Origin of the sequence: Azospirillum ramasamyi, assembly GCF_003233655.1 — a bacterium.
GTDB lineage: Bacteria > Pseudomonadota > Alphaproteobacteria > Azospirillales > Azospirillaceae > Azospirillum > Azospirillum ramasamyi.
In genome coordinates this window covers 592769-708111 of the sequence record NZ_CP029830.1, presented here as the reverse complement: position 1 = coordinate 708111, position 115343 = coordinate 592769, and the positions used below count along the sequence as shown (strand labels likewise).

The following is a 115343-nucleotide window of genomic DNA, read 5'->3' as shown; positions in this document are numbered from 1 at the left end:
CGGAACGCCCGCCGCCGGGGACTGACCCCGGAGGGCGGGCCGGGCCGCCGAACCTCCCGCCGCGAGGGGCGGGGGGCCGTCACCCCATAGGGGGCATGCGGTCGATCAGCTTGTCCAACGTGATGGGATAGTCGCGCACGCGCACGCCCGTGGCGTTGTAGACGGCGTTGGCGATGGCGGCGCCGACGCCGCACAGCCCCAGCTCGCCGACCCCCTTCGCCTTCATCGGCGACGACATCGGGTCGGTCTCGTCCAGGAAGATCACCTCCTGGTGCGGGATGTCGGCATGGACCGGCACCTCGTAGGCTGCGAGGTCGTGGTTGACGAAGAAGCCGCCGCGGGTGTCCACCGCCAGCTCCTCCATCAGCGCCGCCCCCACCCCCATGGTCATCGCGCCGATCACCTGGCTGCGCGCCGACAGCGGGTTCAGGATGCGGCCCGCCGCGCAGACGGCCAGCATCCGCCGCACGCGGATTTCCGCCGTCGCGGCATCGACGCCGACCTCGACGAAATGCGCGCCGAAGGTCGATTGCTGGGCCTTCTTGTCGAGGTCGCCATATTCGATGGCGTCCTCCGCCGCCAGTTCGCCGCCGCCGGCCGCCTGGGCCAGCGGCGCGCTGCGGTTGCCCGACAGCACCTGCCCATCCGCGAACTGCGCGTCCGCCGAATTGAAGCCCAGCTTCTGCGCCACCGCCTCGCGCAGCTTCACGCAGGCGGCATAGACGCCGGCGGTGGAGTTGTTGGCGCCCCACTGCCCGCCCGACCCGGCCGATGCCGGAAAGCCGGAATCTCCGAGCCGCACCACGACCTTGTCCAGCCCGACGCCCATCATCTCCGCCGCGGTCTGGGCGATGATGGTGTAGCTGCCGGTGCCGATGTCGGTCATGTCGGTTTCGACCGTCACCACGCCCCGCTTGTCCAGCCGCACCCGCGCCGCCGATTTGGTCAGCAGGTTGTTGCGGAAGGCCGCGGCCATGCCGACGCCGACCAGCCAGCGCCCGTCGCGCACCCGCCCCGGCTCGACGCTGCGCTTGCTCCAGCCGAAGCGCTCGGCGCCGGTGCGCAGGCATTGCACCAGCTGGCGCTGGGAAAAGGGCCGCTCCGGCTTTTCCGGGTCGACCTGGGTGTCGTTGAGGATGCGGAACTCGACGGGATCGATCTTCAGCCGCTCCGCCATCTCGTCCATGGCGATCTCCAGCACCATCAGGCCCGGCGCCTCGCCCGGCGCCCGCATGGCGTTGCCTTCCGGCAGGTCGAGATGGGCGAGCCGCGTCCCGCTCAGCCGGTTCGCCCCGGCATAGAGCAGGCGCGTCTGGTCGGTCGCCGTCTCCGGCTTGCCGTCGGGCAGGTTGCCGGACCAGCTTTCATGGGCGATGGCGGTGATCCTGCCGTCGGGGGTGGCGCCGATGCGCACCCGCTGGATCGTCGCCGGCCGGTGGGTGGTGTTGTTCGCCATCATCGGCCGCGGCAGCGCCACCTTGACCGGCCGCCCGGCCGCCTGCGCCCCCAGGGCCGCCAGCAGCGTGTCGGCACGCAGGAACAGCTTGCCGCCGAAGCCGCCGCCGACGAAGGGGGAGATCACGCGGACCTTCTCCTTCGGCATCTCCAGCGTCGCGGCCAGATCGGTCGCCGCCCAGTCGATCATCTGGTTGGAGGTCCACACCGTCAGCCGGTCGCCCTGCCAGGCGGCGATGCTGGCATGCGGCTCCATCATCGCGTGGGTCTGGTCGGGCGTGCTGTAGGTTTCGTCCAGCTTGACCGGCGCGGCGGCGAAGGCGGCGGCGAAGTCGCCGACGACGGAGTCCTCCTTCCTGTGCTCCTCCCCATCGCCCATGGCGTCCCTGGCGCGGGCGAGATCGAAGGCGCCGTCGGCCTTCCGGTACTCGACGCGGACGAGGTTCGCCGCGGCGCGCGCCTGCTCGAAGCTCTCGGCGACGACCAGGGCCACGGCCTGATGGTAATGGTCGATCTCCGGCCCGGCCAGAAGCGGAGCGACGTTGCGCTTGCCCTTGCCGAGCTTGCCCGCGGTCTCATGGGTGACGACGGCGAGCACGCCCGGCGCGGCCTTCGCCTCGTCCACCGACAGGGACGCGATGCGGCCCTTGGCGATGCCGGCGCCGACGGCATAGCCATAGGCCTGGTTCGGCACCACGTCGTGGCGTTCATAGGCGTAGGGCGCCGTTCCGGTGGTCTTCAGCGGCCCGTCGATGCGGCTGGTCGGCTTGCCGACGACCTTCAGCTGGTCGATCGGGTTGGTGGCGGCGGGGGTGTCGAACTTCATGGCTCAGCCTTTCGCTTCGGCCAGGACGGAGCCGAGCGTTCGCTCGACCAGCGGCAGCTTGAAGGCGTTCTCCGGCGTCGGCTTGGCGCCGTCCAGCAGTTGCGCCGTGACGGCCTTGGCCCCCTTGGGCATTTCGGCCTCCGCCGCCTCGACGCGCCACGGCTTGTGCGCGACGCCGCCCAGCGCCACCCGCCCGTTGCCGTCCGGCTGAACCACCGCCGCGACGGCCACCAGCGCGAAGGCGTAGGAGGCGCGGTCGCGCACCTTGCGATAGATGTGCGTGCCGCCGACCGGGCGCGGCAGGGTCACCGCGGTGATCAGCTCGCCCGGCTCCAGCACGGTTTCGATGTGCGGGGTGTCGCCGGGCAGGCGGTGGAACTCGGCGATCGGGATGCTGCGGGCGGCGCCGTCCGGCCGCACCGTCTCCACGGCGGCGTCCAGCACGCGCATCGCCACCGCCATGTCGCTGGGGTGGGTGGCGATGCAGGCTTCGCTGCCGCCGATCACCGCAAGCTGGCGGCTGTAACCGCCGATGGCGGCGCATCCGCTGCCGGGCCGCCGTTTGTTGCAGGGCTGGGCGGTGTCGTAGAAATAGGGGCAGCGGGTGCGCTGAAGCAGGTTGCCCGCGGTGGTCGCCTTGTTGCGCAGCTGGCCCGAAGCCCCGGCGAGCAGCGCCCGCGACAGAACCCCGTAATCGCGCCGCACCCGTTCGTCGGCGGCGAGGTCGGTGTTGCGCACCAGCGCGCCGACGCGCAGCCCCCCGTCCGGGGTCGGCTCCACCTTGTCCAGCGACAGGCCGTTGACGTCGATCAGATGGACCGGCGTCTCGATCTCCAGCTTCATCAGGTCGAGCAGGTTGGTGCCGCCGGCGATGAACTTGGCGCCGGGGGTGCGGGCGGCGGCGGCGGCGGCTTCGGCCGGGCTGCCGGCGCGTTCGTAGCTGAAGGGCCTCATGCCTCCCTCCCGGCGACCTCGGTGATCGCGTCCACGATGTTGGAATAGGCGCCGCAACGGCAGATGTTGCCGCTCATCCGCTCGCGCAGCTCGTCGGCGGTCAGCCTCGGCGCCGCCATCAGGTCGGCGCTGACATGGCTGGGGATGCCGGCCTCGATCTCCTTCAGCACGGCGACGGCCGAACAGATCTGGCCGGGCGTGCAATAGCCGCACTGATAGCCGTCATGCTTCACGAAGGCGGCCTGCATCGGATGCATCCGGTCGGGCAGGCCCAGCCCTTCGATGGTCGTGATGCTGTCGCCCTGGTGCATCACCGCCAGCGACAGGCAGGAGTTGATCCGCCTCCCGTCGAGCAGAACGGTGCAGGCGCCGCATTGCCCGTGGTCGCAGCCCTTCTTCGGGCCGGTCACCTGCAGATTTTCGCGCAGCGCGTCGAGCAGGGTGGTGCGGGTGTCCAGCGTCAGGTCATGGCTGCGGCCGTTCACCGTGAAGGACACGGTCGAGGTGACGGGTGCCGGCGTCTGTTGCGGGGCGGCGTCGCCGATGGCCGCTTCGGCCGGCACCGGGAAGCTTCCCGCCGTCAGCGCGATGGTCGCCGCGGTTCCCATCAGGACTCCGCGCCGTGTTACGTCCAGGTCGCCGGGCTGGTGCATCGCGTGCTTCCCTCCTGTCGTCAAAGCCATGCCCGTCGGCCGCGAAAAAGGTCCGCCCCGCTTCGCTTCCGCCAACGCGCATCCACACAAGCTGGATCGCGCCGGCCGGACGATCAGCCCCCAATTCGCGATAGAGCCTATAAGTTCAGATCATGAAACAACGCCGGCCCGCCGGGGTTACGCCGGGTTGCGGATTTTTCGTGCCCGGCGGTGCAATCAACGAGTCTGGCAACGAGCCGGGCCGCGGCAAGGCCGGTGTCATGTACGGCCCCATGAGGCCGGGCCCTCCTGGGAGTGGACACATGAACATCGACCGCATCGTCATGGCCTTCGCCGGAATCGTCATCCTGGCAGGCCTCGTGCTGTCGCATCCTCACAGCATGGCGTGGCTGCGGCCACCCGCCTTCGTCGGCGCGAACATGCCGCAGGCCGCCTTCACCTGATTTCCGCTCTCGTCAAAGGACAACGATCATGCACAAGGACTGGCCGGATATGACCGGCGAGCTGTCCGGCGCCATCCGCGAACTGCGCGGCGGCGCGCCGGAGGTGATGAGGGCCTTTTCCGGCATCGCCCAGGCCGCGCTGAAGGCAGACGCGCTCGACACCAAGACCAAGGAACTGATCGCCCTGGCCATCGCCGTCGCCATCCGCTGCGACGGCTGCGTCGGCTTCCATGCCGAGGCCGCGGTGAAACAGGGCGCCACCCGCGAGGAGGTGATGGAGACCATGGGCATGGCCGTCTACATGGGCGCCGGCCCCTCCGTCATGTATGCGGCCCAGGCGCTGGAGGCCTATGACCAGTTCACGGAAAAGGCCAAGTCCACCGCCTGACCGGAGCGGGCGCCGCCCTTCAGCCCCCGATATAATGCGGCATCAGCTTGGCCTGATCGCCGACCCAGACGCTGCAGCGGCTGTCCTGGTTTCGGAAGAAATAGACCTTGCCGGGCTGGCGCCTGTTCTGCGGATCGACCAGATTGGCCCCGCCGGAAAAGGCGACGCCATAGCGGAAATCCGGCGTCGCCGCCCAATAGAGGCCGTCGATCTCCTGCAGGAAGGCGCCGCGCCGGCACAGCTGCGACAGGGTGCGGTCGAAGGTGGCGAGGCCGTTCAGCCCTTGCGGCAGGGCGTAGACGCGGCGGCTTTCGGTGCGGCGCGGGCGCGGCTGGTAGCCCGGCGGCGGGGGCTCGTAGGCGCGGAAGGGCGGGCGCAGATGGCCGGGATCGGTGCGGTCGGTGGGCAGCACCTCCTGCGCTCCGGCGGACAGCGGCAGGAAGAGGATTGGCGGCAGGCGGCCGCGCACGCGCGCGGCCTCCACCATGCGGACGCCGCCGACGCCGTACAGTTCGGTGGAGACGAGGTCGGCGGCGATCTGGCCGGCGTTGGGGTGGTTGGTCGGGTTCTCGAACGGCAGAACGGCGACGGTGGCGCCGGCCGGCGGCGCGGTCCCCGGCTGGGCGAAGTCGCGGCTGTTGATCTGCCCGACGTTGCACCCCGACAGCAGCAGCCCGGCCAGCAGCAGCCCGCTGCAAGCCCGTATTCCCTTGGCTTTCATCCCCACAGCCGCCGGTCCCATCGCGTCACGCATCCCCATTCCGCCGTTTCCCTTCCTTCAACCATGAAGACGTTGACACACCGTCAGTAACGCCGGACCAGAGTGACACCCGCGCTGTTCACCGCGCCGGCCGTGCCGCGCGCGGTGGAACGGGCATGGGCGGCGCGGATCTCCGGTTCCAGCCAGTCCGCCGGCTCCCAACCCAGGAAAACCGCGCCCTGCGGCCCGCTGCGCCCCGCCGGTCGTAGGCGTAGCCGAGCTGCGCGGCATAGCGGACATAATCGGCAACATGGTCCTCGGCATTGATATGGAGCGCGTGGACCTCGCGCGTCGCGGCCGGCAGCGGGACATAGGTCCGTCCGTCCGCGTTCTGCCGTTCCTCGCGATGGCCGACATACTCGGCGTCCAGCTCATAGGCGACGCCGGCGAGCGGCCCGGCGGCATTCAGGGTGTAGCGCAAGGAGCCTTCCACCGTGGCGCTGCGCGCCAGATCGGCGGCATCGGCCGGTCATGGACCAGCCCGGCCTCCAGCCGGGAGCGTGCGCCATGGAAGGGTTCCAGCCGGCCGTCGGCGCGCTGGGCGGCATCGACATCCACTTCGCGCCGCTCCAGCCCCCAGGTCAGGCTGGTGGAGCGGCCAAGTTCCTGCACGCCGCGGAGCCGCGCGATGCGCTGCATGTCGGCGTCGCGCACATGCTGCCAATCGACATCGAGGCGCACGCGGTCGGCGTTCGCGTACAGAAGCAGCGCCTCGTCCGGCTTTCCGGTCGCGGTCAGGGCGACGTCGCCGACCGTCACCGGCACGGCCGGGGGCAGGTTCTCGCGCTTGCCCGTGGACGGATCGTCAAGTACCCGGACCTCATGCCCGGCGGCGAGCAACCGCTCGATCAGGTGCGAGCCGATGAAACCGCAGCCGCCGGTGACCAGATAACGCGCCATCGTTGCGGCTCCCCCGCTTTTGCGTGTGAGTGGGGCTCTTACGCAAGAACTGGGATGGCGGATCTCATGCCGCTCGCGGAAATCGCTGAAATCGGGCGCCGCCTGTCCGAATCCGCTCAGGCGGCGGTCAGGAAACCGGCGACGGCGGCCTGGAATTCCTTGGGCTTGATCGGCTTGGAAACATGGCCGTCGAAGCCCGCTTCGGCCAGCCGGCGCTTGTCGGCGGGGGTGGCGAGGTTGGTCACGGCCAGCACCGGGGTCGGGGCGAGGTCGCCATCGGCGCGGATCTGCTTGATCAGCTCCAGCCCCGACAGGCCGGGCATCACGATGTCCATCACCACGAGATCCGGGGCCGATTCGCGCATCAAAGACAGGACGGAGGTCGCGTCGGACGCCTCGACGACGGCGAAGCCGGCTTCCTCCAGACACCGGACGAAGAGCTTGCGCATCAGCACATTGTCTTCGACCACCAGGATCGTCCGGGTCCTATCGACCGTATCCACCACCATCTCGTCATCCGGCCCTTGGTTCCGCGCCCCCATGGCGGACCCCGCGGCGCAGACCGGCGCGCGGGACCGCACACGGCATGTCCGCGCGGGATTTAACAAAAGAGTTCCGTGTCTACGGCTTTTGGTTTCGCCGGTCAAGCCGCCCCCGGCTTTGGTGAAGGGCGCTTTCACTTATGCCGTGCAACCTGCCGCAGCAGCGCCATGAATATTGGGCTGCGCTTTCCACTGGCGCGACCGGTCCGGTTGAGGCCATCCTCCCGTCAAAGCCGGGGATCGATCTTCCGCAAGATCATCCGGGGAACCATCCGGGTCCGCTTATCAGGGAGACAGAGCATCATGACAGCGCCCTTCATCCTCTACGGCAACGTGAATTCCCAGCCGGCGACCCGCGTGGCACTGTTCTTCCGGCTGGCCGGCATCCCGTTCCAGTACCGGCATGTCGATCTTCGCACAGGGCAGCAGAAGTCGCCGGAATACCGGGCGATCAACCGCTTCGGCCGGGTGCCGACGCTGGTGCATGGCGACCATTCGATTTCCGAATCCAGCGTGATCCTGACCTATCTGGCCGAACAGACCGGGCGGTTCGGCGGCCGCGACGACGCCGAGAAGCTGCGCATCGCCGAATGGCTGAGCTGGCTGGCCGACGTGCTTCTGCCGGTCCAGCGGGCGCGGGCCGTGCGCAAGTTCAACGGCGACACCAACGCCCTGCCCTGGCTCGACGCCTCCGCCGCCAGCGGCATGAAGCTGTTCGACGAGCATCTGGCCGGCCACAGCTTCATCCAGAGCGAACGGCTGACCATCGCCGACATCTTCGCCTTTCCCTGGATCGACCTGCTGAACGAATCCGCCATCGAGGCGACGGACTACCCCAACGTCCAGGCCTGGGCCGACCGCATCCGCGCGCAGCCCGGCTACAAGCCGCAGTACGAGTTGATGCCGTCGGCGGATGCGGAGTGCTGAGGCAGGATTCTAGCTCCGCGTGTCGTCGATCACCTTGCCGTCGTTGGGCAGGCTGCCCGGCGGCACGAACTCCACCGCCCCCTTCAGCTTGGTGACCGAGGCCAGCGTTTCGCGGATGGCGGCGGCGAGTTCGTCAGCGGGCTCCTCCGCTTCGCAGCGCAGCGTCATGGTGTCGCTGGCATCCTGGCGCCCGACGACGAGACGGCCGCGGGAAAGCTGGGGATGGCGGCGCAGCACCTCGGCGACCTGTCCGGGATGCACGAACATGCCCTTGACCTTGGTGGTCTGGTCGGCCCGGCCCATCCAGCCCTTCAGCCGCATGTTGGTCCGGCCGCAGGGGCTGGGTCCGGGCAGGACGGCCGACAGGTCGCCGGTGGCGAAGCGGATCAGCGGATAGGCCGGGTTGAAGATGGTCACCACCACCTCGCCCACCTCGCCGTCGGGTACCGGGTCGCCGGTGCCGGGGCGGACGATCTCGACGATGCATCCCTCGTTCACCACCAGACCCGCCCTTGCGGCGGTCTCGTAGGCGACGATGCCGAGGTCGGCGGTGCCGTAACTCTGGAAGACCTGCAGCCCGCGCGCCTCGTAGAAGGCGCGGGCGTCGGGCAGATAGGGACCGCCCGACACGGCGGCGATGCAGATGGAGGAGACGTCGAGCCTCAGCGCGTCGCCCTTCTCCAGGACGATCTTCAGGAAATCGGGCGTGCCGATATAGCCGCGCGGCTTGAGGCTGGCGACGACCTGCGCCTGCATCTCGGTGTTGCCGGTGCCGGCGGGGATGACGGCGCAGCCGATGGCGTGCGCGCCCGTCTCGAACATCGAGCCGGCGGGAGTCAGATGATAGGCGAAGCAGTTGTGGGCGAGGTCGCCGGCGCGGAAGCCGGCGGCGAACAGCGCGCGGGCGCTGCGCCAGGGATCGGCGCCGTAGGGCTCGGGATCGTGGATCGGGCCGGGCGAGGCGAAGACGCGGGCCAGCCGCCCGATCTCCACCGCCGCCAGACCGCCGAAGGGCGGATCGGCCTGCTGCAGCGCGATCAGGTCGGCCTTGCGCGTCACCGGCAGGGTGGCGAGCGAGGCGCGGTCGTGGATCGCCGACGGGTCGATATCGGCCAGCAGCCGGCGGAAATAAGGGGCGGCGTCCCTGGCATGGTGCAGATGGGCGGGCAGCGCCGCGAACTGCTCGGCCTCGCGCCGGTCGGAGGAACGGGTTTCGAGGTCGTCGTAGAAATCGGTCATGGTCGTTCGTCCGTTCAGGGGTCGGCCGAGGTGACGCGGGGGAGGGAGCAGGTGCTGATGCGGGAAAGCGGCGGCAGTCCCCGCCCCCGCCCAGTTCTCGCACAAAGCTGCGCTTTGTGCTGACGCGACAGGCGGACCGAAGGTCCGCTGAGAGCGGGGAGGGTCAGGATGGGGGCGAAAGCCGTGGCGGCATCGGCAGCCGACGCCTCGCCACCCCCGTCAAATCCAGCGCTTGCGCCGCTTGAAGCTCTTGAGATTCTTGAAGCTCTTGCGCTCTTCGTTGCCGCCGCCGAGGTAGAATTCCTTCACGTCCTCGTTGTTGCGCAGCTCTTCGGCGGTGCCGTCCAGCACGACCTTGCCGTTCTCCATGATGTAGCCGCGGGTCGCGGCCTGCAGCGCCATGCGGGCGTTCTGCTCCACCAGAAGGATGGTGACGCCAAGATCCTTGTTGATCTGCTGGACGATGCTGAACACCTCCTTCACCATCAGGGGCGACAGGCCCATGCTGGGCTCGTCCATCAGGATCAGCTTCGGCCGGGCCATCATCGCGCGGCCGATCGCCAGCATCTGCTGCTCGCCGCCGGAGAGGTAGCCGGCAAGGCCGGTGCGCTCCTTCAGGCGGGGGAAATAGCTGAAGACCATGTCCAGGTCGTCCTTCACCCCGCCGTCGCGGCGGGTGTAGGCGCCGAGCCGCAAATTCTCCAGGCAGGTCATGTCGGCGATGATACGCCGCCCCTCCATCACCTGGAAGATGCCCTTGCGGACGATCTGGTCGGGGTCGATGCCGTTGATGCGCTCGCCGGCGAAGGTGATGTCGCCGCGGGTGACCTCGCCGTCCTCGGTCTTCAGCAGGCCGGAGATCGCCTTCAGGGTCGTCGACTTGCCGGCGCCGTTGGCGCCCAGCAGGGCGACGATCTCGCCTTCCGGCACCTCCAGGCTGAGGCCGCGGAGCACGAGGATCACGTCGTTGTAGACGACCTCGATGTTGTTGACGGACAGCATCATCCGCTTCGCAGCCGTGACGGGCGGCATTCCGGCTTGGGCGGGAGCGTTGGTCGAAGCGGCCGTGGCGGTGTTCAGCATGCGGCACCTGGACTGTTCGGAAGAAGGGGGGCGCCCCCGCCGGAGAAGGGCGGAGGCGCCGGGCACTCAGGGACTTACCAGCCCAGCCATTCCGGCTTGCGCGGGACGTCGACGGTGGTCAGCTTCTCCAGCTTGATCGTGCCGGCCTTGACCAGATCGTCCACGCTGCCGCCGGTGTCGCCGCCGACCTTGGCGCGGTAGATGTTGACCGTCGTCATGCCGCGGTGGTCGGCGTCGGTCCAGGTCGAGGGAACGCACACGCCCTCCAGCCCGGCCGGAACCCAATCCTTCTTCTGGTACATCGCCTTGCGGATGTTCGGGCCGGTGACGCCGCCGTTCGCCGCCGCCCAATCCATCGCCTCCTTCATGTAGAAGGCGGTGCAGACGCCGGCCATGTAGTGAACCGGACGATAGGCGGTGCCGGCCGCGTCGGACAGCTTCGAGATGTCCTTCAGCGTCTTCATGCCCGGAACCTCGGCGTTCCAGGTCGCGGCGGTGCGCACCGGGAACACCACGCCGTCGGCGGCGGAACCGGCGGCCTTGGCGGCGTTCTCGTCCATGCCCCAGACATTGCCCATGAACTGCACCTTGGCGCCGACCGTCTGGCAGGCCTTCAGCACCGAGATGTTGGAGCCGGCGGTGTTGCCGAGATAGGCGTAGTTGACGCCGGACTGCTTCAGCGTCAGGCACTGGGCGGTGTAGTCGCCGGGGGTCAGGGCGAACTGCACGGCCGGCAGGACGTCGAAGCCCAGCTCCTTGGCCAGCTGCTCGCCGGCATCCTTCGGCGCGTTGGGATAGGGGTGGTTGGCGCCCATGTGGACGTATTTCGGCTTGCCCTGGCCGCCCTGCGCCTTCCAGTCCTCGGCCGCCCACATCAGCATGCCGCGCAGCGCGTCGGAATAGGACGGGCCGTAGAAGAAGTTGTAGGGCGCCGGCTTGGAGCCGTGCGGGCCCTTGCCGGTCGGATCGGTCAGGTGGCCGGAGTAGGAGCCGGAAAAGGCCGGGATCTCGTCCTTGCCGACGAAGCCGGTCAGCGCCTCGGTGTCGGCGGTGCCCCAACCCTGGAGGGCGGCGATCTTGTTGCTGCCCGACGACCACTTCTTGTACTGGCTGATGGCGCGCGGCGCCTGATAGCCGTAGTCGACGCTGTCGACCGCCAGCTTGGTGCCGTTGATGCCGCCATTGGCGTTGATGTAGGCGAGCGCGTCCGCGACGCCCTGCGCATAGGGCACGCCGACGTCGGAGGTGGCGCCGGACTGGTCCGCCAGATGGCCGACCGGGATGTCGGCATAAGCGGCGGCGGTGGTCGCCAGCAGCAGGGCCGAAGTGGCGAAGAGCGCGGTCTTGATCGACATGGTGCGTTGACTCCCCATTCTGTTCTGTTTGTTGACCGGCAAAGCGTCTGGATCAGTGCGAGAAGGGATAGAGCTTCCAGTAGGCCTTGATCTGTTTCCATCGGTGGGCCAGCCCGTCGGGCTCGAACACCAGGAAGAGGATGATGACGAGGCCGATCGACATCTCGCGCAGGAAGGCGATGTTGTCCTTCAGGTTCAGCGCGGTATCGATGGCGGTGCCGCTGACCATCTTGGTGAGCGCCTGCATTGCCTCCGGCAGGAAGACCATGAAGGCGGTGCCCATCAGCGTGCCCATGATCGAACCCAGCCCGCCGATGATGATCATGCCCAGGAACTGGATCGAGAAGAGGATGGTGAAGCCCTCCACCGACACGAACTGCAGGTAATGGGCGTAGAGGGCGCCGCCGATGCCGGCGTAGAAGGCGGAGATGCCGAAGGACATCGTCCGGTACTTCGTCAGGTTGATGCCCATGATCTCGGCGGACAGGTAGTGGTCGCGCACCGCCACCAGGGCGCGGCCGTCGCGGGTCCGCATCAGGTTGGTGGCCAGGATGAACATCACCACCATCGCCACCAGCACGACGTAGAAATAGCTCTCGTCGGTGTCGAAGGCGAAGCCGAACAGGGTCAGCGGCTCGGCGATGGTGCCGGCGGTGCCGCCGGTGAACCAGTCGGCGCGGGCGAAGAAGTCCTGCAGGATGTATTGCGCCGCCAGCGTGGCGATGGCGAGGTACAGGCCCTTCAGCCGCGCCGCCGGCATGCCGAACAGCAGCCCGACCATGGTGGTGACGAGACCCGCCAGCGGGATGGCCAGCGCCACCGGGACGCCGAGGCTGTTGTTGAGCCAGGCCGAGGCGAAGGCGCCGAAGCCGAAGAAGGCGGAATGGCCGATGGAGATCTGGCCGGTAAAGCCGACCAGGATGTTCAGGCCGAGCGCGGCGATGCCGAGATAGCCGATCTGGATCAGCAGGCTGAGCCAGTAGCGGTCCATGAAGGCCGGACAGGCCAGCAGGAGGAGCACGCCCAGGATCGCGAAGTTGCGGCTGGTCTTGGTCGGGAAGATGGTGGTGTCGGTCCCGTAGGACGTCTTGAAATCACCACTCGGAATGATGCTGACGTTCGCCATGGGGGCCTCACACGCGCTCGATGTCTTTGGTGCCGAACAGGCCGTATGGCTTGATCATCAGGATGGCGATCAGGACGTAGAAGGGCGCGATCTCGTACATGTTGCCCCAGTTCAGCCACTGGCTGTCCAGGTAGTGCGCCATGTTCTCCAGCACGCCGACGATCAGGCCGCCGACCACCGCGCCGATGACGCTGTCGAGACCGCCCAGGATCACCGCCGGGAACACCTTGATGCCGAAGAAGGACAGCGCCGACGACACGCCGTTGACCACGCCCACCGTCACGCCGGCCACCGCCGACACCATGGCCGAGATCGCCCAGCTCATCGCGAACATGTGGCGGACCGAGATGCCGAGCGACTGCGCCACCTGCTGGTCGAAGGCGGTGGCCCGCATGGCGAGGCCGGTCCGCGAATATTTGAAGAACCAGCCGAAGCCCGCCATGATCAGGATCGAGATGACCAGCGACATCACGTAGACGGTCTGCACCTCCAGCCCGAACAGGTTGACGGTGGGGCTGGCGAAGATCGGCGGGAAGGGCTTGGCGAAGACGCCGAACATCCACTTCATCGCCGCCTGGAAGACGATGGAGAGGCCGATCGTCACCATGATGACGGAGATGATCGGCTCGCCGATCATCGGCCTCAGCACGACGATCTGCAGGATGACGCCGAAGGCCAGCATGAAGACAAGCGTGATCGGGAAGCCGATCCAGAAGGGCAGCTGCCAGCTGGTCAGCAGCCACCAGCAGGTCCAGGCGCCGATCAGCAGGAATTCGCCCTGCGCGAAGTTGACGATGCGGCTGGCCTTGTAGATCAGCACGAAGGACATGGCGACCACGCCATACAGCGCGCCGACGATCAGGCCGTTGACGAGAAGCTGAAACAGAAGGGTCATGGCGTGGCCTCTGTCTGTCCCTCTCCCGCCCCGGGAGAGGGGGACCGCGAAGCGGCCGGTTGAGGGGTTATCCAAGGATCAGGGCGCGCAATTCCTGCCGGCGCCCTCACCCTTCCCATGCTTCGCATGGGCCCCTTCCCTCTCCCGGGGTGGGAGAGGGGGTGATTGGCGGTGTGCATCGCGCGCTCCTCACGCCGCAACCGGCTGCCGCGGCGCCGTGGCGGCGGGGACCAGGTCGATGACGGTCAGCGTGGTGCGGATGCGCTGCTTGGTGCCGTCCTGGAAGGCGATCGTGGTGTCCACGTCGATCTTCGGCTGGCCGGCATAGATGCTGTCGATGATGGTACCGTATTTCTCGGCGACGACGCCGCGGCGCACCTTGCGGGTGCGGGTCAGCTCGCCGTCGTCGGCGTCCAGCTCCTTGTAGAGCAGCAGGAACTTGGAAATGCGCTGATACTCGGGAAGCGTCTGGTTCACCCGCTCCACCTCCGCCCGCAGCAGGTCGTAGACCTCTTGCTTGGACGACAGGTCGGAATATGTGGTGAAGGCGATGCGGTTCTTTTCCGCCCATTTCGAAACGATGGAGAAGCGGATGCAGACGATGGCCGACAGGTATTCGCGCTTGTCGCCCAGGATCACCGCCTCGGCCACATAGGGGCTGAACTTCAGCTTGTTCTCGATGTATTGCGGGCTGAAGCGGTCGCCCTTCGCGGTGGTGGCGATGTCCTTGATGCGGTCGATGATGACCAGATGCCCCTTCTTGTCGAAGAAGCCGGCATCGCCGGTGTGCATCCAGCCGTCGCGCATGTCGGCGACGGTCGCCTTCTCGTTCCGGTAATAGCCGGCGAACATGTTGGGGTGGCGGGTGACGATCTCGCCGACGCCGTTGTGGTCGGGGTCGATCACCTTCACCTCGATGCCGTCGTCGAACGGCACGCCCACCGTGTCGAAATCGACGTCGGTGCCGCGATGGACGGTGTAGGCGCCCATCGTCTCGGTCTGGCCGTAGATCTGGCGCAGCGGCACGCCCAGCGCCTGGAAGAACTTGAAGGTGTCGGGGCCGAGCGCCGCGCCGCCGGTCGCCGCCGATTTCAGGTTGGTGAAGCCCAGCCGGTCGCGCAGCGCCTTGAACAGGATCGCGTCGGCCATCGCCGACCGCTGTCCCTTGGCCAGCGCCTCCAGCCCCAGCTTCATGCCGAGTTCGTACATCTTCTGCTTGAAGGGCGAGGCGTCCATCATCCGGGCGCGCACGTCGGCGGCGATGGCCTCCCACAGGCGGGGCGCGAACAGGACGAAGGTCGGTCCGATCTCGCGGAAGTCGTGCATCATCGTCTCGGCTTCCTCGACGAAGTTCACGCGCATCCGCGACACCATGCCCATGCCGACGGCATAGACCTGCTCCATGATCCAGGACAGCGGCAGGACGGAGACATACTCGTCCTCCGGCCCCTTGGGATCGGCGGACAGGTAGCTGGCGACATGGCGGATCAGGCGCCCGGCCGGCAGCATCGCCATCTTCGGATGCGAGGTGGTGCCCGACGTGGTGCAGAGGATGGCGACGTCCTCGCCCTTCGTCTCGGCCACCATGCGGTCGTAGAGGTCCGGCTGCTGCGCCAGCAGCTCCTCGCCCATGCGGACCAGATCGGTGACCGGCATCAGGCGGGGGTCGTGGTATTTGCGCATGCCGCGCGGGTCGGAATAGATGATGTGCTGCAGCGTCGGCAGCCGGTCGGCGAGGTTCAGCAGCTTGTCGACCTGCTCCTCGTCCTCGGCGAACACCACCTTCACGTCGGCATAGGTGATGAGGTAGGCGACCTCCTCGTCCAGCGCGTCGCGGTAGATTCCCAGGCTGTAGCCGCGCAGGGCATGGGTCGCGATCTCGCCCATCACCCAGTCGGGACGGTTGTCGCCGAGCAGGCCGACCACCTCGCCCGGCACGACGCCGAGCTTGGTCATCCCGAGAGCGAAGGCGCGGATGCGGGCATGCACGTCGGCCCAGGTGAAGGTCCGCCAGATGCCGAGATCCTTCTCGCGCATGGCGATGTCGCCGCCATGGTCGCGGGCATGCAACGCCGCCAGCTTCGGCAGGGTGTCGTAGACGGCCAGATCGGGCAGATCGAGTTTCGACATCACGCGACCTCCTTGCGCGGCGGCACGGCCGCGGCGGGAGCCGCCGCCTCTTCCTCGTCGTCCTCGCCCAGATAGGCGCGGCGGACGCGGGGATCGGCCAGGACCTCCTCCGGGCTGCCTTCGGCGATCTTCTTGCCGAATTCGAGAACCATCACCCGGTGCGAGATGTCCATGACCACGCCCATGTCGTGCTCGATCATGACCACGGTCATGCCGAACTCCTCGTTGAGGTCGACGATGTAGCGGGCCATGTCCTCCTTCTCTTCCAGGTTCATGCCGGCCATCGGCTCGTCCAGCAGGATCAGGTCCGGCTTCAGCGCCATGGCGCGGGCCAGTTCCACCCGCTTGCGCAGGCCGTAGGACAGGGTGCCGGCGGTGGCCTTGCGCACATGCTGGATTTCGAGGAAGTCGATGATCTCCTCCACCTCGCGGCGGTGGGCCAGCTCCTCCTTCCGCGCCCCGGTCAGCCAATAGAGCGACCCGGTCAGGAAGTTGTTCCTCAGCAGGTGATGGCGGCCGACCATGATGTTGTCGAGCACCGTCATGTGCCCGAACAGCGCCAGATTCTGGAAAGTGCGCCCGATGCCGAGCGAGGCGCGATGGTTCGGGGTCATCCCCGTCACGTCGCGGCCCTTGAAATAGACCTTGCCGTCCGTCGGCCGGTAGCGGCCGGAGATGCAGTTGACCATCGAGGTCTTGCCGGCCCCGTTCGGGCCGATGATCGAGAACAACTCGCCCTTACGGATGCCGAAACTGACGTCGGTCAGCGCATGGACGCCCCCGAAGCGCAGATTGACGCCCCGAGCCTCGAAGATGGTCTCCGCCTGGGTGGTGGGCGAATTTTGGGCAGGGCCGGGGTGTGGTGCGACGGGCGCGCCTGACATTTCCTCCTCCGTTGCTGTTGGTACCGCTTCTCGGGGTCACGACCCGGCTCTTGGCGACCGGCGAGGTCCATATTGTGGACCGTTTCATAGGCAACTTCCGCACTATATACCGAGTTCCAATCTGTTTTCAACACTGACATTCCGCCAGCGCATGTTTTTTGGCGCGACAAGCCGCCGCTAGGTCCATATTATGGACCCCATGAGCAGTCACGCCAATATCGCCACACCTCCTGCCGCTCCGGGCGCGGCGGGCGGAACCCAAAGCCTGGAACGCGCCATCGCCCTGCTGCGCGCGGTCGCCGACGCGGGCACCGGCGGCGCGCGTCTGGCCGACCTGATGGCCGGGGTCGGGCTGTCGAAGGCGACCGCCCACCGGCTGCTGATGGCGCTGGCGCGCGAGGGGCTGGTGGAGCAGGACGGGCGCAGCAAGCGTTATCACCTGGGGCCGGATCTCGTGGCGCTGGGCGATCTGGCGGCGCTGCGGCACCGCCCGGCCCCGCCCGCCGCATCCCCCGCCGCGTCCCCCTCCCCTGCCCTGCCCCAGCCGCAAGAGGCGGCGGCCGGGGCGCCGCCGGCCCTGATGGTGAGGCCGTCGGCCTTCCTGCGGCCTGAGTATCGCGGCGAGTCCATCGCGCTGGCCGCGCTGTTGTGCGACCGTCATGTCCGCGCCGCCGACGGCGCGCGGGCGGCGCTGCTGCATGAAAGCGTCGCGGGACAGACGACGGAACTCAGCTTCGCCCGCCTCGCCCATGATTCGGCGCGCTTCGCCACCGTGCTGGCCGGCATGGGGGTGGGACAGGGCGACCGGGTGGCGGTGCTGCTGCCCAAGGGGCCGGAACTGCTGATCACGGCATTGGCGATCTGGCGGCTGGGCGGCGTCTACATGCCGCTGTTCACCACCTATACCGCCTCGTCCGTGGCCTACCGGCTGGCCGACAGCGATGCGCGGGCCATCGTCACCAACGGCTTCCTGCGCCGCAAGGTGCCGCGCGACAACAGCCGGCCGGTGGTGACGGTGGAAGGCGACGAGGCCTTCGGCCCCGACGCCGTGCCCTTCTGGTCGTCGCTGCACGAGGCCGCGCCGCTGGCCGATGTGGCGCGCTATCGGGAAGGCGACGCCTTCGCCCTGATCTACACATCCGAATCCGAGCCGACGCCGCTCGGCGTCTCGCTGCCGGTCAAGGCGCTGTCGGGCATCGAGCAGTACATGCGCATCGGCCTGGATCTGCGCGACGACGACATCTACTGGAACATGGCCGATCCCGGCTGGGCCTATGGCGCCTATTACGGGCTGGTCGGGCCGCTGCTGCTGGGACGGACGACGATCTTCTGCGACGGCCCCTACGACGTGCGGCAGGGCTACCGCATGCTGACCAAGTTCGGCGTCACCAACCTGACGGCCGCCCCGTCGCAGATCCGCGCCTGGCACGGCGCCGATCCCGGCGTGTCGCACCAGTTTGCGCTGCGCATCCTGTCGGTGGTGGGCGAGCCGCTGCCGCCCGACCTGATCGCCTGGGCCAACCGGACGGTGAAGGTGCCGCTGCTCGACCAGTATGGCCAGCGCGAGACCGGCATCTTCATCGTCAACCGGTACGATCCCGACGGGATCGGCCGTTACGACTCCGAAGGGCCCGACGGCGGCGAGGCCGCCCAGCCGCCCAGCGCTTCGCTCGGCCGGCCGATGCCGGGCTTCCGCGTCGTCATCCTCGACCCCGACGGCCGCGAGGCGCCGGTGGGCGGCGCCGGCGAGATCGCCATCGACGTCGACCATTCGCCGCTGTTCTGGTTCGAATCCTATGCCAACAACCCGGAGCGGACGGCCCTGCGCTTCCGCCACGGGCGGCGCTATTACCTGACCGGCGACCGCGCCTTCCTGGACGGCGACGGCAACATCCATTACCGCGGCCGGGCGTCGGACGCGATCCAGATGCAGCAGGGCGAATAGGCAGCGGCACCGGTTGTCGGGTATAGATCGCCTTCGGAAATGCGGCGGCGGGCGCCGGGAGAGCGCGAAGGACGGGTATGGAATCCAAGACGAAGAACCGCGAATCCTGGCTTGCCGCCGCCTTCGCGGCGCTGGCCGAAGGCGGCGTCGACAAGGTCCGGGTGGAGGTGCTGGCGAAGGCCCTGAAGGTCACCAAGGGCAGCTTCTACTGGCATTTCCGCGACCGCACCGATTTGATGAACGCCCTGCTCGACAGTTGGAAGCTGGGGCGCATCGCCGCCATCACCGAACAGACCCGGCTGGACGGGCGCGAGCCGGCGCAGCAGCTGCGCGACCTGCTGGCGCTGTATGGCGGCAGCAAGCCGCGCGGCATGGCTATAGAGTTGGCGGTGCGGGACTGGGCCCGGCGCGATCCCGAGGCGGAAAGCGTGATCGCCGAGGTCGACCGCGAGCGCCTTCACAGCGTCGCCGGCCTGTTCGCGGCCTTGGGCCTGCCGCCCGATCAGGCCTTCGCCCGCGCCTATCTGTTCTATGCCTTCGCCTTCGGCCAGGGGCTGCTCGCCCCCGGCGCAGCGGCCGACCGCGCCGAGGTGGTCCGGGCGATCTGCGCCGACGTGCTGGTGCCGGAAGCGCAGGCCTGATTGGCGCCATCGGAGGCGCCACCAGAGGCGCCTCTGGGCGTATGGACCGGCCGCAAAGAGCGGCAGGCTCCAGCGTTCAGCCGCGCAGGGGGCTGCCGTGCAACCCGTCCAGCGGGATGGCGGTGACGCTCTTGACCTCTTCCATCACCGCATAGGTATGGGTTTCCCGCACGCCGCGCGCGGTGGACAGCAGTTCACCCAGGAACAGGCGGTATTCGTTCATGTCGCGCACCCGCGCCTTGACCAGATAGTCGAATCCGCCGGCGACCATGTGGCATTCCATGATCTGCGGCATGCGCAGCACGGTGGCTTTGAAGTCGTCGAAATTGTCGGGCGTGGTGCGGTCCAGCACCACCTCCACGAAGACCAGCATCCCCGCTTCCAGCCGATGCGGGTCGAGCAGCGCGACATAGCGCTGGATGATGCCGTCCGCCTGCAGCCGCTTCACCCGCTCCAGGCAGGCGGCCGGGCTCAGGTTGATGCGGCGGGCCAACTCGACATTGCTGAGGCGTCCATCCTCCTGCAGTTCACGCAGGATCTTGATGTCGGTGGGATCGAGGCTGCGGTCCATCGGCGGCTCGGAATGCTGTTCGGCAGGCCGCCCCGATCTTCGGGCAAAGAACGGAGCCGCCCCGGAACCGACCATAACAGGAACGGCGCAGGCCACGCCACTCCGAAGCCCGTTTAGCGGTGACGCGGCCGGTCAGCCGGCCAGCGGCAGCATCACCATCATGCGCAGCCCGCCGGTCGGGCGGTTTTCGGCGCTGACGCGGCCGCCGAAGGCTTCGATGTTGCGGCGGACGATCCACAGGCCGATGCCGAAATGCGCGGCCCCGGCCTGATGGGCGGCGGCCTCGTCCTCCGGCATGCCGCGGCCGGGCTCGCGGTGGGAGAAGTAGCGCTCGAAGATGCGATCCAGGTTGGCCGGATCGACGCCCGGTCCCTCGTCGTCCACCACCAGCTCGGCCCAGCGGCCGTTGCGGGTCAGGCGGACGCTGACGGTGGAATCGGGCGGCGAGAAGCTGACGGCGTTCTCCACCAGATTTTCGACGATGGTCTCCAGCGTCTCCTCGCTGGCCCGCACGATCAGCCCGGCATCGATGCGCGAGCGCATGTGCAGGCTCTGTTCGGCCAGCAGGCCGGTGTAGCCGCCGGCCATCCGCTCGACCAGAGCCGACAGGTCGACGCGGCGGCGCGCGGGGGCCAGCAGATCGGCCGCCGCCTCGTCCATGCGGCGGGCGAAGGAGACGATGCCGTCCAGCTTGTCCAGCGACTTCTCGATCATGATCAGCGCGCGCTGGCTGCGGGCGTTCTCCGCCGGCAAGGCGCGGCGCAGCGGCTCCACCGACTGGCGGATGACGGCGATCGGCGTCTTGAAGGCGTGGGCGTTGTCCTCCGCCGCACGGCGCAGCGACTGGGCGCTGTCGCGCAGCGTGGAAACGAGCCGGTCGAAATCCTCCGCCACCCCGGCCAGCTCCGGCACGGTGTTGCGCGCGGCGAAGGAGGCGTTGCGGCCTTCCTGGTCGGGCACGTCCTCGCCGCCGACGATGCGGCGGGCGAGATCGCCGAAGCGGTTCAGGTTGCGCCAGATGCCGGCGAGCACGGCCAGCACCAGGGCCGCCATCGCCAGATAGATCGCCGCGGCGGCCTGGACCGCCGGCGTGCTCCAATAGGGACGGCCGATGGAGGAGGAGATGTAGGCCTCGGTCGCATGGCTGGTCACCAGCGCCCAGCAGCCGAAGCTCGTCTTGATCGGGGTGATGGAGGACAGCACCTCCTCCCCGCCTTCGGCATGGGGAACGCGCATCGCCAGCGTGGAGTTGCCGGCGCAGCTCGATCCCAGCCGGTCCAGCACGCCCTGTTCGAGCAGCAGGCGCCGTTCGGCATCGATGTCGGCGGTCGACAGGCTGGGCGCCGCCGCGACATAGAAGAAGGGTTCCGGGCCGGACTTGAGCGCCGCGCTTCCGGTGGCCGCCACGCGCGGCCGCACCAGCAGCTTCAGCCGCGTGCGGTCGTCGCCATAGCGCGCCAGCGCGTTGCTGAGACTGGGGAGAGCCGTGCGGTCGACGCCCAGAAGCTCCGGCTCCAGCGCCCGGGCGATCAGTTCACCCTGGCGCTGGGCGCTTTTCAGCAGGAGTTGCTGCGAGGCTTCGTCGGCGCGCTGGAACTGGTCGTAGAGCAGGACCGGCACGGCGACGAAGACGACGGTGAGCAGCACCAGGCGGCTCGCCATCGAACGCCACAGCCAAAGCAGGCGGGCGGACGCTTGTCTGGGCGCCCGCATCGCGAGGTCACTCGGCAGCAGCGCCATTGATCAGCATGTCCTCGCTCATACCATTGCGCGACCCGGTGTCCAGGCCGTCCTCGTCGCCGCCCTGGGCCGGGTTCTCACCCTTGCCCCAGCGATAGCCGAAGCCCGGATAGTTCTCGATGCAGGCGAAGTTGGCGTCGACCGAACGGAACTTCTGGCGGATGCGCTTGATGAAGGCGCGGACGTTGGCGCGGTAGCCCGACGGGCCGTAGCCGGCGACGAAGCCCTTGCCGTGGACGAGGTCGTAGATCTCGCGGTAGGACACGTCCTCTTCCGGGCGGGTCGACATCAGCTTGACGATGTTGAACTCGGTCAGCGTCAGGTCGATGCGCTTGCCCTTCCAGAAGGCGCGGCTGTTGTCCAGGCGCAGCTCCAGCTCGCCCAGGCGGTGCATGGTGGCGCTGCCGCCGGTCTCCTCCTCCGCCTTGGCGGTGTCGCCCTTGGTGCCGTCCAGGATCAGGCGCATGCGCTTCAGCAGGATCGACAGGCTGCGCGACTTCTCGACGAAGTCCAGCGCGCCGCCGGCCAGCGCCGCCTCTTCATAAATCTGGTCGGACAGGACGGTCAGGAAGATGACCGGGGTGGCGATGCCGCGGGCGCGCATCTGGCGCAGGACGTCGATGCCGTCCAGCTTGGGCATGCGCCAGTCCAGCAGGACGATGTCGACCGACCCGCCGCCGGCGAAGAAGTCGAGCGCCGGCTCGCCGCGGTCGAAGGTGATGACCTCGTAACCCTCGTCGCCGAGGTTGAGGCTGAGCGACTCACGGAACAGATCGTCGTCGTCCACCAGAGCGATGCGGGCAATGGTCGGTTCGGTCATTGCGGACATTCCCTTGTTCGACTCTGCCTTACTGAATCCCGGGGTGGGCAGTGCGCCCGGCGTCAGCGTGAGCGAGGAGTTGGGCGAAGCATCGGTGGTCGGCGTCAGGGACATTTTGGCTGCTCTTCATATCGTAGGAGAGGGCGCGGAAGTCCTGGGACGAGGTCATATCCATGAAGAAGAAGACTTTAAGAGTGCAGTCACCCTTGGAATACCGCCAGATCTTGGCGGGAGGCGCCTCTTCCCTTGCAACAGGGGACCCCAGGAGTTTGAGCGTCTGGACTTCGTCCAGCCCGACAAGACTGTCGGGGTCGGCGTTGGTGGTTGCGGGAGGGTTGGGCGTCTGGCCCGCGGACAGCCCCATGGCAGAGGGGTTTCCCGTCCGGGGATCGATGGCCGCCAGCTGGGCGGCGGTGTTGGCGTCGGTGCCGGCCACCGCCAGATCGCCGTCCGTCACCGGCGGACCCGGCTGCGGCATCGGCAGGTTCGGCGCCGGCGATGCGGCGTCGGCAATCTTGCGGACCGGCTTCTGCCTGGGGACAGGCGGGGAAGCCAGGCGGGCGTTCGGGTTGGCGGCCGACATGTCGGGTCCGCCCCATCCCGGTCCGATCGTGTTGGCCGGGCAGCCGGCCAGCAGCAGGACCGCGGCCAGCAGGCCCGCATGTCGGCCCCGGCCGGCGGCGTAGGCGCCGAACTGCGCCACATCGCGGAGGACTGCCGGCACGGTCATGGGGGCGAGCCTTTCAAACACTTGAGGGACAAACACGAGATGGTCGGCTATAGCGTCAATAACAGGATACCGGTCATTTCCATCTAACCGCAAAGTTCACTTCGCGTCTGGGTTGGAGTTGACCGCGTCTGATGACCATAAACTCAGTCCATCCTGGTTAATGGCGCGTTAAAGCCACAGCGGATACCCCCATTTTGCGATAGCCTACCAATATTTTGCGAAGTTTCGTTTGAATTTCGAGCGAATGCAGCGGAACGCTCCCCGCGCTTTTTACGCAAGTGGTAATCAATTTGGTTAGATCCATTTTACATCGACCACGTCGTGAAGCGCCAAAGAGGGGCGACAGGACGTGACAGGAATAAGGCAGGAGGATGGCCGGGTTCGGACGGGAGTGAGGCCGCCGGGGGCCGAAGCCCAAAAAACAATCGGCGGCGGAGCCACCCGGGTATGGCTCCGCCGCCGCTCAGCCGGACGGGCAACAGGTCATGTGACGGCGCGCATGTCGGCGGCCGCAGGGTGTTGCCTCTGGAACTCCAGCCGTGGTTCCGGCCGGCGGTCAAGCCGGTCGGCATCGTGGGAACAATGCATTTTCGGCACCATCCTTCACGACCGCCATCATGCGCCGGACGGACGGCGCGGTCAAGTTCGCTTCACGTACAATTTAGTGGCTCTATTATACCGCCGGTGTGGGCAGGGCTTCCCGAACCCCGTTGGCGGGCTCCCGGCCGGCTGACCCGGTCAGTCCGCCCCCAGCAGCTCGTCCCGGCGCAGGCCGGGCGCCTTCGCCATCGGCACCGTCTGCGGCGGTTCCACCCCGGGCAGGCGCCAGTCGACCGGCGGCGCCGAGCCCGGGGTCGGCCGATACTGGTCCAGCACCGCCAGCAGGGTCAGCAGCGCCAGGGCCAGCGCCGCCGCCAGCAGCCGGCGGTCCACCCCGGACGGCGGGGCTTTCCCGCCGGCGGGTCCGGTGTCGTCGCGATCCGGCAGGGCCATGCTGCGTCCTCCCCTTCCCGTCGGGCCTCTTTCGACCGGCCTCTTGTGCCGCGATCAGCTTGAACCATGCGGCCGTCCGTCACAACAGGCGCCGCTCACGAAAGGCTCTCCGCAATCTCGCGCTGCATCGCGGCGTCCTGCGACGGCCGCTCCACCCAGGCGATCCGCAGCGTGTTGGTGTTGCCCGGAACCCCGAAGGGCACGCCGGCGGTGATGACGACGCGCTGGCCTTCCTGGGCAAGCCCGCTGGCATGGGCATAGCGGACGGCCTTCTGCACCATCCCGGCGAAGGTGCCGACATCGTGCGCATGGAGGCTGTGAACGCCGTAGGCGAGCTGCATGCGGCGCGCCGTATCCAGCTTCGTCGTCAGGCAAAGGACCGGCACTTCCGGCCTTTCCCGGCTGGCGCGCAGGGTCGTCAGGCCGGAGGTGGTGTAGGTCACGATCGCCGCCGCATGGATCGTCCTGGCAACCTGGTCGGCCGCCGCGGTGATGGCGTCGGCGGAGGTATCCTGCAGGCCCGGATGCTGGGATTCGACGATCCTGCGGTAAAGCGGGTCGGCTTCGACGCGCTGCGTGATGCGGTCCATGATCGACACCGCTTCCACCGGATACTCGCCCGACGCGGTTTCGGCCGACAGCATGACGGCGTCGGCGCCGTCATAGACCGCCGTCGCCACGTCCGACGCCTCGGCACGGGTCGGCGCCGGGGCGCCCACCATCGATTCCAGCATCTGGGTGGCGACGATCACCGGCTTGCCGGCAAGACGGGCTTCGCCAACGATCCGCTTCTGAAGGACCGGGACATCCTCCGGCGGCATCTCGACGCCGAGATCGCCGCGCGCGACCATCACGCCGTCCGACAATTCGACGATCAGTTCGAGATGCTCGATCGCCTGCGGCTTTTCCAACTTCGACAGCAGCGCGGCACGCCCGCCGATCAGCCGGCGCGCCTCGGCCAGATCCTCCGGCCGCTGCACGAAGCTGAGCGCGATCCAATCCACCTGCTGCTCCAATGCGAAATTCAGATCCAGGCGGTCCTTCGGGGTCAGCGGCGACAGCGGCAGCACGACGCCCGGCACGTTCACCCCCTTGCGATCCGACAGGCCGGTGCCGCTGACCACGACCGTATCGGCGTGATCGGACCCGCAGGTGGTGACGCCGAGCCGAACCCGCCCGTCGTCGAGCAGAAGCTCGGCGCCCGGATGGAGGGCGGCGAAGACCTCCGGATGCGGCATGCCGACACGCGTCCCGTCACCCGGTTCGGGCGACAGGTCCAGCCGCAGCGCCTGTCCCGGGCTGAGGGAGATCGACCCGTCACGGAAGGTGGCGAGCCGCAGCTTCGGTCCCTGCAGGTCGGCCATGATCGCGATGGGGCGGTCGAATTCCTGCTCGATCCCGCGGATCGCCCGCAGCCGCTCGCCATGGTCCGCCTGGCTGCCGTGGCTGAAATTCAGGCGGAAGACGTCGACCCCGGCGACGAACAGCTCGCGGATGCGCTCCGGCGTCGAACTGGACGGTCCCAGGGTCGCCACGATCTTGGTCTTGCGCCGGCGCGGCGGAAGGGATGACGGGCTGCTGTGGAGAGTGGCCATGGTCGGTTGCTCCTGTAAAAGGGGCGTGGCGGAATGCGGCACGGCACGTAGGCGGCGTCATCGCCGGGACGGCGGCGCGTTTCCCGGGCGAAGCCGGCGGCCAAGCCTGGATCCCCGCCTGAGCGCATGGGCGCCGACTTACAGATTTGATGCCCCCCGAAGCCAAGAACATCCCATATCGACGGTCATCCCGGCGAAGGCGGCGATGGCGGACAGAATGGTGCGGGGCCATCGGGAAACGCACACAGTCCCGCAAGTTTGCACCTGTGCGCCTGCGCGGCTTTCCAATCCTTCCGCGCCCGCGGGCCATCCCGTCGATACCCTGTCGCAAAACAGCCCGATGGAGACCGGAACCGCCGTTCAGTCAGCCCCGCTGACCTTCTCGCGACGCCATTTTCCAGGGTTTCCACGGATTTGCCGGCGGAAGGCCGATTGCTCCGAATCGATTCGGCTTGCCTGCGCCCGCAAGCCCGCCGCGACCACCGGGAGATGCGGCGGAAGGGCGCTGTGCGCCTTTGCCGCGGTGGCGATGATGACAGGGAGGTGGCGGGAATGTGAACGGGCTATTGATAAATTCGGCGAACATGTCACCAGGTTATGAGAATCTTTGGAGAAATAACCCGAAAGGGGTGCGGATCGCCGGTTGGTCAGAAATCCTGCCGTTTATTAGCCGTCGAATTGTCGAAACGGGTTTGGTACTACCAATCCAAAGAATACCCGAGAGGAGACATCCACCATCATGCGGACGGCGACGAAGGATCTGGCGGGCGACTTGCGGCAGCAACTGGCCGAACTGGTGCGCAGCCGGGTTCCGAACGCGCGGGCGGAGCGCTTCGTCAAGCGCTTCTACGCCAACGTGCCCCCCGACGACCTGCTGCGCGGCACGCCGGAGCAGCTTTACGGCGCCGCCCTGGCGATGTGGCAATGGGCGCAGCAGCGCACGCCCGGCAAGCCCAAGGTCCGGGTCTATGCGCCGCGGCTCGACGAGCATGGCTGGCAGGCCGAGCGCTCGGTGGTGGAGATCGTCAACGACGACATGCCCTTCCTGGTCGATTCCGTCACGGCGGAGCTGAACCGGCAGGGCGTCACCGTCCACCTCGTCATCCACCCGGTCACCCGCGTCGTCCGCGACGCCGAGGGCCGCATCGTCGAACTCCTCGAACCGGGTGAAGAGCGCGAGGGCGCGCGCGACGAATCCTTCATGCACTGCTCCATCGACCCGCTGTCGGATCCGGACGCCCAGGCCCGCCTGCGCGAGGGGATCGAACGGGTGCTGGCCGATGTCCGCGCCGCGGTGGAGGACTGGAACCCGATGCGCGCGCGCGTCCGCGCCGCGCGCGACGACATCGCCCACGCCCCCGACGCCGAGGAATCCAGGGAAGCCGCCGACTTCCTGACTTGGATCGACGACGGCAACATGACCCTGCTGGGCAGCCGCCTCTACACCGCCGCCATCGGCGGCGACGGGCGCGAACCCTGGCTGGAGCTGGTCGATGGCAGCGGGCTGGGCGTGCTGCGCGACCCGGAAATCACCGTCTTCGACGAACACGGCCACGCCGCCGTGCTGCCCGCCGAAATCCGCGCCTTCCTGCACCAGCCGCGCGCCCTGCTGGTGACCAAGGGCACCCGCAAGGCAACCGTCCACCGCTCGGTTCCGCTGGACGCCATTCTGGTCAAGCGCTTCGACGGCCAGGGCAATGTCCTGGGCATCACGCTGACGGTCGGCCTGTTCACCTCCGTCGCCTACAACCGCAGCCCGCGCGAGATCCCGTTCCTGCGCCGCAAGGTCGCCCGCGTCATGGGCCGCGCCGGCTTCGATCCGTCGGGCCATGACGGCAAGGCGCTGCTGAACATCCTGGAGACCTACCCGCGCGACGAGCTGTTCCAGACCCCGTCCGACGAGCTGTTCGAGACGGCGGTCGGCATCCTGCACCTGCAGGAACGCCAGCGGCTGGCCCTGTTCGTCCGCCGCGATCCGTTCGAACGCTTCGTCTCCGCCCTGGTCTTCGTGCCGCGCGACCGCTACGACACGGCGCTCCGCCGCAAGATCCAGGGCGTGCTGGAGACGGCCTTCCACGGCAGCTGCGCCTCCTACTTCACCCAGCTGTCGGACAGCGCGCTCGCCCGCCTGCACCTGATGGTGAAGACGGAGCCGGGCAAAATCCCGCCGGTCGACATCAGCGAGATCGAGGCGCGGCTGGTCCAGGTCTCCCGCAGCTGGGCCGACCGGCTGCGCGACGCCCTGGTCGAGGCGCATGGCGAGGAGATCGGCAACGCCCGCCTGCGCCGCTATGCCGACGCCTTCCCGGCCGGCTACCGCGAGACCTTCACGGCGGAAACCGCGGTGCACGACATCGACCGCATCGAACGCGCGCTCTCCGAACAGCGCCTCGGCATCGTGCTGTTCCACCCGCTGGAGGCGGACGGCGACGAGCTGCACGTCAAGATCTACCACCAGGGCCGGCCGGTGCCGCTGTCCGACGTGCTGCCGATGCTGGAGCACATGGACCTGAAGGTCATCACCGAGCAGCCCTACGAGGTCCGCCCGGCCGGCGGCGCCCACTCGGTCTGGATCCACGACTTCTCCGCCCGCACCCAGACCGGCCAGCCGGTGGATTGCGTCAAGGTCAAGCAGACCTTCCAGGAGGCCTTCGCCGACGTCTGGGACGGCCGGATGGAGGATGACGGCTTCAACCGTCTGGTGCTGCGCGCCGGGCTGGCGGGCCGCGAGGTCACGGTGCTGCGCGCCTATGCCAAGTACCTGAAACAGGCCCGCTTCGCCTACGCCCAGGATACCATCGAGGCGACGCTGTCCGGCCATCCGCAGATCGCCCGCCTGCTGTCCCGTCTCTTCGCCGCCCGCTTCGATCCGGCCAATCCCGCGGACGAGGCGCCCGTCCTGAAGCAGATCGACGACGCGCTGGACGCCGTCACCAACCTGGACGACGACCGCATCCTGCGCCGCTTCGCCAACCTGATCCGCGCCACGCTGCGCACCAACGCCTATCAGACCGCCGCCGACGGCACGGCGAAGCCGCATCTGTCCTTCAAACTGGACAGCGGGTCGATCGAAGAGCTGCCGCTGCCCCGCCCGTGGGTGGAGGTGTTCGTCTACAGCCCGCGCATGGAAGGCGTCCATCTGCGCGGCGGCAAGGTCGCCCGCGGCGGCATCCGCTGGTCCGACCGGCGCGAGGATTTCCGCACCGAGATCCTCGGGCTGATGAAGGCGCAGATGGTGAAGAACACCGTCATCGTGCCGGTGGGTTCCAAGGGCGGCTTCGTCGTCAAGCGGCCCCCGCCCCCCGGCGCCGGCCGCGAGGCGGCGCTCGCCGAAGGGATCGAGTGCTACAAGACCCTGATGCGCGGCCTGCTGGACATCACCGACAATCTGGCCGCCGACGGCTCCGTCGTGCCGCCGAAGGACGTGGTGCGCCACGACGCCGACGATCCCTATCTGGTGGTCGCCGCCGACAAGGGCACGGCCACCTTCTCCGACATCGCCAACGGGGTGTCGGTCGATCACGGCTTCTGGCTGGGCGACGCCTTCGCGTCGGGCGGCTCGGCCGGCTACGACCACAAGGCGATGGGCATCACCGCCCGCGGCGCCTGGGAATCGGTGAAGCGCCATTTCCGCGAGATGGGCACCGACATCCAGACCACCGACTTCACCGTGGTCGGCGTCGGCGACATGTCGGGCGACGTGTTCGGCAACGGCATGCTGCTGTCGAAACACATCCGCCTGCTGGCCGCCTTCGACCACCGTCACATCTTCCTCGATCCCGATCCCGACGCCGAAACCAGCTGGGAGGAACGCAAACGGCTGTTCGCCCTGCCCCGCTCCTCCTGGGCGGACTACGACCGCAGCCGGATGTCCAGCGGCGCCATGATCATCGAGCGCAGCGCCAAGACGGTCGAGCTGTCGCCGGAGGTCCGCGCCCGCTTCGGCATCGAGCAGACCCACCTGTCGCCGACCGAGCTGATGCGCCGCCTGCTGACGGCGGAGGTCGATCTGCTGTGGTTCGGCGGCATCGGCACCTACATCAAGGCATCGACGGAGACAAATGCCGAGGCCGGCGACAAGGCCAACGACGCGCTGCGCGTCGACGGCGGCCAGATCCGCGCCAGGGTGATCGGCGAAGGCGCCAATCTGGGCGTCACACAGCGCGGCCGCATCGAAGCGGCGCAGAAGGGCCGCGACGGCAAGGGCGTGCGGCTGAACACCGACGCCATCGACAATTCGGCCGGCGTCGACACCTCCGACCATGAGGTGAACATCAAGATCCTGCTGGGCGACGTCATGGCGCGGGGCGACATGACGCTGAAGCAGCGCGACACCCTGCTGTCGGCGATGACCGACGAGGTGGCCGGTCTGGTTCTGGCCGACAACTACCGGCAGACCGGCGCGCTGACCCTCGCCGAGGCGCAAGGCGCCACCCTGCTGGAGGCGCAGGGCCGCTTCATCCGCAACCTGGAGCGCAGCGGCCGGCTGAACCGCGCCATCGAGTATCTGCCGACCGACGAGGAGCTGGCCCAGCGCATGGCCGAGCGGCGCGGCCTGACCCGGCCGGAGCTGGCGGTGCTGCTGGCCTACGCCAAGATCACGCTGTACGACGACCTGCTGGCGTCCGAGCTGCCGGACGATCCGGCGACGGTCGAGGATCTGCTGCGCTACTTCCCGCAGCCGCTGCGCGACGGCCACCGCGAGGCGATCTTCCGCCACCGCCTGCGCCGCGAGATCATCGCCTCCGCCGTCACCAACAGCCTGGTCAACCGCGTCGGCCCGACCTTCGTCCGCGACATGGTGGAGAAGACCGGCCTCGGCCCGGCGGACGTCGCCCGCGCCTATGCCATCACCCGCGACGTGTTCCAGCTTCGCCCGCTGTGGGATGCCATCGACGGTCTGGACAATACCGTCCCGGCCGCCCTGCAGACCACGCTGATGCTGGAGACGGTCCGTCTGATGGACCGCGCGGTCGCCTGGTTCCTGGCGCACAGCCCGCATCCGCTGGATCTGGGCCGGGAGTCCGCCGCCTTCCGTCCGGGCGTGGAAACCCTGGCCGCCGGGCTGGACCGCGTCCTGGATGCCGAGGAATCCTCCCGCCTCGCCGCCCGCGTCGCCGATGCCACCGCACAGGGCGTGCCGGAGGATCTGGCCCGTCGGGTCGCCGCCTTGCCGGTGCTGGCCGCCGCCCCGGATCTGGTGCGGATCGCCGAGCGCACCGGCCGCGCGGTGGAAGGCGTCGCCTCGGTCTATTTCGGGCTGGGCCGCCGCTTCGGCCTGGAATGGCTGCGCGATCGCGCCGACGGCGCCAAGGTCGACAACCACTGGCAGCGTCAGGCGGTCGCCGCGATCATCGACGACCTGTTCGCCCACCAGAGCGCGCTGACCGTGCGCGTGCTGGAAAGCGAGGGCGACGAGTCCGCCGCGGTCGATGCCTGGATCGCCAGCCGCAGTCTGGTGGTGGATCGCGTCGAGCAATTGCTTGCCGAGCTGCGGGCCCAGCCGGCGGTCGACCTCGCCATGCTGGCGGTCGCCAACCGGCAGCTGCGCGGCCTGATCGCGGGATGACCCGGCGGCAGGGCCAAACGGGATAGGAGACGCTCGGTTCGGACGGTCCGGTCGCGCTTCCCCGCGCAGCCGGGCCGCCGGAACGCCGGTGCCTTTGCAGGCACGTTCAGGCGCCGGCTTTCGGTCTCCTCGCCTCGGGCGGATCCGCTTGACCGCGGATCCGCCCATTTTCTTTTCCGCCCCGCTTTCCTCCTCGAAAGCAACTTCCACGCACAGCGATCCGCGCCCGGACTCAACCGCCGCAGGAGACGGCGCAGGGCCGCGGCTGTGCGAACAGCATTGCGAATGCGTCGCATTATCTAATACCATCGTGCCTCGGCCGCTATGATCGGAGCGGACTGCCGACGGCGAAAAGACGGCCCGTTCCTCCCGACGCCATGGCCAGGCTCCGAACCGATGGCGGACCACCATAGGGAGCGCACTCTTGCTGACCGAAACGGCCATTGTTCCGACGGCCCTTGCCAGCCGGTACCTGCAGCAGCTCTGCAAGCATTTCGCCCACAAGATCGCGGTGCGCTACGACGCCGCCGCCGGCGAGGCCCAATTCCCCTGGGGACGCTGCACGATGACGGCGGCGGACGGCATCCTGACCCTGCGTTGCGAGGGGGCCGACGCCGAGGCGCTGGCCCGCGTCAGGGCGGTGGTGGACGACCATCTGGTCCGCTTCGCCTGGAAGGAGGGGCTGAAGCCGGACTGGCTCCCCGCCGGCTGATACCGGCTCCTGGGGAAGCTGTTGAAGGGGCTGTTGCGGGCGCCGGCCATCGTCACCGGCGGCCGGATCCGGGCCCTTCCCCGTCGCCGTCCCATCCGCCAGCCGGCAGCGCGCCAGTTCCCGCTGCCGCTCGGCCAAGGCCGCTTCGCGGGCACGGACACGGCGGCGCTGCTCCTCGGTGCGGGCGCGCAGGCCCTGCTCCTGGCGCAGGCGCGAGGCCAGACGCCGCAGATCCTCGGCCGCACGGCTCTCCGCCATCGCCGGCAGGCTGGCCAGCGCGTCGCGGAAGTCGCCCAGGGTCGGGAAGCGGCTCCAGCCGCTGCGGAAATTCGCCCAGACCGCATCGAAGGCCGCCATCCAGCGGTCCGCCGGCCAATCGGCCATCGCCCGCACATCCGCCTCCAGCAGTTCGGCGTCCGGCAGTTCCAGAGCGAAGCGGTCGGCCAGCTTTTCCAGCCCGATCAGCACATTCTCGATACCGATCGGCGGCGTCAGCGTCCCGATCGCCTGCTCCACCCGGTCGGCGAGGGCGCCGATCTCGGCGGGCGACAGATCCTGCGTCTCGAACCGCAGGTCGGCGACCTCAAGACTGGCCAGCGAGGCGAAGGCGCAGGGCAGCGAGGGTTTCGCGGTTGCGGACGGCGGCATTGGACGAGACATCGGGCGCGGATCCGCTGCGGGGAAGGATGGAACGGCGATCATGGCGGGGCTCCCGGCGGTGGTTGCGAAGGGCGGACGGGCTGGAGAGCGACGCTTCGGCGGCGGACGGCCTGACGTCAGGGCGTTTGAGGGCGGACCGCTGGACGGCTGGATCGGCGGACGCATCGGCCGGAGCGACCAGTTCGCGGAGTATCCAGCGCCGCCATGCGGCCCCCGGATCCGGCGGGCAATAGCCGTTGCGGGCATGCGCCTTGCGGCACCAGGCCACGAACTTGGCGCTCACCCGGCCGGCATCGACCTCCGGCCGCTCCTGCGCCGCCCAGGCGAGGTCGGCGGCATCCGGCCGCCAATCGGCCGGCAAAGCCCCATCCCGCCGTCCAATCTCCCTGCCTGCCAAATCTCCGTCCGATTGGGAGGAGGAGGATTCAGGATTCTGGGATTCCAAGGAGAAGCCGGCCGGCGAACCGCCGGTGTCAGCCGGCTGACAGGACATGCCGGCGGTGACGCCCTCCATTCCCATCAGCCGATAGGCGAAACCGCGCAGCCCACGCCGCGGCTGGGCGCAGACCAGCGCCGCCGGCGGCTCCTGCAGGCCCTTCAGCACGGCATTGAACCAGGCGCGGCTTTGCCCGAGCTCCTCCGCCAGCTCGCCTTGCGTGGCGGTGCAGACACCGTCGCGGTCGGCATGGGCATAGAGCGCGGACAACACCGCGATGTCGGCGGCCTGGATGCCGGGCACGGCAATCCAGCGCCTGTACATGTCGATGTATGGCTTCATTGAGACACCCGTCTGTCGGTCGATCCGTGGACGGGCGGAGACAAAGGGAGAGCGTCAACGGACTCGCCATGAATCCGCTTGGCTTGGTGGGCCTGCCCTGCCATCATGGAGTCGCCAAACCGCCAGATGTGGGGTGCCCGGGTTTCCCTCGGTCTCCTCCGTCCGACACGAAGGGCCCGGAGCAATCCGGGCCTTTTGTGTTTGCGGAGGTCGGTCCTCCGTTACGTCATGGTGCTCTCCTTCAAGATGCCAGGATTCACACTGGCCCGTGGCGTCGGCCAGGAACTGGCATGGACGCAGGGTGATGGCGTGAGGGCGGTTTTCGCCCGTTTTTTGAAATGTGTACGTGGCGTCGCGCGTCTGTCCACGGTCTTCGGAAACTGGCACATCAGCGACATCGCAAAGGGCGTCGGCGGGATTCTTCGGGGGGAATCAATCACTTGTCGCGGCATGCCGTCGGCTGTCCGGCCGCGGGTGTCGCCGTTGTGCCGAAAGATTCGGGTCCAAACGTCGCCGTTGTGCCGAAAGATTCTTGAGGTTGGGAGCTTCCTGCCTGCCGAATCCCGGCTCCGAATGTCGCCGTTCTGCCGAATAATGGAGCTCTCCCCTCCCCCACCCCACCACCGGCCGGCCAGAATCGGCGGAGAATCGGGCGGGAATCGGCCTTCCGGCGGATCGTCCGAACGTCGCCGTTCTGCCAGTCGAGGGGCGTCCCGGGGGCATTCCGACCCTGACCGGGGCAGCAATGCACTGAAATAATATATAAAAAACAATCACTTATGTAAGCACCCTCTCGCTCCGATACCCCCGCCCACGGCAGAACGCAGACGTTGATGCCGCCCCCTGCCGGATGACAGCCCTCCGACGCACGCCTCCCGCCTCCCGCCGGCCCCGATCGGGAAAACTGGCAGAACGGCGACATTCGCCCCGGCAAATCGCGCCGCTCGCGGGAATCTTTCGGCAGAACGGCGACGTTTGCGCCGGAGCGGTGGAACAGGAGCGCGGGCTTGTGGATTATGGCAGCAGCCCATTTGAAGCCGCACAGCACCCGCGGAGAGATCGCATGTCACAGACCACCAACGCCGAGCTGCTCGACCGGCCGCTGCAATTGGCTCTGCGGCTCGATTCACCGCTGACCGGCGATGTCCAGAACGACCGCCACATGATGGTCTACAGCCTGTTCGGCCTGTCGAAGGACAAGGCGGAATCGCTGCCGACCTATGACGACGGCAAGGTGCGGATCGAGGTGCGGGCGCCGAAGAATGTCGGCGTCGCCACCATCTGGGACAAGGCGGTGCTGCTCTACGCCATCTCCCTGCTGCGCGAGAAGATGGAATCCGGCAAGGGCCCGGCCAAGCTGGGCGAGCTTCATTTCACCACCAGCGATCTCCAGCGCATCGTCGGCAAGACCGCCGGCGGCAGCGCCTATGACAAGATCGAAGGGGCGCTGGAACGGCTGCAGGGCACGCAGATCAAGACCAACCTGGAAACCGGCGGGGAGGGCGAAAGCGGCGCCTTCTCGTGGATTTCCGACTACAAGCTGCTCTACCAGCGCAAGAAGGACGGCGAGCGCGCGGTGCGCGGGCTGAAGCTGACCCTGTCGGGCTGGGTCACCCGCGCGGCGCTCGGCCATAATCTGCTGAGCTACGACGACCAGTATTTCGCGCTGAAGCCGGTGGAAAAGCGGCTTTACGAGATCGCGCGCGCCCACCTCGCCCGCGGCCATGCCTTCTGGATGGCGCTGGAGCCGCTGCGCAAGCGCGTCGGTTCCGACAACGACCTGCGCAAGTTCAAGAACGCGCTGGGTCCGGTCCTGGCCGCCGACCGCATCCCCGGCTATGGCGTGCGAATCGTCGAGACGGCGGAGTACAAGGAGACGATGAAGGCGCGCGGTGCCGTTCTGGGCCGCGTGCTGAACGCCGACCTGCCGGTGCTGTTCTGGAAGAAGGACCAGGGCCAGCCCGAGAACTGGATCGACGTTCCGAAGGTGGAATACGACGAGACGGTGTGATCGCCCTCCCCTTCCATCACCTCGTCAGACCGGTCGCAACCGGGGATACTGGGGGCGACGTTGTGTTCCGGATGCCCTTCTCCCCTTGCGGGAGAGGGGCTTCGCCTGGAAGCCAAGACCAGATGCTCCTTCCCCCACTCCTTCGGTAGACACCCGTTGCCGGAGTGGCGACGACTTGGTAGGGTCGCCGCAACCGGTACCGGGGCAGGAGGACGGGGCGTGACAGGGGAACAGTTGAAGGCGTTGCGGGAACGGCGCGGCCTGACCCAGACGCAGATGGCGGCGTTCGTCAATGAACTGACCGGCCGCAGATACGACAAGCAACGGCTGAGCAAGTGGGAAACCGGCAAGGAGGCCCTGCCCCGCGAGGTGATGGGCCGGCTTCTGCTGCTGGATCTGGAACGGCCGGAAAGCCCCCTGCCCCGCCGCGGCACCACCGTCGCCGTCGGCCTGCAGAAAGGCGGCACCGCCAAGACCGCGACTTCCATCAACCTCGCCTTCATCCTGGCGCGGGCCGGCAACCGCGTGCTGCTGGTCGATGCCGACCCGCAGGGCAACGCCACCGTGCATGTCGGCGTGCCGCAGACCGATGTGGTGGCACTGACCGAGGCCGGAAAGGTCCTCTACCACGCGCTGATGGGCAAGACGCCGCTGGACACGGTGATCCGCCCGACCAGCGTTGACGGCCTCGACGTCGTGCCCTCCAGCATCGCGCTGGCGAGCGCCGACACCGAGCTGCCGGGCAACCTGACCAATGCCCAGACCGCGCTGGCCGAGATGCTGGACGGCGTGCGGGAGCGTTATGACGTGATCGTCATCGACTGCGCCCCCAACCTGGGTGCGGTGACGATCAACGCCCTGACCGCCGCCGATTACGTCCTGGTGCCCTGTCAGGCGGAGCCGCACGCCATCCTCGGCGTCAGCGCCTTCCTCGACACCGTCGCCAAGATCCAGCGGCGGCTGAACCCGCGGCTGGAGGTTCTGGGCATCCTGCCGACCATGGTCAACCCGCGCCAGACCCAGGACCGCTCGTCGCTGGACGACATCCAGCGCCTGTGGGGCGACAGCCGCCGCGTGTTTCCGCCGGTGCCGCGCGCGACCATCTACGCCCAGGCGGCCGGCGCCAATGTCATCACGCTGGATGCCGACATCGGCGCCCCCGGCGTGGAGAGCTATGCCGCCATCGCCGCCGCGCTGCTGACCGCCATGGGCCGCCTGCAGGAGACCGTCGATGCCGCCTAGGAAGCTGACCCGCCAGACCGCCGCCACCGTGCTCCAGGCCAAGGAGGCCGGCTTCGCCGCCGAAACCGACCGCCTGTTCGGGCTGAGCGGCGTGCTGCCCCGGCTGGTCGAGGTCGATCTCGACGCCGTGGAGACCAATCCCGGCCAGCCGCGCACGGTCTTCGACGACGAGTCCCTGAAGTCGCTGGCGGACTCCATCGCCCGCCATGGGTTGCAGCAACCCGTGCTGGTGCAGGAGGGGGCGGAAAAGGGCCGTTACCGTCTGGTGGCCGGCGAGCGGCGGCTGCGCGCCCATCGGCTGCTCGGCCGCGGCACCATCGCCGCGATCATCACCAAGGGCCGTCCCGAGGAGATCGCGCTGATCGAGAATGTCCAGCGCGTGGATCTGGACGCCATCGACCTGGCCCGCGGCCTGTCCCAGCTGATCGAGGCGCACGGCTACACCCAGGCTGAGGTGGCGGCGGCCGTCGGCTGTTCTGAGGCCGAGGTGTCCAAGCGCCTGAAGGTGCTGCGCCTTCCCGACGACATCCTGGCCGACTATCGCGCCAACCCGGACGCCGTTTCCCGTTCCGCCCTGGTCGAACTGGCCTTCGTCGAGGACGAGGCGGAGCTGCGCCGGCTCTGGCAGACGGCGCGCACCGGCGGGCTGACCGTGGGTGCGGTGCGGGCGGCCCGCCCGGCGGCATCCTCCACGGCCGAGCCGATGCGGATCCTGGGCAAGGCGATCAACCGCATGGACAAGGATCTCGCCGCCATCGACACGGTCGCCCAGGCCTTGCAGCGTGAACATCGCGAAAGGCTGCAGACCCTGCGCGACCGTATCGACGCCCTGCTGAACGGCTGAGGCTTTCGCACTCGAAAGCACGCCAAGGTTGCTCCATTGGTCCCGCGCGACCGCCGGTTGCTTTCGAGTGCGAAAGCCTCTGGCGGTCGTCCGGGGTGACCGTCTGCCCTGCCCCATGCTAAGGATGGCCGGCAGGATAACGATGCGACGGAACAGAGATGCCGGCCGTGCGGAGACGACATTTCCTTGGCGTGTTCGGGAGCCTCCTCGGAGCCGCCGCGCTGTCCGGCGCGCTGCCGCGGCCGGGGTTTGCCGCCGACGGCGCCCTGCGCATCGGGCTGAAGACCCTGCCGGCGGCGCTCAACCCGCTGACCGTCAGCGATCTGGTCGCGCGGCAGATTTTGGGATCGATGTATGAGAGCCTGACCAGCGTCGATCCGCAGGGACGGATCCTGCCGGGGCTCGCCACCGCCTGGGAGGCTTCGGAGGATGCCCGGCGCTGGCGGCTGACCATGCGCGACGGCGTCACCTTCCACACCGGCCGCCCCTTCACCGCCGCCGACGTCAAACGCAGTTTCGAAGCGACATTGGCCGGCGACGGCGCCAACTTCGCCTTGCTCGCCCTGTCCAAGGTCCGCGGCTTCCGGGAGTTGCGGGAAAGGACGGCCACCGAGCTGTCGGGCGTCACCGTCATCGACGACCGGACGCTTGAGGTCGTCTGCGACGAACCCAACTCCGTCTTCCCCTTCGCCCGCATCCACATCGTCGATGTCGAGGCGGCCGGGAAGGCCGGTCCCGACTGGTTCCGCAGGCTTTCGGCGGGCACCGGCCCCTACCGGCTGGCCCGCTCGGCCGAAGGCATCCGCATCGACGTGGAGGCAAATCCCGGCTGGCGCGGCGGCGCCGTCCCGTTTGAGCGAGTGTCGTTCCTCGCCACCGGCATCGGCAATGACGGCATCACGCTGTTCAACGACAGCCAGGTCGATTTCACCTTCGTCGACACCGATGCGCTGCGCGGGGTGATGGACGATCCCGGCTTCAAGCGGTCGCTGTCCAACGTGCAGCGGATGCAGATGCGGGTGGTGGCGCTCGACCCGCGCCGGGTGAAGGCCTTCGCCGATCTGCGGGTGCGCCGGGCAATGTCGCTGCTGATCGACCGCAACGCGATGGCGGAGCGCTTCTTCCGCGGCGTGGCCGCCGTCCACAACGGCGTCGTCCCCCCGGCCCTGCTGTCGAACGAAAGGCTGGAGCCGCTGGCCTATGATCCGACCTTGGCCCGGCGCCTGCTGGAGGAGGCCGGCTATCCGGAGGGGCGCGGCATCGACCCCTTCACCGTCACCGTCGTGCCGGAGTACCGGCGCGAGTTCGTCTATTACGTGTCGCAGTGGAACAATGCCGGCATTCCGGCGAAGCTGGTCACCGCGCCGCGGCAGGAGTTCATCGCCCGCTCCCGCCGGCGCGACTACGACTCCTTCCTGTTCGGCTGGACCGCCACCTACCCTGACCCGATGAACTTCCTCGACGAGCTGTTCAACAGCCGCAGCCGCTTCAATCCCGTCGGCTGGTCCAATGCGGAGTTCGACGGGCTGGTCGAGCGCGCGATGGCCATCGCCGATCCCGACCGCCGCGCCGAGGTCTACAAGGACGCCGAGTGCCTGGTGATGCAGGATCTGCCGGTGATCCCGCTGGTGGTGCCGGATTACGTGGCGCTGCGCGGCAACGTGCTGAGCGACAATTTCATCACGCCGTTCGGCGGCCTCAACTTCGGCTGACCCGACGCAGGGCAGGGCGGTGCGGGCAGGCTGGCGCGGGCAAGAAAAAAGCCCCTGTCCGAGTGACGGACAGGGGCTTTTCGCAGAGACAGCCGAGAGGTATCAGACGTCCTGCGACCGCGCTCCCCGCAGGCAATCGGCGCTCTTGGCCACGCGGAGGCAATCGGCCACCTCGGCTTCGCGCAGGCAGTCGGCAGGCTTCGTTACGCGCAGGCAGTCAGCCATCTGGGCTTCACGCAGGCAATCCGCGGATTTCGTGACACGCAGACAGTCGGCGCTCTTGGCCACGCGGAGGCAATCGGCCACCTCGGCTTCGCGCAGGCAGTCGGCAGGCTTCGTTACGCGCAGGCAGTCAGCCATCTGGGCTTCACGCAGGCAATCCGCGGATTTCGTGACACGCAGACAGTCGGCGCTCTTGGCCACGCGCAGGCAGTCGGCCACCTCGGCTTCGCGCAGGCAGTCGGCGGGCTTCGCTGCGCGCAGGCAATCAGCGCTCTCAGCGACGCGGAGGCAGTCGGCCACCTCGGCTTCGCGCAGGCAGTCGGCCCCCTTCGCCACGCGCAGGCAATCCGCGGTGGCGAACAGGCGGTCGCTGTCGGCGCGGGCGGCGGCCATGCGGTCGGCGGGAACGGCGACGCCTTGGTGGTGGAGGTATTCGCCATAGACCGCCTCGCAGAAGCGGAAATAGGCGCGGGTGTCGGCGACGATGAACTCGTGCCACAGGTCGTCGCAGGCGGCGGACTGCGGAACGATGTCGCGGTCGGGATGCTCGGCGCAGGCCAGCAGGAAGGCCTTCAACTGGTGCAGCGCGATCTCGGACGTGGGGCGGGTCATGCCCGCGGCGATTGCCCGTTCGACCACATAGCCGAAGTCGAAGCCGGCGATGATGTCCCTGGCACGCGTGATGTCGGTCATGGTGGCGCTGCGCATGGAATTCTCCGAGGTTACTTGTGTCCGGCCCATGATCCAGGTTGCGGGATCGATTCCGGACATGGCCTCAATGTTGTGCCACAGCACAACCGGGTATGTGGAAATTCTTTCGTGCTAAGCATCCGGCGCCCGGGCGATGACTTCGCCCGGCCGGGGGGTATTAGGCGGGGCGGGAGGTATCGCCGGCGACGGACAGGGCCGGGCGCGAGGCGGTCATCGCCGCCACCAGCGTCGACAGGCGGTCGGGCATGATCGGCTTGGAAGCCACGGTCACGCCCATCTCCGCCGCCCGGCTGGTCACCGCCCCGTCGAGCCGGCCGGAGATCAGCACCGCCGGAATCCGCAGGCCAAGCCGCGTCCACAGCTCGGCGATGAAATCCAGACCGTTCTCGGTGGCGGACAGATGATAGTCGGCGATCACAGCATCGGGGCGGACGCTTCCGTCCTCCACCGCCCGCAGGCCCTCCGCGACGGTGGAGGCGCCGACGACGCGATGCCCCGCGCTGGTCAGGAACATGGAGATGGCGGACAGCACGAAGCTGTCGTCGTCGATCACCAGGATCGCGATCTCCCCCTCCTTCGCCGGCGCGTCCGCCAGCGTCGCCATCCTGGCCGCGGCAGCGGGGGCCGGGGCGGGGATGGGTGCCGCCGGAACGGGTGCCGCCGGTACGGGTGCCAAGGGTTCCACCGCAACGCTCTCCGCCGCAGCGGCCTCGATCGGGGCCAGCGGAATGGTGACGGAGAAGACCGATCCCTTGCCCAGCGTCGAGCGCACCTTCACCGGATGGTCCAGCACTGTCGCCAGCCGCTTGACGATCGACAGCCCCAGGCCGATGCCGTTGTCGCGGTTGCGCTCCGGGTTGCCGATCTGGTGGAACTCCTCGAAGATGGCGTCCAGCCGGTCTTCGGGGATGCCGATGCCGGTGTCCCGCACCTCCACGATCAGGGAGCCGCCCGATTCCAGGCAGGCGACCTGCACCTGCCCGCTGTCGGTGTAGCGGATCGCGTTGTCGATCAGATTGCCCAGCAGGCGCTGCAGCAGAAGGCGGTCGGTCACCACCGGCGCGCGGTGTTGCGGCACGGTGAAGGCCAGCCCCTTGCCGCGCGCCACCGGGCCGTATTGCGAGTCCAGCGCGTCGAACAGGTCGGCCACCTCATGCACGGCCTTGTTGGCGGTGACGCCGCCGGCGTCCAGCCGCGACACCTCCAGCAATTCGTCCAGCAGCTGTTTCAGGGTCATGACGACCTGTTCGATCTTGCGCGCCGATTCCGCCACCTTCGGGTTGGGAGCGGTGGCGCGCAGCATCGCGGTCAGCATCAGCAGCGACTGGGCCGGCTGGCGCAGGTCGTGGCTGGCGGCGGCCATGAACTTGGCCTTCGACGCCACCGCCTGCTCGGCCCGTTCCTTGGCGACGCGCAGGTCGATGGCGTTCTGCCGGAAGGTGGCGAGCGCCTTTGCCATGCGGCCGATCTCGTCGTCGCGGTGGCGCACCGGCACGTCCACCGACACGTCGCCCGCCGCCAGATCGGCCATGGCGCGGGTCATGCCGGCGATGGGCAGCGTCATGCCGCGCGTCGCCCACACCACCCCCAGCACCACCAGCAGGAGGGTGACGGCGCCGACCCCGCTCAGCACCATCACATGGTGGCGGATGGCCGCGTCGGTCGGGCCGGTGTCCAGCCGGACCAGCAGCGTGCCGATGTTGCGGACGGCGCCGGTCCGGTCCTGATGGGTCAGCGGCACGGCGGCGGCGGTGGCTGCAGCGGCTTCGCTGAGGGCGGCCACGCCCGGCTTGCGGAAGCTGGCGAAGCGCTCGCCATGGGTTCCCAGGATCACCGCCTCGGCGAAGCTGTCGATCGAGCGCAGCGGCATCAGCGCCTCCACCGCCTCTTCGGGATCGAGATCCCACAGCGCTTTCGCCACGTCGTCCAGCACGATCCTGGTCGCCATCTCCGCCCGGATGGCCAGCTCGGCCCGCGTGTTGCGCACGTCGGCCTGGATCAGGACCACCATGGGCACGGCGATCAGCACCGACACCAGCAGCACCGCCGATGCCGTCGTCCGCGCGACCAGGCTCCGTGAGAAAACCTTGAACAGCATGCCGAAGCCTACGAAGACACGACGACCACGAACAATTCGCCAGGGCATCCTAGCCGAAGCGGCAGCCAAACACGACAGCCGCGTGCCGGCGACCGGCCGCCGGCATCGTTCCGCCGGCGAAGGCGAACAATTCGACCGCACCGGCCGCGCGAAGGGACCGAAAGAGCGCACGGCTGTTTCTAATGGTTTCTTTTTCTTGGTTCATTGCCCGTGTAAAAGTCCGCCCCGGATTTCGGCCCCCGGAATAGGGGCGGGATCGGGATTGCCGCTGGGGGGCGGAGCATGGGAACCGGCATCATCATCGCCCTTGCGCACGGCGTCGGGCTGCTGGCCCTGGTCCTGCTCGCCTACCGCCATGTGCTGCGGCGGTTCGGCGCGCGGCGCCTGCCCTTCGCCCTGCTGTCCGGCCTGCTGTTCGGCGTGGCCGCCGCCATTTCGATGCTGGACGCCCATCCGGTCGAAGGCGGGGTGCTGGTCGATCCGCGCAACGTGATGATCGGGCTGGCCGGGCTGTTCGGCGGCTGGCCGGCCGCCCTGGCTTCCGCCGCCGTGGCCGGCGCGGCGAGGCTGTGGCTGGGCGGCATGGGCTCGCTGGCCGGTCTGGCGGGCGTCCTGCTGACGGCGCTGGCGGCGCCGCTGCTGGTCCGGCCGATGGAGAGGCGCGCCGCCGGCAAGCGCGAGCCGGCGAAGGGGCAGGGGCAGGGCCAAGGCCAAGGCCAAGGGAAGGGGCCAGGGCCCGGAACGGGGCAGGATAAGGGCGCCTACGGCTTCGGCCGGCTGACGACGTTCGGGCTGGCCATCACGCCGCTGACCCTGCTGCCCTTCCTGCTGCTGCCCGACCTGGATCTCGCCCTGCGCGTGCTGGCGGAGGCTGCGCTGCCGCTGGCCGCCTTCACCACGCTCGGCATCGGCCTGCTCGGCACCATGCTGGCGCGCGAGCACCGCCGCGTCGCCGACGAGAACGCCCTGGCCGAGAACGCCGCCCTGTTCCGCGCCGTGTTCGACAACTCGGCCGACAGCCTTGCGATCATCCGTGTCGGCGAAAAGGGCGGCTTCACCCTGCACAGCGCCAACGCCGCCGCTTTGCAGGCGATGGGCGACGCCGCCGCCGACGCGGCCGGCAAGCCGCTGGACAGCCTGCTGCCGCCCGATCTGGCCGCCAAGGCGACGGCCGACCTGCAATCCTGCATCGACGCCGGCGCCCCCACCCGCTTCGAGGAGCAGCATACCCACAACGGCGTCACCCGCTGGTGGGAGGTGTCGCAGGTGCCGATCCGCGACGGCAGCGGCGCCGTCGTCATGCTGTCGGTCGGCGCCCGCGACATCACCCGCCGCCACGAGGCGGAGCGCGCGATCCGCGCCAGCGAGGCGCGCTACCGCCTGCTGGCGCGCAGCGTCACCGACATCATCGGCCGCATCGGCCTGGACGGTGTGCGGTGCTTCTGTTCCGAGGCGACGCGCGACAGCCTGGGCTGCGCCCCCGCCGAGCTGATCGGCCGCCCGCTGGTGGAGCGGGTGCATCCCGACGACCGCGACGCCCTGTCCGCCGGTCTGGCGCAGCTGACGCCGGACCGCCCGACCCTGAAGGCCACCTACCGCCTGCGCCATGCCGACGGCCGCTGGGTGTGGATCGAGGCGGCGGTGCGGCTCGTCACCGACGATTGGGGCGCGCCGCAGGATTACGTCAGCGTCGAGCGCGACATCACCGCCCGCAAGATCATGGAGGCCGAGCTTCAGGACGCCCGCCAGGCCGCGGAACTGGCCAGCCGCGGCAAGACCGAGTTCCTGGCGAGCCTGAGCCACGAGCTGCGCACGCCGATGAACGCCGTCATCGGCTTCGCCGACCTGATCGCGCGGGAGTCGGAGGGGCCGGTCGGCACCCCCCATTACCGCGACTTCGCCGTCAACATCCGCGACAGCGGCCAGCACCTGCTGGAGCTGATCAACGAGATCCTCGACCATGTGCGGGCGGAATCCGGGCAACTGGTGCTGGACGACGAGGTGGTCGATCTCGACGCCGCCGCCGTCTTCGCCATCCGCCTGCTGACCCCGCGCGCCGCCCGCGCCGGCATCGTCCTCTCGGCGGCGGTGGACCCCGCCGCCCGCCACCTGCGCGGCGACGAGCGGCGCATCCGCCAGATCCTGCTGAACCTGCTGTCCAACGCCGTCAAATACACCCCCTCCGGCGGAACCGTCTCGCTGACCGCCGCTCCCGCCCCGGACGGCGGCCTGCTGCTGGAGGTGCGCGACAACGGCGTCGGCATCCCCGAACGGGATCTGGACCGCGTCCTGCAGGCCTACGCCCGCGTCGAGAGCCCGGCCAACCGCCAGACCGAGGGCGCCGGGCTCGGCCTGCCGCTGACCCGCCGTCTGGTGGAGCTGCATGGCGGCGCCATGACCCTGGCGAGCCGGGTGGGGCAGGGCACCACCGTCACCCTCCATTTCCCGCCCGACCGCGTGGCCGACGAGACAGGCCGCAGCCTCCGCCCGCCCTCGGACCGGCCCAGCCTGTCGATCCTGATGGTGGAGGACGACCACAACATCCTGGAGCACGGCTGCGCCCTGCTGCGCAGTTGGGGCCACCGGGTGATCGGCGCGTCCGGCGCCGGCGAGGCCCTGGTGGTGCTGCGCGGGGACGAGCCGCTGGACCTGCTGTTCAGCGACATCGTGATGCCTCCGGGCATGAACGGGGCGGAGCTGGCGCGCGAGGCCCGGCGCCTGCGCCCCGGCCTGCCGGTTCTGCTGGCCTCCGGCTTCGCCGCCCATGCGGTGGTGGCCGACGACGTGGCGCTGGGCGGCTACGACCTGATCGCCAAGCCCTACGACCCGCTGGAGCTGCGCGACCGTCTGGCCCGCCTGCACCCGCCGGCGCAACGCCCGCCCCTGGCCCCACCCCCGGCTCCGCCGCAGCCGGACCCCGAGCCCACCCCCGAACCCGCCCCGCCGCCTGCCGCCGGGCTGCCCCCGCCGCCCCCGTCCCCGGCAACAGCCGAGCCGCCCGCCCCGAAGCCCGCCCCCGCGCCATCGGCGGCCGAGCCCCTGCGCATCCTGGTGGCGGAGGATGTGGAGATGAACCGCCTGCTGGCCGTCACCCTGCTGAAGCAGGCCGGCCACAGCGTCGCGGCGGTGGCGGACGGGGCGCAGGCGGTTGCGGCGGCAGCGGCGGTGGATGGGCGCGAGCCGTTCGACGCGATCCTGATGGACGTGAACATGCCGGTGATGGACGGCCTGGAGGCGACGCGCGCCATCCGCGCCATGCCCGGCCCGGCCGGCCGCGTCGCCATCGTGGCGCTGACCGCCAACACCTTCCCCGACGACATCGCCCGCTGCTACGAGGCCGGCATGGACTGCCATGTGCCCAAGCCCATCGACCGCGTGCTGCTGCTGACCGAGATCGCCCGCTGCGTCGCCTCGCGCCGGGCGGTGGAGGCGATGGGGGAGGATTAGCGCAAAGGGTGGAAAACGATCTCCCTCAATCCAACGTTCGAAATGCGCGAAACCGCAGTACCTGATCCGGGATGATCCAGATCATTGAGCCGACACTCAGACATTCGTCGAGCTTTCCAGCAAACCAACCAACGGAAAAAATGATCTGTTTTCGGAAATTTACTCGATCAGATCGTTGAAGCCCTCGGGAACAGGGTTCGGTTGCGGCTGAAGGATAAACCCGGGGAAGTCGACAATGTGGGCGCGATCCTTCATCTCATGCTGAACGAGAGGGAGGGGTTCGGAAGTCGATACAATGATTTGTCCGCCTGAGCGGGTGGACTGAGCAGCTCGCTTGAGGAACGTGAAAAGGCTAACAGAATCGATTTCTTGTTGACCAGGTTCGTCGAATATGACGAGACCAGGGTGGTTTGTTGAATGCGTGCGCTGTAGCTCAATCGTCGAGATCAAATAAGCCCATTTTAGACGAATGCCATCACTGGCGGAAACTTCGAAATTGATTTCCTTCTCGACCATTTCAGTCCCCTTCCGTTCACGGACAAGTGGACGGAAGTTGTCTGTTGAGAGCGCGATCTCCGATGGTTGAAATGATCGGAAGCCATAAGACGTGAGTTGCTCACAGATTTTGCGCGTGAGCTCATCGACTTTCTGCAAGTCGTTAGAGGTCAGGTTATCGTCGGGAAGTTGTCGTAATGAGGCCGTTGCCTTCGCCCAACCCGCTGCTATTTCCCGAAGTTCATCAAGTAGAGAGATGGTGAGCTCATCGATGCTGTGAAGTTGATTAAGAAAACTCTGCCTGCGGACAAGATTTTCAATCTTGGCCCGTGATGGGGATTTTTCTGGGCGCGTTAATTCTTGTCGCAGGGAACGGAGTTCCTGCTGCTTGTCTTGTAGATTTCGCTGTATGCCACGGTATCGGCCGACGATCTCCAGTAATCGCTCGTTGGATGCAGCCAGAGCGGTTTTGTACAACTCAAGCTGAGACTTCACGAACAAGACGTTTTCATCGAGAGCCATTCCCACCACCTCAACTGTCGGGAGAAGCTCGTTAGAAACTTCCTGACGACAGGTCGGGCAGACATGTTCCGCAGCAGCTTTCCCCAATTCGGATCCGAGCCGTTGTAGTTTTTGCGCATCCTGGTTCCGGCGGAGATCAATCTTGAGTGCTTTGACGCGTGCGTTCAGAGCTTGGCTGTCTTGCGTTTCCGAGGCATATTCGCTGCGGACGGTCTCCAGTATGGCAGTATCCATATCGATCTGCTCGCGCAGAAGTGCAATTCGTGCCTCTATTTTTGGAGCAATGTTGTCGATCGTCTCCAATTGAGCAGCTTCTAGTTCCGCCACCTCGGCCTGGACCTCAGCAATAAGTTCCGATAGTTGCACCCACTCCCTTTCATGGAATAACTGAAGATCGATCTCGGGTTTCTGAGCGAATTCAGTAGTAGGCTGCGTAGGAAGGCCACGAATCCGTCCTATCCGTGTGGCGGCATCAGTGAGTCTCGACCTTTCGGCAGTCCACCGGTTAGAGAAGTCAGCAATCTGATTCCTTAACTCTGATCGTTGCCGACGGAACTGCGCAATGTCTAGGTTTAATAGAAACTCCATAACGCGGCGTGCTACGTCCTGGATTCTCAGGTAAGTTGGGAAAGGACCCTGTATTGTTGACCAACCTCGCTTCTGTTCGACGAACAGCATTGGAAATATAGCTTCGAGATAAAGCGGGCATTCGGTACCATCATAACGCGGCACCACCGGCAGATCCCATCCAAGATATGCAGCGAGGAAGAAATGAAATCCATCCTCTTGGCTCGCTGCGCCGCCATCGAGGACGTAGAAATCGCGTTGCCGAACCCGTGCGGCCTCAGAGCTCAAAGAAGCGCCAAATGTTACCTGGATGAGTTTCGTACTTTTTCCACCAACGACATCTCGGTGCAGGGTGATAATTTCGTTTCGGTCGTTCTCGACCTCGAGCTCGACGAACGACTGCAGGACTGTCTCATAGGGCTCGTCCTCGGTCGCATGAACACGCTCCCGCATCGCATAAGGCAACGGAATCGTTAGTTGCGGACCGAGCGAACGTTCAAGACCGAGTGCGTAAATAACAGCCTGCAAGCAAGTCGATTTACCAGACGTGTTCGGTGCTTGGATGATGTTCAGACCCACTGAGAATGGTATGTCTGCGCCGAATGTGCGCGTCGCCGTGAGCGACCTTAGCCTGAGCCGGCGTAAGCGTATCATGCCGTAAGTCCTTCGCCTATTAACGTGGAAACGCGCTGTTCGGTCAGCTTCTTTGCGTACTCCGCGATGATTGCTTTTTCCTCTTCTAGCGCATCCGAGATTTTTTCGACGGCAGACGCTGCTGCTATGCCAGCTGCGGTGAGTTGTAACGAGGCTCTCCCTCCGCCCCTGGTCCATTCAGCGAACCGCTCGCCGACAACAAAATCAATCGCACGTGCGAAGGCTGGCTCGATGCGCAGGTTCCACGGCAGGATTCTGGCGGTGGGTTCAGTCGCCTCTTGGAGGCGTTTGGTCTGATTAGACCGGATCGCATCGTTCAAAATGTGCAGCTTCGCAAGCGACGCACGTTTCGACCTCGATGCTAAGAGCGCCTAACAGAACCATCTCTGGACGAAGCGCCAGCAGATGAGGCTGGCCGCGATATGGTGAAAGGCAGTGAAGATGTCGGCGCGCCGTTCGTAGCGGACGGCGATGCGGCGGAAGCGGGCAAACCAAGCGAGCGTACGCTCGACCACCCATCGGTGTCGGCCAAGACGCTCGCTGCTCTCGACGCCACGCCGGGCGATCCGCGGAATGATCGCTCGTTGGCGCAGCGCCTGCCGGCAGTGTGCAAAGTCGTAGCCCTTGTCGGCGTGCAGCTTGGCCGGGCGGCGCCGGGGCCGGCCCGCACACTGGCGGATCGCCGGCACGGCATCGACCAGCGTCTCCAGCAGCTTGCTGTCGTGCCGGTTGGCCGGCGAGATCTTCAGGGCGAGCGGGATGCCATTGGCATCGACGAGGATGTGACGCTTGGAGCCCGGCTTGCCGCGATCCGTCGGGTTCGGGCCGGTCTCCTCGCCCCCCTTTTTGCTGGAACGCTGGCGCTGTCCACCGCTGCACGATCCCAGTTGATGGCGTTGGCATAGCCGAGCCGGTCGAGCAGCACACGATGCAGCCGTTCCCACACGCCAGCCCGATGCCACTCGTGCAGACGCCGCCAGCAGGTCATCCCCGAGCCGCAGCCCATCTCCACCGGCAGAAGCTCCCAAGGAATACCCGTGCGCAGCACGAATAGGATGCCGGTCAGCGCCGCACGATCGTCCAACCGGGGCCGTCCGCCTTTTGGCTTGGGCGGCTCCGGCGGGATCAGCGGTTCGATGATCGCCCACAAGGCATCGGAAACAAGAGGGGCTGCCATGCCCCTACCAACCGTTCCTGGCCGGTTTTGTTACGCACTCTAAGAGCATTAGCAGAATAAGCGATACGCGCCAGACGATGCGCATATCACCCGGCACTGGCGTTGGCCGCTGCTGGAATGAAAAAGGTACATGCGTGATTTCGGGAGTGGTCACGGCAAATCTCCCTCTGGAAAGTCAAGTGGACAGCGGATCAGCCAGTCGCTGATGGTACCTAGGGCGATCCGTGTCAGTATCCCAGGACTTAACATCGGGAGTGCTTGCTTCAGTGACGCTTCTATCCGGTTCATGCTCTCTTGGAGTTGCTGTCCTGGGATTGTAGAAGAAGCACCAACAGCTATAAGCCGCGCTTCTTCCGCCTCGATTGCCTCGAAAGCACGCTCCCAGAGGATCGCGTGATTGTCGCGAAGCTGGCCCAGCGCATTTTCGCGGTGTAGGTGCGCTTTTATGTACTCTTCACGCATTTTAACAATTTGGTCGGGCCGGATGCGCGCGCCCACGGCGCGTCCGAGCTTTTCGTCAATGCGGGTTCCGATCTCTGTGCTACCGGCATCTCTAACTTGTTCAGCAGTTGGCAAAGGCACGCTGAGTGGGGGACCCAACGATAGCGACTTCAATTGGTCAATCTCTGCCTGAAAATCACTTTGTGAATGACAAAGTGCCTCAAAATCCGCCGTCAAAAAGCCTAGGTTAGTGCCTTTTAGAAGAAGGCCGCGGTTCCGAATTGATGCGACAACTTCCTTATCATCGAGAAATGGACAAAGGAGAATCCACCGTCGTGCTGGTTTTCCTGCAAGCAGCTTCTCAATAATCTCCTTGTTTTTTGTAAGCTTTGGGATGTCGCGGCCGGCCTTCGCCTTCATAGCGCTCGCGGCCTTCTTGACGTCAGAAACCTCTTCGGGAGCGTAACATTGGTATAGACAACCGCAAGTGGTGAAAAACTCAAGCCCAGCGTCACCTTTAACCTTGTCAGGCACAATCTGAACATTTTCAGCGCCATGGCGGCGCTGCACAAGTTGAAGTGCAAACTCTTGCCACTCATCACCTTGCCACTCACGCCGATTTGCCATTGGCTCCCCAAAACAATATTTTCAGTTTTCGCTGAGAAAAGCCTCGAATCTCAGGAAAATCAGATAAGCTTTATCAAGAATTATCCCAATACTACTTCTCTGACACCTGTTCTGCCTAATTGTGGTGCTCTCTATTGCTCAATTACATGCTTTTATGAATGCTGTCGGCAACCAAGCATGTTCTCCAGATGCACCTCCCCTCGGTTGATCGATGAGTTAAGGACTCTTTTTTTAGCAGTGTGTGAGTGCCGAGTCACGTCGTTAAAGGATTGGCTGCTTTTGAAACCCCGAGAGCGTTCTTGGAATGGCCGCCGCAGGCACCAAGCAGCAATTTACAAATGCGCGCTTGAATATCCGCTCAAGCTCGGAATCGGGCACCCTCACCGTCGCCCAAATTTCACAAAACTCCCCCAACCACGGACCAAATTCCTATACCCTCTCCGCCCAGGTCCCACCCCTTCGCGGAGCCGCGCCATGCCCCTCGACAGCCGTACCCTCCAGAACGACCGTTTCCCCCGCTGGGCCGAAGAGCCGCCTGTGCCGTCCGAAGGCTCGCTGGTCCCCGGATCTCAATTCCATGACGAGCAGTGGATCATGGCCGCCGGCATGCTGGCGCGCGGCAACAGCTTCCTTCAGGTCTCCCGCGCCATGGGGTGCAGCCGCACCACGCTCTGGCGGGCCTATTACGGCTCCAAGGATTTCCGTCACAGGGTGTGGTGGGAGCGGCAGGCGCTGAACCGCGAGGCCGAGCTGCGCCTGTCCTCGCTGCGCATCCTGGTGGCCGAGCAGATCGAGCGGCTGGTCACCTCCGGCGATGCCACCACCGTCCGCTGGATGGCCGAACGGCTCGGCCTGTTCGACGGCCTCGACCGCCCGGCGTCCAGGCGGCAAGCCGCCGAACAGGCCGAGCCGCCCGCTCCCCGGCCGGCCCCCAGGCCCGACGATCCGCCCGCCGTCACCATCCCCGAACTGGACGACGACATCCCCGGCGACCTGCGCGAGCGGCGGGAGCCCGATCCGGCCATGGTCGCTGCCATCCTGGCCCAACCGGAGGGAAAAGGTCCGAAGGGCGTCTTCCCCTGGACCGTCAACGAGTACGAGCATTTCCCCAATCTCAACCCCGGCCCGGTCAGCCGCCGCGCCGCCGGTCCCTTCTCCCATCCGCGCTGACGGCTCCGCCGGCCGATGCGACATCCGCCTAAACCTGTTCCACGCCGTTCCACCCCCCTGATGAGTCCGCCGATAAGCCCACCGTGACCGGCCCCGCCGGACTGTCCGACCGGGATGCTTGATCGCGCCGCCGATCTGTCCGACCCTGCGTGTCCGTTCGCAGACCCGAGGATCACGCGATGACCGCCGGCCCCGCCTTCACCCCAGGCTTCACCTGTGTGCTCGACGCCCGTGCCAGGCTGGGGGAGGGGCCGGTCTGGTCGGTGGAGGAGCAGGCGCTCTATTGGGTCGACATCAAGGGCCGGGCGCTGAACCGCTTCGATCCGGCCACCGGCGCCAACCGCGCGATGCTGTTGCCGGAGGAGATCGGCTGCGTCGCCCCGCGCAAGGGCGGCGGCTTCATCGCCGGCCTGCGCTCCGGCCTGTGGCAGCTGGACGGGGAGGGGGGATTGGTCGCCTGCCTCGCCGCCAACCCGGAGGACCAGGGCGCCAGCCGCTTCAACGACGGCAAGACCGATCCGGCCGGCCGCTATCTGGCCGGCACGCTGGACGAGCCCAAGGCCGGCGGCAAGGCGCATCTCTACCGCTACGACCGGCGCGGGCTGGCGGTGCTGGCCGGCGGGCTGCTGACCTCCAACGGTCTGGCCTTCAGCCCGGACGGGTGGACCCTGTACCATTCCGACACCCCGACCTTCACCGTCCACCGCTACCGCTACGATCCCGCCACCGGCGCCGTCTCCGGCCGCGAGGTCTTTTTCCGGCTGGAGCCGAAGGACGGCGACCGCGGCCGGCCGGACGGGGCGGCGGTGGATGCCGATGGCTGCTATTGGTCGGCACTCTACGAGGGCGGGCGGGTCGCGCGCTTCTCCCCCGACGGCGCGTTGCTGTCGGAACACCCGGTGCCGGCGCGCTGCCCGACCATGGTGGCCTTCGGCGGCCCCGACCTGCGCACCCTCTACGTCACCACCGCCAGCGCCGGCCGCCCCGCCGACGAGCTGGAGCGCCTGCCGCAATCCGGCGGCCTGTTCGCCATGACGGTCGATGTGCCGGGCCTGCCGGTCCCGCCCTTCGACCCGGAAGCCTGACGATGTTCCGCAAGTTCGTCTATCTGCTGGCCCTGGCGCGCGAGAAGCATTTCGGCCGCGCGGCGGAAAGCTGTCACGTCTCGCAGCCGACCCTCTCCAACGCCATCCGCCAGCTGGAGGAGGAGCTTCAGGTCCCCATCGTCGAGCGCGGCCAGAAATTCGAAGGCTTCACGCCGGAGGGGATGAAGGTTCTCGAATACGCCCGCCGCATCGTCGGCGAGCGCGACAACCTCCGTCACGAACTGCTCGCCCTGGCCCAGGGCGTCAGCGGCCATCTGCGGGTCGGCGCCATCCCCACCGCCCTGCCGGTGGTGCCCCATGTGCTGACGCCCTTCACCACGCGCTTCCCCCACATCCGCTCCAGCGTCGTCTCGCTCAGTTCCCGCGAGATCCAGCGCGGCCTCGACGACTTCGAACTCGACGCCGCCATCACCTATCTCGACAACGAACCGCTGAACAACGTCCGCACCCTGCCGCTCTACACCGAGCGCTACCACCTGCTCGCCCACCGCGACGACCTGACCGAGGAGATGATCGCCGACGGTGCGATCGCCTGGGACAAGGCCGCCGATCTCCGGCTCTGCCTGCTGAGCCCGGACATGCAGAACCGCCGCATCGCCGACACCGCCTTCCGCATGACCGGGCGGACGGTCCAGCCGGCGATGGAGACCAACTCCATCGTCACCCTCTACACCATCGTCCGCGCCGGCACCTGCGCCAGCATCGTCCCCGGCCAGCTGCTGACCTTCGTGCCGCCGCACCCGGACATCGTCGCCCTGCCGCTGGTCGATCCCGAACTGAGTCACGTCGTCGGCCTCGTCTATGCCGACCGCGACCCGCCGCCGCCGCTGGCCAAGGCGCTGGCGGTGGCGGCATCCGATTCCGACATCGCCCAGCGCGTGGCGATCGGCGTGGCCGAGGCGATGATCCCCTGGCGGGTGGCGATCCGCTGACGGGCCGCTCTTGATAGCCAAAAGCTATCAGCTCATCGGAAAATACAATTTGCTGGCATACCGTATCCTCCGCCACTCTGACGGTGCCGGGCGCTGAGAGACGCCCGGAAAAAGCCAACAGAGCCAAGCCAGAACGACGCCGACCCCAAGTTCGGCGCGGACGATCGCAAGGAGGGATACCCGTGAACGCTTGCCATCCGTGGAGCGCTGAGCGCGCCATGACGATTGTCGAAGACAATCGGCATCTGCGCGGCGCCCTGCTGCCGATCCTTCACGCGCTGCAGGAAGAGTTCGGCTATATCGACGAGGAGGCCATCCCCCTGCTGGCGACGGAGCTGAACCTCTCGCGCGCCGACGTGCATGGCGTCGTCTCCTTCTATCACGAATTCCGCCGCGAAAAGCCCGGCCGCCACACCATCAAGGTCTGCCGGGCCGAGGCCTGCCAGTCGATGGGCGCCAACGCGCTGGTCGACCACATCAGGAAGCGGCTGCAGGTCGATTTCCACGGCACCACCGCCGACGGTGCCTTCACGCTGGAACCGGTCTTCTGCCTGGGCAACTGCGCCCTGTCCCCCGCCGTCATGATCGACGAGAACCTGCACGGCCGGGTCTCGCCCGACCGCTTCGACGAGCTGGCGGCGGAAACGCGGGCCAACCCGCACGCCCATCAGCAAATCCCCTGCGCCCTCAGCCATAAGGGTCACGCGCAATGAGCGGCCATCTGATCACCGTCTTCGTCCCGCGCGATTCCGCCGCCCTGTCGGTCGGCGCCGATGCGGTCGCCGCCGCCATCCGGGCGGAAGCCGCCAAGCGCGACCTGCCGCTGCGCATCGTCCGCAACGGCTCGCGCGGCATGCTCTACCTGGAGCCGCTGGTCGAGGTGGAAACCCCGGACGGCCGCGTCGCCTACGGCCCCGTCACCCCGGCCGATGTGCCCGGCCTGTTCGACGCCGGCTTCCTGACCGGCGGCGCCCATGATCTGGGCCACGGCCTGACCGAGGAAATCCCCTACTTCAAGAAGCAGGAGCGCCTGACCTTCGCCCGTTGCGGCATCATCGATCCGCTGTCGGTCGAAGACTACCGCGCCCATGGCGGTTTCCGCGGTCTGGAGAACGCGCTGGCGATGTCCCAGGCGGAGATCGTCCAGGCGGTGACCGACAGCGGCCTGCGCGGACGCGGCGGCGCCGGCTTCCCCACCGGCATCAAGTGGAACACGGTGATGCAGGCCAAGGCGGACGAGAAGTTCGTCTGCTGCAACGCCGACGAGGGCGACAGCGGCACCTTCGCCGACCGCATGATCATCGAAGGCGACCCCTTCTGCCTGATCGAGGGCATGACCATCGCCGCCATCGCGGTGGGCGCGACCTCCGGCTACGTCTACATGCGTTCGGAATACCCGCACGCCACGGCGACCCTGCGCCAGGCCATCAAGCTGGCCTATGACGAGGGCTGGCTCGGCGACAACATCCACGGCACCAACCGCAGCTTCCATCTCGACGTCCGCGTCGGCGCCGGCGCCTACATCTGCGGCGAGGAAACCGCGATGCTGGAAAGCCTGGAGGGCAAGCGCGGCATGGTCCGCGCCAAGCCGCCGCTGCCGGCGCTGGAAGGCCTGTTCGGCAAGCCGACCGTGGTCAACAACGTGCTTTCGCTCTGCTCGGTGCCGATCATCCTCGACAAGGGCGGCGCGTATTACCGCGACTTCGGCGTCGGCCGGTCGCGCGGGACGCTGCCCTTCCAGCTCGCCGGCAACATCAAGCATGGCGGGATCGTCGAGAAGGCCTTCGGCATCACCCTGCACGAGCTGCTGTACGATTATGGCGGCGGCACCATCACCGGCCGCCCGATCCGCACCGTGCAGGTCGGCGGGCCGCTCGGCGCGTATCTGCCGCCCTCGCAGTTCGACCTGCCGAAGGATTACGAGGCCTTCGCCGCGCAGGAGGCGATGGTCGGCCATGGCGGCATCGTCGTCTTCGACGACACGGTGGACATGGCCCAGCAGGCCCGCTTCGCCATGGAGTTCTGCGTGGCCGAATCCTGCGGCAAATGCACCCCCTGCCGCATCGGCTCCACCCGCGGGATGGAGACGCTGGACAAGATCATCGCCGGCAAGAACGTCGATGCGAACCTCGAACTGCTCGCCGACCTTTGTGACGTGATGGTGGACGGCTCGCTCTGCGCCATGGGCGGCATGACGCCCTATCCGGTGCGCAGCGCGGTGAAGCACTTCCCCGAGGACTTCCGGAAAAAAGCGCCGGCCGTCCGCGTCACCCACATCGCCGCCGAATAACGAGCGACCCAGGAGCACCCGAGATGACCCTCATCCACGAGACCGACTACGGCACCCCGGCCCGCGTCTCCGAGACCCTGGTGACGCTGGAGATCGACGGCCGCGCCATCACCGTTCCCGAAGGCACCTCCGTGATGCGCGCCGCGATGGACGCCGGCATCACCGTGCCGAAGCTCTGTGCGACCGACAGCCTGGAACCCTTCGGCTCCTGCCGCCTCTGCGCCGTGGAGATCGAGGGGCGCCGCGGCACCCCGGCCTCCTGCACCACGCCCGTCGCCCCCAGCATGAAGGTCCACACCCAGACCGACAAGCTGGCGAAGCTGCGCCGCGGCGTGATGGAACTGTATATCTCCGACCATCCGCTCGACTGCCTGACCTGCGCCGCCAACGGCGATTGCGAGTTGCAGGACATGGCGGGCGCGGTTGGACTGCGCAACGTCCGGTACGGTTTCGACGGCGAAAACCATCGCGCCGCCGCCAAGGACGAGAGCAACCCGTACTTCACCTTCGACGCCTCCAAGTGCATCGTCTGCTCGCGCTGCGTCCGCGCCTGCCAGGAGACCCAGGGCACCTTCGCGCTGACCATCGACGGCCGCGGCTTCGCCTCGTCGGTGTCGCCGGGCGCCAAGGAAAGCTTCATGGACAGCGAGTGCGTGTCCTGCGGCGCCTGCGTCCAGGCCTGCCCGACCGCGACGCTGACCGAGAAGTCGATCATCGAGCACGGCCAGCCGGAACACAGCGTCATCACCACCTGCGCCTATTGCGGCGTCGGCTGCTCCTTCAAGGCCGAGCTTCAGGGCACCACGGTGGTCCGCATGACGCCGTGGAAGAACGGCGGCGCCAACGAGGGCCATAGCTGCGTCAAGGGCCGCTTCGCCTGGGGCTACGCCACCCACAAGGACCGCATCATGAAGCCCATGGTGCGCGAGAAGATCACCGACCCGTGGCGCGAGGTGTCGTGGGAGGAGGCGATCGCCTACGCCGCCGAGCGGTTGAAGGCGGTGCAGGCCAAGTATGGCCGGGGCTCCATCGGCGGCATCACCTCGTCGCGCTGCACCAACGAGGAGGTCTATGTCGTCCAGAAGATGATCCGGGCGGCCTTCGGCACCAACAACATCGACACCTGCGCCCGCGTCTGCCATTCGCCGACCGGCTACGGCCTGTCGCAGACCTTCGGCACCTCGGCCGGCACCCAGGACTTCCGCAGCGTCGACAAGTCCGACGTCATCCTGGTCATCGGCGCCAACCCGACCGACGGCCATCCGGTGTTCGGCTCGCGCATGAAGAAGCGGCTGCGCGCCGGCGCCAAGCTGATCGTCATCGACCCGCGCCGCATCGATCTGGTGCGCAGCCCGCATGTCAAGGCCGAATACCATCTCCAGCTCCAGCCCGGCACCAACGTCGCGGTTGTGAACGCCATCGCCCATGTCATCGTCACCGAAGGGCTGGTGAACCGCTCCTTCGTCGAGGAACGCTGCGATTCCAAGGAGTTCGCGAAGTGGGAGGCGTTCATCGCCGAGCAGCGCAACTCGCCGGAATATCTGGAAGCGCGCACCGGCGTCCCGGCCGATCAGGTCCGCGCCGCGGCCCGGCTCTACGCCACCGGCGGCAATGCCGCGATCTACTACGGCCTGGGCGTGACCGAGCACAGCCAGGGCTCCAGCACGGTGATGGCGATCGCCAACCTCGCGATGGCGACCGGCAACATCGGCCGCGAGGGCGTCGGCGTGAACCCGCTACGCGGCCAGAACAACGTGCAGGGCTCCTGCGACATGGGCTCCTTCCCGCACGAGTTGCCGGGCTACCGCCATGTGTCGGACGATCTCGTCCGCCAGGAGTTCGAAACCGCCTGGGGCGTCACGCTGGATCCCGAACCGGGCCTGCGCATCCCCAACATGTTCGACAGCGCGCATGACGGCAGCTTCCGCGGCCTGTTCGTACAGGGCGAGGACATCGTCCAGTCCGATCCCAACACCACCCATGTCACCTCGGCGCTGGAATCGCTGGACATCGTCATCGTCCAGGATCTGTTCCTGAACGAGACGGCGGCCTTCGCCCACGTCTTCTTCCCCGGTACCTCCTTCCTGGAAAAGGACGGCACCTTCACCAACGCCGAGCGCCGCATCAACCGCGTCCGCAAGGCGATGCCGTCGAAGGTCGGCAAGGACGAGCATTGGGTCGCCTGCGCGCTGGCGACGGCGATGGGCTACCCGATGCATTACGAGACCACGTCCGAGATCATGGACGAGATCGCCCGGCTGACCCCGACCTTCCGTGGCGTCAGCTTCGAGAAGCTCGACCGCGTCGGCAGCGTCCAGTGGCCCTGCACCGGGTTGGAGGACGACGACACCGGCATGGCGATCATGCATGGCGAGAGCTTCGCCCGCGGCCTCGGCCGCTTCGTGATCACCGAATATGTGCCGACCGACGAGCGGACCACGCGGATGTATCCGCTGGTGCTGACCACCGGCCGCATCCTCGCCCACTACAATGTCGGCGCCCAGACCCGCCGCACCGCCAACGTCGCCTGGCATCCCGAGGATGTTCTGGAGATCAACGCGGTGGACGCCGAGATCCGGGGCGTCAGGGACGGCGACATGGTGTCGCTCGCCAGCCGCATGGGGGCCACGACGCTGCGGGCCGTCATCTCCGACCGCATGCCGGCCGGCGTCGTCTACACCACCTTCCACCACCCCGTGACCGGCGCCAACGTCATCACCACCGAGAATTCGGACTGGGCGACCAACTGCCCCGAATACAAGGTGACGGCGGTGCAGGTCGCCCGCAGCAACCAGCCTTCGGACTGGCAGGTCGACTACGCGAAGAACGATGTCGAGCGCAAGCGCATCGCCGCCGCCAACGTCCTCGCCGCCGAATAACGTCCCGAGGAGTGGGAAGCATGACCGCGATGACCTCTGGTTCCATCCGTCCGGACGACAGCCTCATGTGCTCCATCGCCGTCACCGGCACCGGCTTTCCCGCCGGTGTCGGGGCGGAGGAGGGTGCGGACGTCGAATGGCAGGTGCCGGAGGAAACCGCGGTCGCTTTCGAATACAACGGCCGGTCCCATGCCGTGATGATGGCGTCCCCCGCCGATCTGGAAGACTTCGCCCTGGGCTTCAGCCTGGCCGAGGAGATCATCGGGTCGGCCGCCGATATCGAGAACATCGCCGTGCGGGAAACGCCGCTGGGCTTCGTCGTCAATCTGACGGTCGACCCGTTGCGTCTTCTGCGCGGAAGTCTGCGCAGCCGTTCCATGGAGGGGCGGAGCGGCTGTGGCCTGTGCGGCGTGGACAGTCTTGTCCACGCCGTTCGGGAGCCCCGCAAGATCGAAGCCTCGCTGGAGGTGGACCCGGCCGCCGTGGCCGCCGCCTTCCGCGCCCTGCCGGATCACCAGCCGATGAACCGGGCCAACCGCTCGGTCCATGCCGCCGCGTGGTGCGCCCCGGACGGCGCCATCCGTCTGGCGCGCGAGGATGTCGGCCGCCACAACGCGCTGGACAAGCTGATCGGCGCCGTCGTCCGCTCGGGCGCCGACCCGGCCACCGGCTTTGTGGTGATGACCAGCCGCTGCAGCTTCGAACTGGTGCAGAAGACCGCCGCGGTGGGCATTCCGCTGCTGGCGACCATTTCGGCCCCGACGGCGCTGGCGCTGGAACTGGCGCGCAACGCCAATCTGACGCTGGGTGCGCTGTCGCGCCGCGACACCGTCATCCTGTTCCGCTGATTTCAACCCGCTGCCTTCAACCCCCTGGGGAGACACCGATGAGCCACACGAACCATGCCAAGGATCTGGTCCGGATGGCGAACCAGATCGCCGTCCATTTCGCCACCTATCCCCATGAGGAAGCGGTGACGGAGACGGCGACCCACATCCGAAAATTCTGGGATCCGCGCATGCGCGCCGGCCTGTTCGCCCATGTCCAGGCTGGCGGCGAAGCCGACCTGCACGAGGTCGCCCGCGGCGCGGTCGGAGTATTGCAGGCGCGGTGACATAACTGACGCTCAATGCCCTCTCCCGTCCCGGGAGAGGGGGGCGGACCTACGCAGTGGGGAGGGTGAGGGGTGGCGCAGGGAACCAGACGCGCATGGTTCCCTGCGCCACCCCTCACCCTTTCCATGTTCGCGCATAGGCCCCGAAGTCGCTCGCAAGTCCCGCGACCATGCTTCACCGGCGACCGCGTTGCGGCCGTCCGGTGATTCAGCATCCTCTTCCAGGACGGGGAAGGGAAACTCTCGCCTTACATCCCCGTCGACGTGGGCAACGGCTTGGCCGGTGCCGGAACCGAGGCGGAGGACAGCGGCGTCGGCGCATGGGCGGCCGGAACCGGCAGCGGCGCAGGTTTGGTCAGCGGGCGCGGCGTCGACACCGGGGTCGTTGCCGAACCGGACTGACCGGCCGGGGTGGAGAAGGTGGGCGGATCCTCGTAGATGTCGGGATGCACGCGCACCACGCCGGCGGTGTCGACCGAGGCGTTCCAATAGACGAAGCGCACGGGGATGGCGTTCGGCAGCCGGATCGTCTTGGTCTCTCCGGTGTCGAGCTGCTGGCCGATGCTGGCCGGCGTGATCTTCGCGGCCCCGAGCAGCGTCTCCGCCATCATCCGGGCATCCTCCAGCCGCACGCAGCCGGAACTGGCGGCGCGCAGGTCGCGGCTGAACAGCCGCGGGTCGTTGGTGCCGTGCAGGAAGATGCCGTCGCCGTTGGTCAGGTTGAAGCGGAAGCGGCCCAGCGCGTTGTCGTCGCCCGGCTTCTGGACGATGCGGATGCGGCCGGGATCGACCCCCCACCAGTTGACCGACTGGGTGCTGACCACCTCGGCCCCGTCCAGATAGACCACGGCGTTCTTGATGCCGGTGGTGCCCTTCTTGCGCAGTGCCGGCAGCTTGTCCTCGGTCAGCACCGTCGGCGGGACGGTCCAGGTCGGGTTGATGGTGACGCTGGTGATCTTGTCCTGCAGCAGCGGCGTCTTGCGCGACGGCCGGCCGACCACCGCGCGCATGGTGAAAGCCGGACGGCCGCGTTCGATGAAGGTGACGGACTGGCCGGGCAGGTTGACCAGCACGGTGGTCTCGGGGATGGAGGCCTGCTGCGCCCGCATCGCCGCCGCGGCGCGGCGCAGAAGCGCGACGGTCTGGGCAGGCGTGCGGTCCATCGCCTGGCGAGTCACCTCGCCCACCTTGCCGTCGGGCTGCAGCCCTTCCGCAAGCTGGAAGGCGCGCACGGCGGTCTCGACGTCGTCGTTGAAGCTGTCCGACCACTTGTCGTCGGGCAGGTAGCCCAGTTCGACCAGGCGGCGCGATATCCTGCCGACGCGGTCGGCCAGCGGCGAGCGCACGGTGATGACCACCGGCGGCGCCGGTTCGATCGGGGCGAGGCCGGGCAGGGTGGGGGCTTGCGCCTGGAGGTCCGCCGGCGGCGGCTCCACCGCCGGGACGATGCTCTCGATCATGCCGCCGTCGCCCTTCTTGACGACGGCGCCGTAGCCGATGCGGGTGGCCGGCACCTTCGGCGCGTTCTGGATTTCCTGCGCACGCTGTTCCAGCGCCGCGGCCCAGCCGGCGACCAGCGTAGGCTTGGCGGCCTGCGCCGCCTCCTTCTGCGGGGAGGCCAGAGCAGGACCGCTCAGGATGACGCCGACCAGTCCGCCGACCATGCAAAGGGCGGCGGAGCGGCGGGAGATCAGGCGGCGGTGATCATGCATGGCGACGGGACCGGAACGTGAACGGACAGGATTGAGCGCTGTATCCTTCAGCCAGCCATCCAGGATCCGCAAGCGACATTTGGTGTCGTCCGCTCTGCTGTTCACACTGTTGCTCCCTTGCATCGCCGCGTCACTCGCGGGAGGCCATCGTCGTTACACGGGTTCATCAGACAGGTGGACGCCGCCGCACCGGTTTTATTCCGAACAACCTCCGGTATTACCGCTGGAAAAGCCCGGCCCTGGCCGTATGGGTCATTTGACGTAGATACGGTCTTTCGCATGCGCGGTAGCCTTTCCTCCGACGATGTGGCGAAGCCCCGGATCAACCGGGGCGCCAAAGGAAGGGGGCAACTTCATGCGGACCAAGCAACTGACGTCGAGCTTCGGGATCAGCGCGCTGGCCGGTCTGGCCATGGGCGCGATGGCTGCGATGTCCGCGCCGGCGATGGCGCAGGACACGATCAAGGTGGGCATCCTGCACTCCCTGTCCGGCACGATGGCGATCAGCGAGACGACGCTCAAGGACGTCATGCTGATGCTGATCGACGAGCAGAACAAGAAGGGCGGCCTGCTGGGCAAGAAGCTGGAGCCGGTGGTGGTCGATCCGGCCTCCAACTGGCCGCTGTTCGCCGAGAAGGCGCGCGAGCTGATCAGCAAGGACAAGGTGTCGGCCGTGTTCGGCTGCTGGACCTCGGTCAGCCGCAAGTCGGTGCTGCCGGTGTTCGAGGAGCTGAACAACATCCTCTTCTACCCGGTCCAGTATGAGGGCGAGGAGTCCTCGCGCAACGTCTTCTACACCGGCGCCGCCCCGAACCAGCAGGCGATCCCGGCCGTCGACTACCTGATGGAGAAGGAGCAGGTCCAGCGCTGGGTGCTGGCCGGCACCGACTACGTCTATCCGCGCACGACCAACAAGATCCTCGAAGCCTACCTGAAGAGCAAGGGCGTCAAGCCCGAGGACATCATGATCAACTACACGCCGTTCGGTCATTCCGACTGGCAGTCGATCGTGGCGGACATCAAGAAATTCGGGTCGGGCGGCAAGAAGACCGCCGTCGTCTCCACCATCAACGGCGACGCCAACGTTCCCTTCTACAAGGAGTTGGGCAACCAGGGCGTGAAGGCGGAGGATATCCCGGTCGTCGCCTTCTCCGTCGGCGAGGAGGAACTGGCCGGCATCGACACCAAGCCGCTGCTCGGCCATCTGGCCGCCTGGAACTACTTCCAGTCGGTCGAGACGCCGGCCAACAGCGACTTCATCAAGGCCTGGAAGGCCTACACCAAGAACGACAAGCGCGTCACCAACGACCCGATGGAAGCCCACTACATCGGCTTCAACATGTGGGTGAAGGCGGTCGAGTCGGCCGGTACCACCGAGCCGGACAAGGTCATCGACGCGATGATCGGCGTGTCCGTGCCCAACCTGACCGGCGGCTATTCGGCCATGCTGCCGAACCACCACATCACCAAGCCGGTCCTGATCGGCGAAGTGCAGGAGAACGGCCAGTTCGATGTCGTCTCAAAGACCTCGGGCCTCGTCCCGGGCGACGAGTGGTCGGACTACCTGCCGGACAGCAAGGACCTGATCGCCGACTGGCGCAAGCCGATGTCCTGCGGCAACTTCAACGTGAAGACCGGCAAGTGCGGCGGCAAGGGGTCGTGAGGGCTGGTGTCCGTCCTCTGATCTGAGTGGTCGCGACGCTTGCTCCCACCCCAACTCTCCCTCTCCCGCGTCGGACCGACCGCCGGTCGGCCGAAAGCGGGGGAGGGCCGGGGAGGGGGCAGGCGTCGGCGCTTTTTGAACGCCCTCCGATGAACGCTCCCCGAGACATCCGCTCCCCCGCACCGAAGGACCCGCGATGCGACGCGCTCTCCGCTGGCTGATGGCGCTCTGTGTGGTGGTCGCCACATCGACCGCCGCCTATGCCGCAGATCCCCGGGCAATTGATCTGCGCCCGCTTGTCCAGGCCCTGGGCAGCGGCGGCTATTCCGGAACCGAAAAGGCCCTGTCGCAACTGTCGGCGGCCGGCGACCCGGCCATCGTGCCGGTGATCGAGGCGCTCCAGGCCGGCGACCTCTTCGTGCGCAAGGCCGACGGCGCCGTCGTCATCGCCCGCAAGGCCGGTGACGCCTATACCCTGACCGACCCGCTGACCCGCGCCGCTCTCGGCGATGCGCCGGCCGCCGCGGTCGAGAGGATCCGCATCAACAACGCGCTCCGCCGCGCGATCAGCGCCTCGCTCGGCGCCCTCACCCTGATGAGCCCCGATGCCGGCGTCCGCCGCTCCGCCGCCGACGCGGTGTTCAAGAGCCGCGACGCCTCGGCGCTGGAGACGCTGACGGCCGCCATCGCCAAGGAGCAGGACGGGCGTATCCGCGCCGCCATGGAGCAGGCGCGTGCCGCCATCCTGCTGACCGGCGAGGCCGCGTCGAGGATGACCGACGCCGACATCCAGGCCGCGGTCGACACGCTGGCCGCCCGCGGCGACCGCGACGCGCTGGTGCTGCTGAACATGGTCGCCACCTCCGGCGCGTCGGACATCACCAAGAAATCGGCCGCCTCCGCCATCTCCACCGTCGAACAGAAGCTGGCCTTCTGGGCCGCGCTGCAAAACCTCTGGTACGGGCTGTCGCTGGGCTCGGTGCTGCTGCTGGCCGCCATCGGGCTGGCCGTCACCTTCGGCGTGATGGGCGTCATCAACATGGCCCATGGCGAGATGGTGATGATCGGCGCCTACACCACCTTCCTGGTGCAGGAGGTGTTCCGTACCTACGCCCCCGGCCTGTTCGACCTGTCGATCCTGGTGGCGCTGCCCGCCGCCTTCCTCGTCTCCGGCGGCGTCGGCATCGCCATCGAGCGCAGCGTGATCCGCTGGCTCTACGGTCGCCCGCTGGAAACGCTGCTCGCCACCTGGGGCCTGTCGCTCGTGCTGCAGCAGGCGGTGCGCAGCATCTTCGGCCCGACCAACCGCGAGGTCGGCGCGCCCAGCTGGATGTCCGGCGCCTTCGAACTGGGCGGCCTGACCATCACCTACGGGCGGTTGTGGATCGTCATCTTCGCCTTCGCCGTCTTCGCGGCCCTGCTGGTGGCGCTGAAGCGCACCTGGTTCGGCCTGTCGATCCGCGCCGTGACGCAGAACCGGCCGATGGCCAACGCCATGGGCATCCGCACCGCGCGGGTGGACGCGCTGACCTTCGGGCTCGGCTCCGGCATCGCCGGTCTGGCCGGGGTGGCGCTGAGCCAGATCGACAACGTCAGCCCAAATCTGGGCCAGGGCTACATCATCGACAGCTTCATGGTCGTGGTGTTCGGCGGAGTGGGCAACCTGTGGGGCACGCTGGTCGGCGCCCTGACGCTGGGCACCATCAACAAGTTCCTTGAACCCTATGCCGGTGCGGTGCTGGGCAAGATCCTGGTGCTGATCTTCATCATCCTGTTCATCCAACGGCGTCCGCGCGGCCTGTTCGCGCTGAAGGGCCGCGCGGTGGAGGCCTGATCCGATGCTGCTGCGCTTTTTCCTGATGGGGCTGGACCGCAAGGCCGGGATCGTTCTGTCGATCCTCGCCGTCCTGGCGGTGGCGGTCCCGGTGATGTCGTTGTGGGTGCCGGCGGACTCGCCCTTCCACCTGTCGGTCTTCACCGTCTCGCTGCTGGGCAAATACCTGTGCTTCGCGCTGCTGGCGCTGGCGCTCGATCTGGTGTGGGGCTATTGCGGCATCCTGTCGCTCGGCCATGCCGCCTTCTTCGCGCTCGGCGGCTATGCCATGGGCATGTACCTGATGCGGCAGATCGGGCCGCGCGGCGTGTACGGCAACCCGGAGCTGCCCGACTTCATGGTCTTCCTGAACTGGACGGAGCTGCCCTGGTACTGGTGGGGCTTCGACCAGTTCTGGTTCGCGGCGCTGATGGTGCTGGTGGTGCCGGGCGCGCTGGCCTTCGCCTTCGGCTGGTTCGCCTTCCGCAGCCGCGTCACCGGCGTCTACCTGTCGATCATAACCCAGGCGCTGACCTTCGCCCTGCTGCTGGCCTTCTTCCGCAACGACATGGGCTTCGGCGGCAACAACGGCCTGACCGACTTCAAGGACATCCTCGGCTACGACATCCAGGCCGACACCACCCGCGTCGCCCTGTTCGTGGCGACGGTCGCCGCCCTGGCGCTCTCCTACATGATCGCGTCCGGCGTCATCGCGTCCAAGCTGGGCAAGGTGCTGGTGGCGCTGCGCGACGCCGAGAGCCGCGTCCGCTTCATGGGCTACGACACCGAAAGCTACAAGCTGTTCGCCTGGACCCTGTCGGCCTGCATGGCCGGCGTGGCCGGCGCCCTCTACGTCCCGCAGGTCGGCATCATCAACCCGTCGGAATTCGCCCCGGCCAGTTCGATCGAGGCGGTGATCTGGGTCGCGGTCGGCGGGCGCGGCACGCTGGCCGGCGGTATCCTGGGCGCGGTGCTGGTCAACATGGGCAAGAGCTATTTCACAGGCGCCCTGCCGGAGCTGTGGCTGTTCGCGCTCGGCGGCCTGTTCGTGGCGGTCACCCTGTTCCTGCCCAAGGGGCTGCTCGGGCTGTGGGGCCAGCTGACCGCGAAGCTGCCCCGCCGCAGCAAGGCCACCGCCCTTCCCGGCGCCCCAACCGCAACTCCGACCGCCGGCCAGAAGGGAGCCTGACCCATGAGCGCGGAATCGACCCTTCTCTATCTCGACGGCGTGTCGGTCAGCTTCGACGGCTTCAGGGCGCTGAACAACCTGTCGCTGGTGATGATGCCGGGCGAGATGCGGGCGATCATCGGCCCCAATGGTGCGGGCAAGACGACGATGATGGACGTCATCACGGGCAAGACCCACCCCGACACCGGCACCATCCTGTTCGAGGGCCAGACCGACCTGACCCGCCTGCGCGAGGCGGCCATCGCCAATCTCGGCATCGGCCGCAAGTTCCAGCGCCCGACGGTGTTCGAACCGCACACGGTGTGGGACAACCTCGAACTGGCGCTGAAGGCGCCGCGCCGGCCGCTGAAGACGCTGACCTATTCCATCAGCCGCGACGACCGCGCCCGCATCGAGGAGATCCTCGACATCACCCGCCTGTCGGCCCTGCGCAGCCGTCAGGCCGGCAGCCTGTCGCACGGGCAGAAGCAGTGGCTGGAGATCGGCATGCTGCTGGCCCAGGATCCCAAGCTTCTGCTGGTGGACGAACCGGTGGCCGGCATGACCGACGCCGAGACCGAACAGACGGCGGAGCTTCTGTGCGGCATCGCCGGCAAGCATTCGGTGATCGTGGTGGAGCATGACATGAGCTTCGTCCGCGCGCTCGGCGTCAAGGTGACGGTGCTGGCCGAAGGCTCCGTGCTGGCCGAAGGCTCGCTGGACGCGGTCAGCGCCAACAGCCAGGTCATCGATACCTATCTCGGCCGCTGACGGGAGACCCCATGATGTTGGACATTCGCTCCCTCGATCTGCATTACGGCGCCGCCCAGGCACTGCGCGGCGTGTCCATGAAGGCGGAGATCGGCAAGGTCACCTGCCTGGTCGGCCGCAACGGCGTCGGCAAATCCAGCCTGCTGCGCGCCATCGTCGGGCTGAAGCCGGTGTCCGGCGGCTCCATCGGCTGGGACGGCGCCGACGTGACGAAGATGGCGCCGGCCGACCGGGCGCGCCGCGGCATCGCCTATGTGCCGCAGGGCCGCGAGATCTTCCCGCTGCTGACGGTGCGGGAAAACCTGCTGACCGGCTACGCCCCGCTGCCGCGCACGCAGCGTTCGATCCCCGAGGAGGTGTTCGAACTCTTCCCGGTGCTGAAATCCATGCTGGACCGCCGCGGCGGCGACCTGTCCGGCGGCCAGCAGCAGCAGCTCGCCATCGGCCGCGCCCTGGTGACCCGCCCGCGCCTTCTGGTTCTGGACGAGCCGACCGAGGGTATTCAGCCCTCCATCATCAAGGACATCGGCCGCGCCATCTGCTACCTGCGCGACAAGGGCACCATGGCGATCCTGCTGGTGGAGCAGTATTTCGACTTCGCCCGCGACCTTGCCGACGACTGGGTGGTGATGGAGCGCGGCGAGGTGATGCTGTCCGGCCCGCGCAGCGGCCTGGACGAGCAGGAGGTGCGCAAATATCTGACGGTGTAATGCCGATGGCGGCGGTCGTCGGCCGGTGACCTGCGGAATATCCGGCTTTCCATTGCGTCCTTGGTTCATCGGGCCTGCCGTCCGGCGGGCCTGTTTCGGGAGGATACACGCAATGAAGTCCGTAATCCGCGTCGCCGCCGCCATCGGCCTGGGCGCCGTCCTGCTCGCCGCCCCGGCTTTTGCCCAGGACAAGGAACCGGCCATGACGGCGCAGACCGCGATGGGGCCCGTCCTGACCGATGAACAGGGCATGACGCTCTACGTTTTCGACAGGGACACGGCAGGCAAGTCGGCCTGCAACGGAGCCTGCGCGACGAACTGGCCGCCGCTGATGGCTCCCGCCTCCGCCAAGCCGATGGGCAAATACACAGTCGTCACCCGCGACGACGGATCCCGGCAATGGGCCTACGACGGCAAGCCGCTCTATACCTGGGCCAAGGACGCCAAGCCCGGCGACACCACCGGTGACGGCGTGAACAACGTCTGGCATGTGGCGAAGCCATAACGTCCGCTCCAACGCCGCGACTCCGCATTCGCTGGGAGTATACTTATCCGGTGGAGGTAATGCGCAAACGCCGACTTCGAAGGCCGCGCTCTTTAATGGTCGTTAAGGATCGCAACTGCATGATGGCCTCACCGTCATCTTGCTCATGGAGCAGCAGGCCATGTCGATCTCCAACGCCACCTCTTTCGAAGCCGCCCCGTCCACCGAGCCGAAGGTCCGCAAGATGCACGGGTTGCCGCGTCTGGCGGTGTGGACTTTGATGATCGGCGCACCGTGGGTGGTGATCGTGCAGGCGGTGCGCCTGATCTTCTGAGGGTTCTCTCAGAGCGGCGCACCGCCATATTTCAGATGCTTGCTGGGCTTCACGTCCTTACTGGGCCTGCGCCACCCAGGGTTCCAGCGCACCGATTTTCTTGGCCCGCTTTTCGTCGGCCGAGAGTTTGAAATTGTGACCGTAGGGCGCGCTTTCGAACGAGCCGTAGCCGGGATTGGCCAGCATCAGCCAGTCGCGCCCGAAACGCTCCTTCGTCGCCTCATAGGCCTTCAGCCGTTCCGCCTCGCTGCCGTTGTAGGCGTCGGAGAAGTCGCCGAAATTGTCGCCGAACAGCAGGACGATCCGATAATCCTTGGCGATGGCCGCGCGCCGCGTGCTCTTGGCCGAACCCCAGTCGGGCTTTTCCTTGGACATCAGGAAGGTATCGACGTTGCCGCCCATCGGAAAGCCCAGCGCCTGCGCGTTGCGGCGGGTCGCCTCTTCCTGGTCGGCGCTGCGGTTGGTGACGTAGAAGACCTTGACGCCCTTCGACTCGGCATACTGGGCGAACTCCACCGCGCCCGGCACCGCCGTCGCCCTTTCCGCCTTCACCCAGGCATCCCAGGTCTTGGGCGAGAACTCTGTGCCGTTGGTGACGAGCCCGGTCTGATAGGCGGAGTTGTCCATCGCCGTCTCGTCGAGGTCCAGCACCACGGCCGGCGGCAGATCCTGGTAATTGCCGGTCTGCTCAATCGCCGCGGTCCAGTTCGGGTCGGCCAGCGCCTTGTCCAGCTGGATCCGGCCCAGGGCGTAGACCGCCAGCGCGTTGGCCTTGTATTCGACCGAGCGCTGCATCCACAACTCGGCGTTCAGCAGGTCGTTCTGCGGCACCGGCTCGGCCGCAATGGCCGGCCCGGCCAGGAGGGAGAGGGCAACCGCACCGGACAGCAGCGACCGGCGCTTGGAACAGGTGGATTTGCGCATCGACACACCCATCCATCAAATGTCATGGAACCGTCATCGAAGCACAGTTTCAGCTGCTTGGCGATGGTCCGGCGACGCTTGCGTCAGGGTGTCCCGCTACCGTCCCCCAGCCGGGTCCAGCGCAACGGAATCGCGGCTTTCCGCCGCCAGCCGCGCTCCACATGCAGGCTCCAGCTTCGCTGCGCATGGGGGAGTTCGGGATCGGGTTCCCAATCGATGCCGACGGCTCCGGTCAGGTGCAGCGCGTCGCCGCTGGTGACATCGACCAGCAGCAGCCCGGCGCGCGGGTTCAGCACCATGTTGCCCAGCGTGTTGAAATAGCGGTTGCCGGCATAATCCGGCACGATCAGCCGGTCGCCGTCGATGCGGATGAAGCCCGCCGGCCCGCCCCGGTGCGACATGTCCAGTCGGGCGTCCTGCCCCGCCGAAGAGGCGGAGGCGATGAAGGCGGTGTCCGCCGCACCGATCAGGCGCCGTGCCTCGCCGTCCAGTCCTGACAGTGCTTCCACCGTTCCGGCGGGAGAGGGGGGCACGGCCTCCACCCGGCGGACATGGATATATTGCGGGCAGTTGCCGAAGCTCTCTTCCACCCCTATCGCAAGGGCCTGCCCGTCGCGCGCCGCCACCCGGCCGTTCACCCGGTTGCGGCGGCGGGTGCCGAGGTCGATTCCCAGCGCGGCCACCGGATCGCCGACCACGGGTCCGGCTGGCCAGGGTTGCCAGGCCCCAACGTCCGGCCTTATCCACAGCGTTCGCGGGTCGGCCGCGGCGACGAAGCCGGGAGCGCCGGTCAGCACGCCGGCAGACGGGTCGCCGGCCTCGTCCCGTGCGGCGACCAGCAGCCAGGGCAGCAGCGGATAGAACTCCTGGTGCTGTGGGATCAGCCGGTCGCGGATCGGCGCCGACGGCACGCGGAACCCGGCCCGCGCCTGCGCCTCCCGCTCGCCGGGATGGAAGGGATCGGGGATGCGATCCTGGTCCATGGCCTTGCTCCTTTCCTTAGTGCTGCGGAGTGGAGGGGCGTTCAAGCGGATTGTGGAGTGGTGCTTTGGGGCATCGGGGGCAACGCCGGGATCGCCTCCACCCGCTCCAGCCAGCGGCGGACCGCCGGATAGGGATCGAGCGGGATGTGCCCTTCCGGGGCGCGGGCGACATAGGCGTAGCAGGCGATGTCGGCGATGGTCGGCCGTTCCGCCGCCAGCCAGTCGCGGCCGGCCAGATGCCCGTCCATGAAGCGCAGGACGCGCTCCGCAACCCTCTGCGCGTCGCTCAGCGAACCGGCTCCGCCCCACAGGGTCAGGATGCGCGCCAGGGCCGGCCCGAAGCGCAGGTCGCCGGATGCGATCGACAGCCAGCGCTGTACCCGTGCCGCCTCCTCCGGCGCCTTCGGGTTCCACAGGCCGGAATCGTCATAGCGGTCGGCGAGATAGACCAGGATGGCGGTGGAGTCCGGGAGGACGAGGTCGCCGTCGACCAGCACCGGGATCTGCCCCAGCGGGTTCAGGGCGAGGAAGGCGTCCGACTGCCGCCGGTCGGCGTCGGTTTCGACATAGTGATGCGGCAGGCCGAGGATGCTCAGAAGCGCTTCCACCCGATGGGCGTGGCCCGACAGACGCATGCCGTAGAGCGTGATGGCGGGATCGGTGCTGATGCTCATTGCAGGGCTCCTTGCTGGATCGCGGATGCCCACAGCCAACCACTTGCGCCTCTGCGCAGGAATGCGCTTTGATCAAAAGGTACTCTTTCAGAAATCGGAATAATCGTGGACCGGCTCGACGAACTGGCGATCTTCGTCGCGATCCTGGAGACCGGCAGCCTCGCCGGGGCGGCCAAGCGGCTGCGGCGGTCGGCACCCGCCGTCACCCGCGCCCTGTCGGGTCTGGAGGAGCGGCTGGGCCTGCGGTTGATCGAGCGCACCACCCGCAACCTCTCCCCCACCGACGCCGGACGTCGGCTGGCCGAGCAGGCGCGACGGCTGCTGGCCGACTATGACGAGGCGCTGGCGGCCACCGGCACCGACCGGCCGTTGCGCGGGCGGCTGCGCGTTACCGCTCCGGTGATGTTCGGGCGCAAGCATGTGACGCCGCTGGTCCTCGACTTCATGCGTGCCTTCCCCGACATCCGGGTCGAGCTGGTGCTGTCCGACGGCAATCTCGACCTGATCGAGGAGGAGCTGGACGTCGCGATCCGCATCGGCCCGCTGCCCGACTCCGGCCTCGTCGCCCGGCGGGTGGGGCAGGTCGCACGCTATCTGGTCGCCAGCCCCGGCTATCTGGAGCGGCGCGGCACGCCCTCGATGCCGGAGGATCTGGCCGGCCACGACATCATCCTGTCGACCGCCCGGCCCGGCCCGCCGGACTGGCGATTTCTGGTCGACGGGCGGGAGCGGGTGGTGCGGGTCACTCCACGGCTGGCGGTCAGCCATATCGAGCCGGCCCTGCTCGCCGCGCGCGACGGGCATGGCATCGCCCGGCCGCTGTCCTATCAGGCGGCCGACGACATCGCCGCCGGAACCCTGCTGCGCCTGATGCCGCATGCCGAGCCGGCGCCGCTGCCGGTCCATGTCGTGGTGCCGACGGCGCGGCTGATGCCCGGCCGGGTGCGTGCATTCCTCGACCATGCGGTGCAGGGGTTGTCGGCGCTGGCCGTGCTGCGAAGCTGAGCGCAGGGCTTCGGCCGGAGGATCAGGGATCGCGGACCACGCGGAATCCGTAGGCGGCATATCCGCTCTCCGCCCCATCCACCCGCCGCACGGCGGAGCGGACGTAGCGCGGGTGGCTGTGCCATGACCCGCCGCGCATCGTCCGGCGCGGGCAAGCCTGTCCGGCCGCTTCGGAACCAGCCGGTCCGTCCGCCGCGCAATCCTCCACCCATTGCCAGACATTGCCCAGCATGTCGTAAAGGCCGAATCCATTGGGCCGATAGCTGCCGACCGGGGCGGTGAACAGGGCGCCGTCGCGGCAGTTCGCCACCTCCCAATCGGTGAAGCGGTCCTTGGCGCTCAGGTCGGCGCCGTTCGCCGCGTCGCATCCCGCCGCGGGGTCGTCGCCCCACCAGCGCGCGGTCCCGGTGCCGGCACGGGCCGCATACTCCCATTCCTCCCCCGTCGGCAGGCGATAGGCGTGGCCGGTCCGGCGGCTGAGCCAGTCCACATAGGCCTTGGCGTCGTACCAGCTGATGCAGACGGCCGGGTCGCGGTTCGTCTGGTCGAAGCCCGGCCGCCGCCAGGAAAAATGCCAGCGCGGCAGCAACTCGGTCTCGCCGGCATAGCCGCGGCAGATGGTCTGCGACCGGTAGCCGCTGTCCTCGACGAAGCGGGCATACTCGCCGCGGGTGACCGGATATTTGCCGAGCGCGAAGGGGTGCCGGATCGTCACCGCCCGCTGCGGCGATTCCTCGGGAAAGCGCTCCGCCTCCGTCTCCGGCGCACCTTGGAGGGAATTGCCGGCCGGCACAGTCACCAGCACCGGCGCGTCGGGATGGTCCCAGATCTCGCGCGCCGGGCCGACGGCCTGCCAGGCTTGAAAAACGGCCAGCCGCTCGTCGCGCCAATCGGTCAGGTTCTCCGGCCCGGCCCGGCGCCAGGCGGTCAGCCCGGCCAGCAGAAGGACCAGGAGGATGACGAGGACCACGCCGCCCAACGAGCCGGGCAGGGCGGATTTCATGGCGGGGATATCTTTTGCCGGGGACGTGAAGTGGCTCATCCCATCATTTCTGCGGCGCAACCCGTTTCCGGCAACCGTGCGTCCGTGTCCTGGTCGGGGCACCTCCCGGCCCGTCCGGCGCAAGAACTCGCACGCCTGATCCGTCGTGTTAGATCCGAAGCGGTAGGGCGTCGAAAGCGTGGCCGTCCTGTTGGTGCGGGCAGACGTTCAACGGAGCGTTGACAGCACAGGAGCATACTCATGGCCGCCTATCCCGCGGATCTCACGCGCGCGCTGTTCGTCACCGGCCTGCGCAACGCCCACGCCGTCGAACAGCAGGCGCTTGCGCTGATGGACCGCCAGCTGGACCGTCTGGTGAATTATCCGGAAGTCTCCGACCATCTGCGCATGCACCGCGGCGAGACCGAGGCGCAGATCGCCCGCCTCGACCAGATCCTGGATCAGTTGCAGGAAAGCCATTCCGGCCTGAAGGACACCGCCCTGTCGATCATGGGCAATCTGGCGGCGCTGGGCCACAGCTTCGCCGAGGACGAGATCCTCAAGAACTCCTTCGCCAACTACGCCTTCGAGAATTTCGAGGTGGCGAGCTACCGGTCGCTGCTGACCGTGGCGGATGCCGGCAATTTCGCCTTCGCCGTGCCGCTGCTGCAGACCTCGCTGCGCGAGGAGGAGGCGATGGCGTCCTGGGTGATCGAGAATGTGCCGACCCTGACCCTGAAATACCTGTCGCTGAAGGCCGGCGACCAGACCGCCGGCCGCTAACGCCGGACACGATCCGCCCGCATGGAAACGGCCGGGGAAGACAGGCTCTTCCCCGGCCGTTTCCTTTCGGCGCCGACACCGGGGCGCCGGCCGGAAATCAGACGTCGTAGATGGGGCCGGGCGTCTTCTTGTTGGCGCCGCCGGCCTCTTCCTCCGATTTCTCGGTCAGGGTCTTGTCGCGGTCCTGGTCGGTGCCCGCGGTGGACGGCTTGCCGGGCTCGGGCGCGTCGCGCTCCGGCTTTTGCTGCTTGGATGCATCGTTCATCGTGGTCGCTCCCGATCGTGAGGATGCCTTTCCAACAGCGCGGGGGCGCGTCCATCGCGCCATCATCCCCGCACCGCAATGCAGCCTTCCGGCCCCGTCCGGATTTTGCCCGATGACGAGTCGGGTTGCTTTGCCGTAAGAGACAGGACGGGTCTCAATACGGATGGATCCCTCCCCGTGCTCCGATCGGTTTCCTTCTGCCTGTTCGTCGCCCTGGCCGGCGGCGTCGCGGGCTGCACCTCCGACTATTCGCCCAACACCTATTCCGCCGGCGCGGTCCAGCAGGCCAACAAGGTCGAGCCGGCGACGGTGGTCGGCTTCCGGCAGGTGGCGATCAGCGCCAACGGCACGGTCGGCGCGGTCAGCGGCGGCGCGGCCGGCGGCATCCTGGGCGCGCAGGTCGGATCCGGCGGCATGAACTCCGCGCTCGGCACCGTCGGCGGCACGGCGCTCGGCGGGCTGCTGGGCACGGCGATCGAGCATATCGCCGGCGACACCACCGGCTGGGAATACATCGTCCGCAAATCCAACGGCGATCTGCTGTCCGTGACCCAGAGGGAGCCGCAGCCGCTTCCCATCGGCCAGAAGGTGCTGGTCATCACCGGCAGCCAGGCCCGCATCGTCCCCGACTATTCCTCGCCCGCCGAGTCCGCGGCGGAGGCGCCGAAGCCGGAAGCGCCGAAACAGGACATCAAGGCGGTGCCGCTCGCCCCGCCCGCCGGACCAATCCCGTCCGAATCCGCCGCCGAATCGGTCGCCGGCTCCGCGCCCTCCAGCGGCGGCGGTCCCATCCGCCTGACCGCCCCGACCGACAGCGTTCCGGCGCCCCAGACCCCCGCTCTCCCTGCCGAACCCATCCCCGTTCCGGCGGAAGCGCGGCCTGCCGAATAGCTCCATACTTGTCCGAATGGACGGGATGGCGCACAGTCCGGCGATCAAACCGTAAGTTCACCGGCCGAGGGTCCATGACCGCCGTCGATTCCGCGCAAAGCGCCGCCCCCACTCCGCCCGCCGCTCCCGCCATGACCAGGGAGGAACTGGAGGAACTGATCCGCGAGGGTGTTCCCCTGGTCGGCAGCTTCGGCATCGTCGTCGAAAGTCTCGGCGCCGGCACGATCCGTCTGCGCCTGCCCTACAAGGACGATTTCGTACGCCCCGGCGGCACCGTCACCGGTCCTGCCATGTTCGGGCTGGCCGACGTGGCGCTCTACGGCGCGGTATTGAGCCTGATCGGGCGGGTGGAACTGGCGGTGACCACCAGCATGACCATCAACTTCCTGCGCCGCCCGCCTCCCGTCGCCATCATCGCCGAGGCGCGCGTCCTGAAGCTGGGCAAGCGGCTGGCCTATGGCGAGATCCTGTTGTTCTCCGAAGGCGATCCGGAGCCGGTCGCCCATGTCACCGGCACCTACTCCATCCCCCCGCACGACCCCGTTTCCGTCGCGGTATCCCATTACCGCATGGATGTGGCGTCATAAAAGTCTGTTTTATATCAAGGGGTTTGGCGGAGCGGTATCTAATTACCTCGCTCGTAACATATTGATATAAAGGGGAAATTTTTCGGTTGACAGAGGTGCGCCGCTGCCCTTAGAAAGCCGTCCGCTTCGGCGCCCCGGATTCGGCGGCCTGCCGATCCGTATTCGAAGAAACGAGTGTGGCGATGAAGACCTTCAATCTGAAGCCGACCGAAATCGAGAAGAAGTGGTACGTCGTTGACGCCGACGGCCTCGTTCTCGGCCGGCTCGCCAGCATCCTGGCGAACATCCTGCGTGGCAAGAACAAGCCGACCTACACCCCGCACATGGATTGCGGCGACCATGTCGTCGTGATCAATGCCGAGAAGGTGAAGCTGACCGGCAACAAGCGCGACGCCGACATCTTCTACTGGCACACCGGCTATCCGGGCGGGATCAAGGGCCGTTCCAAGGGCCAGATCCTGGACGGCAAGTATCCGGAGCGTGTGATCGAGAAGGCCGTGGAGCGTATGGTTCCGCGCGGTCCGCTCGGCCGCCAGCAGATGACCCATCTCAAGGTCTACAAGGGCGCCACGCATCCGCACGATGCGCAGCAGCCGGTCGCCCTCGACATCGGCGCCCTGAACCCGAAGAATAAGCGGAGCGCGTAAGCATGGCTCAGGTCACCACCACCCTCTCCAGCCTGAAGGATCTGACGGGCGCCGCCGCCACCGCGACCGTCACCGAAGAGCTGGCCGCTCCCAAGCTGGACGCCCAGGGCCGCGCCTACGCCACCGGCAAGCGCAAGGACGCCGTCGCCCGCGTGTGGATCAAGCCGGGCACCGGCAAGGTCACCGTGAACGGCCGCGACCAGTCGGTCTACTTCGCCCGTCCGGTGCTGCGTATGATGATCGCCCAGCCGTTCGGCGTGACCGAGCGTCTGGACCAGTTCGACGTCGTCGCCACCGTCGCCGGCGGCGGTCTGTCGGGCCAGGCCGGTGCCGTCCGTCACGGCATCTCCAAGGCGCTGACCTACTTCGAGCCGGCCCTGCGCCCGCCGCTGAAGGCCGCCGGCTTCCTGACCCGCGACGCCCGTACGGTCGAGCGTAAGAAGTACGGCCGCGCCAAGGCCCGCCGCAGCTTCCAGTTCTCGAAGCGCTAATCCCTACACGGGCCCGCGGCTTTACGGTACAAGCGAGGGGCGTCCCGAAAGGGGCGCCCCTTTCTTTTTTCCCGGTATCGGCAATCAAGCGTACCTCCCGTCAAGCGAAGGACATCGCCTCCATGGCCTCGATCAGCATTCCGGGTAGCACTCCCGGCGGTTCGAAAATCCGCGTCGGCATCCTGGGCGCTTCCGGTTACACCGGCGCCGAACTGGTGCGCATGCTGCTGCGCCACCCGACCGTCGAGATCGCCGCCCTGACCGCCGAACGACAGGCCGGCAAGCCGATGGCGGAGGTGTTCCCGCATCTGGGCGGCTATGGCCTGCCCGATCTGGTGAAGATCGAGCAGATGAAGTGGGACGGCCTGGACTTCATCTTCTGCGCCCTGCCGCACGGCACCACGCAGGAGGTGGTCGCCGGCCTGCCCAGCGGGTTGAAGGTGGTCGATCTGTCCGCCGATTTCCGTTTGAGCGATCCGGCCGAATACGCCACCTGGTACGGCCATGAGCACCGCGCCGTCGGCCTGCAGAAGGAGGTCGCCTACGGCCTGACCGAGTTCAACCGCCAGGGCGTGCGCAAGGCGCGGGTGGTGGCGAATCCGGGCTGCTATCCGACCTGCTCGCTGCTGCCCCTGCTGCCCCTGCTGCTGGAGAACCAGATCGAGCCGGGCGGCATCATCATCGACGCCAAGTCGGGCGTGTCGGGCGCCGGCCGCGATGCCAAGCAGGCCAACCTCTTCACCGAGGTTTCGGAGGGCTTCAACGCCTACGGTGTCGGCCACCACCGCCACATGCCGGAGATCGAGCAAGAGCTGCGGCTGGCCGCCGGCCGTCCGGTCACCGTGTCCTTCACCCCGCATCTGGTGCCGATGAACCGGGGCATGCTGGCGACCATCTATGTCCGCATGGCCGACGGCGTCACCGCCGACGACCTGCGCGAGACCCTGGCCGCCCGCTATGCCGACGAGCCCTTCGTCGGCGTGACGCCGGCCGGCGTGGTTCCGGCGACGCGCCATGTCCGCGCGTCCAACCACTGCCTGATGGGCGTGGTCGCCGACCGCACCCCGCGCGGCGCCATCATCGTGTCGGTGATCGACAATCTGGTGAAGGGCGCCTCGGGCCAGGCCATCCAGAACATGAACGTCATGATGGGTCTGGTGGAGACGACGGGCATCGATCAGTCGCCGCTTTTCCCGTGACAACACGGTCCAGGGGGCTGTGACAGCGTTGTGGCCCCCTGTCCGCACTGTTGCACAGAGGCACCAATCGGGATTTGCTTTGTCCTGTCAATGCGAAATCAGGTGGTGCCTTAAGCCTTACGGTGTTTCAATCCGGCCCGTCATGCACGATTTCGGTACGACCTGATGACCGGCCTTGTCCGCGCCTTCAACGGCATCCTGCCCACCATCGACCCGACCGCGTTCATCGCGGAAACGGCGGCGGTGATCGGTGATGTCGTGATCGGGGCGAACAGCAGCATCTGGTACGGCTGCACCGTGCGTGGAGACGTCAACGAGGTCCGAATCGGCGCTCGCACCAACATTCAGGACGGCACCGTGATCCACGTGGCCTCTGAAGGGCAGGGCACCTACATCGGCGACGACATCACCGTCGGCCATATGGCGTTGCTGCACGCCTGCACGCTGGAGGACGGCTGCTTCATCGGCATGAAGGCCTGCATCCTGGATGGGGCCTATGTCGAGTCGCGGGCGATGGTCGCCGCCGGTGCTCTGGTGACCCCCGGCAAGCGGGTGACATCCGGATTCTTGTGGGCCGGCAGCCCTGCTAGACCGGTTCGCGAGCTGACGGAGCGCGATCTCGCGGTTTTTCCGGTTCTCAGCCACCGTTACACGGATTTGGCGGAAACCTACCGGAAAAGCTGCTATGGAAGTGGAGCATAGGTCCAAGCACAGGTACGGTTCGGTCAAACGGCTGAGGTGTCGGAACACCACCGCACACCACATGTTGGATGGTCGCCGCCGCGCTTGCACATGGGCGGATGCTTCGATTGATAGGTTCATCCCCCGCAGGCACTCTGATGGGGAAGGGTTCTGGAAGGGAGTGAAGACAATGAAGACTATTGTTCGCGCGGGTCTGGCTGCCATCCCGGCCGCCATCGTCGCTTTCGGTCTGTCGGCGGCCGCCAATGCCCAGGACGCGAGCCTGGTCGGCAAGGGCACCGAGTGGTGCAACCCGGTCATCGGCTGGGGCAACGTCGCCGTTCGCACCGCTGACGGCGGCTATGTGATCCATCAGGGCAGCTATCCGTGCCCGCCGGCCGCCGCCGCTCCGGCTCCGGCCGCCGTCGCCGCGGTTCAGAGCGAATACATGGTGTTCTTCGACTGGGATAAGTCGAACATCACCCCGGCCGCCGAGCGCGTGATCAGCGACGCGGCGTCGGCCATCCTGAAGAACGGTGGCGCCAAGATCCGCGTCATCGGCCACACCGACACGTCGGGTTCGCCGGCCTACAATCAGAAGCTGTCGGTGCGTCGCGCCGATGCTGTCAAGCGGGCTCTGGTCGCCAAGGGCATCGCGGCTGCCGACGTCACCACCGAAGGCGTGGGCGAGAACCAGCTGCTGGTCCAGACCGGCCCGAACGTGCGTGAGCCGTCCAACCGTCGTGCGCAGATCCTGCCGCGCCTGCTGAACGCTCCGTCGTCCTAAGGACGGGTGGCAGGGGGCCGCTCCGGGGGTTTCGGATCGGCCTTTCCGCCAGCGGAAGAATCCGCAAGAAAAAGGGCCGCGCCGGGTTTTCCCAGCGCGGCCTTTTTTCCGTTCCTGCCTGCCCTGATGCCAATGGTCAGGGTCGCGACTGCGGTCCCCGCAGGCCCATACCTGCGAAGGCAAGCGGCCGGACAGCCGCGCCCGCCGTTTGGGGGCAAGCATAAAGCCTGATGTGTCAGGCTTTATGGCCGCAGGCATCAGGCTTTGGCTTGGGCCGGATCCTGTTCCGGCTCCCCGGCGGTCAGCCGCAAGGGCACCACGCCTGCCCAGACCGGGTGGGCCATGTCCTCCGGGTCGTCGCTTGGCGGGCCGGAGCGCCGCTTGGCCGACGCCTCGGCGATCGGGAAGGCCAGCACGGATGTGGCCTTCAGCTCCTGCACATTGGGCGCCCGCACCTTGGCGCTGCGGCCGGGTTCGATCTTCTCCATCAGGGCATCCAGGGCGGCGCGCTTTTCCGCCTCTTCCGTCACCAGCCGCGGCCGGCCGAACAGCATGACCGAGCGGTAATTGACGGAGTGATGGAAGGCCGACCGTGCCAGCACCCAGCCGTCGATCAGCGACAGGGTGATGCAGGCCTCGCCCCCCTCCTGAAGCCGCCGGATCATCCGGCTTGAGGAGGCGCCGTGGATCATCAGCTCGTCGCCCACCCGCCAGGGGATCGTCGGGATCACCATGGGGGAGGGGGTATCCCGTCCTTTGATGGCGTCGTCGACGAAGCCGACGTGGCAGATCGGCGCCTCGTCGATGATGGCGTGGATCAGCGCGACGTCATGGCCGCCGCGCTCGCCCATCCGCACCGGCCGGGTGCGCGGGGTCTGGGCCAGGGCGGCGGGCGAGTCGGTGCCGGGTGTATCGGCGAGAAAGCTGGTCATGATCGTACTCGAAGGCCGGGACTGTTGCGATGGCGCAGAATTGCCCGCAGAATGGCTCTCTCAAAAGGTCCAGAATGTCGATTCCATAGGGACCAATTTACTTGCCCCCTTCGGAGGACGGCCATGGCCCGCGCGGCAGTTCCGGTTCTGTCCAGCCTTGGACCGGTGGTGCTCGACCGCGACGGGGGGGAGCCGCTGCATCGCCAGCTCTACCACGCGCTGCGTCAGGCGGTGCTGGACGGCCGGCTGCGCCCGGGAGAGAGGCTGCCGCCCAGCCGGGCGCTCGCCGCCGACTGGGGGCTGTCGCGCAACACCGTGGTGACCGCCTACGACACGCTGCTGGCGGAGGGTTACGTCACCGGGCGGGTGGGGGCCGGCACCTACGTCGCCACTTCCCTTCCCGATGCGGCGCCCGGCAGCCTTCCCGCCCGCGACGAGGTCCGCCGGGGTATCGGCCTGTCCGACCGCGGGCGGGTGCTGGCCGAGGCGCCGGCCATCGCGCGTGACCGGGCGGGGCGGCCCTTCGCGCTCGGCACGCCGGCTCTCGACGTCTTTCCCTTCGCCCTGTGGGCGCAGCTGCTCGGCCGCTGCTGGCGCCAGGGCGGGCGGACGCTGGCGACCGAGCCGGACCCGCTCGGCTACGCTCCGCTGCGGGCGGAGATCGCCGCCTATCTGCGCGCCGTCCGCGCCGTCCGTTGCGAGCCGGAGCAGGTCGTCATCGTCTCGGGCGCGCAGCAGGGGCTGGCGCTGTTGGCCCAACTGCTCCTCGATCCCGGCGACGAGGCCTGGGTGGAGGAGCCGGGCTGGCCCGGCAACCGCGCCGCCCTGCTGGGGGCCGGGGCGCGGCTGGTCCCGGTGCCGGTGGACGGGGAGGGGATCGACGTCGCTGTCGGCATGGCCCGCGGTGCCGGCGCCCGGCTGGCGCTGGTCACCCCCTCCCACCAGTTCCCGCTGGGCGTGACCATGAGCCTGGCGCGCCGCCTGCGCCTGCTGGACTGGGCGGCGGCGCGCGACGCCTGGATCGTCGAGGACGATTACGACAGCGAGTTCCGCTATGCCGGTCCGCCGCTGGCCGCACTCCAGGGGTTGGACGGCGCCGGCCGGGTCATCTATGTCGGCAGTTTCAGCAAGGTGATGTTCCCGGCGCTGCGGCTCGGCTATGTCGTGGTGCCGCCCGATCTGGTCGAGCCGGTGCGCGCCGCCCGGCGCCATTTCGACGGCGGGACCAGCGTGGTGCCGCAGGCGGCCCTGCACCGCTTCCTGGCCGACGGCCATTTCGCCTCGCACCTGCGGGCCATGCGCTCCCTCTACGCCGCCAAGCGCAGCGCCATCCTGGCCTCGATCCGCGACGCCTTTGCCGGCTTCGCCACGGCCGAGGCGGGGGAGGCCGGCATGCATGTCCTGCTCCGCCTGCCGCCGGACTGCCCCGACCATGCCCTGGCCGGGCGCGCCGCCCGGATCGGCCTGACCACGCCGGCCCTGTCCGGCTACCATCGCGACGCGGACGGCATCGCCGGGAACGGCCTTCTGCTGGGCTTCGCCGCCCACGAACCGGCGGCGCTCGACCGCGCGGTGCGCGATCTGGCGCGGCTGTGCGTCGGAGACCGCAATTGAGCCGACGGCGGGGCCACGGGCAAAGGCCGCAGACGCAGGTTGGGCAGGCACAAGGTGGTATCTCCGCCCACCCCCTTTTGGTAAGTCTTCGGCGCCGCCCACTGGCAGTTCGGATTGCTGCACATTTGGACCGCTGCCCCGAAAACGCAGTGGGCCGTTGCGATGCCTGATTTTTGCCATCAAGCATATCCAAAAGTCAGGGGTTGCCTGATGGCTCTCCGGGTGAAACCTTCGCCCGTATGGATTGTTTCCGTCCCGTGTTCCCGCGACACGTGTTCCGTCAATCGCTTGCGAAAGTGCTGGACCCATGATCGATCGGCAGGACCGGCTTTGGTACAAGGACGCCGTAATCTACCAACTTCACCTCAAAGCGTTCTTCGATGCCGACAATGACGGCATCGGCGATTTCGCCGGCCTGACCCAGAAGCTGGACTACATCCAGGACCTCGGCGTCACGGCGGTGTGGCTTCTGCCCTTCTATCCGTCCCCGCTGCGCGACGACGGCTACGACATCGCCGACTACACCTCGGTCAACCCGACCTACGGGAACCTGGACGACTTCCGGCGCTTCATGGAGGAATGCCACAGCCGCGGCCTGCGGGTCATCACCGAGCTGGTGATCAATCACACCTCCGACCAGCACCCCTGGTTCCAGCGCGCGCGGGAGGCGCCTCCCGGCTCCAACCACCGCAATTATTACGTCTGGTCCGACAGCGACCAGAAATACCAGGGCACGCGCATCATCTTCTGCGACACGGAAAAGTCCAACTGGACCTGGGATCCGGTCGCCAACGCCTATTACTGGCACCGTTTCTATTCGCACCAGCCCGACCTGAACTTCGACAACCCCGAAGTTCTGGAGGAGGTGTTGAAGGTCATGCGCTTCTGGCTGGACATGGGGGTGGACGGGCTGCGGCTCGACGCCATCCCCTACCTGAAGGAGCGCGAGGGCACCAACAACGAGAACCTGCCGGAAACCCACGACGTCCTGAAGGCGATCCGCGCCGCGCTGGACGCCGAATACCCCGACCGCATGCTGCTGGCCGAGGCCAACCAGTGGCCGGAGGACGTGCTGCCCTATTTCGGCGACCCGGAGAAGGGCGGCGACGAATGCCACATGTCCTTCCACTTCCCGCTGATGCCGCGCATCTACATGGCGGTGGCGATGGAGGACCGGCATCCCATCGCCGACATCATGCGCCAGACCCCGGACATCCCGGCGGACTGCCAATGGGCCATCTTCCTGCGCAACCATGACGAACTGACGCTGGAGATGGTCACCGACAGCGAGCGCGACTATCTCTGGAACTTCTACGCCGCCGACCGGCGCATGCGGATCAACCTCGGCATCCGCCGCCGCCTGGCTCCGCTGCTGGAGAACGACCGCCGCAAGATCGAGCTGCTGAACAGCCTGCTGATGTCGATGCCCGGCACGCCGGTGCTGTATTACGGCGACGAGATCGGCATGGGCGACAACATCTATCTCGGCGACCGCGACGGCGTGCGCACGCCGATGCAATGGTCGATCGACCGCAACGGCGGCTTCTCGCGCGCCGACCCGGCGCGGCTCTATCTGCCGGCGGTGCTCGACCCGATCTACGGCTTCATGGCCGTCAACGTGGAGGCGCAGGCCCGCAACCCCTCCTCGCTGCTGAACTGGATGAAGCGGCTGGTGGCGGTGCGCAAGCAGCGCCAGAGCTTCGGCCGCGGCAGCTTCTCGCTGCTCTACCCCGGCAACCGCAAGGTGCTGTCCTATATCCGCTGCCTGGAGACGGAAAACGGGTTGGAGATCGTGCTGTGCGTCGCCAACCTGTCGCGCTCCGCCCAGGCGGTGGAGCTGGACCTGAAGAACTGGAAGGGCCGCATCCCCGTCGAACTGCTGGGCCGCACCGTCTTCCCGCCGATCGGCGACCTTCCGTACCTGCTGACCCTGCCGGCCTACGGCTTCTACTGGTTCGCGCTGACCGCGGAGGCGGAGCTGCCGACCTGGCACGAAACGCCGCCGGAGCCGGTGCCGGACCTGCTGACCGTCGTCTTGCGCGACGGCTGGCACAGCCTGAGCACCGGAAAGGCGGCGGACGAGCTGGGCCGCGACGTGCTGCAGGCCTTCCTGCCCAAGCAGCGCTGGTTCTCCGCCAAGGACCGCCGCATCACGCACTCGCACGTCACCATGGCCGCTCATCTGCCGGGACCGGGCGAAGGCTTCATGCTGGTCCGTTCCAATGTCGAGCTGAGCGGGGCCGGGCCGGACGGCGATTCCGCCGACCAGAGCTATTTCCTGCCGCTGGCGATTAGCTGGGAGAAAGGGGCGGGCGGCACCGGCTGGCCGCTGCTTCCCTATACGCTGGCCAAGGTTCGGCGCGGCCCCAGGACCGGCGCCATCTATGACGCGGTGCAGACCGACGGCTTCGCCCTTGCCCTGATCAAGGCGTTGCGGCGCGGCGAGACCCTGCAGGCGATGTCCACGCCGGGTATGGCCGGCAGCGGAGGCCTCCGTTTCACCGCCACCGACGCGCTGGCCGCCATCGAACTGTCGGAAGAGCCCGAGGTGAGGCGTCTGGGCGTGGAGCAGAGCAACACCTCCGTCCTGGTCGACAGCCAGATCGTGCTGAAGGTACTGCGCCGTCTGGTGGAGGGCGAGCATCCCGAGGTCGAGATGGGGCGCTTCCTGACCGAGGTCGGCTTCGTCAACACCCCGGCCCTGCTGGGCACGGTGGAGCAGGTGGCGACCGACGGCACGCCGACCGCGCTGGCGGTGGCGCAGGCCTTCGTCCGCAACCAGGGCGACGGCTGGGCCAGCACGGTGGAGGAGCTGGAGCGCCAGCTGGAGGACATCCGCCTCGGCGTCGCCGGCACCACTGAGGACGCCGCGGAATCGGGCGAGCCCTTCGGCATGCATCTGGTGATGATGACCACGCTGGGGCAGCGCACCGCCGAACTGCACCGGGCGCTGGCGCAGACCACCGGCAAGCCCGCTTTCGAACCGGAACCGGTCATGGCGGAGGATGTGGCCGGCTGGGCCGCCGCCGCCCGCGCCCAGGCGGAGGCGGCCTTCGCCGCGCTGCCGAGAACGCTGGACCGTCTGACCATCGACGTGCGTGCCGATGCCGAACAGCTGCTGGCCCGCCGGGCCGAGGCGATGGAACGGCTCGACGCGCTGGCGGCCATGCGCATCGACAGCGTCAAGACCCGCATCCATGGCGACTATCACCTGGGGCAGGTCGTGCGGGCGCAGAACGACTGGTACATCCTCGACTTCGAAGGCGAGCCGGCGAAGACGCTGGAGGAGCGCCGCGCCAAGTCCAGCCCGCTGCGCGACGTCGCCGGCATGCTGCGCTCCTTCAACTATGCCGCCTGGGCGGCGCTGTTCCGGCTGGACACCGCCGGGGAGGGGGCCAACAGCGGCGACACCCCGGTGCTGGCCGCCGCCCGCGATTGGGAGCGCCGCAGCACCAACGCCTTCCTCGACGGCTACCGCACCGCCATCGAGGGCTGCCCGGTCTGGCCGGCGGATGAGGAGGCGGCGCGCGGCCTGCTGACCCTGTTCCTGCTGGAGAAGGCCTTCTACGAGATCGGCTACGAGGCGGCGAACCGGCCCCACTGGATCGGCATCCCGGTCAAGGGCGTGCTGGGCCTCCTCGACGACGCGAAGGAAGACCGCTAAAGCGGATTGCAATCCGCCGGGCGTAGGCTCCGACTTACGCCCGGTGATCGTGCGAGGACGATTCCGCGGCGGGCAGGGTGTGACAAAACCGCCGCGGCTGTGTTCACCTGCGGAGAAGGCGACCGGCGGGGCTTCGCGTCATGCGACGCCTTGCCGGCCGTCACTCCCGCGAAGGCGGGAATCCAGGGCTCCCCACAATGGAGCTTGGCGCGTTAGCCCGGATCCCCGCCCTCGCGGGGATGACGGGGTTGGGACAGTTGTGGTCCACAAGACGACAGGGCCTCCACGAAGAAGGGCACTTGGCCAATGGCGAGCGACATGACGACGGACACCCGCAAGGACCAGGCGCAGACCGGCGTCCCCGAAGGCCGCGACGGCGATCGGCCCCCCACCGGCGGCCGGCCCGCCGATCACCGGGCCGAGGCCCTGCGCGCGGCGGCGGACGCCATCGCGCGGGCCGATCATGGCGATCCCTTCGCCGTGCTGGGCATGCAGCAGGAGGCGCCCGGCCGCCCGGTGGAGGTCCGCGCCTTCGTTCCCGGCGCCGAGCGGCTGTGGGTGATCGACAGCGCCACCGGCGAACCGGCGGGCGAGGCCGAGCGCATCCACCCGGACGGCTTCTACCTCGCCGTGATGCCGGACCGGACGGAGCGCTTCCGCTACCGCCTTCGCGCCCAATACCCGCTGGCGACCCAGGAGTTCGAGGACGCCTACCGTTTCGGCAACATGCTGGGCGAGCTGGACGTCCATCTGCTGGCCGAGGGCACCCATCTGCGCAATTACGAGAAGCTGGGCGCCCACCCGCGCGAGGTCGACGGCGTCGCCGGCGTGTCCTTCGCCGTCTGGGCGCCGAGCGCCCGCAGCGTCAGCGTGGTCGGGGACTTCAACAACTGGGACGGCCGCCGCCTGCCGATGCGCCGGCGCGTCGAGGTCGGCGTCTGGGAGATTTTCGTTCCCCACGCCCATGCCGGCCAGCGCTACAAGTTCGAGATCCGCGGACCCAACGGCAACCTGATGCCGGCCAAGGCCGATCCCTACGCCTTCCAGGCGGAGATGCGTCCGGCCACCGCCTCGGTCGTCCACGGCCTGCCCTCCTACGAGTGGCGGGACCAGGAGTGGCAGAGCCGCAAGCTCGCCACCTCCGACCGCGCCGCTCCCATCTCGATCTACGAGGTGCATCTGGGCTCCTGGGCGCGGGTGCCGGAGGAGGACAACCGCTTCCTGACCTACCAGGAGCTGGCGGAGCGGCTGATCCCCTACGCCAAGGACATGGGCTTCACCCATATCGAGCTTCTGCCGATCACCGAGCATCCCTTCGACGGCTCCTGGGGCTACCAGCCCATCGGCCTCTATGCCCCGACCGCCCGTCACGGCTCGCCGGAGGACTTCAAGGATTTCGTCAACGCCTGTCACCGCGCCGGGCTGGGCGTGCTGCTGGACTGGGTGCCCGGCCATTTCCCGACCGACCCGCATGGGCTGGGCGAGTTCGACGGCACGCATCTCTACGAGCATGCCGATCCGCGCCAGGGCTTCCACCAGGATTGGAACACCCTGATCTACAATTTCGGCCGGACGGAGGTGCAGAACTTCCTGCTGGGCAACGCGCTGTTCTGGCTCGATCACTACAAGCTGGACGGGCTGCGCGTCGATGCCGTCGCCTCCATGCTCTATCTCGACTACAGCCGCAAGGAAGGGGAGTGGGTTCCCAACAAGTTCGGCGGGCGCGAGAACCTGGAATCCATCGCCTTCCTCAAGCGCATGAACGAGCTGGTCTACGGCCAGCAGCCGGGCGCGATGACGGTGGCGGAGGAATCCACCTCCTGGCCGATGGTGTCGAAGCCGACGTATCTCGGCGGTCTCGGCTTCGGCTACAAATGGAACATGGGGTGGATGCACGACACGCTGCACTACATGCAGAACGACCCGATCCACCGCCGCTATCATCACCACCAGATGACCTTCGGGCTGATCTATCAGTTCTCGGAGAATTTCGTGCTGCCGCTCAGCCATGACGAGGTGGTTCACGGCAAGGGCTCGCTCATCAACAAGATGCCGGGCGACGACTGGCAGAAATTCGCCAACCTGCGCGCCTATTACGGCTTCATGTTCGCCCATCCCGGCAAGAAGCTGCTGTTCATGGGCGGCGAGTTCGCCCAGTGGAGCGAGTGGAGCGAGGCGCGGAGCCTGGACTGGCACCTGCTGGAGCAGCCGATGCACCGGGGCATGCGCGACCTCGTGCGCGACCTGAACGGCGTCTACCGCGAACTGGAGCCGCTGCACAAGACCGACTGCGACCCGTCCGGCTTCGAATGGATCGAGTCGAACGACAACGAGAATTCGGTCTTCACCTTCCTGCGCAAGGCCGACGATCCCGATCATATCGTCATCGCGGTGTGCAACTTCACGCCGGTGCCGCGCCAGGGCTACCGCGTCGGCGTTCCGCTGCCCGGCCGCTATGTGGAGCGGATCAACACCGACGACGGCAAATACGGCGGCAGCGGCGTCGGTAATCCCGGCGGCGGCGTCTATGCCGAGGAAGTCCCCTGGCATGGCCGCACCCACTCGCTCGACCTGACCATCCCGCCGCTGTCCACGCTGATCCTGGAACGCAAGGCCGAATAGCAAGCAGGATCACCCCTCTTCCACCCCCAGGGCGGAAGAGGGGGGCGCGCACCGCGACACACACCCCACTTCGCCAACCTCCCTTGACGCCAGTGGGGGTAAGCTTTCTTATTGGATCCCTTGTGTCTTTTCGGGGAACCGGTGAGGCGTGCGCTGGCTGATGGTCGATAGGAACCCTCTTCCCTCAAGCGATGGGATGGCGCGGACCCGGCGGGCAAACCGCGACGTGTCGTGCCGCCGCACGGCTCCCTATGCGGCCATGGCGGTGCGGCAAGGGGATGGAACACTGGAACAGGGTCCGAAAACCGTTTCACGCTGTTCCAAACGTTCCATTCGCCGGCCTGCCGACCGGCGACCTGCCGGATCGGCGGCGCTGACGATCACCTCCAAGACTTCCACCACACAGGCCGCCCGCTGATGCCCTCCACCCCCGCCCGCACCCCGGTCTGGCCCGGCAAGCCCTATCCGCTCGGCGCGACCTGGGACGGGTTCGGCGTCAATTTCGCGCTGTTCTCCGCCAATGCCGAGCGGGTGGAGCTCTGCCTGTTCGACAAGACCGGCCAGCGCGAGGTCGAGCGGGTCACGCTGCCCGAACACACGGACGAGGTCTGGCACGGCTATCTGCCCGATGCCCGTCCCGGCCTGCTCTATGGCTACCGCGTCCATGGGCCGTACGAGCCGGAGGAGGGGCACCGCTTCAACCCGAACAAGCTGCTGATCGACCCCTACGCCAAGGCGCTGTTCGGTGGCTTCAAATGGTCGGACGCCCATTACGGCTACCGGGTCGGTTCGACGAGGGAGGACTTGTCCTTCGACCGGCGCGACAACGCCCGCGGCATGCCGAAATGCCGGGTGGTGGACGGCGCCTTCACCTGGGGTCACGACCGCCACCGCCGCGTCCCCTGGACCGAGACGGTGCTGTACGAGACCCATGTCCGCGGCTTCACCATGCGCCACCCGGAGGTGCCGGCCCATCTGCGCGGCACCTTCGCCGGCATGTCGACCCAGGGCGTGATCGAGTATCTGCGGGCGCTCGGCATCACCTCGGTGGAGTTCCTGCCGGTCCAGGCCATCGCCGACGAGCAGCATCTCGTCACCCGCGGCATGACCAATTACTGGGGCTACAACACCATCGGCTTCTTCGCGCCGGAACCGCGCTACATGACCACCGGCGTCCTGTCGGAGTTCAAGACGATGGTGGCCCGCCTGCACGAGGCGGGGATCGAGGTCATCCTCGATGTCGTCTACAACCACACCGCCGAGGGCAACCATCTGGGGCCGACCCTGTCCTTCAAGGGCATCGACAACCTCAGCTATTACCGGCTGATGCCGGACGGCCCGCGCTACTACATCAACGACACCGGCACCGGCAACACCCTGAACCTCAGCCACCCGCGCGTGGTCCAGATGGTGATGGACAGCCTGCGCTACTGGGTGACGGAGATGCATGTCGACGGCTTCCGCTTCGACCTCGCCACCGTGCTGGCGCGGGAGCCCTACGGCTACGACCCCGGTTCCGGCTTCCTCGACGCGGTGCGGCAGGATCCGGTGCTGGCCGACGTGAAGCTGATCGCCGAGCCGTGGGACGTCGGCCCCGGCGGCTATCAGGTCGGCAATTTCCCGCCGGGCTGGGCGGAGTGGAACGACCGCTACCGCGACACCGTGCGCCGCTACTGGCGCGGCGACGACGGCATGCTGCCGGAACTGGCCGGGCGCATCGCCGGCTCCGCCGACCTGTTCGAGAAGCGCGGGCGCCGGCCCTGGGCCAGCGTGAACTTCATCACCGCCCATGACGGCTTCACCCTGCACGATCTCGTCGCCTTCAACGACAAGCACAACTGGGCGAACGGCGAGGAGAACCGCGACGGCCATTCCGCCAACTGCTCCTGGAACCACGGGGTTGAGGGCGAGACCGCCGATCCCGGCATCAACGAGCTTCGGGCGCGACAGAAGCGCAACCTGTTGGCCACGCTGCTGCTGTCGCAGGGCACGCCGATGATGCTGGCCGGCGACGAACTGGAGCACAGCCAGGACGGCAACAACAACGCCTATTGCCAGGACAACGACATCACCTGGCTGGACTGGGCGAAGCGCGACGGGGCGCTGGTGTCCTACGTCCGCCGGCTGATCGCGCTCAGGCGCGCCCATCCGGTCCTGCGCCGCGCCACCTTCCTGCATGGGCGCGAGACGGCGCCCAACGGGCTGAAGGACATCGTCTGGTACAATGCGCAAGGGGTCGAGAAGACCGCCGAGCATTGGCGCAACACCCAGGCGCGCTGCATCGTCCTGCTGCTGAACGGCCGCGCCGGCACCCATGCCGGGCCGGACGGCCAGCCGCTGTCCGACGGCGTGCTGCTGATCGTGCTGAACGCCCACGCCGACATCCTGACCGTGACCCTGCCCGACGTGCCCGGCGGCCGGGGCTGGCGCTGCGTGCTCGACACCCGCGTCGCCGACGGGGCGGGGGACGAGCGCCTGCATCTGGCTGGTCGGTCGGTGCTGGTCGACGGGCGGACGGTGCTGGTCTTCACCCTGGTCGAACAGGCGGGGATGTGAGCGGCGCGGACCCGGATGCCGCCCGGAATGCGGCCTCATATACGGCTGCTCCGCCGGCTGCGCTCCTTTGCCCTCTGTTCCTTCCGCCGGTGAAGATGCTACCGCGACCGGTGGAAACAATGCGTGTTACCCTGCGGACCGTGTTGCCGTCACGATCGCAGCGGAGCTTCGGGTAGGGCGATGCCGGATTACGATTTCTCGCAGGTCGACGCCGCGATCATCGACAGCCAGCTCAACACCGCGCGCGTGTTCCGCGACGTGTTGATCCGCCTGGGCTTCCGCCGGGTGGAGCTGTTCGATTCGGTGAGGGCCGCCGCCGGGCTGCTGAACGCAGCCATGCCGGATCTGGTGTTGCTCGACGCCGACGGCGAGGATTCGGAGGCCTTCCGCTTCATCCGCGCCCTGCGCAACGAACCGGGCGTGCCGAACCCCTTCGCCTGCGTCATCGTCACCACCTGGGCGCCGACCCCGGCGCTGCTGACCCGCGTCACCAATGTCGGGGGCGACGACCTGCTGATGAAACCTGTTTCGCCCAAGCAGGTGCGCGACCGGATCGTCAGCCTGATCGAGGCGCGCAAGGGCTTCGTCGTCACCGCCGACTATACCGGCCCCGACCGGCGCAAATCCCCGCGCGAGGGTGCCCAGGTGCCGGTTCTGGACGCCCCCAACACGCTCCGCCTGAAGGCTGCCGGGCAATGGACCCAGTCCGGCGCCCGCATGCTGCTGAACGAGGCGATTGCGAACGTCACCATCCAGAAGCGGCTGCGCGCCAGCATCCAGGTCGCCTTCCTGGTGGAATTCGCCCTGGACGGGCTGGCGCGGCCGGTGCCGGACCGCATGGCCATCGACCATGTCGGCCGCATCGGCGGCTTCCTGGACGACCTGCTGCGCCGGCTGGGGCTGGTCGATGATGGCGACCACGCTCCGGTGGAGGCGGTGGCCCGCGCCGTCAAGACGCTGGCCGACAAGGTCCGCGCCGCTGCGGAGCGCGGCGGACCGGTCCCGGCCGAAGACCGCGAGCAGTTGCAGGCCCTGTCGCGCGCCCTGATGCAGGCCGTCGATCCCGATCGCCCGCTGGAGGCGATGACACGCGAGGTGTCCGCCGCCGTCACCGGCTACCGCAGCCGGCTGGAGCAGATCGCCCAGGCCAAGGCAGCGGCCGCCGCCGCCCTGTCGGCGGTCCCCGCCGACGATGCCTCCGTCTCCGCTCCGCCGCCGGGTGCCGGAGACCAGGCGTCATCCGCCCTTCCGGCCGGATGACGGCGGACGCGCGGCGGAGGCGCCTATGGCATAGGCCGCCGGTCTGCATTGACGCCGCCCGCCGCACCCGCCACTCCCTTACGCCCAACACCCATTCCGTACAATCCGCGGGGACCCTGCATGAGTGATCTCGACCGGCTGGCCGATCTGCTTGGAGTAGAACCCCTCTATCACGACATCTGGGGCAACCGGCGCGAGACCTCCGCCGCCACCAAGCGGGCGCTGGTCGCCGCCATGGGGCTGGCGGCCGCCACGGACGAGGAGGTCGCCGCCAGCCTGCGCATGGTGGAGCGGCGATCCTGGAGCCGCCCGTTACCGCCTGTCCTGGTCACCGGGGAAGGGCAGGGGATCGGGCTGGGCGTCGCCCTGCCGGCCGGCCTCGACGACGCCACGCTGGCATGGGAACTGACGCCGGAGGGCGGGACCGCTCAGGGCGGCCGCGTCGCGGTCCGCGACCTGGCGGTGGAGGAGCGCGCGACGCTGGACGGCACGGCCTATGAGCGCCGCGCATTGGGCGCCCTGCTGCCGGTGTCGCTTCCCATCGGCTATCACCGGCTGGAATTGCATGTGGAAGGTCCCGGCATCGCCGGCCCATCCGGCGCCACCACCCTGATCGTGGCGCCCGAACGCTGCGTGACGGTGGAGGAGATGGTGCCGGCCGGCCGCTGCTGGGGGATCGGGCTGCAGGTCTATTCCCTGCGGTCCGACCGCGATTGGGGCATGGGCGATTTCGGCGATCTTTACGGCTTCGCCGAGGTCGCCGGCCGGCTTGGCGCCGGGCTGGTCGGGCTGAACCCTCTGCACGCCCTGTTCCCGGCCGACCCCAATCATATCGGCCCCTATTCGCCGTCCAGCCGCCAGTTCCTCAACATCCTCTACATCGATCCGGCCTCCGTTCCGGAGCTGTCTGGGGCCGACGATCTGCGCGAACGGATCGCGGACCCCGCCTTCCAGGCCGCGCTGGCCGCCGCGCGGCAGGCGGAGCTTGTCGATTACCCCGCGGTCGCCGCGCTGAAGCTGCCGGTTCTGGAGGCGCTGCACGCCCGCTTCCGCAGCCTGCCCGACGACCACCCGCGCAAGGTCGCCTATGCCGCCTTCCGGCAGGAGATGGGGGAGGCGCTCGACCGCCACGCCCTGTTCGATGCCCTGCACGAGCATTTCTTCCGCAAGGATCCGTCGCTGTGGATGTGGCGCAGCTGGCCGGCCGCCTTCCAGGATCCAGGAAGCGCGGAGGTCGCCGCCTTCGCCGCCGACCATGCCGACCGCGTCGATTTCTTCGCCTGGGCCCAATTCGAGGCCGACCGCCAGTTGGGGAAGGCGGCGGCGCGCGGCCGTTCCGCCGGGCTCGCCATGGGCTTCTACCGCGACCTTGCCGTGGCCGCCCATCCCGGCGGCGGCTCCGCCTGGGCCGACCCGTCGATGCTGGTGCAGGGCGCCAATGTCGGCGCGCCGCCCGACCAGTTCAACCTGAAGGGCCAGAACTGGGGTTTGGCGCCGCTCTCGCCGCTGGGGCTGCGCGAGGCCGCCTACCGCCCCTTCGTCGAGCTTCTGCGCGCCAACATGCGCCATGCCGCGGCGCTGCGCATCGACCATGTGATGGCACTGCAGCATCTGTTCTGGATTCCGGAGGACGGCAGCGACGGCGCCTATGTCGCCTATCCCTTCCACGACCTCCTGCGCATCGTGGCGCTGGAGAGCCGCCGCAACCGCTGCGTCGTGATCGGCGAGGATCTGGGCACCGTTCCGGAGGGTTTCCGCCCGGCGCTGGAGCAGGCCGGCATCCTCAGCTACCGCGTGCTGTATTTCGAGCGCGCCGCCGACGGCGGCTTCAAGCTCCCCGGCGATTACCCGGCCGGATCCATGGCGACGGTCAGCACGCATGACTTGGCGCCCTTCAAGGGCTTCTGGACGGGCCGTGACCTCGACTGGCGCCTGCGGCTCAGCCTCTATCCCGACGATGCCAGCCGGGAAAAGGACCGCTGGGACCGCGGTGTCGACCGCTGGCGCCTGTTGCAGGCCCTCTCTCGCGAGGGGCTGCGCCCGGACAGCTACCCCACCGACGATGGCGACCAGCCGTTCCGCATCGAGCTGTCCGCCGCCGTCCACGCCTATTTGGCCCACACCCCGTCGCGCATCGTGATGGTTCAGATTGAGGACGCGCTGGCGGACGACGAACAGCCCAACCTTCCCGGCACGGTGGACCAGCACCCGAACTGGCGCCGCCGCCTTCCGCGCAAGCTGGAGGAGTTGGAGTTCGACGACGACCTCCGCCGGATCATCGCGCCCATGGCAGGCGCCGTCCCACGCTGAATGAAAGGCGCTGCCGCCCTGGAGAAAACCAGGCTGGCAGCACCTTTCCGGAAAAAATGCATCGGCAGTGAAAAAAGCTCTTCACAGCCCGTCACATGGTCGCTATAAACCCGCCCACACCACGGGGCACGGCAAACGAGCCGCCCCGGTGACGGTCTGGGGGATCGTCTAGCGGTAGGACAGCGGACTCTGACTCCGCCAGCCTAGGTTCGAATCCTAGTCCCCCAACCATTTTCCCAGATTTCCTCAAGTATTTGCTGATGACTTTGGCGATGTGGGCAACATAGCCCAAATCGCTGCCACACTTTCGAGTGGAGCGGTCATGCAGCATGTTTGTCGGCGGGCCGGTACTTACCATTTTCGCCGCCGAATTCCTCTTCGCCACCAGCCTGTGTTGGGCGGCAAGGCGGAGATTTACAGGTCGCTCGAAACATCGAGCCCGCGCGATGCCGCGATCAGGTCCCGTCTACTTTACGTTGAAAGCGAACGCCTCTTCGCTGCCCTCGACCGGGAGCCCGGGCTGGCGGTCGATACCGCCAGGCAGCTGATGCGGGACTTGGTCGGCCCCGCCGCCTGGGCTCACATGAACCCAATGCTCCGGCGGTCGTCGTACCCGACCCCGCCGCCGGGCATCTCTCCGGTACCGTGTGAGCCTGATAGGGCGGCGATGGAAGTGGCCGCCGCCGTCCATGTCGGCGTCCTCGATCCTCCCAAGCCACCGGCGGAGGGCGCGCGGCAACCGGTAGCCGTCGCGGACGAGAACCCGTCGGCGCCCGCCAATCCTCCTCCGGCCGCGTCATCCGCTGCGCCGCCTGCCGATGGCAAGCCGCCCTTGAGCGCCACCTTGGCCTCTCCGCTCTTCGGCGCGCTGGCCGAGCCCCACGTCGAGCACATGCTGGAGACCGGCGCCTGGAGCGCCCAGCAGACCGCGCTGCAAACCCGCGCCACCTTCCGTCTGTGGATCGAGTTCCACGGCGACCGGGCGGTTGACGCCTATAGCCGACGCGATGCCTCGGCCTTTATGGAGGCCCTGCGGAAGCTGCCCCGGATGCACGGCCGGTCGCCCCTGTTCAAGGGCACGATGCGCCAGAACATCGAGGCGGCTGAGCGGATGGCGGCGAAGGGCAAGGGACAGCCCCTGCTGACGATGAAGACGATCAAGCGCCACATGAGCGCGCTGCACGGCTACTGGGACTGGCTCCGGCAGCACGGGCATCATGAGTTCGCCTCCAATCCCTTCGCTGGTTTCGATTTTCCCGGCGGCAAACCCGCTTCCGAGCAGCGCTCGATGTGGGATGACGCCGACCTGAAGCGGCTGTTCATGTCGAGGCTCTGGGTCGGCCCCGACGTGGACAGGCGGAGCGCCGCCTACTGGCTGCCGCTGATCGGCCTGTTGACCGGGATGAGGCTCGAGGAAATCGCGCAGCTGCACACCGCCGATGTCCGGCAACGGGATGGCATCGACTTCTTCCTGGTCCATGCGGGAGACGAACGGCGGACCAAGAACGCGAACTCCGTGCGCGAGGTGCCGATCCCTGGCGCGCTCGTGGCCTTGGGCTTCATGACGCTGGTTGCTGAACGGCGGAGGGTAAACAGCAAGCGGCTCTGGCCGGACCTGAGCGGCCAGGGACCGGATCGGCGGCTGGGCGCTTACTACACGCGGCGCTTCACCGAGTACCGCCGCGAAATCGGGATCTACAAGCCTGGCGTCGACTTCCACAGCCTGCGCGGCACCTTCGAGACGCTGGTGCTCAACGCGGGCGCCAGCCCGGTCTTCGTGAAGGCGATCATGGGCCACAGCACCTCGGACCTCCTGGGCGAGGGCAGCCGGTACCTGAAACATGTCACATTGAAGAACAAGCTGGAGGCGATGAACATGCTCAGGCTGGGCGTCGACCTCGGGCACCTGCTGCCGTCGACGTGATGAGCGGAGTGGCAACTGCCGGGAAATGATGTCCGCACCGTACCGGCACCGCGGATTACCGGCAAAATACCGTACGGTGCCGGGCCTTTACCGGCATCATACGGTGCTCCCGCGGCCGCAGGAGCTTCTGGATGGCCTGTATCACGGCGGGCAGAACCTGTTGCACGGCTTCGGAAAAGTGTTACACGGCCCTGTATTGGCGATTCACGTGGCGGCCAATCCGTTGTTCCGGCATCAGGATCTCATACAGCGGCTATCCAGGGTCTGGGTGAGGTTCCCAGGTGGCTCCGTGGACGGTCGATCTCGGCATCGTGTCTGCCGGGCTCTTTGAGGGGCTGAATCCGTTGACCTAGGCGTCCACATTCTGTGGCGAAATTCGTGAACAGAGTGGCCGCGGCCGTCCCGGCTTGGTGGGCCGCCTGGGCGACCGCGTGGTTCACCTCGACTCCGGAGATCCCCGAGGTCGAGCGTAACGCCGCGATTCCGCCCGAGGATCACCGGAACCGGCCCAGCGAATCACTTTTCCCCGACCGCTGTAGCCGATTTCCTGGACGCCGGGTGCCGATCCGGAAACTCGGGAAAAGTGATTCACGGACGGGTGTAACGTGATTCTAGATCTAGGAGTAACGGGGGGACGACGTTACCCCGGCCGGGTCAGCGGTGAGTTCATGTCGTCCTGAAACGGCCGCGCCGACGTCCCTCGCGCCATGGTTTCTGGAAATCGGGTGGCGTAGCTGCTTCTTGACCTGCGTCAGCGTTGCCATCGCCGACCTACGCTATCTGTCCAGCAGTCGTTGCGTTCCCAGGAGCGCCGGTAAGCTGTCGAACAGTGATTCGGGGTTGGCTTCGTTGATGGCTAAGGTGGCTGACAGGCTCGGCAGCCGGAAGAGTTCTCCGCTCTTCATGTGTCTCCGCCCCGTCATCGGCTCACTCATGGCCGTAGTCTGCCTGGCCGCTTCTCTAGCGGAATGCCGGGCATCTGAATCGGGGATTCTCTTGGACGGGCCGTTGTGATTCAAGGTTCGGACTGGTTGAAGGAGACCGGTCTGGATGGCGAAAGCACTGTCAGTCGATCTTCGTCGGCGCGTAGTGGAGGCCGTTGCGGCTGGAGCCTCTTGTCGGGCAGCGGCGGTGCGCTTTTCCTCGCTTATGTCGAGCAGGTCCTGGGACCGACGTTGAGCCACTGAGACGTCGTGATGGACAACCTGCCCGCCCACAAACTTCCGGCCGTGCGGGCGACAATCGTGCGGACAGGCGCCGTCCTGAAGCTCCTGCCGCCCTACAGCCCCGACTTCAACCCCAGAGGATGGCCTTGTCCAAGATCAAGAAGCAACTCAGGAAAGCCGCTGAAAGGACGCTCCCCAACTGTGGATGCCATCCGGGATGCCATTGACAATGTGAAGCCAAGCGATAGTCGAGCCTTCTTTACCGTCGCTGACTACGAACCACAATGATCCGAATTCGTTCTGGGAGCCCGTTCTCGTATATCGGGCATACATGATCAAGGGTAGCGCTATCTTGAATCCTAATTTAATAGTAGCGGTGGAACGCCCCCAGCTTGGCTGTCCGGTGGCAGTGCTTGCCGATAGTCAACACTTGCTAAATTTCTTGGCAGTTTTGCAGAACTTCATATCGGCCGGAATATTGCGTGGGGACACGTTGTCTATGTTTGTTGCTAAGGGCTAATTCGACGCTTCTTGATATTTTGGGTTGGCTTAGGGCGATTTTCAATGAGGAGCGTCCCATTAAGTCCGGCGGATAAATCTGTGTCGCGCAATAGAACATACATGGGACCTCTTTCTTCAAGAAAGCTAAGCACACTCTCTGCCTGAATTTTATTCGGATCTTTTCTATCACGATCAAGGAGGGATAGCAATTTTTTATCAATTGCGAACGTCAATCCCTCGTCAATTTCTATGCCAACGAATTCGTTTCTCACTTCTCTTGCGCGTTGCTGAAAGAAGGGTTCAAGGAAAAATGCGAAAGATTTTCTGATTGCACTCATTGTATCGAAATATAAATCGAATGGTCGTTCAGAGACCGGCGGATCCTCAATAATACCGACAACGCCATTTGCTTTGAATACGAAGAAGCATGCGACGCGAGTTGAAGGAGATAATCCATTAATACTAGAGATCATGGATGCTTGATACAGGGCCTTCTGGCGCTCGGCGTTCGACGGTCGTTTAGACCTCCCTTTGGATTCAAAGACATGATAATGACCGAGTTTGAAGCCAATAAAGTCTGGACGGCTTCTTAATGCAGTTGGTACGGCGCCCATTTTGAGAGGAGTGGTCGCTGAGGAAGGAGTACAGTTATACCCACTGGTTCCCTGGACATGAACTAGGAAGGGTAGGTGCATATGTTTTTCGGCGAACCAGTACGTAAATGCTTGCCCCATTAGGAATGATACTGCTACCTTTTCTGACTGTTCAAGATTTCGATAATAGTTAGTGCTTGTGAGATCTTGGTTTAAGTACCCCTTAATCATTGCTTGGAGCATTTTGGCGCGCCATTGTCCAACGACTGAGATCGCGGCTCTAGCGCTGGGATATCCCACTGTGAGCATTGCCCTGGTTAAATCTAGGTGGGAAGCGCTTAGTGCCAAGGTTCCAGTCAGACTTGCATAGGGCGCTGAGAATCCACTGAGCTCAATCCTGGAGGGCATTCTTGGAGGCTTCATTCGTGAAAGGGGTAATAAGCACATTATACTGCGCGTGAAGAATTGCAAATTGACTTAGAAGTGACGGCGCAGGATGTGCGCTCCCGCCGCCAGCCGCGCCGCGTCGTCGCCCGCGCGGTGCTGCCTCGGCCATCGGATGCTCGCCTCCGCCATAGCCTGCTCGACCCCGGCCGTCCGGCCCTTATCATTGCCCGCTGTGACCTCTCGTAGGAGGTCATCGAGCGGTTCGAGCCGTGGATAGCTGCCCGATGACAGCCATCAGGTTGGCCAGACATGCGTCGTCGGCGCCGACTGCGTCGCTGTGCGGCAACTGCTCGGTCAGGGCGGTCAGAACCTCCTTCCACTTCGACGGCCGGGCGCCCCTCGGCCAGCAGCTGTTCCCGAGAGATGCCGCGCAGTGCCTCGGCGGCCGGATCCCACACCCCGTGTTCGAGCCACTCGGCGGTCGGCCGGATGAGCCAGGACATCACGCGCCCGTCGAGCCAAGCGATGCCGACCTCGATGGGGTAGCTGCCGCGGCCCAGAGCCCTGGCTTTGACGTCGGCCACGCAGACACGGGCGAGGTCCGATGGGCTCGGACTCAAAGATGCTACGCACGGCTGTCCGCTTTCCGACGATCGCCCTTGATGGCCGCATGGACGGCACGGATAACAGCCCGTCGACTCCGATCCCGGGAGATGAAGATCACCAGGGTTTTCCCCTCCATGCGCGCGAACTCGACGTGCCACCGGCCTCCCTGCCGGTCGAAGCCCAGGTTGTAGGACGCGCCATGGTGCCTGACCGAACGAATGCCCATACGCTCCCCGTTTCCAACCCGCAGCCGTTGGGGCAATCTAATGGCTACAGGACGACGTGCAAGGCGCGCGGTCTGAGAAGGAGGAACGGCGGTGACCAGGGACGAGGCGATCGACATCGTCGCGAAGGCGACCGCCCAAGTCACATGGCAGCAGACCCGCGCCGTCGGCGTGCTTGTCGCGCCGGTGGCTGCTTGGGATGATCCCGATGTTCGGTTCCCGGTCGTGATCGTCGGGGCCGAGGCCGCGCTCGACGGAACGCTTGCACAGCGACTGCTCGACGACGTTGCCGGTGAGGCCCGGTCTGAGTGGGCCGGGACCGCTTGCTTGGCCAAAACCGTCCATCGCCTGCTGGGAGAAGGCTGGTCATGGGCTTGGGAGGCGCCGCTCGACAGCCCTGCCTACCTGCCGTGGCGCGCGGGGAATCTGGCGTCGGTCGGCGCTCGCCGACATCAGACACCGGCGGGGTGAACGGCAGAAGCGTCGAAGCTGGAGGAATGTGTCCCGCCTCCAGCATGGTCACGGGGCCACCTCTGTATCCGCCGTAGGTGACAGGCAGCGGCCGAAGCCCCAGTCGACCATGGCGCGCCTCAGGTGGGAAACAGCCTCTTCGGACGGCTCGCCATCGGTCCGGCGGCCGAGGCCGTAAAGGCCGCCGGTGCAGGTCAGCACGAGGACGGCGTCGAGGTCGATACCGACAATGTCGTTCGACACGAAGGGGGCCTGCGGTGCCCCGCGCGTGTACCGGCCGAGCAGGCGTAGGCCCCGATCCGAAGCCCGATCGCTCCGGACCTCCAGCTGGACGAGGTATCAGTCCTCGACCACGTCATCCGGCTCGCCGAGGAGCTTGGTGCCGAGGGTGCCGATGTCCTCCTCGGCGGCCAAGGCGAGCGATGTTCGGCCGCGCCAAGCCGGTGCAATGAGCTCGCCGAGCCGCTCACGCACGGTCAGCCCCCCTTGAGGTAGCTGCCCCAGCAGCAGGCGCATCGTGTCGCATGAGATGGAGGCAGTGCAGGGACAAACCTGCTTACCAGCGTCCAGTCAGGTGAGCGGCATGCCCCGCTCGAATGTCATTCTGGGCGGCTTGCACGATTTTTTCGGCGATCATGAGGGCACGCTGCGTGCATCGGAGGGCCCAGCGTCCAAGGCTGTCAGGGAACTCAAGGCCATTGAGTTCGTCCTGACGGCACCAGCCTTCGGCGGTCGAGACGTCGCGCCGCACCAGGAGCAAAGCACTTGACACGGCGACCCGAAGCTCCGGGAGCGGAGTGGCTCGAAGCTGAGTCAGGGCGGCCTCCTTTCTCTTGCTGTCCTCGCCCTCGTGTCAGGCGACATGAGAATCTGCCCCCTGGCCGACATGAGGAAAGGGCCCCCCTTCGACATTGAGGGGTAGAGAATGGTCGAGGTCACGATACCGTTGAGTTCCTCCGAGACGACGGATCGGAGGGACGTGATGCTGGCCCCAGACGATGTGACGGCGATGATCCGGTTGCAGGCCCTGGGTTGGGGCACGAAGCGGATCGCCCGGGAGTTGGGGTGCGACCGCAAGACGGTGAAGCGTTACTTGCGTGGTGGTGGTTGGCACCCCTACCGGTCGCCGCGACGGGCTGGTCGGCTGGATGACTTGACGGATTGGCTCGGCGAGCGCTTCCGGCGACACCGGGGCAATGCCGACGTCGTCCGCCAGGAGTTGGCGGACGAGCATGGGGTCCAAGTGTCGCTGCGCACTGTGGAGCGCGCCGTCCAGGGATTGCGCCAGGATCTGGAGGCGGAGAGCCGAGCCACGGTGCGCTTCGAGACGGCGCCGGGGCAGCAGTTGCAGATCGACTTCGGCACCACCGCCGTGGAGATCGGCGGTGAGCGGATGCGGGTTCACCTGTTCGTCGCGACACTGGGCTACTCGCGCCGCAACTTCGTCACGGCGTTCCGTCACGAGCGGCAGTCTGCCTGGATCACCGGCCTGGAGGCTGCCTTCCGGCACTTCGAGGGTGTGCCGCACGAGGTGCTGATCGACAATCCCAAGACCCTGGTCACCCATCACGATCGGGAAACCCGGGAAGTGACCTTCAACGACCGCTTCCATGCCTTCGCCCGCTATTGGGGCTTTCGCCCGCGCGCCTGCGCGCCGTATCGGGCGCGCACCAAAGGCAAGGACGAGAACGGTGTCGGCTACGTCAAGAAGAACGCCGTCGCCGGGCGGCGCTTCGCCAGTTGGGAGGCGTTCGAAGGACACTTGGTGCACTGGATGCGCACCATCGCCGATGTCCGCGTTCACGGCACCACGGGCGACCGGCCGATCGACCGTTTCCAGGCCGCCGAAGCGGTCAGCTTGCGGCCGCTGAACGGGCGCCCACCCTATCTCCAGGTGCGCGAGTTGCACCGCAAGGTCCAGAGCGATGGCACCGTCGGCATCGACACCAACCACTACAGCGTGCCCTGGCGACTGATCGGGCAGAGCGTCACGGTGGAAGTGAGCGACGGCACGGTTCGGGTCCTGCTGGCCGGAAGCGAGGTGGCGCGGCATGTTCAGGCGAGCGGGCGCCGACAACGTGTCATCGACGCCCGTCATCTCGACGGCGTGGTTGGCGTCCCGCCCGACCGCTCCGGAGCCGCGGCACCGCACACCACCGCAGACGCCACGGCACCGCGCCACGATCCGGACCTGCTGCGGCCGCTGGCGGAGTACGAAGCGGTGATTGGAGGTGGCTGGTGAACGCCGATCCCGATGATCTGACGCGGATGCTGACACGTCTGAAGCTGACCGCGCTGCGCGACCAGATCGACAGCCTGCTCGACGAAGCAGCGCGGCGTGAGCTGAGCCTGCGCGAGGCTTTGGCCTTCCTGTGCGAGGCCGAGGTCGCACGCAAGGACGAGCGGCGCATCCAGATGGCCATGAGCATCGCCAAGTTCCCCTTCGTGCGCACGCTGGAGGGTTTTGAGTACGACGCCCAGCCCTCGCTCGATCCCAAACAGATCCGCGATCTGGCGACCGGCCGTTGGGTGGCCAACGGCGACGCGCTCTTGTTACTTGGGCCGCCCGGCGTTGGCAAAACGCATTTGGCTGTCGGGCTTGGCCGCGAGGCCATCCGGCACGGCTACTCGGTGTTGTTCGTGTCGGCGGCGACGTTGCTGACGATGTTGACCAAAGCGCATGCCGATGGCCGGTTGGAGGAGCGGCTGGGGCACTTCGCCAAGCCCAAGCTGCTCATTGTGGACGAACTCGGCTATCTGCCTCTGGAGACCAATGCGGCGCACCTGTTCTTTATGCTGGTGAGCCGCCGCTATGAACGCGGCAGTATTTTGGTAACCAGCAACCGCAATGTGAGCGAGTGGGGGAGCGTGTTCGGGGACCCCGTGGCCGCGACGGCGATCCTGGATCGCCTGCTTCACCACAGCCACGTCATCACCATCCGTGGCGACAGCTACCGGCTGCGCGAAAAGCGCCGCTCCGGCCTGATCAAGCCAACCCCGTTCGCCGCCGACGCACAGAGTTCGGCATGACTGCGCCGACAACCCTTTCCAAGTCCGGCCGACCAGCGCCGCCAGCATCCAGGCTGGATGATCTCCTGCGGATCGGGCTCCCTCAAGCCAGGCCCTGCGGGCCTCCGCCGAAGGCGGCTGGGGGCTTGACCGAGCCCGCCCCGCAGGAGCCGTTGCTCACCATGGATTGCAAGCGGAAGTGACGCTGGATGAAAACCGGGGGCCCTTTCCTCGTGTCGCCAGGGGGCCCATTCCTGAAGTCGTTTGACACCTCGATCGCGGCACCCAGTTCACTGAAGATGACATGGAGCCTTTGGGCGGCCCGCTCCAGACCGGGATCCTTCTCGGGAGGATTCTGGTTTCGTCGGTTCAGGTCCTCGATCATCTCACGGTCCCCTGTTGCTCAGAGATGCGGCCAAAAGGCAAGATCGGCGGCGATGGAGCATCACTGCGACCGCTCACCGTCGCATGAGCCGCGAGCCATTCCTCGATGTCGATGGTTCGCGTGCAGCGGTCCTGGGCCTGGCGGCCCCGCGAGGGGCGTGCGCCAGTCCGGGCGCTGGCCGACCCGGCGCTACGGGCGGACACCGCGACTTCTTGTTGTCCGAATCGTGGCCTGGGCGCCCCGTCGATGCGCATTTCGGTCTCGCCAGCTTGTCCTGATGTATCTCTATGCTACGCACCGGTCCCCAAAGGAATCAAGGCATTAGCAAAATTTTTACGAGGTTCGGAGGGCAGGGTCTTGGTCGCGAGCGGGGGCTGCCGCATGACCCTGGAGCTCGTATTCCGGCTGGCTCAGGCGACCTCGTCCGTGGCGACGGCCTGACTGGCACCAAGCCGGAGGCCGAATGCCTCCAACGTCCTTGTCAGCTGGCGCGCCACGACGAAGGCCAGGTTACCGCGAAGGCGAGCCGTGCTGTCGGCGCCAAGGCCGATGTCCCGCAGCACATCGGCCGCCGCCGAGACGGCAGCCTCGAACTCGACGCGCTCGATGCCTTCCGGACGGCGCAGGCTGTCCACCAGTTCATCGACGCCGACCAGCAGGCGGAAGCGCAGGTTCTCGGCGATGCGGCCATCGACCTCGAGCTCGGCAGCGAGCGCGGGCAGGTAGAAGCTGGCCACCGAGCGATCGGGGTCATTGGTGGCCCGGCCCCGGGGCAGCGACGCCAGCGCCTCATGCAGCTGGACGAGCGTTTCGCCGGGTGCGAGATGCGCCGCCGTCAGGCTGACCTTGGTTTCGGCCGGGGGTTCAGTCGTGATGGTTTCCTCCGCCGGGGTGGCTGCCGTGGACTTTCTGGCCACGGGAGCGGCGAAGGGCCGCCGGATGGACGGGCGCGGGCGAGGGGAACCGGCAGCCGGGACGGGTTCTTCGGTGGGCGCCTCAATGACGGCTGGGGCGGTCGGGTTGGGCACCAGGGGCTCGGACGCCCGAGACAACATCTCCTCCCGCAGCGCTGTCCGCATGGCCTTCTCCGCCAGGACAGCCTCCTGTGCCTGCCGCAGGGCCTCCCCCAGCAAGGTCGATGCGCGCCGCAGCACATCTTCCCGATCGTCACCGTGACCCTCGCAGGCCATCGCGTCGGCCGCGTCCTGCCAGAGTGCGCTGACGTCCCCCTCGTATCGGCTGCCGTCTTCCAGGACCATCTGAGCCAAACCCCGGTGCGGCAGGTAGCCGTTGCGGAGGACCACTTTGAGGAGGCGAGACGGCGCATCGGCGAGGTCTCGCGCATACGCGCCTGCGAGCCGCGCGAGCGCACGGTCCATCTCGCCGGAATCCTCGGAAACCATTCTGGCCAGGGCGCGCTCGATGTCGGCCGCGTCGACGCGCTCGAACCCCATCGGCCTCGACGACGGAGCCGGGACGATAAGGTCCGCGTCGACCAGCACCCCCGTGCCAATGGCAGGCATTGGGAGATCGGGCGGTAGCGGCTGGTCGACGTGCCACAGGGAGGCTTGCTCGGTACGCAGGCGTGCCGAGGAGAACGAACGTACGTGCTTCCACCACATGGCCGCTGTCATGACCCGGCCGTCGGTGGCCCAGGCGTGCACGTGCTTGGTCGAGCCGTCTCGCAGGAGCCACCGGCGCAGACGCGCAGCCTCGGCGAGCTCGACGTCGGCCCTGCTCAGATTCCAGGTCTTCCCTTCGGCTGCCACGCGGGCGACGGCACCGACGAAGGCGGAGAAGGAGGCGCGAACCCCCGTCGAGAGGTCGGCCTGGATGGCGAGCGGGGTGCTGACGCCTTGGCGGGCGGCATGCGCGTGGACGAGCCATTGGCCCCTCAGCTGCTCAGGAGTGACGGATGCGCCGACCCTGGCCAGGTAGTCCACCGCGCGATGAACCCACAAGCCGGGCAGGACCATGCGCTTGCCGTCGGCCGGGCCGTCGAACACGGCCATCCCGCGTAGCACGTCCTTCCCGGCATAGCGTGCCCGGTGTGCGAGCGGATCGAACCCGTCCGCCAACAGACTTGCGATGGTGTGCTCGGCCGGACCGGCCGCGACCCTCAGCCAGCCGTCGTCGAGCTCGATGGCAACGCTGCGATCCGTGCGGAGATTCTCGCGCACCCACGGTATGGCATCGGCGAGGACCGTCTCAATGTCGGCCTTGGGAGGCAGGCCGAGCATGTCGCGCAGCGTCTCTCTCGGCCACGACCGCAGAGCGTTCTCGTCACGCCGGACGGCCACGCCCTTCGTCGCGATGAGCAGCCTCAGCGCCGGGGCCGAAGGCGCTGACCGGACGACGTCCACGGGCATGAGCACGTAGATCCCCTGGTCGCGCCACGCCGTCAGCGCGCGGTGCAGCCGGACGATGCCGTCGTCCAGTCCATAGATGAACGCCACCCGCTTCGGCAGGCGCTTCGCCGAGAGTTCGGCCCCGTCGGCCAACGCCTGGCCACCGGCCCGGCGCAGGGCGCCCTCGACAGCTTTCTTGGGCAGACCGGCCGACCGCGCGAGTGCACCCAGCCGGATCTCCCCGTGACCGGCCGACCAGTAGGCAGCGGCCGTCGTGTAAACGGCCCAGGCTTCCAGGTCCATGCCCGGCCGGTCGAGGCTGGAGTCCAGGTCGAGCGGGGCGACGACGCCGACACCGTTCTCCCAGTCCTCGGCCCGTCCGCGCGCCTTAGCGATGACACCGCGGTGATCGGTGTTCTTCCGGGGAGGGGCGATGCTGTGTCGACGTGCCATGGGTCGGCCCTGAGGTTCACCTCCTCAAGTGTCCTGCACGCCGGTCCTGTCCCGCAAGGTTCCCGTGGACTGGGCGCTTGGCCAACGTAGCTCGGATTGGCGGGTGCAGCCGGTCAGGGGGCTTTCCGTATCCGAGGATCACCCGTGAGCCATTTTTCTGGGTGAATTGTTATATTTCAACAGCTTGCCGGAAAAATGAACCCCAGACTAAAAAAATTAGTCGGCAGTGCCTGCCTCCCGCGCCGACAAGGTAAACCGCCCTGATGCCGTCGGCTCGCCGGGGTACATCCGGCCGGGGTGAGGGACGGTGTAGCCGACCACCGTGAACGGGAAGCCGGTGACGGTGAGCGGGTTCGGCTGCGGTTCTGGTGAGCCGCCGGATCGACGGCAGGCTCGGCTGCCAGGCACGCAGCCTGGGCTGAACCGCATCCGAAGTCCGATCTCTAATTTCTTTTATATCTAGGGCTTGAATGTCGGATAAGCCATTGGAATTAATGAAAACTGCTGAAAAAACGCTTCGCCGCCTGCCCTAAGCAGGAGCAAGCCCCGCTACCTACGGCAGACCGGCGGATGAGGAGCAACCTCCTGTCGGGATGCGTGCCGGTCGGTGAGGTGCGAGGCCCATCAGGCGCGCCGAGGGCCGGTGAAGACCCGCAGCCATGGAGGGCCTACCAAATATCTTTGAATCTGGACCTCATTTGTCGGCTAAGCCTCTGGCCTGTAAGGAAACCTACTCAAAAATCCGCTCCGAGGACCGCCCGGCGGTTACCTGCCCATGACCGGCTCGGCTGAGGGATGGATGGTTCGGCGGGTTCGAACCGCACCCCACCTGACTGGCAGCCGCCACCATGCTTTCTGTTCCCCGCCGTGCGGGATGGTCAGCTGACCGGCACCAGCAGCCCCGACTTCGTATTATATCCCTTATTCTGGTGTTCATTTTTCCGGCAAGCTATTGATATAGAAGAAAACTGCCGAAAAAGGTGCCATTGAGGACGATGCCTCATCAGGTCAGGCGCTGCATCCGGCCATTAGGATGACGCGGCCGTCCCTGGCGGTGCTTCCGGCCCGCATTGGGGATGCTTGCCAAGCTGAGGCTGTGCCCGTCATGAACAGCCCGCACCTGAAGCAGTTCTTCCGGCGGCGTCTCGGAGGCAGGCTGGGCCGCCAGGCGGGGGCGCAGTCCCTTGGCCGGTTGGAGGGTGCGCCTGGTGCTCATACCCGCTGACTCTCCTGATGCGATCAATCGCCTGGGTGATGATCGCTTCAAGTGTGCGCGCCCGTGAATTTCCAATGGAGTGAGGGCCGGTCCCGGGGCACGATGTGGCATCGGCATCTGGGGCCAGGGGAGGTAGCTATGGGCAAAGTCATCGAGTTCGCGAGCAGGCTCAGGCCGGTTGCGGCCGCAGCGCCACCCTCGAAGACGTCCCCCTATGTCGATGTAGTGGGTCTGCTCAGGCGGCTGGAGGAAGGTGAACTCCAGTGCGTCGCAACCCGGTCATGGCCCGGGCGCGGGCACGAGGTCGACCTTGAGCTCTGGGGCACCACCCAGCTGACCTTCACCTCGAACGCCTTGCGGATGACGCCCGCGAAGATCGGAGCGGTCCTGCAAGGCACGGCAGTGCAGCTGCGCCAGCAGGCCGAGGAGGGCGGCGTGCTCCGGGAGAGCCTGCTGCGCCAGCGATGGCTCGAGGCTTCCCAGGAACTGATGGCTCGGATGAAGCCCTACTGCGGCACTGCTGCCCTCGGGGCGGCCCTCCGGGATGCTTCCGAGGCGCTACTCGCGCTCCAGGCGGCACCGAGGATCTGGGCGGCGGCTTGGGACACGGCCGAGGGGCGGCAGAGGGTGGGGTGGTGACGTTGCAGCTTTCCCAGCTGCTTCTATCGATGTCGTACGGCCCTTCGCTGCGGTAGTTTCACCGGCGGCGGGGTGGGGCCTTCCGCGGCCCCGATACGAAGAGGCGATGTCGAGTCAGCCGATGGCGGTTAGCTTGGAGATTGAAGATGGGAGCTTGAGTCCTTGCGGCATTCAGGGCTGCCCAATGAAGGTGGACCACGTTCGGCACCGCCTTGGCCGTTCCGCTGCGGTCGCGATCGCGGTGGCATCCAATCCGGTGCCGCGGTGAAGGCACTCCCCAAGACTCACGTCGACCTCCTGCGCCAGCTTCGTCCGCTGATGATCGCGGCGGCCGAGCGCCGGGCTGCCCGCGTTGCCGTCGAGCGCGGAGACGATCTCTGGGCGCTGACCACCACGGAGCAGATCGCCTGCGGGGCGAGGGAGGACTTCGATGCCGAGATCGAGCGGTTCCTGGGTGATGCCTGGAAGAAGACGAGGCTCAAAGCGCAGCGGGTCCCGGTATGAACCGGGAAGATGCTATCATTCAGTCCAGGAACAGGCAGGGACACTGCGGCGGATTACCAGACTGGGTCGGGCAATGTCATTGGCAAGTACGAGACGGCTGTCAACTCAGGGGGCTGGCGATGGAGGATGCCAGCAAGAACACCCGGTCGTCAGCGGTGCGGGCTTCGGTGGTTTCCGCAGCATCGACTACATCGGGCTCGAAGCACACAAATTCGCTGGGCCATCCTGGGAACTCGGATAGTAGAAGAAAACATGACCAATGGACTTCGGCTCGCCACCCACGGCGGTTCTTTTCACTGCGACGAGGTGCTGGGCTACGCCATCCTGCGCCGGGCCCTGCCGCCCGAAGCGCTGGCCACCTCCAGGCTGATGCGCACCCGCGACCAGAGCGTTATCGAGGCCGCCGACATAGTCTGGGATGTCGGTGGAGTCTTCGACCCGGCGCGGCGGCGCTTCGACCACCATCAGCGCGGTGCCTCAATGCGTCCCGACGGGTCGCCCTACTCCTCGGCGGGCCTGCTGTGGGCCGCCTTTGGCCGCGACGCGGTGCGAGCCATCCTGGCCGGACGTGGCGACGAGAACGTCGTCGGGAAGATCTGGACGGAGATGGACGAACAGGTAATTCGTCTCGTCGACCTGGCTGACAACGGCAAGCGCCCTCTCCCTGACTTCGGCGACGAGGGCCTCGACCGGGCGGCCCGAATCGCCGACGGGATGGCTCTGCCGTCCCTGGTCGAGGTCCTGAACCTGCCCTGGGATGCCGACGTGATCGACCGGGCTCTGGCCGAGGACGAGCGCTTCGCCCGGGCCGCCGAGATCGCGGGAGCCTTCCTCGACGGCCGCGTCGAGCAGATCCGCGCCCGCATCGCCGCCCGCGACATCGTGCTGGAGACGCATGCCCGCTCGGCCGACCCGCGCGTGCTGGAGCTCGACCGCGGCATGCCCTGGCAGGGACCGGCGCATGACGCAGACCTGCCGGTGCTGTTCGCCGTCTACCCGGATAAGGGCGGCGACGCTTGGATGGTCGGCTGCATGCCGCCAGAGCCGGGTAGCTTTGCCCAGAAGCTGCCGCTGCCCGCGGCCTGGGCAGGCCTGCGCGACGCCGAACTTGCCCGCGCATCTGGCGTACCGGACGCCGTGTTCTGTCACCTGAAGCGCTTCGTCGGCGCCGCTCGCTCGCGCGATGGCGCGCTGGCGATGGCCCGGCTCGCCCTGGCTGCGGTCAATGAATCGTCTGCGTCGGAGCCGGTCCTCAAAGTTCGATGACCTTGGGCATGAAGCCCTCGGCTTCCGGCTCGATGCACACATAGCCGCGCTGCGCCGATACGATGCGAGTGTCGCCGAACATGGTATCGAAGCTGTAGTGGGTGTGGCCGAAGACCCAGGCCACCGGGCGCCACGCGGTGATTTCCTTGGTCATGTCGCTCACGAAGGCCGGGGTGAGCCGACCCCCGATGTGTTGCGGTCCGCTGGCCTCCAGGACTGGCGCGTGGTGGGTGACGATCAGGATTTCGGCGTCGTTACCTTCTTCGCCACGGATGCGCTCAACCTCGGTCGCGAGCCAGGAGCGGCTTTGCAGGTTCATCTCTCTGGCCATCGCTGGCGTCAACAGGCGCCCCCGGAGGAACAAGCGGCGATGGTCGTTCAAGCCGTCGGCCACGCGCCTCATCGCCTGCGAGATTTCCCCTGTCGAATCTCCGTTGGCTTCGTAATCCGTCCATAGGGTGCACCCGAGGACATGCAGGCGGCGACCGTCGAAGCCGAAAGCGGCTGTTTCGTTCTCCAGGAAGGTCACCCAGCCATTGGTCGCTCGCGCGGCGGCCCGCATCTCCGGGATCAGGAGGTCAAAATCACGGCCATCGTACCCTTCGTGATTACCGGCCACGCAGATGACCTTCGCGCCAAGAAACAGGGATACCCTCTTGGCGTACTCGATGCTCCTTGCACCGATGTCAATATCCCCGGCCAGGACAACAAGATCGATGCCTTCTCCAAGAAGGCTGTCGAGCAAAGGACCAACCTCCGGATGTCCGGGAATGCTGGTTCGGCTTTCATGCAACTCCATCCACGCCGCCGTCGGCCTTGCAGGACCCGGCGGTGCCTCGAACTCGTTGTGGAGGTCGGACATCAAGGCCAGCCGGATCTTTCTGGCTTCGGTCATGGCGCTGCTCCGGCCTCCACTGATAGCACACCGGCAAAGTATCAGGCTCTGGCCTCGAACTCGGCGATTTCCTCTTCCTCAGGCTTGCTGACTACGATCTGATCGCGCTCGTCATTCTCGAGGCCGAGTAGTCGAAACCCTTCGGCGCAGGCTCGCCCCGCGTGGCGGGTGGCCAAAATGGCTTGGCACCGGACGGACTGCTCGCCGAAATCAGTAGCAGGCCACTCGGCCCGGTCGAGATTGCTAATGCCCATGACGCACTGGCAACCTGCTGGGGCGTTGGCATCGCCGAGGCTGCTGCAATGGTCTTGGCGACCTTCCATAGACTGGCCGCCTTGCTAATCGGAGAGCCAGCCGCCTCGGTATGAGAAGAAGCGCCATAGGGTTGGCCAAAATCGACCCTATATCCTCTTGCAATATTCTTCATGTAATGCGCGCCACAAATTTTTCATTTCTGTAATTCTTGGACAAAACCAGCTTCCATCGTATTCATCAGTTCGGAAGGTCTTAAACGCATCACGCTCTAATACATCCCTCAGGGTTTCTTTGAAAATCCTATCGTTTAGATCGAATGGCCCTGTTCGTTCGGTGGTGTCTCTGATAACGACATCCCGAAGGTGGCTTTCCCACGGAGCCCTGTGTGCGTTACGAACAACCCTATTGCTGAAAAACCACCATTCAAGCGGGTGCTTACGGCTTGGTAGGCCGTCTCGATTTCTTCTCCACGCAAGCATACAGGAATTAATTATAATGCTCTCATCTTCTTTACCTTCGATATCAATTGCCCCATCCATAATGCTCTGATAATCAGGTCCGACTTGCTCAATAATATTATTCTCTTGCAATTCGGGGTTATAATCTGACCACCACGTTAGCAAAGGGAGAGAATCATTCTCTGGATCGAAAAATCGAAACGATTCGATTGTCGGCTTCGTGCGTTGGCGATCCTTCCATTTTGATTTAGCCTTTTTTATGTCGTCCTCACCGATCTCACGAGATTCCTCCCAGAGGGTTTCGAACCATGTATCAATACTTCTATCCACATCAACGGCAACCCCGGCTTCAGTCCAGTAGCTCTGCTCAGCGCCTTCAAGACCAAGCCCATTTGTTGATGCGTTAGCCGATGTTATGATAGCTTGCTTATTTCCTATATATACCTTGGCATGCAGCCTGTCTGCTTGCCGAATACGGACCCCAGCCCGCTGTAATTTTTCAATTACATTTGGATTTGTGCCGCCAGCCAGGAGATTGCAGACAATTTGGATTTGGCTGCATAACTGCATGGGCGCGAAGAGCTTGTCCGCGCCTTGCCCCCAGAACGCGACGGCGCACCGTACGGGGCGTTCTTCCATTATACCTGATATTGCTTTAGAAAGTGCGTCGCCGGTCAAAATATCAGCCATTGGTAACTCCAGTTTAGGCAGCAATATGCTTGTACGGCCGAAGCATTCATCATGCGTAAATCAAGGCTTGTAACGCGCGACTTGCCTTTCGTCGGATTGGACGAGGCATCTATGTTGCCGCTCTACGCCGCCCTCGGCATCCGCGCGGCCTCCAGCCTCTCCACGGCCTTGTCGACGAACCGCCCCGCATCGCGCCCGGTGTAGCGGAAGGACGCCTCGAGCCGCTGGAAGACGCTGGCCTCGTCGCGGACGGCGCTCAGCCAATTGAAGGACCCCTCGACGATCTCCGCCTCGTCCACGCACAGCGTCTTCGCGTGCACCCGCTTCACGGGAGCCACCTCGGCCCCGGCGGCGGCCAGCATGTCGGCCGCGCGCAGGTAGGTCGCCTTGAGGCGGCGGCTCTTGTCCGGGCCGTCCTCCTTGTTCTGCTCCGGGTCGACGTAGACGGTGACCTGGACGCCGCGCGCGACCGCCTGCCGGATCAGGGCCGGGACGTCGCACCGGCCGTCCTCGATGGCCCGCTCGGTAAGGTAGGGCGACGAGATCGCCACCCGGCGCCTTGCCCGGCCGAAGGCGTCGGCCAGCAGGCGGAGGTGGCCGTCCAAGGTGTCCACCCGCTCCACGCGATCAGGGTCCGGCGCCAGGGCGACGAAGTCCGGGACGGGGACGACCTCCAGGCGCTGGGCCGCCTCGCGGAACACCCCGCCGCCGCCCCACAGGCCGAGGTCGCCCACCACGTACAGCGAGGACTTCGCCCGCGTCGCGGCCACGTTCAGGATGTTCGGCGTCTTGCCCGCCCACGCCACCGCGCCCGGGCGGGCGGCGCTCCCGCCGAGCAGCAGGATCACCGTTTCCGACTCCTTGCCCTGGAAGGTGTGCACGGTGCCGACATGCCTCTTCGCCCACGCCTTCACCGCCTCGGTGTCGATGGACGGGTCGAGCCGACGGAACGCCTCGGCACGCGACAGGACCATAGCGCGCATTGCGTTGGCAACCGTGCGGAACGGCGTGATGACGAACGCCTCGGGCATGCCGCCGTCGCGCAGGTAGCGCCCGCGCAGGGACTTGCCCTTCGCGTCGACGAGCTTCCCGGCGAGCGCCCGCTGCTCGACCATGCGCTCCAGCATGCGCATCGCGTACTCGCCCTGGCCGGGCACCCAGTTGCCGTCCGGCGGGCTGGGCAGGCGCAGGTCGAACCAGGCGCTCGGATGGCCGCCGGGGCCGAAGTCGGGGATGTCGCCGCGCCACCCGCCGGTGTCCAGCGACGGCTTGCCCAGCACCATGGTGCCCGCGTAGGAGATCGCATTGCTGATCTCGAACATCGGGTCGTGGCAGCGCCGGTGGACCCGCAGCGGGCAGCCGACCCAGGTGCCGTCCGGGCCCCCGATGTAGGCGCCGAGCGGGTTGCGGCGGTCCGAGACGGTCTGCACCGAGCCGACCCGCACGTCGAAGCCGACGTTGGGCACCGCATGCTGCCGGTAGAGGAGCGCCGACACGTTGCCGGGCAGGGTGACGACGGGCTCCACCTGCTTCGGGTCACCGACCACGACGGCCCGCTTCGCCCGCCAGATGGCGCCGACGGCGGCCTGGGGCGTCGCCTGACCCGCCTCGTCGATGAGCAGCCACCCGAGCTCGCCGGGGCCGAAGTCGTCGGCGAACATGCGGCCGACCGAGGCAAAGGTGCTGGAGATGACCGGCACGGTCATGAAGAAGGTGTTCCACAGGTGCCGGGCTATGCGGGGGCGCGCGGCGGCCACGTCGCGGTCGGCGCGCAGCAGGTCGGCGAAGAGCCGCAGGTTGTCCACCACCCGGCCGCTGGCCCCGCCGAGGAAGGCGAGGTGGACCTGGACGGCCGCCGCGAAGAGCTCCTCGCGGGCGAGGTCGAGCTCCTCGCTCACCCACACCGCCGCCTGCTCGCGGTCCTGGCGCTCCATCCCGAACGCGGCGGCGAGGGACAGCGGCTCGCGGGCGAAGCGGGCCTTGGCGGCGCGCAGCCGCTCGCGCGCCACCGTCAGCGCGGCCGCCGCCTCGTTGCGCCTGCTCCCGGCCCGCGCCCGCGCGGCCTCGGCCGCCTTGCCTTCCTCGGAGAGCCGCCGGAACTCCGCCTCGGCCTCCCGGCAGGCCCGCTCGGCCGCCTCGACCTCGAGGCGCAGCGCCGCGATCCTCGCCTTCCACTCCTTGGCCGCCGAGGTGCCGAACAGGCGGGCGAGGAAGCCGGGCCTGTCGGCCAGGGCGAGCGTGGAGCGCTGGAGGGCCGCCTGCCGATCCCGGTCCGCCCGCTCCCGCCGCTGCCCTGACTCCTCCGCCGCGCTACCGGCCGCCGCCGCGGACGCCCCGGCGCGCTCCAAGTCAGCTGCGGCCGCCTCGCCGTCGCGGGTGGCGCGCTCGATCCAGGCGGGGGCCTCGGCCAGGTCGCGGGTCGCCTCCACCAGGCGGGCGACCCGATCCTCCGCCGCCCGGAAGGCCGCGACCGTGCGGTCCCAGTCCATGCGGGCGCACGGTCCCTGGATGGTGTCGCGCACGTTGGCCCTAACCTCGGGCGGCGGGTTGACCGCGACCACCTGGAGGAAGCGCTCGGTCTCCACCTCGTCGGAGTCCTTGCGGATGAACTCGGACTCCTCGCGCGTCCCGACCAGCGTCACGATGATGCTCCGGTTCTCGCCGCGGTCAGCCCACAGGGCGGCGAGCTCCTCGGCGGTCTTGCCGAACGCCTTCACGGAGTGCTTCTCGCCCTCGGCCATCGCGTAGGCGAACACCCATCTGCCGCCGTTCTTCATCGGCTTGGGCTCGGACATCCAGGTGATGCGGGCGTCCCTCATGGTCTCGGTGCGCGAGGTGTCGTCGGAGGGCCAGTACCGGCCGACGAAGGCGGAGCGGTTGGTGGCGTTGCCCAGCGCCGCCGAGGCGAGGCCCCAGACCTCCTGGCCCTTGGGGGCGAGGTCCTGCGCCACCTCCTTGAAGAACGCGAGGCGGGCCAGCGCCTGCGGGTCGCTCCGATGGGAATCGGCTATCGAGGCAATGTCGGGGAGTTCCTTGGTGATGTTCTCGACGGCGGTGTTGTTGCTGGAGCAGACCAGGATGCCGTGGTCGGACAGCTTGGCGTCCAGTTCCCAGACCGGCGCGGCCCGGCGCCCGACGACGATGGGCTGCATCTTGCGGAAGGCGTCAGTGGGCTTGGCGAAGCCGCACATGGCGGCTGCGCGGTCGACGAAGACGGCGCCGATGACGTCGCGCAGCAGGGTGCTCTTGCCGGTCCCCGGCGGGCC

General features: G+C 67.2%; 92 protein-coding genes, 1 tRNA gene and 4 pseudogenes (2 of these 97 running past the window's edge). 53 read left to right on the top strand and 44 right to left on the bottom strand.

The window, feature by feature from the left end; translation table 11 throughout:
- A protein-coding gene (locus tag DM194_RS15640; protein WP_111068706.1) for a LysR substrate-binding domain-containing protein crosses the window boundary here: on the top strand, nucleotides 1-25 show its end. Its footprint begins 923 nt before the window's first position; only the last 25 of its 948 coding nucleotides appear in the window; its start codon lies beyond the left edge, outside the window; it ends in the stop codon at nucleotides 23-25.
- A 54-nt stretch (nucleotides 26-79) separates the two neighbouring features.
- Here the strand turns inward: DM194_RS15640 and paoC are convergent, their stop codons facing one another.
- From paoC to paoA, 3 genes are read right to left on the bottom strand one after another with little or no spacing between them, the layout of a single operon-like run.
- Nucleotides 80-2281 carry an aldehyde oxidoreductase molybdenum-binding subunit PaoC gene (gene paoC, locus DM194_RS15635; RefSeq protein WP_111068468.1) on the bottom strand — a complete coding sequence of 734 codons (2202 nt, stop codon included), beginning with the start codon at nucleotides 2279-2281 and terminating at the stop codon, nucleotides 80-82.
- 3 nt (nucleotides 2282-2284) lie between these two features.
- Nucleotides 2285-3235 (bottom strand): FAD binding domain-containing protein, encoded by a 951-nt coding sequence (locus DM194_RS15630; protein ID WP_111068467.1) that lies wholly within the window; start codon nucleotides 3233-3235, stop codon nucleotides 2285-2287.
- Nucleotides 3232-3888 carry an aldehyde dehydrogenase iron-sulfur subunit PaoA gene (gene paoA / locus DM194_RS15625; protein WP_111068466.1) on the bottom strand — a complete coding sequence of 219 codons (657 nt, stop codon included), beginning with the start codon at nucleotides 3886-3888 and terminating at the stop codon, nucleotides 3232-3234. Before paoA ends, DM194_RS15630 begins: the two co-directional genes overlap by 4 nt.
- Nucleotides 3889-4190: 302 nt before the next feature.
- Here paoA and DM194_RS28460 point away from each other — a divergent pair, with 302 nt between their 5' ends.
- Nucleotides 4191-4331, top strand: coding sequence for a hypothetical protein (locus DM194_RS28460; RefSeq protein ID WP_176581438.1), 141 nt, complete (start codon nucleotides 4191-4193; stop codon nucleotides 4329-4331).
- A gap of 28 nt (nucleotides 4332-4359) precedes the next feature.
- Nucleotides 4360-4719, top strand: a complete 360-nt coding sequence (locus tag DM194_RS15620; RefSeq protein ID WP_111068465.1) for a carboxymuconolactone decarboxylase family protein — start codon at nucleotides 4360-4362, stop codon at nucleotides 4717-4719.
- 19 nt (nucleotides 4720-4738) lie between these two features.
- Here the strand turns inward: DM194_RS15620 and DM194_RS28730 are convergent, their stop codons facing one another.
- The 4 genes and pseudogenes from DM194_RS28730 to DM194_RS15600 form a co-directional block, all read right to left on the bottom strand.
- Nucleotides 4739-5479, bottom strand: coding sequence for a hypothetical protein (locus DM194_RS28730; protein WP_246024350.1), 741 nt, complete (start codon nucleotides 5477-5479; stop codon nucleotides 4739-4741).
- Nucleotides 5480-5558: 79 nt separating this feature from the next.
- A complete protein-coding gene (locus DM194_RS15610; protein WP_111068464.1) occupies nucleotides 5559-5900 on the bottom strand; it encodes a hypothetical protein in 342 nt (113 codons plus the stop codon).
- 320 nt (nucleotides 5901-6220) lie between these two features.
- Nucleotides 6221-6379: pseudogene (locus tag DM194_RS15605) on the bottom strand (NAD-dependent epimerase/dehydratase family protein); the annotation flags it as partial.
- Nucleotides 6380-6495: 116 nt separating this feature from the next.
- Complete coding sequence (locus tag DM194_RS15600) at nucleotides 6496-6921, bottom strand: response regulator (RefSeq protein WP_246024349.1); 426 nt, start codon at nucleotides 6919-6921, stop codon at nucleotides 6496-6498.
- Between the two features lie 303 nt (nucleotides 6922-7224).
- Between DM194_RS15600 and DM194_RS15595 the strand changes: the two genes are divergently transcribed.
- Entirely contained in the window at nucleotides 7225-7848 is a 624-nt protein-coding gene (locus DM194_RS15595) for a glutathione S-transferase family protein (protein ID WP_111068463.1), read from the top strand.
- 9 nt (nucleotides 7849-7857) lie between these two features.
- Here the strand turns inward: DM194_RS15595 and DM194_RS15590 are convergent, their stop codons facing one another.
- The 7 genes from DM194_RS15590 to DM194_RS15560 form a co-directional block, all read right to left on the bottom strand.
- Nucleotides 7858-9087, bottom strand: a complete 1230-nt coding sequence (locus DM194_RS15590; RefSeq protein ID WP_111068462.1) for a phenylacetate--CoA ligase family protein — start codon at nucleotides 9085-9087, stop codon at nucleotides 7858-7860.
- A 219-nt stretch (nucleotides 9088-9306) separates the two neighbouring features.
- A complete protein-coding gene (locus tag DM194_RS15585; protein ID WP_111068703.1) occupies nucleotides 9307-10119 on the bottom strand; it encodes an ABC transporter ATP-binding protein in 813 nt (270 codons plus the stop codon).
- A 125-nt stretch (nucleotides 10120-10244) separates the two neighbouring features.
- Nucleotides 10245-11525 (bottom strand): ABC transporter substrate-binding protein, encoded by a 1281-nt coding sequence (locus tag DM194_RS15580; RefSeq protein WP_111068461.1) that lies wholly within the window; start codon nucleotides 11523-11525, stop codon nucleotides 10245-10247.
- 52 nt (nucleotides 11526-11577) lie between these two features.
- On the bottom strand, nucleotides 11578-12651 hold the full coding sequence (locus tag DM194_RS15575) for a branched-chain amino acid ABC transporter permease (protein ID WP_111068460.1): 1074 nt from the start codon (nucleotides 12649-12651) through the stop codon (nucleotides 11578-11580).
- A gap of 7 nt (nucleotides 12652-12658) precedes the next feature.
- The gene (locus DM194_RS15570; protein ID WP_111068459.1) at nucleotides 12659-13546 is read right to left on the bottom strand and encodes a branched-chain amino acid ABC transporter permease; all 888 of its coding nucleotides are present in this window, start codon (nucleotides 13544-13546) and stop codon (nucleotides 12659-12661) included.
- 189 nt (nucleotides 13547-13735) lie between these two features.
- Nucleotides 13736-15676 (bottom strand): long-chain fatty acid--CoA ligase, encoded by a 1941-nt coding sequence (locus DM194_RS15565; protein ID WP_111068458.1) that lies wholly within the window; start codon nucleotides 15674-15676, stop codon nucleotides 13736-13738.
- A complete protein-coding gene (locus tag DM194_RS15560; RefSeq protein ID WP_246024348.1) occupies nucleotides 15676-16560 on the bottom strand; it encodes an ABC transporter ATP-binding protein in 885 nt (294 codons plus the stop codon). Before DM194_RS15560 ends, DM194_RS15565 begins: the two co-directional genes overlap by 1 nt.
- 199 nt (nucleotides 16561-16759) lie before the next feature.
- On the opposite strand from DM194_RS15560, the gene DM194_RS15555 reads away from it, so the two are divergent.
- The gene (locus DM194_RS15555; protein WP_246024347.1) at nucleotides 16760-18505 is read left to right on the top strand and encodes an AMP-binding protein; all 1746 of its coding nucleotides are present in this window, start codon (nucleotides 16760-16762) and stop codon (nucleotides 18503-18505) included.
- A 77-nt stretch (nucleotides 18506-18582) separates the two neighbouring features.
- Nucleotides 18583-19146 (top strand): TetR/AcrR family transcriptional regulator, encoded by a 564-nt coding sequence (locus DM194_RS15550; RefSeq protein WP_111068456.1) that lies wholly within the window; start codon nucleotides 18583-18585, stop codon nucleotides 19144-19146.
- 76 nt (nucleotides 19147-19222) lie between these two features.
- On the opposite strand, the gene DM194_RS15545 is transcribed toward DM194_RS15550, so the two are convergent.
- From DM194_RS15545 to pyk, 6 genes are all read right to left on the bottom strand, one after another.
- Nucleotides 19223-19717 (bottom strand): winged helix-turn-helix transcriptional regulator, encoded by a 495-nt coding sequence (locus DM194_RS15545; protein WP_111068455.1) that lies wholly within the window; start codon nucleotides 19715-19717, stop codon nucleotides 19223-19225.
- Between the two features lie 132 nt (nucleotides 19718-19849).
- A complete protein-coding gene (locus DM194_RS15540; RefSeq protein WP_246024346.1) occupies nucleotides 19850-21379 on the bottom strand; it encodes a sensor histidine kinase in 1530 nt (509 codons plus the stop codon).
- A 58-nt stretch (nucleotides 21380-21437) separates the two neighbouring features.
- The gene (locus DM194_RS15535) at nucleotides 21438-22277 is read right to left on the bottom strand and encodes a response regulator transcription factor (RefSeq protein ID WP_111068453.1); all 840 of its coding nucleotides are present in this window, start codon (nucleotides 22275-22277) and stop codon (nucleotides 21438-21440) included.
- Nucleotides 22278-22305: 28 nt separating this feature from the next.
- Complete coding sequence (locus tag DM194_RS15530) at nucleotides 22306-23007, bottom strand: hypothetical protein (RefSeq protein ID WP_111068452.1); 702 nt, start codon at nucleotides 23005-23007, stop codon at nucleotides 22306-22308.
- Nucleotides 23008-23745: 738 nt separating this feature from the next.
- Entirely contained in the window at nucleotides 23746-24000 is a 255-nt protein-coding gene (locus DM194_RS15525) for a hypothetical protein (protein WP_176581437.1), read from the bottom strand.
- A 95-nt stretch (nucleotides 24001-24095) separates the two neighbouring features.
- Nucleotides 24096-25595: a pyruvate kinase gene (gene pyk / locus DM194_RS15520; protein ID WP_111068451.1), complete on the bottom strand. Its 1500-nt coding sequence runs from the start codon at nucleotides 25593-25595 to the stop codon at nucleotides 24096-24098.
- 739 nt (nucleotides 25596-26334) lie between these two features.
- On the opposite strand from pyk, the gene DM194_RS15515 reads away from it, so the two are divergent.
- Nucleotides 26335-31164, top strand: a complete 4830-nt coding sequence (locus DM194_RS15515) for an NAD-glutamate dehydrogenase (protein ID WP_111068450.1) — start codon at nucleotides 26335-26337, stop codon at nucleotides 31162-31164.
- Between the two features lie 322 nt (nucleotides 31165-31486).
- Here the strand turns inward: DM194_RS15515 and DM194_RS29155 are convergent, their stop codons facing one another.
- Both DM194_RS29155 and DM194_RS15505 read right to left on the bottom strand, forming a co-directional pair.
- Nucleotides 31487-32524 carry a hypothetical protein gene (locus DM194_RS29155; RefSeq protein WP_425457287.1) on the bottom strand — a complete coding sequence of 346 codons (1038 nt, stop codon included), beginning with the start codon at nucleotides 32522-32524 and terminating at the stop codon, nucleotides 31487-31489.
- Complete coding sequence (locus tag DM194_RS15505; protein ID WP_246024345.1) at nucleotides 32460-33314, bottom strand: helix-turn-helix domain-containing protein; 855 nt, start codon at nucleotides 33312-33314, stop codon at nucleotides 32460-32462. Before DM194_RS15505 ends, DM194_RS29155 begins: the two co-directional genes overlap by 65 nt.
- 1063 nt (nucleotides 33315-34377) lie before the next feature.
- On the opposite strand from DM194_RS15505, the gene DM194_RS15495 reads away from it, so the two are divergent.
- From DM194_RS15495 to DM194_RS15480, 4 genes are all read left to right on the top strand, one after another.
- On the top strand, nucleotides 34378-35325 hold the full coding sequence (locus DM194_RS15495; protein WP_111068448.1) for a replication initiator protein A: 948 nt from the start codon (nucleotides 34378-34380) through the stop codon (nucleotides 35323-35325).
- Between the two features lie 219 nt (nucleotides 35326-35544).
- Entirely contained in the window at nucleotides 35545-36567 is a 1023-nt protein-coding gene (locus DM194_RS15490; RefSeq protein WP_111068447.1) for an AAA family ATPase, read from the top strand.
- Nucleotides 36557-37411: a ParB/RepB/Spo0J family partition protein gene (locus DM194_RS15485; protein ID WP_111068446.1), complete on the top strand. Its 855-nt coding sequence runs from the start codon at nucleotides 36557-36559 to the stop codon at nucleotides 37409-37411. Before DM194_RS15490 ends, DM194_RS15485 begins: the two co-directional genes overlap by 11 nt.
- A gap of 191 nt (nucleotides 37412-37602) precedes the next feature.
- Entirely contained in the window at nucleotides 37603-39123 is a 1521-nt protein-coding gene (locus tag DM194_RS15480) for an ABC transporter substrate-binding protein (RefSeq protein WP_246024344.1), read from the top strand.
- Nucleotides 39124-39225: 102 nt separating this feature from the next.
- Here the strand turns inward: DM194_RS15480 and DM194_RS15475 are convergent, their stop codons facing one another.
- A complete protein-coding gene (locus DM194_RS15475) occupies nucleotides 39226-40053 on the bottom strand; it encodes a glycine-rich domain-containing protein (protein ID WP_246024343.1) in 828 nt (275 codons plus the stop codon).
- A 160-nt stretch (nucleotides 40054-40213) separates the two neighbouring features.
- A complete protein-coding gene (locus tag DM194_RS15470; protein ID WP_111068444.1) occupies nucleotides 40214-42154 on the bottom strand; it encodes an ATP-binding response regulator in 1941 nt (646 codons plus the stop codon).
- A 282-nt stretch (nucleotides 42155-42436) separates the two neighbouring features.
- On the opposite strand from DM194_RS15470, the gene DM194_RS15465 reads away from it, so the two are divergent.
- Nucleotides 42437-45601, top strand: coding sequence for a response regulator (locus DM194_RS15465; RefSeq protein WP_111068443.1), 3165 nt, complete (start codon nucleotides 42437-42439; stop codon nucleotides 45599-45601).
- A gap of 159 nt (nucleotides 45602-45760) precedes the next feature.
- Here the strand turns inward: DM194_RS15465 and DM194_RS15460 are convergent, their stop codons facing one another.
- The 4 genes and pseudogenes from DM194_RS15460 to DM194_RS28200 form a co-directional block, all read right to left on the bottom strand.
- Complete coding sequence (locus DM194_RS15460; RefSeq protein ID WP_162630086.1) at nucleotides 45761-47764, bottom strand: coiled-coil domain-containing protein; 2004 nt, start codon at nucleotides 47762-47764, stop codon at nucleotides 45761-45763.
- Between the two features lie 71 nt (nucleotides 47765-47835).
- Complete coding sequence (locus DM194_RS28205; RefSeq protein ID WP_162630085.1) at nucleotides 47836-48159, bottom strand: hypothetical protein; 324 nt, start codon at nucleotides 48157-48159, stop codon at nucleotides 47836-47838.
- Nucleotides 48160-48297: 138 nt separating this feature from the next.
- Nucleotides 48298-49016, bottom strand: a pseudogene (locus DM194_RS15455) (IS5 family transposase); the annotation flags it as partial.
- 150 nt (nucleotides 49017-49166) lie between these two features.
- Nucleotides 49167-50084, bottom strand: coding sequence for a hypothetical protein (locus DM194_RS28200; RefSeq protein ID WP_162630084.1), 918 nt, complete (start codon nucleotides 50082-50084; stop codon nucleotides 49167-49169).
- Nucleotides 50085-50558: 474 nt separating this feature from the next.
- Between DM194_RS28200 and DM194_RS15450 the strand changes: the two genes are divergently transcribed.
- The 8 genes from DM194_RS15450 to DM194_RS15415 all read left to right on the top strand — a co-directional run bounded on the left by DM194_RS15450 (nucleotide 50559) and on the right by DM194_RS15415 (nucleotide 59575).
- Nucleotides 50559-51254 (top strand): hypothetical protein, encoded by a 696-nt coding sequence (locus tag DM194_RS15450; RefSeq protein ID WP_111068441.1) that lies wholly within the window; start codon nucleotides 50559-50561, stop codon nucleotides 51252-51254.
- 179 nt (nucleotides 51255-51433) lie between these two features.
- Nucleotides 51434-52339, top strand: coding sequence for an SMP-30/gluconolactonase/LRE family protein (locus tag DM194_RS15445; RefSeq protein ID WP_111068440.1), 906 nt, complete (start codon nucleotides 51434-51436; stop codon nucleotides 52337-52339).
- Between the two features lie 2 nt (nucleotides 52340-52341).
- Nucleotides 52342-53292 (top strand): LysR family transcriptional regulator, encoded by a 951-nt coding sequence (locus tag DM194_RS15440; protein WP_111068439.1) that lies wholly within the window; start codon nucleotides 52342-52344, stop codon nucleotides 53290-53292.
- Nucleotides 53293-53510: 218 nt separating this feature from the next.
- Nucleotides 53511-54005, top strand: coding sequence for a formate dehydrogenase subunit gamma (locus DM194_RS15435; protein ID WP_246024342.1), 495 nt, complete (start codon nucleotides 53511-53513; stop codon nucleotides 54003-54005).
- On the top strand, nucleotides 54002-55582 hold the full coding sequence (locus tag DM194_RS15430) for a formate dehydrogenase beta subunit (RefSeq protein WP_111068437.1): 1581 nt from the start codon (nucleotides 54002-54004) through the stop codon (nucleotides 55580-55582). Before DM194_RS15435 ends, DM194_RS15430 begins: the two co-directional genes overlap by 4 nt.
- 23 nt (nucleotides 55583-55605) lie before the next feature.
- A complete protein-coding gene (gene fdhF / locus DM194_RS15425) occupies nucleotides 55606-58461 on the top strand; it encodes a formate dehydrogenase subunit alpha (protein ID WP_111068436.1) in 2856 nt (951 codons plus the stop codon).
- 20 nt (nucleotides 58462-58481) lie between these two features.
- Complete coding sequence (gene fdhD, locus DM194_RS15420; protein WP_176581436.1) at nucleotides 58482-59309, top strand: formate dehydrogenase accessory sulfurtransferase FdhD; 828 nt, start codon at nucleotides 58482-58484, stop codon at nucleotides 59307-59309.
- 38 nt (nucleotides 59310-59347) lie between these two features.
- Nucleotides 59348-59575, top strand: a complete 228-nt coding sequence (locus tag DM194_RS15415) for a formate dehydrogenase subunit delta (protein WP_012975453.1) — start codon at nucleotides 59348-59350, stop codon at nucleotides 59573-59575.
- 248 nt (nucleotides 59576-59823) lie between these two features.
- Here the strand turns inward: DM194_RS15415 and DM194_RS15410 are convergent, their stop codons facing one another.
- Complete coding sequence (locus tag DM194_RS15410) at nucleotides 59824-61287, bottom strand: L,D-transpeptidase family protein (protein ID WP_111068698.1); 1464 nt, start codon at nucleotides 61285-61287, stop codon at nucleotides 59824-59826.
- A 412-nt stretch (nucleotides 61288-61699) separates the two neighbouring features.
- Between DM194_RS15410 and urtA the strand changes: the two genes are divergently transcribed.
- The 7 genes from urtA (at nucleotide 61700) to DM194_RS28455 (ending at nucleotide 68230) form a co-directional block, all read left to right on the top strand.
- On the top strand, nucleotides 61700-62950 hold the full coding sequence (gene urtA, locus DM194_RS15405) for an urea ABC transporter substrate-binding protein (RefSeq protein WP_246024413.1): 1251 nt from the start codon (nucleotides 61700-61702) through the stop codon (nucleotides 62948-62950).
- Between the two features lie 196 nt (nucleotides 62951-63146).
- Entirely contained in the window at nucleotides 63147-64784 is a 1638-nt protein-coding gene (urtB, locus tag DM194_RS15400; protein ID WP_111068434.1) for an urea ABC transporter permease subunit UrtB, read from the top strand.
- 4 nt (nucleotides 64785-64788) lie between these two features.
- The gene (gene urtC / locus DM194_RS15395; RefSeq protein WP_111068433.1) at nucleotides 64789-65952 is read left to right on the top strand and encodes an urea ABC transporter permease subunit UrtC; all 1164 of its coding nucleotides are present in this window, start codon (nucleotides 64789-64791) and stop codon (nucleotides 65950-65952) included.
- A 3-nt stretch (nucleotides 65953-65955) separates the two neighbouring features.
- Entirely contained in the window at nucleotides 65956-66702 is a 747-nt protein-coding gene (urtD, locus tag DM194_RS15390; RefSeq protein WP_111068432.1) for an urea ABC transporter ATP-binding protein UrtD, read from the top strand.
- A 14-nt stretch (nucleotides 66703-66716) separates the two neighbouring features.
- Nucleotides 66717-67412 carry an urea ABC transporter ATP-binding subunit UrtE gene (gene urtE / locus DM194_RS15385; protein WP_111068697.1) on the top strand — a complete coding sequence of 232 codons (696 nt, stop codon included), beginning with the start codon at nucleotides 66717-66719 and terminating at the stop codon, nucleotides 67410-67412.
- A gap of 112 nt (nucleotides 67413-67524) precedes the next feature.
- Complete coding sequence (locus DM194_RS15380) at nucleotides 67525-67917, top strand: COG4315 family predicted lipoprotein (protein ID WP_111068431.1); 393 nt, start codon at nucleotides 67525-67527, stop codon at nucleotides 67915-67917.
- A 160-nt stretch (nucleotides 67918-68077) separates the two neighbouring features.
- The gene (locus DM194_RS28455) at nucleotides 68078-68230 is read left to right on the top strand and encodes a hypothetical protein (RefSeq protein ID WP_176581435.1); all 153 of its coding nucleotides are present in this window, start codon (nucleotides 68078-68080) and stop codon (nucleotides 68228-68230) included.
- A gap of 57 nt (nucleotides 68231-68287) precedes the next feature.
- Here the strand turns inward: DM194_RS28455 and DM194_RS15375 are convergent, their stop codons facing one another.
- The 3 genes from DM194_RS15375 to DM194_RS15365 all read right to left on the bottom strand — a co-directional run bounded on the left by DM194_RS15375 (nucleotide 68288) and on the right by DM194_RS15365 (nucleotide 70811).
- On the bottom strand, nucleotides 68288-69154 hold the full coding sequence (locus tag DM194_RS15375) for a 5'-nucleotidase, lipoprotein e(P4) family (RefSeq protein WP_111068430.1): 867 nt from the start codon (nucleotides 69152-69154) through the stop codon (nucleotides 68288-68290).
- A gap of 83 nt (nucleotides 69155-69237) precedes the next feature.
- Nucleotides 69238-70137, bottom strand: coding sequence for a pyridoxamine 5'-phosphate oxidase family protein (locus DM194_RS15370; RefSeq protein ID WP_111068429.1), 900 nt, complete (start codon nucleotides 70135-70137; stop codon nucleotides 69238-69240).
- A gap of 41 nt (nucleotides 70138-70178) precedes the next feature.
- A complete protein-coding gene (locus DM194_RS15365) occupies nucleotides 70179-70811 on the bottom strand; it encodes a glutathione S-transferase family protein (protein ID WP_111068428.1) in 633 nt (210 codons plus the stop codon).
- A 105-nt stretch (nucleotides 70812-70916) separates the two neighbouring features.
- Between DM194_RS15365 and DM194_RS15360 the strand changes: the two genes are divergently transcribed.
- Nucleotides 70917-71816: a LysR family transcriptional regulator gene (locus DM194_RS15360; RefSeq protein ID WP_111068427.1), complete on the top strand. Its 900-nt coding sequence runs from the start codon at nucleotides 70917-70919 to the stop codon at nucleotides 71814-71816.
- Nucleotides 71817-71838: 22 nt separating this feature from the next.
- Here DM194_RS15360 and DM194_RS15355 read toward each other — a convergent pair whose 3' ends face one another.
- Nucleotides 71839-72819, bottom strand: a complete 981-nt coding sequence (locus DM194_RS15355; RefSeq protein WP_111068426.1) for a formylglycine-generating enzyme family protein — start codon at nucleotides 72817-72819, stop codon at nucleotides 71839-71841.
- Between the two features lie 240 nt (nucleotides 72820-73059).
- Between DM194_RS15355 and DM194_RS15350 the strand changes: the two genes are divergently transcribed.
- Nucleotides 73060-73581, top strand: coding sequence for a ferritin-like domain-containing protein (locus tag DM194_RS15350; protein ID WP_111068425.1), 522 nt, complete (start codon nucleotides 73060-73062; stop codon nucleotides 73579-73581).
- A 97-nt stretch (nucleotides 73582-73678) separates the two neighbouring features.
- On the opposite strand, the gene DM194_RS28450 is transcribed toward DM194_RS15350, so the two are convergent.
- Nucleotides 73679-73846 (bottom strand): hypothetical protein, encoded by a 168-nt coding sequence (locus DM194_RS28450; RefSeq protein WP_176581434.1) that lies wholly within the window; start codon nucleotides 73844-73846, stop codon nucleotides 73679-73681.
- A gap of 177 nt (nucleotides 73847-74023) precedes the next feature.
- Between DM194_RS28450 and DM194_RS15345 the strand changes: the two genes are divergently transcribed.
- From DM194_RS15345 to DM194_RS15315, 7 genes are all read left to right on the top strand, one after another.
- Complete coding sequence (locus DM194_RS15345; RefSeq protein WP_111068424.1) at nucleotides 74024-74737, top strand: outer membrane lipoprotein; 714 nt, start codon at nucleotides 74024-74026, stop codon at nucleotides 74735-74737.
- A gap of 74 nt (nucleotides 74738-74811) precedes the next feature.
- On the top strand, nucleotides 74812-75324 hold the full coding sequence (locus tag DM194_RS15340) for a PaaI family thioesterase (protein ID WP_176581432.1): 513 nt from the start codon (nucleotides 74812-74814) through the stop codon (nucleotides 75322-75324).
- Between the two features lie 182 nt (nucleotides 75325-75506).
- Nucleotides 75507-75971, top strand: coding sequence for a 50S ribosomal protein L13 (rplM, locus tag DM194_RS15335; protein ID WP_014187880.1), 465 nt, complete (start codon nucleotides 75507-75509; stop codon nucleotides 75969-75971).
- Between the two features lie 2 nt (nucleotides 75972-75973).
- Nucleotides 75974-76462, top strand: coding sequence for a 30S ribosomal protein S9 (rpsI, locus tag DM194_RS15330; protein ID WP_014187881.1), 489 nt, complete (start codon nucleotides 75974-75976; stop codon nucleotides 76460-76462).
- 122 nt (nucleotides 76463-76584) lie between these two features.
- Nucleotides 76585-77661, top strand: coding sequence for an N-acetyl-gamma-glutamyl-phosphate reductase (gene argC, locus DM194_RS15325; protein ID WP_111068423.1), 1077 nt, complete (start codon nucleotides 76585-76587; stop codon nucleotides 77659-77661).
- A gap of 165 nt (nucleotides 77662-77826) precedes the next feature.
- Nucleotides 77827-78363, top strand: a complete 537-nt coding sequence (locus DM194_RS15320) for a gamma carbonic anhydrase family protein (RefSeq protein WP_111068422.1) — start codon at nucleotides 77827-77829, stop codon at nucleotides 78361-78363.
- Nucleotides 78364-78532: 169 nt separating this feature from the next.
- A complete protein-coding gene (locus tag DM194_RS15315) occupies nucleotides 78533-79129 on the top strand; it encodes an OmpA family protein (protein WP_111068421.1) in 597 nt (198 codons plus the stop codon).
- 257 nt (nucleotides 79130-79386) lie between these two features.
- Here the strand turns inward: DM194_RS15315 and DM194_RS15310 are convergent, their stop codons facing one another.
- The gene (locus tag DM194_RS15310; RefSeq protein WP_111068420.1) at nucleotides 79387-80061 is read right to left on the bottom strand and encodes a pyridoxamine 5'-phosphate oxidase family protein; all 675 of its coding nucleotides are present in this window, start codon (nucleotides 80059-80061) and stop codon (nucleotides 79387-79389) included.
- 123 nt (nucleotides 80062-80184) lie between these two features.
- On the opposite strand from DM194_RS15310, the gene pdxR reads away from it, so the two are divergent.
- The 10 genes and pseudogenes from pdxR to DM194_RS28725 form a co-directional block, all read left to right on the top strand.
- On the top strand, nucleotides 80185-81675 hold the full coding sequence (pdxR, locus tag DM194_RS15305; protein WP_111068419.1) for a MocR-like pyridoxine biosynthesis transcription factor PdxR: 1491 nt from the start codon (nucleotides 80185-80187) through the stop codon (nucleotides 81673-81675).
- Nucleotides 81676-81982: 307 nt separating this feature from the next.
- Nucleotides 81983-85339, top strand: a complete 3357-nt coding sequence (gene treS, locus DM194_RS15300) for a maltose alpha-D-glucosyltransferase (RefSeq protein WP_111068418.1) — start codon at nucleotides 81983-81985, stop codon at nucleotides 85337-85339.
- 306 nt (nucleotides 85340-85645) lie between these two features.
- Nucleotides 85646-87961 (top strand): 1,4-alpha-glucan branching protein GlgB, encoded by a 2316-nt coding sequence (gene glgB / locus DM194_RS15295; protein ID WP_111068417.1) that lies wholly within the window; start codon nucleotides 85646-85648, stop codon nucleotides 87959-87961.
- Nucleotides 87962-88378: 417 nt separating this feature from the next.
- Nucleotides 88379-90517, top strand: a complete 2139-nt coding sequence (gene glgX / locus DM194_RS15290; RefSeq protein WP_111068416.1) for a glycogen debranching protein GlgX — start codon at nucleotides 88379-88381, stop codon at nucleotides 90515-90517.
- A 180-nt stretch (nucleotides 90518-90697) separates the two neighbouring features.
- The gene (locus DM194_RS15285) at nucleotides 90698-91777 is read left to right on the top strand and encodes a response regulator (RefSeq protein WP_111068415.1); all 1080 of its coding nucleotides are present in this window, start codon (nucleotides 90698-90700) and stop codon (nucleotides 91775-91777) included.
- Nucleotides 91778-91897: 120 nt separating this feature from the next.
- Nucleotides 91898-94087, top strand: a complete 2190-nt coding sequence (gene malQ, locus DM194_RS15280) for a 4-alpha-glucanotransferase (protein ID WP_111068414.1) — start codon at nucleotides 91898-91900, stop codon at nucleotides 94085-94087.
- A gap of 157 nt (nucleotides 94088-94244) precedes the next feature.
- Nucleotides 94245-94318 (top strand) — tRNA-Gln (locus DM194_RS15275).
- A gap of 91 nt (nucleotides 94319-94409) precedes the next feature.
- Nucleotides 94410-94532 (top strand): annotated as a pseudogene (locus DM194_RS29150) (DUF6538 domain-containing protein); the annotation flags it as partial.
- Between the two features lie 222 nt (nucleotides 94533-94754).
- On the top strand, nucleotides 94755-96011 hold the full coding sequence (locus DM194_RS15270) for a site-specific integrase (protein WP_162630083.1): 1257 nt from the start codon (nucleotides 94755-94757) through the stop codon (nucleotides 96009-96011).
- A 1190-nt stretch (nucleotides 96012-97201) separates the two neighbouring features.
- Nucleotides 97202-97372 (top strand): annotated as a pseudogene (locus tag DM194_RS28725) (transposase); the annotation flags it as partial.
- Between the two features lie 314 nt (nucleotides 97373-97686).
- On the opposite strand, the gene DM194_RS28195 reads toward DM194_RS28725, so the two are convergent.
- Nucleotides 97687-98679: a hypothetical protein gene (locus DM194_RS28195; RefSeq protein ID WP_162630082.1), complete on the bottom strand. Its 993-nt coding sequence runs from the start codon at nucleotides 98677-98679 to the stop codon at nucleotides 97687-97689.
- A 902-nt stretch (nucleotides 98680-99581) separates the two neighbouring features.
- Between DM194_RS28195 and DM194_RS15255 the strand changes: the two genes are divergently transcribed.
- Nucleotides 99582-99959 carry a hypothetical protein gene (locus DM194_RS15255; protein ID WP_111068410.1) on the top strand — a complete coding sequence of 126 codons (378 nt, stop codon included), beginning with the start codon at nucleotides 99582-99584 and terminating at the stop codon, nucleotides 99957-99959.
- Between the two features lie 48 nt (nucleotides 99960-100007).
- Here DM194_RS15255 and DM194_RS15250 read toward each other — a convergent pair whose 3' ends face one another.
- Together DM194_RS15250 and DM194_RS28190 are read right to left on the bottom strand one after the other, a co-directional pair.
- Nucleotides 100008-100202, bottom strand: a complete 195-nt coding sequence (locus tag DM194_RS15250; protein WP_111068409.1) for a hypothetical protein — start codon at nucleotides 100200-100202, stop codon at nucleotides 100008-100010.
- A 96-nt stretch (nucleotides 100203-100298) separates the two neighbouring features.
- A complete protein-coding gene (locus DM194_RS28190; protein WP_162630081.1) occupies nucleotides 100299-100475 on the bottom strand; it encodes a hypothetical protein in 177 nt (58 codons plus the stop codon).
- Between the two features lie 67 nt (nucleotides 100476-100542).
- On the opposite strand from DM194_RS28190, the gene DM194_RS15245 reads away from it, so the two are divergent.
- The 3 genes from DM194_RS15245 to istB all read left to right on the top strand — a co-directional run bounded on the left by DM194_RS15245 (nucleotide 100543) and on the right by istB (nucleotide 102989).
- Nucleotides 100543-100728 carry a hypothetical protein gene (locus DM194_RS15245; RefSeq protein ID WP_111068408.1) on the top strand — a complete coding sequence of 62 codons (186 nt, stop codon included), beginning with the start codon at nucleotides 100543-100545 and terminating at the stop codon, nucleotides 100726-100728.
- Between the two features lie 156 nt (nucleotides 100729-100884).
- Entirely contained in the window at nucleotides 100885-102201 is a 1317-nt protein-coding gene (gene istA, locus DM194_RS15240; RefSeq protein WP_425457286.1) for an IS21 family transposase, read from the top strand.
- Nucleotides 102202-102227: 26 nt separating this feature from the next.
- On the top strand, nucleotides 102228-102989 hold the full coding sequence (gene istB / locus DM194_RS15235; protein ID WP_111068654.1) for an IS21-like element helper ATPase IstB: 762 nt from the start codon (nucleotides 102228-102230) through the stop codon (nucleotides 102987-102989).
- Nucleotides 102990-103071: 82 nt separating this feature from the next.
- Here istB and DM194_RS15230 read toward each other — a convergent pair whose 3' ends face one another.
- Nucleotides 103072-103353: a hypothetical protein gene (locus tag DM194_RS15230; protein ID WP_111068407.1), complete on the bottom strand. Its 282-nt coding sequence runs from the start codon at nucleotides 103351-103353 to the stop codon at nucleotides 103072-103074.
- A 410-nt stretch (nucleotides 103354-103763) separates the two neighbouring features.
- The gene (locus tag DM194_RS15225; protein WP_111068406.1) at nucleotides 103764-106154 is read right to left on the bottom strand and encodes a hypothetical protein; all 2391 of its coding nucleotides are present in this window, start codon (nucleotides 106152-106154) and stop codon (nucleotides 103764-103766) included.
- 1354 nt (nucleotides 106155-107508) lie between these two features.
- On the opposite strand from DM194_RS15225, the gene DM194_RS15220 reads away from it, so the two are divergent.
- From DM194_RS15220 to DM194_RS15210, 3 genes are all read left to right on the top strand, one after another.
- Nucleotides 107509-108009 (top strand): hypothetical protein, encoded by a 501-nt coding sequence (locus DM194_RS15220; RefSeq protein ID WP_111068405.1) that lies wholly within the window; start codon nucleotides 107509-107511, stop codon nucleotides 108007-108009.
- A gap of 264 nt (nucleotides 108010-108273) precedes the next feature.
- A complete protein-coding gene (locus DM194_RS15215; RefSeq protein ID WP_111068404.1) occupies nucleotides 108274-108513 on the top strand; it encodes a hypothetical protein in 240 nt (79 codons plus the stop codon).
- A gap of 252 nt (nucleotides 108514-108765) precedes the next feature.
- A complete protein-coding gene (locus DM194_RS15210) occupies nucleotides 108766-109779 on the top strand; it encodes an MYG1 family protein (RefSeq protein WP_111068403.1) in 1014 nt (337 codons plus the stop codon).
- Here DM194_RS15210 and DM194_RS15205 read toward each other — a convergent pair.
- From DM194_RS15205 to DM194_RS15195, 4 genes are all read right to left on the bottom strand, one after another.
- Nucleotides 109766-110674 carry a metallophosphoesterase gene (locus tag DM194_RS15205; protein WP_111068402.1) on the bottom strand — a complete coding sequence of 303 codons (909 nt, stop codon included), beginning with the start codon at nucleotides 110672-110674 and terminating at the stop codon, nucleotides 109766-109768. The genes DM194_RS15210 and DM194_RS15205 overlap by 14 nt on opposite strands.
- 41 nt (nucleotides 110675-110715) lie before the next feature.
- Nucleotides 110716-110928, bottom strand: coding sequence for a hypothetical protein (locus tag DM194_RS15200; RefSeq protein ID WP_246024340.1), 213 nt, complete (start codon nucleotides 110926-110928; stop codon nucleotides 110716-110718).
- Between the two features lie 147 nt (nucleotides 110929-111075).
- Nucleotides 111076-112077: a phospholipase D family protein gene (locus tag DM194_RS28185; RefSeq protein WP_162630080.1), complete on the bottom strand. Its 1002-nt coding sequence runs from the start codon at nucleotides 112075-112077 to the stop codon at nucleotides 111076-111078.
- A gap of 122 nt (nucleotides 112078-112199) precedes the next feature.
- On the bottom strand, nucleotides 112200-115343 hold the 3' portion of the coding sequence (locus DM194_RS15195; RefSeq protein ID WP_162630079.1) for an AAA domain-containing protein. Its footprint extends 930 nt past the window's final position; 3144 of the gene's 4074 nt are visible here — the last part of the coding sequence; its start codon lies beyond the right edge, outside the window; the stop codon is at nucleotides 112200-112202.

Coding starts and splice junctions, on each gene's coding strand:
- DM194_RS15285 (WP_111068415.1), top strand. CDS start 90,698: ATGCCGGATTACGATTTCTCGCAGGTCGACGCCGCGATCATCGACAGC.
- malQ (WP_111068414.1), top strand. CDS start 91,898: ATGAGTGATCTCGACCGGCTGGCCGATCTGCTTGGAGTAGAACCCCTC.
- DM194_RS15440 (WP_111068439.1), top strand. CDS start 52,342: ATGTTCCGCAAGTTCGTCTATCTGCTGGCCCTGGCGCGCGAGAAGCAT.
- DM194_RS15320 (WP_111068422.1), top strand. CDS start 77,827: ATGACCGGCCTTGTCCGCGCCTTCAACGGCATCCTGCCCACCATCGAC.
- glgB (WP_111068417.1), top strand. CDS start 85,646: ATGGCGAGCGACATGACGACGGACACCCGCAAGGACCAGGCGCAGACC.
- DM194_RS15550 (WP_111068456.1), top strand. CDS start 18,583: ATGGAATCCAAGACGAAGAACCGCGAATCCTGGCTTGCCGCCGCCTTC.
- DM194_RS15415 (WP_012975453.1), top strand. CDS start 59,348: ATGAGCCACACGAACCATGCCAAGGATCTGGTCCGGATGGCGAACCAG.
- DM194_RS15365 (WP_111068428.1), bottom strand. CDS start 70,811: ATGAGCATCAGCACCGATCCCGCCATCACGCTCTACGGCATGCGTCTG.
- DM194_RS15205 (WP_111068402.1), bottom strand. CDS start 110,674: ATGACCGAAGCCAGAAAGATCCGGCTGGCCTTGATGTCCGACCTCCAC.
- pdxR (WP_111068419.1), top strand. CDS start 80,185: ATGGCCCGCGCGGCAGTTCCGGTTCTGTCCAGCCTTGGACCGGTGGTG.
- fdhD (WP_176581436.1), top strand. CDS start 58,482: ATGACCGCGATGACCTCTGGTTCCATCCGTCCGGACGACAGCCTCATG.
- DM194_RS15465 (WP_111068443.1), top strand. CDS start 42,437: ATGGGAACCGGCATCATCATCGCCCTTGCGCACGGCGTCGGGCTGCTG.
- DM194_RS15540 (WP_246024346.1), bottom strand. CDS start 21,379: ATGGCGAGCCGCCTGGTGCTGCTCACCGTCGTCTTCGTCGCCGTGCCG.
- DM194_RS28185 (WP_162630080.1), bottom strand. CDS start 112,077: ATGGCTGATATTTTGACCGGCGACGCACTTTCTAAAGCAATATCAGGT.
- DM194_RS15435 (WP_246024342.1), top strand. CDS start 53,511: ATGACGATTGTCGAAGACAATCGGCATCTGCGCGGCGCCCTGCTGCCG.
- DM194_RS15580 (WP_111068461.1), bottom strand. CDS start 11,525: ATGTCGATCAAGACCGCGCTCTTCGCCACTTCGGCCCTGCTGCTGGCG.
- istB (WP_111068654.1), top strand. CDS start 102,228: ATGCTGACACGTCTGAAGCTGACCGCGCTGCGCGACCAGATCGACAGC.
- glgX (WP_111068416.1), top strand. CDS start 88,379: ATGCCCTCCACCCCCGCCCGCACCCCGGTCTGGCCCGGCAAGCCCTAT.
- DM194_RS15590 (WP_111068462.1), bottom strand. CDS start 9,087: ATGACCGATTTCTACGACGACCTCGAAACCCGTTCCTCCGACCGGCGC.
- DM194_RS15220 (WP_111068405.1), top strand. CDS start 107,509: ATGGGCAAAGTCATCGAGTTCGCGAGCAGGCTCAGGCCGGTTGCGGCC.
- DM194_RS15630 (WP_111068467.1), bottom strand. CDS start 3,235: ATGAGGCCCTTCAGCTACGAACGCGCCGGCAGCCCGGCCGAAGCCGCC.
- DM194_RS15210 (WP_111068403.1), top strand. CDS start 108,766: ATGACCAATGGACTTCGGCTCGCCACCCACGGCGGTTCTTTTCACTGC.
- DM194_RS29155 (WP_425457287.1), bottom strand. CDS start 32,524: ATGCCGCCGTCCGCAACCGCGAAACCCTCGCTGCCCTGCGCCTTCGCC.
- DM194_RS15620 (WP_111068465.1), top strand. CDS start 4,360: ATGCACAAGGACTGGCCGGATATGACCGGCGAGCTGTCCGGCGCCATC.
- urtC (WP_111068433.1), top strand. CDS start 64,789: ATGCTGCTGCGCTTTTTCCTGATGGGGCTGGACCGCAAGGCCGGGATC.
- DM194_RS15350 (WP_111068425.1), top strand. CDS start 73,060: ATGGCCGCCTATCCCGCGGATCTCACGCGCGCGCTGTTCGTCACCGGC.
- urtE (WP_111068697.1), top strand. CDS start 66,717: ATGTTGGACATTCGCTCCCTCGATCTGCATTACGGCGCCGCCCAGGCA.
- DM194_RS15535 (WP_111068453.1), bottom strand. CDS start 22,277: ATGACCGAACCGACCATTGCCCGCATCGCTCTGGTGGACGACGACGAT.
- DM194_RS15340 (WP_176581432.1), top strand. CDS start 74,812: ATGACCGCCGTCGATTCCGCGCAAAGCGCCGCCCCCACTCCGCCCGCC.
- rplM (WP_014187880.1), top strand. CDS start 75,507: ATGAAGACCTTCAATCTGAAGCCGACCGAAATCGAGAAGAAGTGGTAC.
- DM194_RS15410 (WP_111068698.1), bottom strand. CDS start 61,287: ATGCATGATCACCGCCGCCTGATCTCCCGCCGCTCCGCCGCCCTTTGC.
- DM194_RS15505 (WP_246024345.1), bottom strand. CDS start 33,314: ATGAAGCCATACATCGACATGTACAGGCGCTGGATTGCCGTGCCCGGC.
- DM194_RS15585 (WP_111068703.1), bottom strand. CDS start 10,119: ATGCCGCCCGTCACGGCTGCGAAGCGGATGATGCTGTCCGTCAACAAC.
- DM194_RS15565 (WP_111068458.1), bottom strand. CDS start 15,676: ATGTCGAAACTCGATCTGCCCGATCTGGCCGTCTACGACACCCTGCCG.
- DM194_RS15470 (WP_111068444.1), bottom strand. CDS start 42,154: ATGCTGTTCAAGGTTTTCTCACGGAGCCTGGTCGCGCGGACGACGGCA.
- paoA (WP_111068466.1), bottom strand. CDS start 3,888: ATGCACCAGCCCGGCGACCTGGACGTAACACGGCGCGGAGTCCTGATG.
- DM194_RS15375 (WP_111068430.1), bottom strand. CDS start 69,154: ATGCGCAAATCCACCTGTTCCAAGCGCCGGTCGCTGCTGTCCGGTGCG.
- DM194_RS15560 (WP_246024348.1), bottom strand. CDS start 16,560: ATGTCAGGCGCGCCCGTCGCACCACACCCCGGCCCTGCCCAAAATTCG.
- DM194_RS15370 (WP_111068429.1), bottom strand. CDS start 70,137: ATGGACCAGGATCGCATCCCCGATCCCTTCCATCCCGGCGAGCGGGAG.
- DM194_RS15595 (WP_111068463.1), top strand. CDS start 7,225: ATGACAGCGCCCTTCATCCTCTACGGCAACGTGAATTCCCAGCCGGCG.
- DM194_RS15555 (WP_246024347.1), top strand. CDS start 16,760: ATGAGCAGTCACGCCAATATCGCCACACCTCCTGCCGCTCCGGGCGCG.
- DM194_RS28460 (WP_176581438.1), top strand. CDS start 4,191: ATGAACATCGACCGCATCGTCATGGCCTTCGCCGGAATCGTCATCCTG.
- DM194_RS15430 (WP_111068437.1), top strand. CDS start 54,002: ATGAGCGGCCATCTGATCACCGTCTTCGTCCCGCGCGATTCCGCCGCC.
- urtB (WP_111068434.1), top strand. CDS start 63,147: ATGCGACGCGCTCTCCGCTGGCTGATGGCGCTCTGTGTGGTGGTCGCC.
- DM194_RS15245 (WP_111068408.1), top strand. CDS start 100,543: ATGCCCCGCTCGAATGTCATTCTGGGCGGCTTGCACGATTTTTTCGGC.
- urtA (WP_246024413.1), top strand. CDS start 61,700: ATGGGCGCGATGGCTGCGATGTCCGCGCCGGCGATGGCGCAGGACACG.
- DM194_RS15380 (WP_111068431.1), top strand. CDS start 67,525: ATGAAGTCCGTAATCCGCGTCGCCGCCGCCATCGGCCTGGGCGCCGTC.
- treS (WP_111068418.1), top strand. CDS start 81,983: ATGATCGATCGGCAGGACCGGCTTTGGTACAAGGACGCCGTAATCTAC.
- DM194_RS15485 (WP_111068446.1), top strand. CDS start 36,557: ATGCCGCCTAGGAAGCTGACCCGCCAGACCGCCGCCACCGTGCTCCAG.
- fdhF (WP_111068436.1), top strand. CDS start 55,606: ATGACCCTCATCCACGAGACCGACTACGGCACCCCGGCCCGCGTCTCC.
- DM194_RS28200 (WP_162630084.1), bottom strand. CDS start 50,084: ATGGCAAATCGGCGTGAGTGGCAAGGTGATGAGTGGCAAGAGTTTGCA.
- DM194_RS15310 (WP_111068420.1), bottom strand. CDS start 80,061: ATGACCAGCTTTCTCGCCGATACACCCGGCACCGACTCGCCCGCCGCC.
- DM194_RS15445 (WP_111068440.1), top strand. CDS start 51,434: ATGACCGCCGGCCCCGCCTTCACCCCAGGCTTCACCTGTGTGCTCGAC.
- DM194_RS15230 (WP_111068407.1), bottom strand. CDS start 103,353: ATGATCGAGGACCTGAACCGACGAAACCAGAATCCTCCCGAGAAGGAT.
- DM194_RS15515 (WP_111068450.1), top strand. CDS start 26,335: ATGCGGACGGCGACGAAGGATCTGGCGGGCGACTTGCGGCAGCAACTG.
- DM194_RS15450 (WP_111068441.1), top strand. CDS start 50,559: ATGCCCCTCGACAGCCGTACCCTCCAGAACGACCGTTTCCCCCGCTGG.
- DM194_RS15575 (WP_111068460.1), bottom strand. CDS start 12,651: ATGGCGAACGTCAGCATCATTCCGAGTGGTGATTTCAAGACGTCCTAC.
- DM194_RS15570 (WP_111068459.1), bottom strand. CDS start 13,546: ATGACCCTTCTGTTTCAGCTTCTCGTCAACGGCCTGATCGTCGGCGCG.
- paoC (WP_111068468.1), bottom strand. CDS start 2,281: ATGAAGTTCGACACCCCCGCCGCCACCAACCCGATCGACCAGCTGAAG.
- DM194_RS15355 (WP_111068426.1), bottom strand. CDS start 72,819: ATGAAATCCGCCCTGCCCGGCTCGTTGGGCGGCGTGGTCCTCGTCATC.
- DM194_RS28730 (WP_246024350.1), bottom strand. CDS start 5,479: ATGGGGATGCGTGACGCGATGGGACCGGCGGCTGTGGGGATGAAAGCC.
- DM194_RS28455 (WP_176581435.1), top strand. CDS start 68,078: ATGTCGATCTCCAACGCCACCTCTTTCGAAGCCGCCCCGTCCACCGAG.
- DM194_RS15200 (WP_246024340.1), bottom strand. CDS start 110,928: ATGGGCATTAGCAATCTCGACCGGGCCGAGTGGCCTGCTACTGATTTC.
- DM194_RS15270 (WP_162630083.1), top strand. CDS start 94,755: ATGGAAGTGGCCGCCGCCGTCCATGTCGGCGTCCTCGATCCTCCCAAG.
- DM194_RS15225 (WP_111068406.1), bottom strand. CDS start 106,154: ATGGCACGTCGACACAGCATCGCCCCTCCCCGGAAGAACACCGATCAC.
- rpsI (WP_014187881.1), top strand. CDS start 75,974: ATGGCTCAGGTCACCACCACCCTCTCCAGCCTGAAGGATCTGACGGGC.
- DM194_RS28190 (WP_162630081.1), bottom strand. CDS start 100,475: ATGCGCCTGCTGCTGGGGCAGCTACCTCAAGGGGGGCTGACCGTGCGT.
- argC (WP_111068423.1), top strand. CDS start 76,585: ATGGCCTCGATCAGCATTCCGGGTAGCACTCCCGGCGGTTCGAAAATC.
- istA (WP_425457286.1), top strand. CDS start 100,885: ATGGTCGAGGTCACGATACCGTTGAGTTCCTCCGAGACGACGGATCGG.
- DM194_RS28195 (WP_162630082.1), bottom strand. CDS start 98,679: ATGCCCTCCAGGATTGAGCTCAGTGGATTCTCAGCGCCCTATGCAAGT.
- DM194_RS28450 (WP_176581434.1), bottom strand. CDS start 73,846: ATGAACGATGCATCCAAGCAGCAAAAGCCGGAGCGCGACGCGCCCGAG.
- DM194_RS15545 (WP_111068455.1), bottom strand. CDS start 19,717: ATGGACCGCAGCCTCGATCCCACCGACATCAAGATCCTGCGTGAACTG.
- DM194_RS15600 (WP_246024349.1), bottom strand. CDS start 6,921: ATGGGGGCGCGGAACCAAGGGCCGGATGACGAGATGGTGGTGGATACG.
- DM194_RS15525 (WP_176581437.1), bottom strand. CDS start 24,000: ATGGCCCTGCCGGATCGCGACGACACCGGACCCGCCGGCGGGAAAGCC.
- DM194_RS15495 (WP_111068448.1), top strand. CDS start 34,378: ATGTCACAGACCACCAACGCCGAGCTGCTCGACCGGCCGCTGCAATTG.
- DM194_RS15315 (WP_111068421.1), top strand. CDS start 78,533: ATGAAGACTATTGTTCGCGCGGGTCTGGCTGCCATCCCGGCCGCCATC.
- DM194_RS15530 (WP_111068452.1), bottom strand. CDS start 23,007: ATGACCGTGCCGGCAGTCCTCCGCGATGTGGCGCAGTTCGGCGCCTAC.
- DM194_RS15475 (WP_246024343.1), bottom strand. CDS start 40,053: ATGCGCAGCGCCACCATGACCGACATCACGCGTGCCAGGGACATCATC.
- urtD (WP_111068432.1), top strand. CDS start 65,956: ATGAGCGCGGAATCGACCCTTCTCTATCTCGACGGCGTGTCGGTCAGC.
- pyk (WP_111068451.1), bottom strand. CDS start 25,595: ATGGCCACTCTCCACAGCAGCCCGTCATCCCTTCCGCCGCGCCGGCGC.